The organism is Bacillus sp. MSP13 (assembly GCF_000815295.1).
Taxonomy (GTDB): Bacteria; Bacillota; Bacilli; order Bacillales; family Bacillaceae; genus Bacillus; species Bacillus vallismortis.
The window spans coordinates 1-115,343 of record NZ_JXAQ01000014.1; the positions used below are offsets into that span (position 1 = coordinate 1).

General features: G+C 42.7%; 94 protein-coding genes, 2 tRNA genes, 9 pseudogenes and 2 riboswitches (1 of these 107 running past the window's edge). Of the genes and pseudogenes, 71 read left to right on the forward strand and 34 right to left on the reverse strand.

Annotated features, from left to right (window positions below; all coding sequences use genetic code 11):
* Positions 1-22 precede the first annotated feature (22 nt).
* From SC79_RS16775 to tsaD, 7 genes are all read left to right on the forward strand, one after another.
* A tRNA-Met gene (locus SC79_RS16775) sits at positions 23-99 on the forward strand.
* Between the two features lie 61 nt (positions 100-160).
* A tRNA-Asp gene (locus SC79_RS16780) sits at positions 161-237 on the forward strand.
* 180 nt (positions 238-417) lie between these two features.
* Positions 418-1,395, forward strand: coding sequence for a thiamine-phosphate kinase (thiL, locus tag SC79_RS16785; protein ID WP_039076041.1), 978 nt, complete (start codon positions 418-420; stop codon positions 1,393-1,395).
* A gap of 14 nt (positions 1,396-1,409) precedes the next feature.
* Positions 1,410-1,886, forward strand: a complete 477-nt coding sequence (tsaE, locus tag SC79_RS16790; RefSeq protein ID WP_039076042.1) for a tRNA (adenosine(37)-N6)-threonylcarbamoyltransferase complex ATPase subunit type 1 TsaE — start codon at positions 1,410-1,412, stop codon at positions 1,884-1,886.
* On the forward strand, positions 1,867-2,556 hold the full coding sequence (tsaB, locus tag SC79_RS16795) for a tRNA (adenosine(37)-N6)-threonylcarbamoyltransferase complex dimerization subunit type 1 TsaB (RefSeq protein ID WP_010327791.1): 690 nt from the start codon (positions 1,867-1,869) through the stop codon (positions 2,554-2,556). The genes tsaE and tsaB overlap by 20 nt, the downstream gene beginning before the upstream one ends.
* A gap of 9 nt (positions 2,557-2,565) precedes the next feature.
* A complete protein-coding gene (rimI, locus tag SC79_RS16800) occupies positions 2,566-3,021 on the forward strand; it encodes a ribosomal protein S18-alanine N-acetyltransferase (RefSeq protein WP_039076043.1) in 456 nt (151 codons plus the stop codon).
* Positions 3,014-4,054: a tRNA (adenosine(37)-N6)-threonylcarbamoyltransferase complex transferase subunit TsaD gene (gene tsaD, locus SC79_RS16805; protein ID WP_039076044.1), complete on the forward strand. Its 1,041-nt coding sequence runs from the start codon at positions 3,014-3,016 to the stop codon at positions 4,052-4,054. The genes rimI and tsaD overlap by 8 nt, the downstream gene beginning before the upstream one ends.
* Positions 4,055-4,280: 226 nt before the next feature.
* Here tsaD and SC79_RS16810 read toward each other — a convergent pair whose 3' ends face one another.
* Positions 4,281-6,209, reverse strand: coding sequence for an ABC transporter ATP-binding protein (locus SC79_RS16810; RefSeq protein WP_039076045.1), 1,929 nt, complete (start codon positions 6,207-6,209; stop codon positions 4,281-4,283).
* 125 nt (positions 6,210-6,334) lie between these two features.
* On the opposite strand from SC79_RS16810, the gene moaC reads away from it, so the two are divergent.
* From moaC to tatC, 4 genes are read left to right on the forward strand one after another with little or no spacing between them, the layout of a single operon-like run.
* The gene (moaC, locus tag SC79_RS16815) at positions 6,335-6,847 is read left to right on the forward strand and encodes a cyclic pyranopterin monophosphate synthase MoaC (protein WP_039076046.1); all 513 of its coding nucleotides are present in this window, start codon (positions 6,335-6,337) and stop codon (positions 6,845-6,847) included.
* Positions 6,844-7,491, forward strand: coding sequence for a redox-sensing transcriptional repressor Rex (locus SC79_RS16820; RefSeq protein ID WP_039076047.1), 648 nt, complete (start codon positions 6,844-6,846; stop codon positions 7,489-7,491). The genes moaC and SC79_RS16820 overlap by 4 nt, the downstream gene beginning before the upstream one ends.
* A 21-nt stretch (positions 7,492-7,512) precedes the next feature.
* Positions 7,513-7,686 (forward strand): sec-independent protein translocase protein TatAY, encoded by a 174-nt coding sequence (gene tatAY, locus SC79_RS16825; protein WP_010327785.1) that lies wholly within the window; start codon positions 7,513-7,515, stop codon positions 7,684-7,686.
* Between the two features lie 6 nt (positions 7,687-7,692).
* Positions 7,693-8,457 (forward strand): twin-arginine translocase subunit TatC, encoded by a 765-nt coding sequence (tatC, locus tag SC79_RS16830; protein WP_082022808.1) that lies wholly within the window; start codon positions 7,693-7,695, stop codon positions 8,455-8,457.
* Between the two features lie 230 nt (positions 8,458-8,687).
* Here the strand turns inward: tatC and SC79_RS16835 are convergent, their stop codons facing one another.
* Positions 8,688-8,879: a YdiK family protein gene (locus tag SC79_RS16835; RefSeq protein WP_003225680.1), complete on the reverse strand. Its 192-nt coding sequence runs from the start codon at positions 8,877-8,879 to the stop codon at positions 8,688-8,690.
* Positions 8,876-9,610: a CPBP family intramembrane glutamic endopeptidase gene (locus tag SC79_RS16840; RefSeq protein WP_039076049.1), complete on the reverse strand. Its 735-nt coding sequence runs from the start codon at positions 9,608-9,610 to the stop codon at positions 8,876-8,878. The genes SC79_RS16835 and SC79_RS16840 overlap by 4 nt, the downstream gene beginning before the upstream one ends.
* A gap of 238 nt (positions 9,611-9,848) precedes the next feature.
* Here SC79_RS16840 and groES point away from each other — a divergent pair, with 238 nt between their 5' ends.
* Positions 9,849-10,133, forward strand: a complete 285-nt coding sequence (groES, locus tag SC79_RS16845) for a co-chaperone GroES (protein ID WP_003155970.1) — start codon at positions 9,849-9,851, stop codon at positions 10,131-10,133.
* A gap of 46 nt (positions 10,134-10,179) precedes the next feature.
* Positions 10,180-11,817 (forward strand): chaperonin GroEL, encoded by a 1,638-nt coding sequence (groL, locus tag SC79_RS16850; RefSeq protein WP_010327782.1) that lies wholly within the window; start codon positions 10,180-10,182, stop codon positions 11,815-11,817.
* A gap of 261 nt (positions 11,818-12,078) precedes the next feature.
* Here groL and SC79_RS16855 read toward each other — a convergent pair.
* Positions 12,079-12,562 (reverse strand): annotated as a pseudogene (locus SC79_RS16855) (T7SS effector LXG polymorphic toxin); the annotation flags it as partial.
* Positions 12,563-12,769: 207 nt separating this feature from the next.
* Between SC79_RS16855 and SC79_RS16860 the strand changes: the two are divergent.
* Together SC79_RS16860 and SC79_RS21565 are read left to right on the forward strand one after the other, a co-directional pair.
* Positions 12,770-13,900: a response regulator aspartate phosphatase gene (locus SC79_RS16860; protein ID WP_039076051.1), complete on the forward strand. Its 1,131-nt coding sequence runs from the start codon at positions 12,770-12,772 to the stop codon at positions 13,898-13,900.
* Positions 13,890-14,015: a hypothetical protein gene (locus SC79_RS21565; protein ID WP_019260194.1), complete on the forward strand. Its 126-nt coding sequence runs from the start codon at positions 13,890-13,892 to the stop codon at positions 14,013-14,015. The genes SC79_RS16860 and SC79_RS21565 overlap by 11 nt, the downstream gene beginning before the upstream one ends.
* Positions 14,016-14,093: 78 nt before the next feature.
* On the opposite strand, the gene SC79_RS16865 is transcribed toward SC79_RS21565, so the two are convergent.
* The 3 genes and pseudogenes from SC79_RS16865 to SC79_RS20770 all read right to left on the reverse strand — a co-directional run.
* Positions 14,094-14,534: an SMI1/KNR4 family protein gene (locus tag SC79_RS16865; protein WP_039076052.1), complete on the reverse strand. Its 441-nt coding sequence runs from the start codon at positions 14,532-14,534 to the stop codon at positions 14,094-14,096.
* Between the two features lie 455 nt (positions 14,535-14,989).
* Positions 14,990-15,457 carry a DUF6985 domain-containing protein gene (locus tag SC79_RS16870; RefSeq protein WP_039076053.1) on the reverse strand — a complete coding sequence of 156 codons (468 nt, stop codon included), beginning with the start codon at positions 15,455-15,457 and terminating at the stop codon, positions 14,990-14,992.
* 12 nt (positions 15,458-15,469) lie between these two features.
* A pseudogene (locus tag SC79_RS20770) lies at positions 15,470-15,891 on the reverse strand (HNH endonuclease); the annotation flags it as partial.
* A 12-nt stretch (positions 15,892-15,903) separates the two neighbouring features.
* Between SC79_RS20770 and SC79_RS21420 the strand changes: the two are divergent.
* A pseudogene (locus tag SC79_RS21420) lies at positions 15,904-16,100 on the forward strand (helix-turn-helix domain-containing protein); the annotation flags it as partial.
* 298 nt (positions 16,101-16,398) lie between these two features.
* Here SC79_RS21420 and SC79_RS16880 read toward each other — a convergent pair.
* From SC79_RS16880 to SC79_RS16890, 3 genes are read right to left on the reverse strand one after another with little or no spacing between them, the layout of a single operon-like run.
* Positions 16,399-16,854, reverse strand: coding sequence for a DUF4274 domain-containing protein (locus SC79_RS16880; protein WP_039076270.1), 456 nt, complete (start codon positions 16,852-16,854; stop codon positions 16,399-16,401).
* Positions 16,855-16,890: 36 nt separating this feature from the next.
* Positions 16,891-17,265, reverse strand: a complete 375-nt coding sequence (locus tag SC79_RS16885; protein WP_039076054.1) for an immunity 22 family protein — start codon at positions 17,263-17,265, stop codon at positions 16,891-16,893.
* 17 nt (positions 17,266-17,282) lie between these two features.
* Positions 17,283-19,196 carry a ribonuclease YeeF family protein gene (locus SC79_RS16890; RefSeq protein ID WP_039076055.1) on the reverse strand — a complete coding sequence of 638 codons (1,914 nt, stop codon included), beginning with the start codon at positions 19,194-19,196 and terminating at the stop codon, positions 17,283-17,285.
* A gap of 413 nt (positions 19,197-19,609) precedes the next feature.
* Between SC79_RS16890 and SC79_RS16895 the strand changes: the two genes are divergently transcribed.
* The 9 genes from SC79_RS16895 to SC79_RS16935 all read left to right on the forward strand — a co-directional run bounded on the left by SC79_RS16895 (position 19,610) and on the right by SC79_RS16935 (position 31,106).
* Positions 19,610-20,170 carry a restriction endonuclease subunit S gene (locus SC79_RS16895; RefSeq protein WP_039076056.1) on the forward strand — a complete coding sequence of 187 codons (561 nt, stop codon included), beginning with the start codon at positions 19,610-19,612 and terminating at the stop codon, positions 20,168-20,170.
* Between the two features lie 22 nt (positions 20,171-20,192).
* Entirely contained in the window at positions 20,193-21,785 is a 1,593-nt protein-coding gene (locus SC79_RS16900; protein WP_039076057.1) for a type I restriction-modification system subunit M, read from the forward strand.
* The gene (locus SC79_RS16905; RefSeq protein WP_052245623.1) at positions 21,775-23,001 is read left to right on the forward strand and encodes a restriction endonuclease subunit S; all 1,227 of its coding nucleotides are present in this window, start codon (positions 21,775-21,777) and stop codon (positions 22,999-23,001) included. Before SC79_RS16900 ends, SC79_RS16905 begins: the two co-directional genes overlap by 11 nt.
* A gap of 20 nt (positions 23,002-23,021) precedes the next feature.
* Positions 23,022-26,180 carry a type I restriction endonuclease subunit R gene (locus SC79_RS16910; RefSeq protein ID WP_039076059.1) on the forward strand — a complete coding sequence of 1,053 codons (3,159 nt, stop codon included), beginning with the start codon at positions 23,022-23,024 and terminating at the stop codon, positions 26,178-26,180.
* 236 nt (positions 26,181-26,416) lie between these two features.
* Entirely contained in the window at positions 26,417-27,379 is a 963-nt protein-coding gene (locus SC79_RS16915; protein WP_039076060.1) for a carbohydrate kinase family protein, read from the forward strand.
* 200 nt (positions 27,380-27,579) lie between these two features.
* Positions 27,580-28,263 (forward strand): PspA/IM30 family protein, encoded by a 684-nt coding sequence (locus SC79_RS16920; RefSeq protein ID WP_039076061.1) that lies wholly within the window; start codon positions 27,580-27,582, stop codon positions 28,261-28,263.
* A gap of 65 nt (positions 28,264-28,328) precedes the next feature.
* Complete coding sequence (locus tag SC79_RS16925) at positions 28,329-29,354, forward strand: TFIIB-type zinc ribbon-containing protein (RefSeq protein ID WP_039076062.1); 1,026 nt, start codon at positions 28,329-28,331, stop codon at positions 29,352-29,354.
* Positions 29,354-30,118 carry a TPM domain-containing protein gene (locus tag SC79_RS16930; protein WP_039076063.1) on the forward strand — a complete coding sequence of 255 codons (765 nt, stop codon included), beginning with the start codon at positions 29,354-29,356 and terminating at the stop codon, positions 30,116-30,118. The genes SC79_RS16925 and SC79_RS16930 overlap by 1 nt, the downstream gene beginning before the upstream one ends.
* A gap of 31 nt (positions 30,119-30,149) precedes the next feature.
* Entirely contained in the window at positions 30,150-31,106 is a 957-nt protein-coding gene (locus SC79_RS16935) for an SPFH domain-containing protein (protein WP_039076064.1), read from the forward strand.
* A gap of 37 nt (positions 31,107-31,143) precedes the next feature.
* On the opposite strand, the gene SC79_RS16940 is transcribed toward SC79_RS16935, so the two are convergent.
* Complete coding sequence (locus tag SC79_RS16940; protein ID WP_039076065.1) at positions 31,144-32,157, reverse strand: potassium channel family protein; 1,014 nt, start codon at positions 32,155-32,157, stop codon at positions 31,144-31,146.
* 604 nt (positions 32,158-32,761) lie between these two features.
* Between SC79_RS16940 and SC79_RS16945 the strand changes: the two genes are divergently transcribed.
* Positions 32,762-34,180, forward strand: coding sequence for a sugar porter family MFS transporter (locus SC79_RS16945; protein WP_039076066.1), 1,419 nt, complete (start codon positions 32,762-32,764; stop codon positions 34,178-34,180).
* Positions 34,181-34,226: 46 nt separating this feature from the next.
* On the opposite strand, the gene bdhA is transcribed toward SC79_RS16945, so the two are convergent.
* Positions 34,227-35,267 (reverse strand): (R,R)-butanediol dehydrogenase, encoded by a 1,041-nt coding sequence (bdhA, locus tag SC79_RS16950; RefSeq protein ID WP_010329049.1) that lies wholly within the window; start codon positions 35,265-35,267, stop codon positions 34,227-34,229.
* Positions 35,268-35,705: 438 nt separating this feature from the next.
* Between bdhA and walM the strand changes: the two genes are divergently transcribed.
* Together walM and SC79_RS16960 are read left to right on the forward strand one after the other, a co-directional pair.
* Positions 35,706-36,077 carry a cell wall metabolism protein WalM gene (gene walM, locus SC79_RS16955; protein WP_041952549.1) on the forward strand — a complete coding sequence of 124 codons (372 nt, stop codon included), beginning with the start codon at positions 35,706-35,708 and terminating at the stop codon, positions 36,075-36,077.
* 63 nt (positions 36,078-36,140) lie between these two features.
* Positions 36,141-37,184, forward strand: a complete 1,044-nt coding sequence (locus SC79_RS16960; protein WP_039076067.1) for a PD40 domain-containing protein — start codon at positions 36,141-36,143, stop codon at positions 37,182-37,184.
* A gap of 31 nt (positions 37,185-37,215) precedes the next feature.
* On the opposite strand, the gene SC79_RS16965 is transcribed toward SC79_RS16960, so the two are convergent.
* From SC79_RS16965 to bglS, 7 genes and pseudogenes are all read right to left on the reverse strand, one after another.
* Positions 37,216-37,374: a hypothetical protein gene (locus SC79_RS16965; RefSeq protein WP_039076068.1), complete on the reverse strand. Its 159-nt coding sequence runs from the start codon at positions 37,372-37,374 to the stop codon at positions 37,216-37,218.
* Between the two features lie 191 nt (positions 37,375-37,565).
* Positions 37,566-37,775, reverse strand: coding sequence for a cold-shock protein (locus tag SC79_RS16970; protein WP_010329053.1), 210 nt, complete (start codon positions 37,773-37,775; stop codon positions 37,566-37,568).
* A gap of 82 nt (positions 37,776-37,857) precedes the next feature.
* Complete coding sequence (locus SC79_RS16975; protein WP_039076069.1) at positions 37,858-38,673, reverse strand: alpha/beta fold hydrolase; 816 nt, start codon at positions 38,671-38,673, stop codon at positions 37,858-37,860.
* 18 nt (positions 38,674-38,691) lie between these two features.
* A pseudogene (locus SC79_RS16980) lies at positions 38,692-39,682 on the reverse strand (DUF4003 family protein); the annotation flags it as partial.
* Positions 39,683-39,776: 94 nt separating this feature from the next.
* Entirely contained in the window at positions 39,777-41,315 is a 1,539-nt protein-coding gene (gene cotA, locus SC79_RS16985) for an outer spore coat copper-dependent laccase CotA (RefSeq protein WP_039076071.1), read from the reverse strand.
* Between the two features lie 147 nt (positions 41,316-41,462).
* Positions 41,463-42,869, reverse strand: a complete 1,407-nt coding sequence (gabP, locus tag SC79_RS16990; RefSeq protein ID WP_039076072.1) for a GABA permease — start codon at positions 42,867-42,869, stop codon at positions 41,463-41,465.
* Between the two features lie 405 nt (positions 42,870-43,274).
* Positions 43,275-44,006: a beta-glucanase gene (bglS, locus tag SC79_RS16995; RefSeq protein ID WP_039076073.1), complete on the reverse strand. Its 732-nt coding sequence runs from the start codon at positions 44,004-44,006 to the stop codon at positions 43,275-43,277.
* 296 nt (positions 44,007-44,302) lie between these two features.
* On the opposite strand from bglS, the gene SC79_RS17000 reads away from it, so the two are divergent.
* The 23 genes and pseudogenes from SC79_RS17000 (at position 44,303) to purD (ending at position 69,612) form a co-directional block, all read left to right on the forward strand.
* Positions 44,303-45,265 carry an AAA family ATPase gene (locus SC79_RS17000; protein ID WP_039076074.1) on the forward strand — a complete coding sequence of 321 codons (963 nt, stop codon included), beginning with the start codon at positions 44,303-44,305 and terminating at the stop codon, positions 45,263-45,265.
* Entirely contained in the window at positions 45,262-46,458 is a 1,197-nt protein-coding gene (locus SC79_RS17005; protein WP_039076075.1) for a DUF58 domain-containing protein, read from the forward strand. Before SC79_RS17000 ends, SC79_RS17005 begins: the two co-directional genes overlap by 4 nt.
* 21 nt (positions 46,459-46,479) lie before the next feature.
* Positions 46,480-48,686 (forward strand): annotated as a pseudogene (locus SC79_RS17010) (DUF4129 domain-containing transglutaminase family protein).
* 159 nt (positions 48,687-48,845) lie between these two features.
* Positions 48,846-50,387, forward strand: a complete 1,542-nt coding sequence (gene guaA, locus SC79_RS17020; RefSeq protein ID WP_039076078.1) for a glutamine-hydrolyzing GMP synthase — start codon at positions 48,846-48,848, stop codon at positions 50,385-50,387.
* A 109-nt stretch (positions 50,388-50,496) separates the two neighbouring features.
* On the forward strand, positions 50,497-51,030 hold the full coding sequence (locus SC79_RS17025) for a sigma-70 family RNA polymerase sigma factor (RefSeq protein ID WP_039076079.1): 534 nt from the start codon (positions 50,497-50,499) through the stop codon (positions 51,028-51,030).
* Positions 51,012-52,478, forward strand: coding sequence for a DUF4179 domain-containing protein (locus SC79_RS17030; RefSeq protein WP_039076080.1), 1,467 nt, complete (start codon positions 51,012-51,014; stop codon positions 52,476-52,478). The genes SC79_RS17025 and SC79_RS17030 overlap by 19 nt, the downstream gene beginning before the upstream one ends.
* A gap of 146 nt (positions 52,479-52,624) precedes the next feature.
* A riboswitch (purine riboswitch) is annotated at positions 52,625-52,726 on the forward strand.
* A gap of 135 nt (positions 52,727-52,861) precedes the next feature.
* Positions 52,862-54,184, forward strand: coding sequence for a hypoxanthine/guanine permease PbuG (gene pbuG, locus SC79_RS17035; RefSeq protein WP_039076081.1), 1,323 nt, complete (start codon positions 52,862-52,864; stop codon positions 54,182-54,184).
* Between the two features lie 208 nt (positions 54,185-54,392).
* Positions 54,393-55,196 (forward strand): hypothetical protein, encoded by an 804-nt coding sequence (locus tag SC79_RS17040; protein ID WP_039076082.1) that lies wholly within the window; start codon positions 54,393-54,395, stop codon positions 55,194-55,196.
* 157 nt (positions 55,197-55,353) lie between these two features.
* Entirely contained in the window at positions 55,354-55,521 is a 168-nt protein-coding gene (locus SC79_RS20215) for a Fur-regulated basic protein FbpA (protein ID WP_052245624.1), read from the forward strand.
* Between the two features lie 216 nt (positions 55,522-55,737).
* Complete coding sequence (locus tag SC79_RS17045) at positions 55,738-56,292, forward strand: DUF2179 domain-containing protein (protein ID WP_039076083.1); 555 nt, start codon at positions 55,738-55,740, stop codon at positions 56,290-56,292.
* Complete coding sequence (locus tag SC79_RS17050; RefSeq protein WP_039076084.1) at positions 56,292-56,489, forward strand: NETI motif-containing protein; 198 nt, start codon at positions 56,292-56,294, stop codon at positions 56,487-56,489. Before SC79_RS17045 ends, SC79_RS17050 begins: the two co-directional genes overlap by 1 nt.
* Before the next feature lie 79 nt (positions 56,490-56,568).
* A riboswitch (purine riboswitch) is annotated at positions 56,569-56,670 on the forward strand.
* A gap of 140 nt (positions 56,671-56,810) precedes the next feature.
* Positions 56,811-57,299 carry a 5-(carboxyamino)imidazole ribonucleotide mutase gene (gene purE / locus SC79_RS17055; protein WP_039076085.1) on the forward strand — a complete coding sequence of 163 codons (489 nt, stop codon included), beginning with the start codon at positions 56,811-56,813 and terminating at the stop codon, positions 57,297-57,299.
* Positions 57,292-58,434, forward strand: a complete 1,143-nt coding sequence (gene purK, locus SC79_RS17060) for a 5-(carboxyamino)imidazole ribonucleotide synthase (protein WP_039076271.1) — start codon at positions 57,292-57,294, stop codon at positions 58,432-58,434. Before purE ends, purK begins: the two co-directional genes overlap by 8 nt.
* Entirely contained in the window at positions 58,431-59,726 is a 1,296-nt protein-coding gene (gene purB / locus SC79_RS17065; protein ID WP_039076086.1) for an adenylosuccinate lyase, read from the forward strand. Before purK ends, purB begins: the two co-directional genes overlap by 4 nt.
* Before the next feature lie 74 nt (positions 59,727-59,800).
* Positions 59,801-60,526, forward strand: coding sequence for a phosphoribosylaminoimidazolesuccinocarboxamide synthase (purC, locus tag SC79_RS17070; protein ID WP_039076087.1), 726 nt, complete (start codon positions 59,801-59,803; stop codon positions 60,524-60,526).
* The gene (gene purS, locus SC79_RS17075) at positions 60,519-60,773 is read left to right on the forward strand and encodes a phosphoribosylformylglycinamidine synthase subunit PurS (protein WP_003219409.1); all 255 of its coding nucleotides are present in this window, start codon (positions 60,519-60,521) and stop codon (positions 60,771-60,773) included. The genes purC and purS overlap by 8 nt, the downstream gene beginning before the upstream one ends.
* Entirely contained in the window at positions 60,770-61,453 is a 684-nt protein-coding gene (gene purQ / locus SC79_RS17080) for a phosphoribosylformylglycinamidine synthase subunit PurQ (RefSeq protein ID WP_039076088.1), read from the forward strand. The genes purS and purQ overlap by 4 nt, the downstream gene beginning before the upstream one ends.
* A complete protein-coding gene (gene purL / locus SC79_RS17085; RefSeq protein ID WP_039076089.1) occupies positions 61,437-63,665 on the forward strand; it encodes a phosphoribosylformylglycinamidine synthase subunit PurL in 2,229 nt (742 codons plus the stop codon). Before purQ ends, purL begins: the two co-directional genes overlap by 17 nt.
* Positions 63,641-65,071: an amidophosphoribosyltransferase gene (gene purF, locus SC79_RS17090; protein ID WP_039076090.1), complete on the forward strand. Its 1,431-nt coding sequence runs from the start codon at positions 63,641-63,643 to the stop codon at positions 65,069-65,071. The genes purL and purF overlap by 25 nt, the downstream gene beginning before the upstream one ends.
* Positions 65,072-65,168: 97 nt before the next feature.
* Positions 65,169-66,209, forward strand: coding sequence for a phosphoribosylformylglycinamidine cyclo-ligase (purM, locus tag SC79_RS17095; protein WP_039076091.1), 1,041 nt, complete (start codon positions 65,169-65,171; stop codon positions 66,207-66,209).
* Positions 66,206-66,793 (forward strand): phosphoribosylglycinamide formyltransferase, encoded by a 588-nt coding sequence (gene purN / locus SC79_RS17100; RefSeq protein WP_039076092.1) that lies wholly within the window; start codon positions 66,206-66,208, stop codon positions 66,791-66,793. The genes purM and purN overlap by 4 nt, the downstream gene beginning before the upstream one ends.
* Positions 66,790-68,328: a bifunctional phosphoribosylaminoimidazolecarboxamide formyltransferase/IMP cyclohydrolase gene (purH, locus tag SC79_RS17105; RefSeq protein ID WP_039076093.1), complete on the forward strand. Its 1,539-nt coding sequence runs from the start codon at positions 66,790-66,792 to the stop codon at positions 68,326-68,328. The genes purN and purH overlap by 4 nt, the downstream gene beginning before the upstream one ends.
* Positions 68,329-68,343: 15 nt before the next feature.
* Positions 68,344-69,612, forward strand: coding sequence for a phosphoribosylamine--glycine ligase (purD, locus tag SC79_RS17110; RefSeq protein ID WP_039076094.1), 1,269 nt, complete (start codon positions 68,344-68,346; stop codon positions 69,610-69,612).
* A 43-nt stretch (positions 69,613-69,655) separates the two neighbouring features.
* Here the strand turns inward: purD and SC79_RS21070 are convergent.
* Positions 69,656-69,783: pseudogene (locus SC79_RS21070) on the reverse strand (Lrp/AsnC family transcriptional regulator); the annotation flags it as partial.
* Between the two features lie 315 nt (positions 69,784-70,098).
* Positions 70,099-70,332, reverse strand: a complete 234-nt coding sequence (locus SC79_RS17115; protein ID WP_010329083.1) for a YgaP family membrane protein — start codon at positions 70,330-70,332, stop codon at positions 70,099-70,101.
* Positions 70,333-70,460: 128 nt separating this feature from the next.
* On the opposite strand from SC79_RS17115, the gene SC79_RS17120 reads away from it, so the two are divergent.
* The 3 genes from SC79_RS17120 to SC79_RS17130 are packed head-to-tail and all read left to right on the forward strand — an operon-like array spanning position 70,461 to position 73,542.
* Complete coding sequence (locus tag SC79_RS17120) at positions 70,461-72,203, forward strand: adenine deaminase (RefSeq protein WP_039076095.1); 1,743 nt, start codon at positions 70,461-70,463, stop codon at positions 72,201-72,203.
* 26 nt (positions 72,204-72,229) lie between these two features.
* Entirely contained in the window at positions 72,230-73,225 is a 996-nt protein-coding gene (locus tag SC79_RS17125) for a DUF3048 domain-containing protein (RefSeq protein ID WP_039076096.1), read from the forward strand.
* 2 nt (positions 73,226-73,227) lie between these two features.
* Positions 73,228-73,542, forward strand: a complete 315-nt coding sequence (locus SC79_RS17130; RefSeq protein WP_010329086.1) for a YerC/YecD family TrpR-related protein — start codon at positions 73,228-73,230, stop codon at positions 73,540-73,542.
* 37 nt (positions 73,543-73,579) lie between these two features.
* Here the strand turns inward: SC79_RS17130 and SC79_RS17135 are convergent, their stop codons facing one another.
* Complete coding sequence (locus SC79_RS17135; protein ID WP_039076097.1) at positions 73,580-75,157, reverse strand: FMN-binding glutamate synthase family protein; 1,578 nt, start codon at positions 75,155-75,157, stop codon at positions 73,580-73,582.
* Between the two features lie 248 nt (positions 75,158-75,405).
* Between SC79_RS17135 and SC79_RS17140 the strand changes: the two genes are divergently transcribed.
* From SC79_RS17140 to SC79_RS17160, 5 genes are all read left to right on the forward strand, one after another.
* A complete protein-coding gene (locus SC79_RS17140; protein WP_039076098.1) occupies positions 75,406-76,092 on the forward strand; it encodes a heptaprenylglyceryl phosphate synthase in 687 nt (228 codons plus the stop codon).
* 61 nt (positions 76,093-76,153) lie between these two features.
* Positions 76,154-78,373: a DNA helicase PcrA gene (gene pcrA / locus SC79_RS17145; RefSeq protein ID WP_039076099.1), complete on the forward strand. Its 2,220-nt coding sequence runs from the start codon at positions 76,154-76,156 to the stop codon at positions 78,371-78,373.
* Positions 78,374-78,396: 23 nt separating this feature from the next.
* The gene (gene ligA / locus SC79_RS17150) at positions 78,397-80,403 is read left to right on the forward strand and encodes an NAD-dependent DNA ligase LigA (RefSeq protein WP_039076100.1); all 2,007 of its coding nucleotides are present in this window, start codon (positions 78,397-78,399) and stop codon (positions 80,401-80,403) included.
* A gap of 15 nt (positions 80,404-80,418) precedes the next feature.
* Positions 80,419-81,609: a CamS family sex pheromone protein gene (locus SC79_RS17155; RefSeq protein WP_039076101.1), complete on the forward strand. Its 1,191-nt coding sequence runs from the start codon at positions 80,419-80,421 to the stop codon at positions 81,607-81,609.
* A 183-nt stretch (positions 81,610-81,792) separates the two neighbouring features.
* Positions 81,793-82,794, forward strand: coding sequence for a phosphotransferase enzyme family protein (locus SC79_RS17160; RefSeq protein WP_039076102.1), 1,002 nt, complete (start codon positions 81,793-81,795; stop codon positions 82,792-82,794).
* A gap of 41 nt (positions 82,795-82,835) precedes the next feature.
* Here SC79_RS17160 and SC79_RS17165 read toward each other — a convergent pair whose 3' ends face one another.
* Both SC79_RS17165 and putP read right to left on the reverse strand, forming a co-directional pair.
* Positions 82,836-83,534, reverse strand: a complete 699-nt coding sequence (locus tag SC79_RS17165) for an MgtC/SapB family protein (RefSeq protein ID WP_082022810.1) — start codon at positions 83,532-83,534, stop codon at positions 82,836-82,838.
* A 105-nt stretch (positions 83,535-83,639) separates the two neighbouring features.
* Positions 83,640-85,118, reverse strand: coding sequence for a sodium/proline symporter PutP (gene putP, locus SC79_RS17170; RefSeq protein WP_039076104.1), 1,479 nt, complete (start codon positions 85,116-85,118; stop codon positions 83,640-83,642).
* Positions 85,119-85,514: 396 nt separating this feature from the next.
* On the opposite strand from putP, the gene gatC reads away from it, so the two are divergent.
* The 3 genes from gatC to gatB are packed head-to-tail and all read left to right on the forward strand — an operon-like array spanning position 85,515 to position 88,722.
* Positions 85,515-85,805 (forward strand): Asp-tRNA(Asn)/Glu-tRNA(Gln) amidotransferase subunit GatC, encoded by a 291-nt coding sequence (gene gatC / locus SC79_RS17175; protein ID WP_003219442.1) that lies wholly within the window; start codon positions 85,515-85,517, stop codon positions 85,803-85,805.
* A 15-nt stretch (positions 85,806-85,820) separates the two neighbouring features.
* Complete coding sequence (gene gatA / locus SC79_RS17180) at positions 85,821-87,278, forward strand: Asp-tRNA(Asn)/Glu-tRNA(Gln) amidotransferase subunit GatA (protein WP_039076105.1); 1,458 nt, start codon at positions 85,821-85,823, stop codon at positions 87,276-87,278.
* A 13-nt stretch (positions 87,279-87,291) separates the two neighbouring features.
* On the forward strand, positions 87,292-88,722 hold the full coding sequence (gene gatB / locus SC79_RS17185; protein ID WP_039076106.1) for an Asp-tRNA(Asn)/Glu-tRNA(Gln) amidotransferase subunit GatB: 1,431 nt from the start codon (positions 87,292-87,294) through the stop codon (positions 88,720-88,722).
* Here gatB and SC79_RS17190 read toward each other — a convergent pair.
* Positions 88,723-89,617: pseudogene (locus SC79_RS17190) on the reverse strand (TetR/AcrR family transcriptional regulator).
* 131 nt (positions 89,618-89,748) lie between these two features.
* On the opposite strand from SC79_RS17190, the gene srfP reads away from it, so the two are divergent.
* The 3 genes from srfP (at position 89,749) to rlmD (ending at position 95,611) form a co-directional block, all read left to right on the forward strand.
* Positions 89,749-92,886 (forward strand): surfactin resistance protein SrfP, encoded by a 3,138-nt coding sequence (srfP, locus tag SC79_RS17195; protein WP_039076108.1) that lies wholly within the window; start codon positions 89,749-89,751, stop codon positions 92,884-92,886.
* 367 nt (positions 92,887-93,253) lie between these two features.
* Positions 93,254-94,165 (forward strand): diacylglycerol kinase, encoded by a 912-nt coding sequence (locus SC79_RS17200; protein ID WP_039076109.1) that lies wholly within the window; start codon positions 93,254-93,256, stop codon positions 94,163-94,165.
* A gap of 57 nt (positions 94,166-94,222) precedes the next feature.
* Positions 94,223-95,611: a 23S rRNA (uracil(1939)-C(5))-methyltransferase RlmD gene (rlmD, locus tag SC79_RS17205; protein WP_039076110.1), complete on the forward strand. Its 1,389-nt coding sequence runs from the start codon at positions 94,223-94,225 to the stop codon at positions 95,609-95,611.
* A 229-nt stretch (positions 95,612-95,840) separates the two neighbouring features.
* On the opposite strand, the gene SC79_RS17210 is transcribed toward rlmD, so the two are convergent.
* From SC79_RS17210 to SC79_RS17220, 3 genes are all read right to left on the reverse strand, one after another.
* The gene (locus tag SC79_RS17210) at positions 95,841-97,133 is read right to left on the reverse strand and encodes a DNA cytosine methyltransferase (RefSeq protein WP_039076111.1); all 1,293 of its coding nucleotides are present in this window, start codon (positions 97,131-97,133) and stop codon (positions 95,841-95,843) included.
* Between the two features lie 267 nt (positions 97,134-97,400).
* A complete protein-coding gene (locus SC79_RS17215) occupies positions 97,401-97,841 on the reverse strand; it encodes a very short patch repair endonuclease (protein WP_231559208.1) in 441 nt (146 codons plus the stop codon).
* Positions 97,842-97,906: 65 nt separating this feature from the next.
* Positions 97,907-99,634: a hypothetical protein gene (locus SC79_RS17220; protein ID WP_039076112.1), complete on the reverse strand. Its 1,728-nt coding sequence runs from the start codon at positions 99,632-99,634 to the stop codon at positions 97,907-97,909.
* Between the two features lie 1,455 nt (positions 99,635-101,089).
* Here SC79_RS17220 and SC79_RS17225 point away from each other — a divergent pair.
* The 4 genes from SC79_RS17225 to drmB are packed head-to-tail and all read left to right on the forward strand — an operon-like array spanning position 101,090 to position 108,991.
* Positions 101,090-102,052: a hypothetical protein gene (locus tag SC79_RS17225; RefSeq protein WP_039076113.1), complete on the forward strand. Its 963-nt coding sequence runs from the start codon at positions 101,090-101,092 to the stop codon at positions 102,050-102,052.
* Positions 102,030-103,541, forward strand: coding sequence for a DISARM anti-phage system protein DrmE domain-containing protein (locus tag SC79_RS17230; protein WP_039076114.1), 1,512 nt, complete (start codon positions 102,030-102,032; stop codon positions 103,539-103,541). The genes SC79_RS17225 and SC79_RS17230 overlap by 23 nt, the downstream gene beginning before the upstream one ends.
* A gap of 11 nt (positions 103,542-103,552) precedes the next feature.
* Positions 103,553-107,119 (forward strand): helicase-related protein, encoded by a 3,567-nt coding sequence (locus tag SC79_RS17235; RefSeq protein ID WP_039076115.1) that lies wholly within the window; start codon positions 103,553-103,555, stop codon positions 107,117-107,119.
* Positions 107,120-108,991 carry a DUF1998 domain-containing protein gene (gene drmB / locus SC79_RS17240; protein WP_039076116.1) on the forward strand — a complete coding sequence of 624 codons (1,872 nt, stop codon included), beginning with the start codon at positions 107,120-107,122 and terminating at the stop codon, positions 108,989-108,991.
* A gap of 317 nt (positions 108,992-109,308) precedes the next feature.
* Here drmB and SC79_RS17245 read toward each other — a convergent pair whose 3' ends face one another.
* The 5 genes and pseudogenes from SC79_RS17245 to SC79_RS21440 all read right to left on the reverse strand — a co-directional run.
* Positions 109,309-109,506, reverse strand: coding sequence for a hypothetical protein (locus tag SC79_RS17245; protein WP_026014470.1), 198 nt, complete (start codon positions 109,504-109,506; stop codon positions 109,309-109,311).
* Positions 109,496-109,672: pseudogene (locus SC79_RS21425) on the reverse strand (aspartate phosphatase); the annotation flags it as partial. The pseudogene SC79_RS21425 and the gene SC79_RS17245, both read right to left, overlap by 11 nt.
* A 25-nt stretch (positions 109,673-109,697) precedes the next feature.
* Complete coding sequence (locus SC79_RS21430; protein ID WP_039076117.1) at positions 109,698-110,243, reverse strand: hypothetical protein; 546 nt, start codon at positions 110,241-110,243, stop codon at positions 109,698-109,700.
* A 20-nt stretch (positions 110,244-110,263) separates the two neighbouring features.
* Entirely contained in the window at positions 110,264-110,914 is a 651-nt protein-coding gene (locus tag SC79_RS21435) for a colicin E3/pyocin S6 family cytotoxin (protein ID WP_231559211.1), read from the reverse strand.
* Between the two features lie 150 nt (positions 110,915-111,064).
* A pseudogene (locus SC79_RS21440) lies at positions 111,065-111,983 on the reverse strand (ribonuclease YeeF family protein); the annotation flags it as partial.
* 195 nt (positions 111,984-112,178) lie between these two features.
* On the opposite strand from SC79_RS21440, the gene SC79_RS17260 reads away from it, so the two are divergent.
* Together SC79_RS17260 and SC79_RS17265 are read left to right on the forward strand one after the other, a co-directional pair.
* Entirely contained in the window at positions 112,179-113,099 is a 921-nt protein-coding gene (locus SC79_RS17260) for a DUF5655 domain-containing protein (protein ID WP_039076118.1), read from the forward strand.
* A gap of 101 nt (positions 113,100-113,200) precedes the next feature.
* Positions 113,201-114,208, forward strand: coding sequence for a hypothetical protein (locus tag SC79_RS17265; protein WP_039076119.1), 1,008 nt, complete (start codon positions 113,201-113,203; stop codon positions 114,206-114,208).
* Positions 114,209-114,631: 423 nt separating this feature from the next.
* Here the strand turns inward: SC79_RS17265 and SC79_RS17270 are convergent, their stop codons facing one another.
* On the reverse strand, positions 114,632-115,343 hold the 3' portion of the coding sequence (locus SC79_RS17270; protein WP_039076120.1) for a DUF4396 domain-containing protein. 26 nt of this gene lie beyond the right edge of the window; 712 of the gene's 738 nt are visible here — the last part of the coding sequence; its start codon lies off the right edge, out of view; the stop codon is at positions 114,632-114,634.

A 115,343-nucleotide genomic window follows, 5' to 3' on the forward strand; every position in this document is an offset into this window, starting at 1 on the left:
TTGTATCATAAATTATTATCATCGCGGGGTGGAGCAGTTCGGTAGCTCGTCGGGCTCATAACCCGAAGGTCGCAGGTTCAAATCCTGCCCCCGCAACCAAAATATATGAATGACATAAGGAGTGCCCGAAGGGTGCAACCAAAATAATTCATTTTAATATGGTCCGGTAGTTCAGTTGGTTAGAATGCCTGCCTGTCACGCAGGAGGTCGCGGGTTCGAGTCCCGTCCGGACCGCCATTTTTTGTAAACGAAACGATCATGTTTTCGTTTTTTTGTGTTTTCTTTTACGGTAGCTTCTGCTTGGTGTCATAGCCAAGCTTTCTTTTATATTGGCAACATCTTGGATATTACAGCAAAATTCGATACACTAAGAAGAGTACATATAGGCATAAGCAGGTTGAAAGGGGGTTTTGGTTCATGGATGAATTTGATTTAATACATAGCATTACTCCGCGGACCATTCACCACTCTTCCGTTGATGTAGGAATTGGTGATGATGCAGCGCTCTACACTGCGAAACACGGCGTTCAGGAAATTGTTTGTGTTGATACTATGGTGGAAGATGTACATTTCAAATTACACTATTCCTCTCCTAAAGATATCGGATATAAGGCATTAGCGGTTAATATAAGTGATATTGCCGCGATGGGCGGCATTCCTAAATTTTATTTGGTATCACTTGCGGTACCTTCGAAATGGACGGAATCTGAAATCAAGGCAATGTATGAAGGAATGAATGAACTGGCGAAACTATATCATATGGATTTAATTGGCGGCGATACAGTCTCTACCTCTGACAAATTAGTTGTTACAGTCACTGTAATCGGGGAAGTTGAAAAGGGACAGGCATGTTTGCGCAGCTTGGCAAGACCCAACGATGTTGTGTTTGTAACCGGTGAAATCGGTTCTTCTGCAGCGGGACTTTCTTTGTTGTCAGAAGAGACTGATCCTCAAAATGCAGTTATTGAAGCCAGTTACTTTATCAACAGGCATAAACGGCCTCAGCCGAGAGTAAACATCGGCAGATTATGCTCGAATGTTCAGCGTGCGGCTTTAAATGATATCAGTGACGGATTAGCTAGCGAATTACATGAGATTGCGGAAGCCAGCTGTGTTTCAATTGAAATTGATGAACGTATGCTTCCAGTCCATTCTGACTTGCCTAAGCTCCATCCTCACTGGAAAGAATGGGCTTTGTTTGGCGGGGAGGATTTTGAGCTGACAGGAACGGTTTCAAAGGAGGAATGGGAATTGTTGAAGCAAGAGTGTGAAACACGTCAACTGCCCATTACAAAGATTGGTCATGTCATAGAAAAAACTGAATCCAATGTGATCCTAAAAACAGATAAAACATCAGTGATCTTAGAAAAAAAAGGATATAATCATTTTAAATAAGATGGGTGACTCGTGTGAAGCAATTAAAGTGGAGAACTGTAAATCCTGAAGAAACAAAAGCAATTGCCAAGCTGACGGCATCGTTTGCTAAACCGGGAGACGTCCTGACATTAGAGGGCGATTTAGGAGCCGGAAAAACAACTTTTACGAAAGGTTTTGCAAAAGGACTTGGAATTACACGTGTTGTAAACAGTCCGACTTTTACAATTATAAAAGAATATAACGATGGCACACTTCCTCTTTATCATATGGATGTGTATAGAATGGAAGATGAAAGTGAAGATTTGGGACTTGATGAATATTTTCACGGACAAGGTGTCTGTCTCGTTGAATGGGCTCATTTAATTGAAGAACAGCTGCCGCAGGAGCGACTGCAAATTGTCATCAAAAGAGCTGGTGATGAAGAGCGGGAAATAACCTTTACTGCTGTCGGGGATCGGTATGAAATGCTTTGTGAGGAGATAAGTAGACATGACAATATTAGCAATTGACACATCAAATTATACGTTGGGCATTGCGCTGCTTCGAGAAGACACCGTCATAGCAGAACACATGACATACTTGAAAAAGAACCACTCTGTCAGAGCAATGCCTGCTGTTCATTCATTACTGAATGATTGTGATATGACACCACAGGATCTTTCTAAAATTGTTGTTGCAAAAGGCCCTGGTTCATACACAGGAGTCAGAATTGGTGTGACGCTCGCCAAAACCCTTGCCTGGTCTTTACACATACCGATTGCTGCTGTATCAAGCCTTGAGACGCTCGCGGCAAATGGACGGCATTTTGACGGTTTGATCAGCCCTATCTTTGATGCCAGGCGTGGACAGGTGTATACAGGACTGTATGAATATAAAAACGGGCTTTTGGAGCAAGTGGTTCCAGATCAAAATGTGATGCTGGCCGAATGGCTGGAGATGCTAAAAGAAAAGGATCGCCCTGTTTTGTTTTTAGGTCATGATACTTCTATTCATAAGCAGATGATAGAGGATGTGCTTGGAACTAAAGCGGTCATTGGCGCTGCGGCTCAACAAAATCCGCGTCCTTCAGAATTGGCTTTTCTAGGTGCGGAAAAGGAAGCAGAGGACGTTCACCGGCTTGTCCCGGATTACTTGCGGCTGGCAGAAGCGGAAGCGAAATGGATTGAAAGTCAAAAGTAGGGTGATAGGATGAAAACAAAAGCAGCCGTCAGAATCATGCGGCCTGATGATATTGATCACGTATACGAAATCGAAACATCCTCCTTTACGTCTCCTTGGACGAAGGATTCTTTTTATCATGAGCTGCTGGAAAATCCGTATGCTCATTATCTCGTGATTGAAAAGGACGGCCATGTTGCTGGGTATTGCGGCATTTGGATTGTGATGGACGATGCCCAAATTACAAATATCGCGATCAAGCCGGAGTATCGAGGCCAGTCTTTAGGAGAAACGCTTTTTCGCTCAGCGGTGGAACTGTGCAAAGAAAAAGATGCAAGGCGGCTTTCGCTTGAAGTGAGGGTTTCGAATCATCCTGCTCAAGGCTTATATAAAAAGTTCGGGATGCAGCCCGGCGGAATAAGAAAGAACTATTATACTGATAACGGGGAAGATGCGTTAATTATGTGGGTGACGATAAATGAGTGAGCAAAAAGAGACGTACGTATTAGGAATTGAAACAAGCTGTGATGAAACGGCGGCAGCTATCGTAAAAAACGGAAAAGAAATCATTTCAAACGTAGTGGCTTCTCAAATTGATAGCCATAAGCGTTTTGGAGGCGTTGTTCCGGAAATTGCGTCAAGACATCATGTTGAGCAAATTACTTTGGTCATAGAAGAGGCTTTTCGTAAAGCTGACATGACGTATAGTGAAATTGACGCGATTGCAGTTACTGAAGGCCCGGGACTTGTGGGAGCGCTTCTTATCGGAGTAAACGCTGCTAAAGCATTGAGCTTTGCGCATAACATTCCGTTAATTGGCGTCCATCATATAGCCGGTCATATATACGCGAATCGCCTTGTAGAAGACATCGTATTTCCAGCACTGGCTTTAGTCGTTTCAGGAGGCCATACAGAATTGGTCTATATGAAGGAACACGGATCATTTGACGTCATTGGGGAAACGCTCGATGATGCAGCAGGAGAAGCTTATGACAAAGTGGCGCGAACGATGGGACTGCCATATCCGGGCGGACCGCAAATTGACAAGCTTGCTGAAAAAGGAAATGACAATATTCCGCTTCCTCGCGCATGGCTCGAAGAAGGCTCATACAATTTTAGCTTCAGCGGGTTGAAGTCCGCGGTGATCAATACGCTTCATAATGTGTCCCAAAAAGGGCAGGAGATTGCTCCGGAAGATTTGTCTGCCAGTTTCCAAAATAGCGTGATTGATGTCTTAGTGACGAAAACGGCGCGTGCGGCAAAGGAATATGATGTGAAACAGGTCCTTTTAGCCGGTGGAGTAGCTGCAAACAGAGGACTCAGAGCTGCACTAGAAAAAGAATTTGCACAGCATGAAGGGATTGCGCTTGTCATTCCTCCGTTGGCATTGTGTACGGACAATGCTGCGATGATTGCTGCGGCTGGCACTATTGCATTTGAGAAGGGAATTCGCGGTGCATATGATATGAATGGCCAGCCTGGCCTTGAATTGACTTCTTATCAAAGTCTCACGACATAATGGAGTGAGGCTTTTTATTTGTTATTAACAGATAATTCTCAATTTATCCACATATCTGTTAGCAATTATGAAGATATCGATGGATAAAGGGTTGAGGACATTGTTAATAAAGTGGATGAATTCAGAAAATTTTGTGGATAATGTGTATAAAACGCTTACTTATTTGTTGTATAAGGTTATTTTCTGTGGATAAAAAGCACCTCTAAAAAGAGGTGCTTGACTTTTTTTAATCTTCTTCTGTGGATAGTTCTTCCCATTCGGATAAAAGAGTTTCCAGCTCCTGATTGAGCTTTTCGTTGTCAGCATGGATGGCTTGTACCTTTTCATGGTCTTGATAGACTTCCGGATCACATAGCAATTCATCATTGCGGCTGATGTTTTCTTCAATGGTTTGAACAGCGGTTTCAATTTCTTCAATGCGCCGCAGCCGTTGGCGTTCTTTCTTTTTCCATTCTTTTTCTTCTTCGTAGGAACGTTTGGAGTCAGACTTTATCGCAGCAGGCGTTTTTTCGGCTTCCTCTTGCTGATTCATTTTTTCCAGTTCAAGCTGTTCTGTTTTTTTCTCCGTATAATAATCGTAATCTCCCAGATACTCTTCTATATGGTTTGAAGAAAGCTCAAACACTCTTGTGGCGATTCTGTTAATAAAATATCTGTCATGTGAGACAAATAACAGTGTGCCTGGATAATCAATCAGCGCGTTTTCGAGGACTTCTTTGCTATCTAAGTCCAGATGGTTTGTCGGTTCATCAAGAATGAGAAAATTCGCTTTTTGAAGCATCAGCTTAGCAAGGGCCAATCTTGCTTTTTCACCCCCGCTTAATGAATGCACGGGTTTCAATACATCATCTCCGGAAAACAAGAAGTTTCCGAGACAAGTTCTGATTTCTTTCTCCGGAAGCCCCGGATACTCATCCCACAGTTCATCAAGGACACGTTTAGCGGAAGTCAGCTCAGCCTGCTCCTGGTCATAGTAGCCGACACTGACATTCGAGCCATATGAGATCGTACCTTGATCTGGCTTCAGGGTGTCCATTAATGTTTTCAGCAATGTCGACTTACCGATTCCATTAGGGCCGACAAGCGCAGCGCTTTCTCCTCTTGTGAGCATGAACGACACTTCTGTTAAAAGCGGGGGCTGGTTTTCATAGCTGATTGTGAGATCCTGAACACGCAAGACTTCGTTTCCGCTCTGTTTTGTAATATCAAAATGAAAGCTTGCGGATTTTTCATCGCCGAGCGGTTTTGACATGACGTCCATTCGCTCAAGCTGCTTTCTGCGGCTTTGCGCTCGTTTTGTGGTAGAAGCTCTCGCCAGATTTCGGTCTACGAAGTCTTGAAGCTTTGCGATTTCGTCCTGCTGCTTTTCATATACTTTCAGATCTTTTTCAAATTGCGCGGCTTTTTGGTCGAGATAAGCGCTGTAGTTGCCGTGATATTTTTTGCTTTCAGCTCTTGATACCTCGTACACTTGGTTTACCACTTTGTCCAAAAAGTAGCGGTCATGCGAAACGATCATAATGGCGCCTGAATAGCCTTGCAAATAATGTTCAAGCCAGGTTAGTGTGTCAATATCCAGATGGTTTGTCGGCTCATCGAGAATGAGCAAATCGGGCTGTGTTAATAGAAGCTTACCAAGGGCCAGCCTTGTTTTCTGGCCTCCGCTCAGGCTTTGGACCTGTGTAGAATCGTCAAAATGGCTGAAACCAAGGCCGTGCAGCACAGATCTGACATCCGCTTCATATTGATAGCCGCCTTTATCTTTGAATTCCTGTTGAAGCCGGTCATAGGTTTTCATAATGCTTTCCAATTCATTCGGATCTGCTGCCGCCATTTTTTCTTCCATCGTCCGCATTTCTTTTTCCATTGCTTTCAAGTGGTCAAAAACAGTCAGCAGCTCTTCTTTTATGGTAAGCTTAGAATCCAAGCCCGTATGCTGGGCGAGATATCCCATTGTCATATCTTTCGGTTTAATGATTTCGCCCTTTTCATACGATAGCTGCCCTGCGATAATTTTAAGCAGCGTGGATTTACCCGCGCCATTTCGACCAACAATGGCAATGCGATCACGATTTCTGACTTCCAGCTTTATATTGTTTAAAATAGTATCAGCACCAAATGATTTGGACAGCTGATTAACTTGTAAGATCATCATATTATTTCACCTCTGCTATAATAAGTTAAGTGTAGCTTATCAATCAGAAGTCAGCAAACAATACATTGGCCGAATAAGACATAGAGAAGAAAATAGTGTATGATCTTTTTAAGGAGAGTTTGAATATGAATGGATTTTCTCATTTTAATGAACAGGGACGAGCCCAGATGGTGGATATCAGCGAAAAATCTTCGACTGTCCGTACTGCGGCAGCTGTTTCAAGCGTACACATGAAGCATGAAGTGTACGAGAAAATACAAAGTCACGATATCGGTAAAGGAGATGTATTGGCTGTTTCGCAGGTGGCAGGCATTATGGCCGCAAAGCAAACGTCCAATATCATTCCGATGTGCCATCCGCTATCACTGAGCGGGGTAGATATATCGTTTGACTGGAAAATAGAAGAAACAGAAGTTATACTTCATATAAAAGCACAGGTCAAAACGAAAGGGAGTACAGGTGTGGAAATGGAAGCGCTCACTTCCGCATCGGTTTGCGCTCTTACTGTTTACGATATGTGCAAGGCTCTTGATAAAGGGATGGTCATCGGTCCTACTTTCTTGCTTGAAAAGACAGGCGGGAAGAACGGTGACTTTAAAAGAGAACTATCCGAGTATAATGTGGAGGACCAAAAATGAATAAGGATCAATCAAAAATTCCGCAGGCGACGGCAAAACGGCTGCCGCTCTACTATCGCTTTTTAAAGAACCTGCATGCGTCAGGAAAGCAGCGTGTATCTTCCGCTGAACTCAGTGATGCCGTAAAGGTTGATTCCGCCACGATTCGCAGGGATTTTTCCTATTTTGGAGCTCTTGGCAAAAAAGGATACGGATATAACGTGGATTATTTGCTGTCTTTTTTCCGCAAAACGCTTGATCAGGATGAAATGACAGATGTCATCTTGATTGGTGTCGGGAACTTGGGAACAGCATTTCTTCACTATAATTTCACAAAAAATAATAACACAAAAATTTCTATGGCTTTTGATATAAATGAGAGTAAAATAGGAACTGAGGTAGGCGGTGTGCCCGTCTATAATCTTAATGACCTTGAACAGTATGTAAAAGATGAATCAGTTGCCATTCTAACAGTGCCAGCAGTTGCCGCTCAGCCCATTACAGACAGATTAGTCGCGTTAGGGATAAAGGGTATTCTTAATTTTACGCCGGCCCGTTTGAATGTGCCGGAACACATTCGAATTCACCATATAGATTTAGCTGTAGAGCTTCAGTCACTTGTCTATTTCTTAAAGCATTATTCAGTTTTGGAGGAAATCGAATAGAGGGAAAGGAGGAGCCCACATATGCCGATCGGTCCTGGAAGCCTTGCTGTTATCGCAATCATTGCTTTGATTATCTTCGGTCCCAAAAAGCTGCCTGAACTGGGGAAAGCAGCTGGAGACACACTTCGTGAATTCAAAAACGCTACTAAAGGATTAACGAGTGATGAAGAGGAAAAGAAGAAAGAAGATCAGTAAGTAAGGATGACAAGAATGAAAGTGAATCAAATGTCGCTGCTGGAGCATATTGCTGAGCTTCGAAAACGATTGCTGGTTGTGGCGTTGGCCTTTGTCGTTTTCTTTATCGCAGGGTTTTTTTTAGCGAAGCCGATTATTGTATATCTGCAAGAAACAGATGAGGCGAAAGAGCTGACGCTTAACGCGTTTAACCTGACAGACCCGCTTTTTGTGTTTATGCAATTCGCTTTTATCATCGGAATTGTCCTGACCTCGCCGGTGATTCTGTATCAGCTTTGGGCTTTTGTGAGCCCGGGCCTCTATGAGAAAGAGCGAAAAGTGACGCTCAGCTACATTCCAATCTCTGTTTTGCTGTTTTTAGCGGGCTTATCCTTTTCATATTATATTTTATTTCCTTTTGTGGTTGATTTTATGAAGCGAATCTCTCAAGACTTGAATGTCAATCAGGTGATCGGAATTAATGAGTATTTTCACTTTCTCCTGCAGCTGACAATTCCGTTCGGCTTATTGTTTCAAATGCCGGTCATCCTCATGTTTTTGACCAGGCTTGGAATTGTGACTCCGATGTTCTTAGCGAAAGTCAGAAAGTATGCGTATTTTGTGCTGCTTGTGATCGCTGCCTTGATTACGCCTCCTGAGCTTTTGTCTCATATGATGGTCACTGTTCCGCTTTTGATCTTATATGAAATCAGTATTTTGATATCGAGGGCCGCTTATCGGAAAGCACAGAAAAGTGCTGCCGATCAGGACGTGTCTTCAGGGCAATCATAAAAATCCATTTCTCATGTGAGAAATGGATTCGGGCGTGTTGACAAACCCTCGCATTCGTTGTCAAGCCTGTGCGTTGGTGCTCACGAATTAAAACATTCGTTCCGCTCCAATGCTCGCCTTTCCTAGACTTCAAGGGTTCTCAATCACGCTGAAAAATGACAAAATCCTAAAACGAAAACCGTTTTAGGATTTAATTTCGAATCCATTTCTCTCCGAGAAATGGACTTTCTTTATTTCTGGTTCTTTTTGATTTTAAATGAAAAGGCGAACATCTTAAATGAAATGCTGATGTTGTAAGCGGCGAACACCATCAGCAGGATGGAGTAAAATGACCACATGCTGCCTGGCGAGCTTGCGGCAAGATAAGTAAAGATGCACCCTACGGCAAAATAGATCATTCCCCAAACGACCGGGTTTCTCATAGAAATAATCCTCCAATAATCAATTGCATTTGTGTGCTCTGCTGTTCAAGATACTTCTGAACAGGCTCAAGCTGCATGATAACGACAAACGTATTCATCATGACATGGGCGAAAATTGGCACCCATATCCGTTTTGTTCTCGCATACAAGAAGGCAAAGGTAAAGCCCATTGCTGTATAAAGAAGAAGGTGTTTCAAATCGGCGTGAACAATACCGAAAATAATCGAGCTGAGCAGTCCTGCAAAAAAGAAATTCGTTTTTTCATAAAGCGCGCCGAAAATGATTTTTCTGAAGATAATTTCTTCTAATATTGGCCCGACGATAGAAGAAACGATCATCATGAGCGGAACTGCCTGAATGACTTTCAGAATGGCTTGAGTATTTTCTGATTCTCTTCCAATGCCGAATACATAATATTCTATAGAGCCTGCTATTCCTTGAGAGAAAAGGGCAATGAAAAAACCGGCTATCGCCCACAGGATAGAAAGGTCAACAGAGTCTTTCCGGCCGTTTCGCAGTGTTGTTTTCGGAGCCGTTCTCAGAATGAGCAGAACGACAACAAGACAGGCGATAAAGCTGATGACGGACCATAATCCTTGTGCGTGCACCATATTCTCGTTGGTAGGCTGACCTCCGGCATAACCGAATTTATATAACAACGGAATCCCGATTAATGCGGAAAACTGCATGATGATATATGTCAAAATAATAAACCAATACTGTTTTCTCAAATGGTATGTACTCCTTTGTTAAATGGGTTTCATTCATCTACAGCTATTGTAACATAATCGGAACGGAGGGTGAAAAAGCTAAGGGATGAGGGGCTCGAAAAGAATCATGAAAGCGTGAAAATTTTTTATCTTATCACTTGAAATTGGAAGTGAGATTCTTTATTATAATAACTGTGTTAGCACTCTTTAGAGCTGAGTGCTAAAATTACATATTCATACTATTGAGGAGGTTATTACATTGTTAAAGCCATTAGGTGATCGCGTTGTCATTGAACTCGTAGAATCTGAAGAAAAAACTGCCAGCGGAATTGTGTTGCCGGATTCTGCAAAAGAAAAACCGCAAGAAGGCAAAATCGTGGCAGCTGGTTCAGGTCGCGTGTTAGAAAGCGGAGAGCGCGTTGCTTTAGAAGTAAAAGAGGGCGACCGCATTATCTTCTCAAAATACGCAGGTACTGAAGTGAAATACGAAGGTACTGAATACTTAATCTTACGTGAAAGCGACATTTTAGCTGTTATCGGCTAATTCTTAAATAAACAACTACTTAAAAATTCGAGGAGGTCTTGTAAACATGGCAAAAGATATTAAGTTTAGTGAAGAAGCTCGCCGCGCAATGCTTCGTGGTGTCGATGCACTTGCTGATGCTGTAAAAGTAACTTTAGGACCAAAAGGACGCAACGTGGTTCTAGAGAAAAAATTCGGTTCTCCGTTAATCACAAATGACGGTGTAACAATCGCAAAAGAAATCGAGCTTGAAGACGCGTTTGAAAACATGGGTGCTAAGCTTGTTGCTGAAGTAGCCAGCAAAACAAACGACGTTGCCGGTGACGGTACAACAACTGCGACAGTTCTTGCGCAAGCAATGATCCGTGAAGGCCTTAAAAACGTAACAGCGGGCGCTAACCCTGTAGGCGTGCGTAAAGGTATGGAACAAGCTGTAAACGTTGCGATCGAAAACCTGAAAGAAATCTCTAAACCGATCGAAGGCAAAGAGTCTATCGCTCAGGTTGCTGCGATCTCTGCTGCTGATGAGGAAGTCGGAAGCCTTATCGCTGAAGCAATGGAGCGCGTAGGAAACGACGGCGTGATCACAATCGAAGAGTCTAAAGGCTTCACAACTGAGCTTGAAGTTGTGGAAGGTATGCAATTCGACCGCGGATATGCGTCTCCTTACATGGTAACTGACTCTGATAAGATGGAAGCGGTTCTAGACAATCCTTACATCTTGATCACAGACAAAAAAATCACAAACATTCAAGAAATCCTTCCTGTGCTTGAGCAGGTTGTTCAGCAAGGCAAACCATTGCTTCTGATCGCTGAGGATGTTGAAGGCGAAGCGCTTGCAACACTTGTTGTGAACAAACTTCGCGGCACATTCAACGCAGTTGCTGTTAAAGCTCCTGGCTTCGGTGACCGCCGTAAAGCAATGCTTGAAGACATCGCTGTCCTTACTGGCGGAGAAGTCATCACAGAGGATCTTGGCCTTGACCTGAAATCGACTGAAATCACACAATTGGGACGCGCTTCTAAAGTTGTGGTTACAAAAGAAAACACAACAATCGTTGAAGGCTCTGGAGAATCAGACAAAATTTCTGCCCGCGTGACGCAAATCCGCGCTCAAGTGGAAGAAACAACTTCTGAATTCGACAGAGAAAAATTACAAGAGCGTCTTGCGAAACTTGCTGGCGGCGTAGCTGTCATCAAAGTCGGCGCTGCGACTGAAACTGAGCTGAAAGAGCGTAAACTTCGCATCGAAGACGCCCTGAACTCCACTCGCGCAGCTGTTGAAGAAGGCATCGTATCCGGTGGTGGTACAGCGCTTGTCAACGTATATAACAAAGTCGCTGCAGTTGAAGCTGAAGGCGATGCTCAAACAGGTATCAACATCGTGCTTCGCGCGCTTGAAGAGCCAATTCGTCAAATCGCGCACAATGCAGGTCTTGAAGGATCTGTCATCGTTGAGCGCCTGAAAAACGAAGAAATCGGCGTAGGCTTCAACGCTGCAACTGGCGAATGGGTAAACATGATTGAAAAAGGTATCGTTGACCCAACAAAAGTGACACGTTCTGCACTGCAAAACGCTGCGTCTGTAGCGGCTATGTTGTTAACAACTGAAGCGGTTGTCGCTGACAAGCCAGAAGAGAATGCCGGCGGCGGTGCTGGTATGCCTGATATGGGCGGCATGGGCGGTATGGGCGGCATGATGTAAAACCGACAAAAAACTCTTGTTAAACAAGGGTTTGTCGGCAACGGACGTCATTTTTGATGCCCATTTGGTGCCATTTATAGATTTTCGAGGCTTCTCATGAGTTCATTGAACTTGTGAGAGGCTTTTTTCTGTTTTTTGGGGCGTGTAATTAAATCTGCTTAATGTGTGCGGGCTTAGAGGACATTTATAGACTGAAAACAAAGCAAAAATTAAAGTGATATTGAAGAAATAAAAGGTCCCTTGAAATTATACCTTTTGGGTATATTCAGAAACAAGTGCTTCGTCCACGCTGTCTAGTTTATTGACTGTTTTTTTGCGATGGTTCTCCGAATCGGCGAGTTCATCTTTGAAGGTTTCTGTTGAGAACAAATCAAGCGGAAGAATATCGTCGATATCATGTAAAATATCTTTCATCGCTTTCTTCTGTTCAGACATAATCGATTTTGATTTGGTGTAGGCGTTAGCCAGCTCGTGTTCTAAGAAGGATTCTTCTATATATGCATCAGATAAGCTGGCGCCTGAAATGCTTGTCAAGAAAGCAATTCTCATATCAAGTAAGTCAATCCAATTGTCAGCTACACCTGCGTGGTCTTGATAAAATGCTTTAATGTTGACGGCGCCTTTATCCGAAAACTCGCCGTCATCTAAATTAGCTACAGCTTTAAAATTTGATTTCTTAATTCTTTGTATTCTTTTGTGGGTTTTCAGCTTCAAAAAGCAATGATTTAGCTTCAAATACCTTCATCATCATATCCTTTCATTTTTAGCTTTTTGGTTTAATAACAAACGAAATTTTACCATATAAAGAAAGCAAGAAATACAAAATATCCTTTTATTTGAAAAAAGAATTTCGAACGAAGCTAACCGAAAAAAAGTTTGCGGTTTTTTGCGGTTCCAAACACTTTTTAAAATGTTAGAATATTACATAAAAAGATATAAAAGGAGGGGTCCTGTGAATCCGGTTTTGAGTTCGTCAGAAGTTGGCGTAAAGATCAATGAGTGGTATAAAATGATACGTCAATTTAGTGTCCCGGATGCAGAGATTTTAAAGGCTGAGGTGGAGCAGGAGATCAATCAGATGGAGGAAGATGAGTATTTACTTATTTACTTCTCTCTAATGAAATTCCGTCATCAGCTCATGTTAGATTATTTGGAACCCGTAACAACACGAATTAGGCCAACTATTGATGAACTGCTTGAAAAAATAGAAGTATCCAATAAGGGGATAACTGGTTTGTTGTCTTACTACTCTCTGTTTTTTCGTGGAATGTATGAGTTTGATAAGAGGGAAAATGTCAAAGCAATTGGTTTTTATCGAGAAGCAGAAAAACATCTTACCCATGTAAATGATGATATTGAGAAGGCGGAATTTCATTTTAAGTTGGCCGAAGCTTACTATATTATGAAGCAAAATCATATCTCGATGCACCATGTTAAACAGGCGATGGACATTTATAATCAATATGAACTTTATAAAGTGCGAAAAATACAATGTCATTTCGTGATATCTGGAAATTACGTTGATTTTAAACATTTCGAGAAAAGCTTGCCGCACCTTGAAAAAGCCTTAGAGTTAACCAAACAATTAGATCGCAATAAAAGGCTACTTAGCTCGGCTTACTACAATCTCGGAAAGAATTACGCAGATTTAGGCATAAATGATAAAGCAGATCATTTCTTAAATGAGGCTGCCAAGGTATCAGAAAGTGCTAAGTTGAGCAATTTACCACATTCCCTGTTTACATACGCTAAATTTCTCTTTAAGCAGGGGAAAACAAGTGAAGCAATAAAAATGAGTAAAAAGGGTTTATCCGCCGCGATATCCCAAGGTGATAAACTTTTTGTGTCCCTGCAAAAGTACTTGGAAGCACTTTATATTAATGCAGTAGATCAAGTGGGAATCAAAAAAACGATTGATTACTTAGAAAGAAATAGAAATTATGCGTATGTGGAAGATATCGCAATTGATACGGCTGAAGTTTTTGCAAAATCAAAGGAATTTGAAACATCATATGTTTATCACCAAAAAATGCTTGAAACGCAAAAACAAATTCAGAGGGGAGAATGCCTGTATGAATTTTAAAAAGGGCGTAATCATTATTCTTACTGCAGTTACTTTAAGTTTAGGTCTCGTTACTACTTTTACTGTAGAGCAAGGTGCAGCATATCATCAACTTTCTGACCGTAATCAAACATAAAATAAACCCTCTCAGTCGGAGGGTTTATTTTATGTATTTGAACCCACGTTAACAATTGAATTAAACGTAATAAACCATTTATTCCTCGTATAGTTTATTAACTAACTCGGTAAATGAATCATATATATGACTTAGAGCTCTATCAGGATCTTCATATGCAATTTCATGGTCCCAGAATACAAGGGGAGGATTATTAAGTCCCTCTCTAAAATCGTAGCAGATTTCATTGCCAAACACATCATCCGCAATCGGTATTACTTTGGTGGGCATTCTTCCATCTCGATAACGATTAGAAACGTTAACTATGTATGACTCGCTTTCTTTATGGAAGCTATGTAAGTATCCGAATGCAATTCCTTCCCTGTCTTCAAGATCGAAAGTTTCAGGTGAGGGGGTAGCGCCAAAAAAGTTTTTGACATATTCTAAATAATCTTTTGGGAACTGTACTTGTAACGTGTTCTCTACTTCAGTAATTTCTTCATTATTAACAGGATGTTCTCCGAAATCCCATTCAATCATTTCTATTAAACTCCTTTTATCTGCATTTGGAACCTCCGCCCCATTATACTTTTCAACCATTCTATAGGTGGTAATCCAATTGTCGGGAAATATATTTCTGCATTACATATTTATAATGTCTTCCTTTTCTTCTTTAGTTAGATACTATTTAGAAATTCTTCGTAATACTTTACTGTAAATAGCAAACCTTCTTTTGTGGGTTTTGCAGACCATAAGTCTTCCTTCCTTATAAAACGTCATCACGTTCAGATCTTGTACTTTTCTCGATAAATAAAGTATTATAACGTACTCTATGATGGCACTGCCCTCATGAGGTCTCTTTTTTCACGCAACTCTTATTTCCTTCAACCAGCTATCTTACGAAAGTAAACAAAAAAAGCACCTGTTGATTTAACAATCAAGTGCCTTTTACTTCTGAAATCAACCTTTTACTTTTATATGTTAACTAGCAATAATTAAATCGCAACATCTTGATAACCTACTTCTTCTACTTTTTCATTTATGAGACGAACTCCTAAACCATTTTCTTCGTCCCAAGTACAATCAAACGATAAACCAATATCACGTCCTTCACGAAGAAAATCATAAGGAACAGAAATACCGACTAATGTAATATGTTCAATTAATTGATCTATTGTCTCAATTAATGGGTAGTCTTCGTTCACTGAAACATCATAACCGAGTTCTTGTCTTTTTTGTTGATAATAATCAAGAATCGGTCGTAATATATTATGTTGGACTTGTTCCCAATTATTCATTAGAGAATTATATGCTTCATATTGACCTTCATCAAATTCTCCATCTTCTTCCCCGCCTATTAATAACGCTATCTCTGTGTCTTTCTCTAAAAAATTTATAGTTCTATATCCTACCCATTGATACTGATAATCAAGTTCTCCAAATACTTTATCATTTAATGTCATTTTCAAATCTCCTTATTCATTATTGGCAAATCCTCCAGGTTTAAAAGCTCCTGCGTTTATCTCACCAACTCCACCAACATGACCAAACTTAGCATTTATTTCCGTTGGCACAAGTTGCATAGTAACTCCATCATTTAGTTCATGCCAGTTAAGTTATTTTTCACTCGGAATTTTTCTATGTCTTTCGCTCTGATTGCACCAGATTCCATTCCGAATTTGTGAGCCAATTCTGGCGAATTATTAAGTTGTTCTGCTAATTTTTCATTTGCTTGGCTAAAATTATAACCTCTAGCAGCATTTCCTTTAGGCCCTTTCCCACCTAACATATAATCAACCTCAACTTGGCCTTTTGCTACAGGTGAGAAATCAGGCACTCCATTTCTATACTCAATCCCAGTAATTCCAGCTTCATTTAAAATTTGCTGTAACTGAGGAAGGGAATTACCATGCCAATATTAATCAAACTTAAAGTAATCTCGAAAGCACATGACCTTTCGCAGCGTGAATTGGCACGAATGACAGGGCTGCGACCAAATACAATCAGCCATCTTTGTTCTCAGACAACGTAGACAGGGTTTATTTATCGACATTAGAAACGGTATGCAAAGTGTTAGACATCGACATTCAGGAGTTAATCGAGGTGCATGTCAAAGTTGCGAAAAAATTTAAAGTCTGGGGAAAAACGAAGGTAAAAGATTTAACGATGAAAATGGTGGTAACTGATGATTTTGTGATTACTTTTAAGAGGTAGAATACATTAAATAGGTCATACGTTTTAAAGGGGTTGTACGTACTTTATAATTTGTTAAAACATTATATAGGGCATACAAGGCTTATCTCCACTCTGAAAATAATAAGTGGTTTATTCGGCACTAGGTAGCCCCCCCAAAAAAAGAAACCTTGGAAGACATTTTGCCAATCAAGGTTTCAAATAAATTACATTATATCTTAGGTATATCAATCTCTTTGCCTGGAGACTTGCTAATTAGAACGTCAGGAAGGTGTGGGTTATTCTTTTTTAACTTATACTTTTGAATTTTTGTTAATTCTGGGTCAAAGGAAATGTCTTGTGATTTAAAGTCTAAGCTTAGTAGTTTATTATAATTCTTCCTCAAAAAAACTTTCCATTCCTCTAACGAAGAACTTGAAATTTCTTCTGAACTCTCTAACAAACGATAGCCATCTGCATAATGAAATATTAGTAAACCAGTCCCAAAATCACAAGCTTCATTATCTAAGATAACTGTTGGTACTTCAAACCCACTATTCCAATTATAATTGGCAGCAAAGTAATGGAGTATCAGTGGATTATTTACTTTTTTTAACTGGCTGATTAAAATATTTTTATCTGTATTATAAAGCAACCCCACCAGATAAGTAATTTCTGAGTTAACCATCAAATAAATCAATTCTCCATACCTTTAAGATTTATCTTACTCATAATTTGTAACAGCAATAAAATCAAAAGCACCTGTTGAACTAATTTCATTTGTATATTGAAAATTATATATTAAAATTACTGCATTATATGATTTCTTTAGGTTTATACTTTTCTGGATTTTTGGGATGACAATTTCTTCATACGAACACCCATCTAATAATGCTGAAATATCATTACTACTATTCTTATAGACCGCTTTTTCTATAGTATCCTCATCTGTTTCATCCATATCAATATTAAAATCGATAAAGAATTGGGATGGGACAGACTCGCCATCCTCATCATACGATAAATCAACATACTCTCCTATTGAGTCCTCATCGTTAATATTCCCTAACCAAATTGAAACCCATCCTTGTTTTTCCATTATAGTAGCCTCCTACTTTAATCTTTTAATCTTAGACCTTGTGGTAAAGACGAAACTCCACCCTCTAATCTATAATTAGCCCAATTATTAAGTCGTCTAACAAATGTATTATAGTCGCTAGAAGTATCTATTATTGCTAACAATTCATTATGTGCTTTAGTTGAGCCTAACCCTCCATGAACACCGTTTGGATTGACAAATTTGACATCAGATATAGCTGTTCTTAAATCTTTAATCTCTTCAGCACCAATATCCCAATACTTAAATTGAGGAGCCCTTGAAACTAAGTGCCACTCATGTAAACCTCCAGGTTCTCTAAGTTGACGTTCAATTTTCTTTCTAATCTTTTTATCTTTCCAAAGTTCGTCTAGTTCACTACTTGTAAGGGAATTGAAGAATTTATTAAAATTCCCACTCTTTGCAGTTGGTATATCTTCAACAGTTAATTTTGTTATATCTTTAGCATTATCTATACCCTTATTGTTAGAACGTTCAGATCTTCTGAGAACACTCTCTTTTTTATCTTCAATCATACTTTTTAATAGAGGAGTATTTTTTGCGTTATACGTATGATCGATGTCTTGAGCAATCCCCACAAGTGCAAGATCATTCTTATTTTTAACAAAAGAATTGAGATAAGCTTTGCCTTTGTTTATCCCTTTATTGACATGAGCAGCGGCTGTTCCACCTTCAACCACTTTACCTACTTTAGAAAGTTTGGTCGTGGTTTGCACTGCGGAACCCGCACCTTTTGTACCAACGATATTTCCTGCCACATAACTGATATAATGCCCTTTTTCGTATGCACTGCCATTTATCATTTTATCATTCCATGAGTCGGCAAGGTTTGTCCAGATGATTTTTGAATAAGAAGGTACGCTCAATACGGTTGTAATTGTTTTTGCGAGTTTTAGTTCGGTAGGGAGCTGTGAATATTCCCATGCGCCCACAACCAAGTCTTTGACGCCATATATCGTATCGTCAATCGCATCGTTAATTCCATCATTAACCCCATCGACGAAATCAATTACTGTCTTACCGGCATTGATTACACTTTCACCGACGTCCTTCAGCTGTTTTGCTTGTTCCAGCTGCACTGCGTACTGGAGCTGTTCTGGTGTGAGGTTCTCATAGCCGACCTTCTTGGCGATGTCTAAGTATTCATCTGGATCCGTCACACCATCAGCTAGCTTCTTTTTCAGCTCTTTGATTTCTCGTTCTTTCGCTTCATCTTTCTTGATCTTCAAATAGGCTTCAGCCTGTTTCGAGATATCGCCTTTTTTCTTATGTATATCACTTTCTCTATACGCTTTGGCATTGTAGTGGATAGGTGTAGCACTCTTGCCTTTGCCTGTGGATTCCTCAAGCTTCTGGAAGTCCTTCTTGATGAATTGCTCGTTAGACTCTGACTGGGCATATTCAGAAACAAGTGCTTCGTCCACGCTGTCTAATTTATTGACTGTTTTTTTGCGTTGGTTCTCAGCATCGGCGAGTTCGTCTTTGAAGTTTTCTGTTGAGAACAAATCAAGCGGAAGGACATCGTCGATATCATGTAAGATATCTTTCATGGCTTTCTTTTGTTCAGACATAATAGATTTTGACTTTGTGTAGGCGTTAGCCAGCTCGTGTTCTAAGAAGGATTCTTCTATATATGCATCAGATAAGCTGGCGTCCTCTAGAGTGCCTGAAATGCTTGTCAAGAAAGCAATTTTCATATCAAGTAAGTCAATCCAATTGTCAGCTACACCAGCGTGGTCTTGATAAAATGCTTTAATGTTGTCGGCGCCTTTGCCGGAAAACTCGCCGTCATCTAAATCAGCTACAGTTTTGAAGGCTTTCTGTAGATTGACCATCTGGCTTCTTAATTCTTTGTATTCTTTTGCGCGTTTATCTGCTTCAGAAAGCAGCGATTTGGCTTCAAATACTTTCATGTTCATATCCTTTCATGTAAAAAGCTTCAACAAGATTTTACCATGGAAAAAAGAAGGGATAGTCTACAATGTGATTTAAAAGTGAGAAATGATCGATTTGATCTGTGCTAATTTACCTATCTGAATCTCTCTTTTGAGAAACATCGACGCCGTTTTAAACAGTTGCAGGTGATGAATGGGTGTAGAAAATATTTATAGGTATAAGACAGCATGTAATTGGAAGCGTTATTCATGAAGAAAACTATATTCTATTAGGATCCTCAGGCTGTCTATAAAACCTTGATAGTTAGTTTTTTTTGAGTAATTCTTAAAAAGTACACAAAAGGAAGTTGACGGAGTATGATTGAAATGATAGGATTCAATGGAATCGAAATGAAGTAATTTTTTAAAAATACATCCAAAGAGGGCGGGATATGCGACTTGAAGAGATGGTAACGGTTAAAATAGGAAGAAATCTTTCTAGAGGACATGAAAAAAATGATCCGACATTAGTGGCTTATACATATGAGGATTTAATAAATGATTTAGATGGCTCGTTTCTAGACAGTCTTGGTGTTGGACATGCAAAGCATCAAGAAAGCTATTTGAGCAGTGCTGGAGATGTTGTGTTCAGCTTTGTCAGTTCCAAGGCTGGAATCGTAAGTGACAGACATCAAGGAAAGGTCATCAACCAAAACTTTGCAAAACTTTTGATTGAACATCACGAGTTGGATCGTCGATATTTATGTTATGCGTTAAATGAGTCACACACAATGAAAAAGCAAATGGCGATTTCCATGCAAGGAAGTACTGTGCCAAAATTGACTCCTGCAATTTTAAAAGAATTGGAGATCGACTTACCAAGTATTGAGAAACAACGGACGATTGGACAAGCTTATTTCTGCTTGCGAAAGCGTCAAGCTTTGGTGAAGAAACAAGCAGAACTTGAAGAGCAACTGTATTTAGAAGCGTTAAAGAGATTAGACCAACAATAAAAAAAGTGAGGAACATATAACGATGGCTGAATTACACTCAAAATTATTTAGTGCCGCAGACAGCTTGCGCAGCAAAATGGATGCATCAGAATACAAAAACTACTTATTAGGATTGATTTTTTATAAATACTTATCTGATAAGTTATTAGAAAAAGTTGTTGAAATGGCTGATGAATCGTTAGAAGAATACAACACACAAGAAAAACAAACACAATTGTACCGCGACTTGTTGGCGGATGAAGAGATCAAAAATGATTTGATTGAGACGTTAGTCGATACATTGGGCTATGATATTGAACCAAATCATTTATTCAATGTATTAGCGAAACAAGCGGAACAAAATACGTTCCAGTTGACTCACTTGAATAAAGCTTTTATTGATTTGTCTACGAAATATGACCAATTTAACGGGTTGTTTGATGATGTGGATTTGTCATCAAAAAAACTGGGATCGGATGCCCCACAGCGAAACATTACGATCACAGAAGTACTGAAAAAACTAAATGGTGTCGATGTGGTAGGGCATAGCGGAGATGTGATTGGAGATGCTTATGAGTACTTAATCGGCCAATTTGCTTCAGAAGCTGGCAAGAAAGCGGGAGAATTTTACACACCTCATCAAGTATCTGATATGATGGCGCGCATTGCCGTAATCGGTCAAGAAGACAAAAAATTGTTTAGCGTATTTGACCCAACGATGGGTTCTGGTTCTTTAATGTTAAATATTAGAAACTATATTCATCATCCAGACAGTATAAAATACCACGGGCAAGAGCTAAACACAACGACGTTTAACCTAGCGAAAATGAACTTAATTTTGCATGGTGTAAATAAAGAAGATATGCGGTTACGCAATGGAGATACATTAAACAAAGATTGGCCAACAGATGAGCCATATACGTTTGATTCTGTTTTGATGAATCCACCCTACTCTGCAAAATGGTCTGCAGATGCTACATTCCTAGATGATTCACGTTTCAATCGTTACGGAAAGTTAGCGCCAAAATCAAAAGCCGACTTTGCTTTTCTTTTACATGGGTTCTACCATTTGAAAGATTCGGGAACGATGGCGATCGTCTTACCCCATGGGGTTCTGTTCCGTGGCGCGGCAGAAGGTGTGATCCGCAAGAAATTATTAGAAGACGGCAGTATTGATGCCGTGATCGGTCTGCCGGCAAACTTATTCTTTGGCACATCGATTCCAACAACAGTCATCATCCTGAAGAAAAATCGTAGTACCCGTGATGTGTTGTTTATTGATGCAAGTAAAGAGTTCGTAAAAGGAAAGAACCAAAATAAACTTTCCAAAGAACATATTGATAGAATTGTCGAAACGTATCAAAAACGAGAAGATGTCGAGAAATATGCCCATGTTGCATCATTCGAGGAAATCAAAGAGAATGATTTTAATTTGAACATCCCTCGATACGTCGATACGTTTGAAGAAGAAGAACCTGTGGATATGGCTGCGATTGGTGCATCCATTAAAGACATTCGAAAAGAAAAAGCGGAACTAGAATCTAGCTTGTATGAGATGATTTCTTCGTTGCAATATGATGAAGAAAATGCAGAATGGATCAATGGTGCGTTAGAGGTGTTTCATCGTGGAAAATAAGCGTGTGCCAGAAGTGAGATTTGAGGGATTTAATGGAGAATGGGAAGAGCGTAATTTGGGGGATAATGTAGAATTCTATTCGGGTCTCACGTATTCTCCAGATAATATTGTTGAAAAAGGGACATTAGTATTGAGATCTTCTAATGTAAAGAATGGAGAAATAGTAAATGCTGATAATGTATATGTGGATCCAAAAGTAGTGAATTCTCGAAATGTTGAGGCGGGGGATATTATTGTTGTAGTTCGAAATGGATCTCGAAACTTAATTGGTAAACATGCTTCTGTTAAGAAAAAGATGGATAATACAGTTATTGGTGCTTTTATGACGGGTATTCGATCCAAGGAGTCTTCATTTACTAATGCATTATTAGATACAAATCAATTTGCTATTGAAATTAATAAGAATCTTGGGGCTACCATTAACCAAATTACAACTGGAGAATTCAAAAAGATGAAATTTTCTTTTCCGTCAAATGACGAACAAAAGAAAGTCGGCAACTTTTTCAAACAACTAGACGACACGATCGCTCTTCATCAGCAAGAACTAACCACCCTCAAACAAACAAAACAGGGATTCTTGCAAAAAATATTTCCAAAAGAAGGGGAGTCTGTGCCGGAGGTTCGTTTCCCGGGGTTTACTGGAGAATGGGAAGAGCGAAAGTTGGGTGAAGTTTCCCCGTTAAGAGGAGGGGCTGCTTTTCAAAGTACTAAATTTAAGGAAGCTGGAGTCCCAATAGTTAGGATTTCCAATATACTATCCAATGGAAAGGTTGGAGGAGATTTTACTTTCCATGATGAGCAACAAGAAGATGAAAAGTTTCTTTTGACTAATGGCGCTGCGTTGTTGGCTATGTCAGGGGCAACTACGGGAAAAGTAGCGATATTAAACAATCCTAATAATGAAAAGGTATATCAAAACCAACGAGTTGGCTACTTTTCTAATATTGGCGAGGTAAATTATGATTTTATTTCCACGATTGTCAGATCTCCATTGTTTATTAGCCAATTAAAGTCTGTTTTAGTTGCAGGAGCCCAACCAAATATATCATCCAAAGAGATAGATTCATTTGAATTTTATTTTCCGAAAAGCAAAGAGGAGCAAACCAAAATCGGCAACTTCTTCAAACAACTAGACGACACGATCGCCCTTCACCAACGCGAAGTAGATGCCTTAAAAGAAACGAAAAAAGCTTTCCTACAAAAGATGTTTGTCTAGTGAAAAAGAGGGGGAGAATCATGGCAACGATCCAACATAAAGATGAAGCAGAGGTAGAGCGCCGCCTGATTGAAGTGTTAGGGGAAGGGCATAATCAGTGGAATTATCGTCCGGATTTAAAGTCGGAAGAAGACTTATGGAAGAACTTGCGGCACAAGATTACACAAAATAATTTATCAGAAATTGGGGAATATCCAATGACTGATAAAGAATTCGATTCGATAAAGACAGAGTTGTTATCGAAAACGCAGACACCCTTTGATGCTGCTAAATGGCTCAAAGGGGAAAATGGAATTGCTCGGATTACGATTGAACGTGAAGATGTTTCATTGGGTTCCATGTCGTTGGTGCTGTATTCCAATCAAGATATTGGCGGCGGTATTTCTACATACGAAGTCGTTCATCAGATTGCGAAACAAAAGACAAATGTTGATGGACGTGATCGCCGATTTGATGTGACACTTCTTATCAATGGATTACCTATTGTTCAAATTGAATTAAAGAAGGCCAGTGCCAAAGACGGCGTATTTCAAGCCTATCATCAAATTAAGAAATACGCAGAAGAAGGAATGTTTCGAAATAATATCTTTTCTACCTTGCAGTTATTTGTCATTTCCAATGAACAAACGACTCGCTATTTTGCCAATGCGCTGCCAAAAGATATGCACAAGAAATTGATCTTTAGCTGGCGAACAAAGGATAATCAAAAAGTAGAAAATCTTTATGAATTTGTGAAACGAGTTTTAAATATTCCAGATGCCCATCGATTGATTGCCGATTATACAATTATAAGTGAGGATCAAGACAACAAAGCTATAATAGTATTAAAACCGTATCAAATTCATGCGATCCAAGCTTTGTTTACATCTGCCATGAAACATCAATCCGGCTATGTTTGGCATGCGACCGGTTCAGGAAAAACATTGACAAGTTTTGTGTCCACGAAGTTATTAGCCCGCAAAACAGGTGTGGACCGCACGATTATGCTCATTGACCGAAAAGACTTAGATAACCAAACGACGACTGAATTTACTAAATTTGCGTCTGAGTTTAACACGGGGATTTCTTCTGGTCATGCTAAATCGAATAGTTTGATTGTCGGAACTGGGAGCGCAAAGGAGCTAAGTCAAACTCTATTGTCTGATACCAATTCGAATACAGTGATCATTACCACGCGCCAAAAACTGGAGGCTTCCTTGCGCTATGCCCAAAGGCAAGAGGAGCAAAAAGGCACTCAGCGCTTTAAGAAACTGCTGGGGCAGCATATTGTCTTTGTCGTGGATGAATGCCATCGTGCGTTAAGTGCAGAAGGCATGGAAGCCATTAAGGGGTTCTTTCCAAATTCGACTTGGTTTGGATTTACAGGGACGCCGATATTTAATGAAAATAAAAAACAAGCGAAGGGCCGATTAGCTCGCACTACTCGTGACCAATATGGAGACGTTTTGCACACGTATACGATTAAGAATGCGTTAGACGATGGTGCTGTTTTAGGGTTTCAAGTAGAGCATGAAGATACAATTGACCTCACTTCATTAAATAATCATATTTTCGAACAGCTGCGTCATCAAGAAAAATACGCCAATTGTAGTGATGATGAAATCAACGATATGATTGATCAAATGGATGGAATCGAAAAAGAAGCATATCTTGAACCATCTTCGTTCGAGAATGATGAACATATTCAAAAAGTCATTCATAAGATTTTCAGGCCGGATAATGCCTATATTAAATTTGATTTTCAAAACGGCCGCCCGCAAAAATCAGCTATTTTAACAACGAGTTCCATTGATATGGCGAAACGTTACTATCAGGCCATTAAAGAAATGACGAAGGATACGAATTGGCTGACAAATGAGTTTGCGGGACATCCAATCCGAACAGGTCGTACAATTGAAGATCTTGACTTTCCCCGTATTGCAATTACGTATTCAATGCAAGAAAACGAGGAAAATTCCAAGCAAACTCACGATGAAATGATGGAGATTATTAAGGATTATAATGATTACTATCACACTGCGTGGTCGATAGAAGATATTGAACGATATAATGGTGATATTAACAATCGCTTGGCTCGTAAAAAAGGGGAATTCAAAGAATTTGGGAAACAAATTGACCTAGTCATTGTAGTCGATCGGTTATTGACTGGTTTTGATGCCCCAACGATTCAAACGTTATTTGTGGATCGGAATTTAAGTTATGCCAATTTGATTCAAGCTTTTTCTAGGACCAATCGTACATATCCAGGAAAGACAAAAGGATTAATTGTGACATTCCGTAAACCTTTTACAATGGAAGAAAACGTAAAGAATGCGACAAAGTTATATTCTCATGCACAAGAAGAATCTAGTCTTGTTTATCCAACGTATGATGAATCGAAGAAACGTTTTAAGAAGGCTCACAAAGCGTTAACGACACTCATTCCAAGTCCAACCGATATTGATGAGCACACCTCTCTTGACACCCGAATTGAGTTCGTAAAAGCATTTCAAGAGCTAAATAATTCATACGAAGCATTAGTGACGTATGATGACTATAATGATGATATGGAGAAATCAGCAGCACTTCAAGAACAGGTGGAAACACTAGAAGAGTATATTGGTGTCTATCACACGATTAAAGGTTCACTGATAGATGATGAGGATCAAGACGGACCAGAGCCGGATTTCTCGGATATTGAGTTTTATGGAGAAAACGCAGTGAAGATCTATGATATTGATTCAACGTATATTGATCGACTATTAGAAACATACTCGGCCAATAACCAAAATATCCGAGATGAGATCGAAAGTGCCCTTCAAAAACTAGAGAAATCAGACATTGTGAAAGATGTATACCGTGAAATGTTAAATGCCATTGATACGAAAAACGTAGATGAAGAGGAAGATATTCTTGCAGTGAAAAGACGCTTCTTCACAAAAGAACGCAGCCAAGCGGTTAAGGAATTTGCGAATTCTTGGTTTGTGGCAGAGGATGAGCTGCATTTATCTGCCGTTCAATATGTGATAGGGACAGATCCGATTCCGAATATCGGGGGAATCATCAATAGTAAGCAATTTGATCAGTACAAAGCGGTACATCCAGATGCAAAACCATTGAAATACGGGCCAGAGTTGAAACGTCAGTGGAGAAAGACGTTAGATGAAGTGATTGTACCTTTGGATGGCGAGCTGAGATAAAGTCGTTTTGCACTAAAGGATCTATACAATGATAGGCCAACTGCGACTTGAGTTGGCCTAGTCTGTTTATTATAAAGAAACAGCCTGAGATTACTGGTACTCGTCATTTTCTCTGCACAAAGATCTTCAAGCTAAATATATATAAAATTTTTAATATTCAATGTAAACGCTTGTATTTATGGCAGAAAGTAATATACTGAGACTATAATCTATCATATATAAATGAGTGTGATCATATGCGTAGTCAATCTGTTGTTTGTATTGGAGAATTGTTAATTGATTTTTTTTGTACCGATGTTGACGTTGATTTAATGGAAGGGCGCCATTTCTTAAAAAGTGCCGGCGGTGCTCCGGCGAATGTGTCAGCGGCCATTGCTAAGCTGGGCGGAGACGCCGCTTTCAGCGGAAAAGTAGGCAAGGATCCGTTTGGGTATTTTTTGAAGCAAACATTAGACGCCGCACAGGTGGACACTTCCATGCTGATCATGGATGAGAAAGCGCCTACAACGCTTGCGTTTGTTTCGTTAAAGCAAAATGGGGAGCGCGATTTTGTTTTTAATAGAGGCGCGGATGCTTTGTTTACGCTGGAGGATATTGACCAGGATAAAGTAAACGAAGCGAAAATCCTTCATTTCGGCTCAGCGACGGCATTGTTATCAGATCCGTTTTGCTCAGCCTATTTACAGCTGATGTCGATTGCGAAAGACAACGGACAGTTTATTTCATTCGACCCTAACTATCGTGAGGATTTGTGGAAGGGGAGAATGTCGGAGTTTGTCAGTGTCGCAAAAAGGGCGATTGCTGTAAGTGATGTTGTGAAAGTCAGTGACGAGGAGCTGGAGATCATCAGCGGCGCGAAGGATCATGAAGAGGGCGTGGCGATTCTTCATGAGATCGGAGCGAAAATGGTCGCTGTAACACTTGGGAAAAGCGGGACGCTTCTTTCGAATGGGAAGGAGAAAGAAATCATTCCGAGCATTCCGGTTACATCAATTGACTCAACAGGAGCGGGGGATGCTTTTGTCGGCGCGGCTTTATATCAATTGGCAAACACGGATCAGATTCAATCCGTAGATGCTGATTTTGCGAAGCTGCGGGACATTGTGTCCTTTGCCAATAAGGTGGGCGCTCTTGTGTGCACGAAAATTGGAGCGATTGAGGCGCTGCCCAGCATGAAAGAGCTTGAAGGTTCTCTATAACATATCGAGGATGTTTCTTGAAAGTCTTTGGACTTTTGGGAGGCATCCTTTTTTATATTTAGTACTAAATTCAGGTAAGAAAGTTATGTATTTTTATTTGGAATGTCATTTTTTATTAAAAAAATGAAACTTTTAACGGTAATAAATAGTATATTTATAAGGGTTTCATTTATTAGATAGATTTAGGAGGAAACGACATTATGAGTATCATTGGAAGATTCAAAGATATTATGTCGGCCAATATCAATTCTTTGTTGGACAAGGCTGAAAATCCAGAGAAAATGGTAGATCAATATTTGAGAAACATGAATAGCGATTTGGCTAAGGTAAAGGCAGAAACAGCGGCTGTTATGGCTGAGGAGCAAAGGACAAAAAGAGAATGTCATGAGTGCCAGGCAGACATGGAAAAGATGGAAAGCTATGCGATGAAGGCACTGCAAGCGGGGAATGAGGGCGATGCGAGAACATTCCTTGAAAGAAAAACATCTTTGGAATCAAAGCTTTCTGAGCTGCAGACGGCGAATCAAATGGCTGCAGCCAATGCCGCACAAATGAGAAAGATGCATGACAAACTGGTTTCTGACATTGGAGAGCTGGAAGCACGCAAAAAGATGATCAAGGCGAAGTGGGCAGTAGCGAAAACGCAAGAAAGAATGAACAAGCTGGGCACTTCTGTTTCGATCACCAGCCAATCAATGTCTGCGTTCGGCAGAATGGAGGATAAAGTAAATCAGGCGCTTGATCAGGCGAATGCGATGGCTGAATTGAACAGCGCTCCGCAGGATGATATTGCTGATCTGACTGCTAAGTATGAAACTGCCGGTTCAAGTCAGGTAGATGATGAACTTGCGGCGTTAAAAGCGAAAATGATGCTTGATAAATAATACATAGGAGGCCGCAGCTTTCGGCTGCGGCACCATTTCAACATAAGATGTGAGAGGGAACTGTAATGATAATATCTTATAAGTGTCCGAACTGCGGCAGTGATATGGCATTTGACAGTGAATCCGGTTCGTTATCCTGCGGCAGCTGCGGAAGACAGGACAATATTGAAAGCCTTCCGAAAGAAAACATTGCGGCGCGGTTTTCTGATGATGAAGCAAAGGAATATCAATGTGAAAACTGCGGCGCTGTTTTGATCACGGAAGCTGAAACGACAGCGACGACGTGCAGCTTTTGCGGAGGTGCGGCTATACTTGCTGATCGTTTATCTGGCCATTTGGCGCCGGCGAAGGTCATTCCATTTACAATCAGCAAACAAGAAGCGGAGCAGGCATTTCGAAAGTGGTGCAAAAAAGGCCTTTTGACACCAAAAGGTTTCATGTCAGCCGATCGCATTAAAAGCATCACCGGCATGTATATCCCGTTTTGGATGTTCGATTTAAATAGTGAAGTACAGGTGAAAGCGAACTGTACCAGAGTCCATCGGTATGATGAAGGAGATTATATTCGCACAGAAACGGAGCACTTTGAAGCGTTTCGTGATATTAATCTCGATTATTTGAAAATCCCTGTCGATGCCTCTGAAAAAATGAATGATGAATTAATGGACAAGTTGGAGCCTTATTCATACGATCAGCTGAAGGACTTTCAAACGGCATATTTGGCCGGTTATATTGCTGAAAAATACAATTATACCGATGAAGAGCTTTTTCCTAGGGCAAAAGAGAAAATCAGCAGTTTTATTGATTCATACATCCATTCTACTTTTTCCGGATATACGTCAGTCAATGTGAGGGACAAACATATTCATACGAAGAATGTGAACAGCTTTTATGTTTTGCTTCCCGTTTGGATGGTCAGCTACGATTATGAAAGAACAGAGCATATCTTTGCGATGAACGGGCAAACGGGAAAGGTTGTCGGAAAGCCGCCGATCAGTTCAGGAAAAGTGGCGGCATGGTTTAGCGGAATTGCAGGCGGGACATTTCTTGCATTGAAGCTCGTCTCATGGATGATGGGAGGCGGATTTTGATGCGGGGATTTATAGGGAAAGCGATTCTTGTTGTGCTGGCTGTCTTCGTGGTAATGCCTTTACTCGGGTTCGAAGCGGTGAGAGCTTCTGAATCACAGCAGCATGTATATGACCATGCCCATCTGTTAACAAAAGCAGAAATCGGAAAACTTGAATCTCTCTCAGCGGAGCTGGGTGCAAAGAGGGACACTGATTTCATCATTATTACGACAAAAAGCACAAACGGTGAAGATATTGCCGATTATGCCGGCGATTTTTATGATCGTTACGGAAAAGGGAGTACAGCTATTTTAACGGTTGATATGGCGGATCGAGAAGTATACATCTCGGGCTACCAAAAAGCTGAAAAGTATCTGGACAACAGCAGACTAAACAGCATCAGAAATACGATTTCATCTGATTTATCAAATGAAGATTATTTCAATGCTTTTCAAACATATATTCAGCTTTCCTATAAAGATATGGGCATAAAACCGGGAGTCAATCCTGACAGCGTGTTCTTTGCTTGGTGGTTTCAGCTGATTGCTGCCATCGCAGTCGGAGGCATCGTGGTTTCCATCATGCTTTATCATGCGGGTGGCAAAGTAACGGTTAATGGGAATACATATATGGATCATCGTACGTCCGATGTGATTGATCAATATGACACTTATATCAGAACGACTGTAACTAGAGAAAGAAAACCATCAGACAAAGACAGCGGCGGCGGTGGCGGTGTTACGAAAGGCGGAACGTCATACAGCGGAAGCCGAGGCAGTTTCTAAAAGGTAAGAATTAGAGAAAGGGAGAGGCGTAATGTCGTTTTTCAGAAATCAATTAGCGAATGTAGTAGAGTGGGAAGAATTTAGAGATGATATGATTTTTTATAAATGGAACAATCGTGAAATCAAAAAAGGGAGCCGTTTAATCATTCGTCCTGGACAGGATGCCGTCTTTTTGAGCAATGGCAGGGTTGAAGGGATTTTTCAAGATGATGGCGATTATGATATTGAATCAGAAATTATTCCATTCCTCTCAACATTAAAGGGCTTTACATTTGGGTTTAACAGCGGCATGCGCGCCGAGGTGCTGTTTGTCAATACGAAGGAATTTACCGTGAGATGGGGAACAAAGCAGGCGATACATATTCCGGCAGCGGGAATGCCTGGCGGGATGCCGATCCGCGCAAACGGCACTTTTCATGTGAAGGTGCAGGACTATATCAGGCTGATTGATAAAATCGCTGGCGTGAAGGATCAATATTTTGTTGAGGATATTAAAATTCGGATCACTTCTATTCTGGATCAGCTTCTCATGAAGTGGATCACTAGAGAAGGGAAGGATATGTTTAATCTCCAAGCCAACGCTTTTGACATTGCAAAGGGAATTCAAGAAGACTTAGATATGCAATTAATTGGCGACGGAATGACGATCACCGGTTTTCAAATCATGAGCTTTAATTATCCTCAAGAGGTTCAGGATATGATTACGAAGAACGCTTCATACGGTATGGTTGGAGATGTAAATAGATACCAGCAAATATCCATGACGGATGGAATGGCATCCGGAAAGATGAGCGGTGGCGGAACGGCTTCCGATATGGCTGGAATGATGATGGGAATGAATATGGCCAATCAAATGATGAATCAAATGAATCAGAACCAGCAGGCACAGCCATCAGGCAACGGAAATAAACCGAATTTCTGTCCGAACTGCGGAACAAAAACCGGCGAAGCCAATTTTTGTCCGAATTGCGGCCAGAAGCTTGTATAAGAATCAAGTCCGGAGTGATCTAACACTCCGGACTTTTTTACGTATGATCCATTGACTGCCCCTGAACAGGCCATTTTCGGGCCCCGGCTTGGACAATGCCCAGCAGCAATTGACGCCGTTCCTGTAAAGATTGGATAGCCGTTTGGAATGTTTGCTTTGATAAAGTGGGTATGCCTTTTTGTTGAAGCTTTGTGATGTCTGGTTCCGGCGGCGCTTGTTCCGCTGAATGGATATAGGCGGTATGAACGGTATCCAAGTAGTTTTTAATGCTTGAGCGGGTTTCTTTGATGTGAAGCTGGTTTGGCTGATATTGTTCAGGAATGCCGTATTTCAAAATGGTTAATGCCTCATCCAATACAGTGACAGCTATAATGGATGATTCCTGGCGCTGCGTGCTATGGTAAAAATGAAGGATAGGGAAGGCGTCATGCTGAGCGGTCAGCTTTCCCAGATCTGATGAGATCGTGACAAGAAGAAAATCAATGTCGTGAAAATCTTTGCCGTTCCATGCATTCTGGACAATTTCAGTTCCGTCACGCCCCACGCTTAATACACTTTGGGCAAATGAGCGCTTCTGATTAACGGCACTTAATACGGAAATCAAATAGGTAACAGAAAATGTGATGGTCAGCAGGCCATGAGCGGTTTCTATGACCGTGATGAGCTTCCATAGGTCTCCGTTCGGTGCGAGGTCGCCATTCCCTAATGTAAACATGACATAACCGGTAAAATAAATTCGGTCTGACCAGGACGCCGGTTCTTTCGATTGAGTGTCCATGAGTGATTGGGGGTCACTTGAGAAAATCAAAAACCATCCGCCCCAAAATAAAATGATCCATATCACTAACGTCAGGCATAACAGCAGAGGGCCTGCCGTGCTGAGAACCTTTGCGTTGTCTCCGCTGATTTTGCGAAAGCCTTTCCACAGCCATGCTGACAAACATCTGGTGATCGGGCCTGCGCCGCTCTCTAACCATAATGTAGTCCATAAAAAATCAATCATCCCCGCTGTTAACAACAAAAGGCCTGCAATGACATAAACCTCATTCAATTTTGTTGCCTCCTCTTAACCAGCCATCTTTTCTTTTCTATTTCCTTTTACCTTCAGTCTGAAACGATTGTTCTCATGTTTGATAAGAAAGTCAATGAAGATTAGAAAAACAGGAGAAGTTAACCAACAGTTACTCATCCTGTCGTTGAGAGCGTATAAACAGAAACTCACAGGAACTTTTACGAGATTGCCTCATTTTCACATAGAAAAAAGTTCATTTTCCCCTTGAATTGATGATTTTTCAGTGTATAGGTTAAAAATTTTCAGAAATTTATATTGACTGAAAGCGTTTTTATAATTATGATAATATCAGATATAACAAAAATGTCACTATGATATCACTACAATAGAACTATAAAGTGACTATAAAGTAACAAGATGTCAAGTGTTTGTACAAAGAAATGCTCACTGTTTCTTAAATGGAAAATGAAATCGCTTCCAGGGAAACGGAAAGGCTAAGCAGGAGGGAAGGTAATGGGGCCATTGGATAAACATAACGAATTTTTTCTGAAGCCTGCTCACCAAATGTAAGAAAAGCAGCAGCCCTAGAATGAGTTTTTGAAATACGCATTGATCGATTCTGAAAAAGACTGGGGGAAACAGTATGAATAAACAAGGCAATCAAATGTCATTTTTACGTACGGTTATTATAGTCTCGACTTTCGGCGGTCTCCTCTTCGGTTATGATACGGGTGTGCTCAACGGAGCTTTGCCTTATATGGGAGAGCCGGACCAGCTAAACCTCAATGCCTTCACAGAGGGGCTCGTCACCAGTTCACTTCTTTTTGGAGCCGCACTGGGTGCTGTGTTTGGCGGCAGGATGTCTGATTTTAACGGGCGCCGCAAAAATATTTTGTTCCTCGCTGTTATATTTTTCATTTCAACGCTCGGTTGTACGTTTGCGCCAAATGTAACGATTATGATTATTTCCCGTTTTGTGCTTGGTATTGCGGTCGGGGGCGCATCAGTTACGGTTCCCGCCTATTTAGCGGAGATGTCTCCTATGGAAAGCAGGGGGCGGATGGTGACGCAGAATGAATTGATGATCGTATCCGGACAGCTTTTGGCTTTTGTTTTTAATGCGATCCTCGGGACAACAATGGGAGACAGCTCCAATGTGTGGAGATTTATGCTCGTCATTGCGTCGCTCCCAGCGGTATTCTTGTTTTTCGGAATGCTTAGAATGCCTGAGAGCCCCCGTTGGCTTGTTTCGAAAGGAAGAAAAGAAGATGCTTTGCGGGTATTGAAAAAAATCAGGGATGACAAGCAGGCCGTGTCTGAGCTGGAAGAAATTGAATCCGCTTTCAAAAAAGAAGATAAGCTTGAAAAAGCGACGTTTAAAGACCTTGCAGTCCCATGGGTGCGCCGGATTGTGTTCATTGGAATCGGGATTGCGGTTGTGCAGCAAATTACAGGTGTAAACTCAATTATGTATTATGGGACTGAAATTTTAAGAGATTCCGGTTTTCAAACGGAAGCCGCATTAATCGGAAATATCGCAAATGGCGTGATTTCGGTATTGGCAACGTTCGTTGGAATCTGGCTTCTTGGTAAAGTAGGCCGCCGGCCGATGCTGATGACAGGTTTGATCGGTACGACAACGGCGTTATTGCTGATCGGGATATTCTCACTCGTGCTCGAAGGATCACCGGCTCTTCCATATGTGGTTCTGTCGTTAACAGTGACATTCCTTGCATTCCAGCAGGGGGCGATTTCCCCAGTGACGTGGCTCATGCTTTCTGAGATTTTCCCGCTCCGTCTTCGCGGTTTGGGAATGGGCGTCACGGTGTTCTGTCTGTGGATGGTGAATTTTGCAGTCAGTTTCACTTTCCCGATATTGCTGGCCGCCATCGGGCTGTCCACAACGTTCTTTATCTTCGTTGTACTAGGAATTTGTTCTGTCCTGTTTGTGAAGACATTTTTACCGGAAACGAAAGGGCTTTCGCTTGAGCAGCTCGAGGGCCATTTCCGCGCTTATGACCGCGGCGAGGCGAAGAATGATTCCAGCTCTGTGATTGGATGAAATAAAAAAAGAATCCGCATACTGGCGCGGATTCTTTTTTGTTCCATTAGTTAGGTCTGACAAGAATTTTGACTTGGTTTTTCTCTTTAATAAGAGCGCCGAAGCCTTCCTCGATTAAATCGTCTAATACGATTTTTTTTGTGACGAGTTTGTCAGCGGAGAAATAGCCTTCTTTCATTAATGACAATACAGCTGGGAAGATGTCGCGGTATCCGATAATTCCTTTGACTGTGCGTTCTTTGATGACGATATCGTTCGGGTGGATTTCCGCGCCTTTTTCCCAAATGCTGACGATGATTGTTTCCCCGGCAATTGTAGTGGATTGGATCGCTTGACGCAGCACCACTGGCACGCCAGTGACTTCAAATGCGACGTCAACACCGCCTCCAGTACGCTCTGCAATTTCAGCGACTACATCATCTGTTTTGGACGGATCAACGATGATGGCTCCAAGCTCTTCAGCTTTTTGCTGGCGTTCAGGTGAAAGCTCGACAGCGTAAATGTCAGTCGCACCGGCAGCCTTCAGCGCTTCAATCACAAGAAGTCCGATCGGGCCGCAGCCGAATACAGCCGCTTTGTCACCGGCTTTGATTTTGCTTGAACGGACAGCGTATAAAGCGACCGCAGAAGGCTCAACAAGAGCGCCTTGTTCATATGATAATTCCTCAGGGAGTTTGAACAGAAGTTCTTCATCGACGGATACATACTCAGAGAAACCGCCGCCTCCGCCTGCTAAGCCGAGGAATCCCATTTGTTCATCAAGATTGTAGGCGCCTTGGTGGCCGTGCGTTGCAAAAATCGGTTCGACTACGACGCGGTCTCCTGCTTTATAGTTTTCAACGCCTTCTCCAACTTCAACAACTTCACCGGAGAATTCATGGCCCATAGTGACAGGTGCTGTTTCATTCGTTAATGGATGCGGTTTGTCAACCGGAATAAAGATCGGGCCGCCCAGATACTCGTGTAAATCACTGCCGCAGATGCCGCACCATTTGACTTTGATCTTTACTTTTCCGGGCTCTGTTTTTGGCTCGTCAATATGTTCAATACGGATATCCTTTTGGTTATGCCATCTTGCTGCCTTCATGGATTACCACTCCTATATCTTTTGATATGAGTAATTCCGCACTGATCAATATGAACTGTTCACAAAATCGCCATTTTTAAAACCAAAAACGAAATGAAAATTTTATATAATATAATCTGCGTTTTTTTGAAAAAAGAAACTTTGAAGAAAAAAGAGTCTCGCACACTCTTTTTTCTTTATATGAGAGTATGAATCGTTTACATAACTATGAATTTGGTTTGAACAATACGGTAATGATTCGTTCATATTGAATGCGATAACTACTCTATCAACAATTATAACGCTTATATTGCAATTATAATAGGATAATCTTCCATGGTTTATTTTAACAGAGTCAACTATTCTAGAGTTTGTAATATTACTGTAAGGATATTGAAATAAAAATCCCCTGGTTGATCGTGTATAATTTTTCTAGATGTTAACAAACAGGGGGACGAAATGTTGAAGAAAATCATTTTAGCCGCTTTTATTTTAGCAGGAAGTACTTTGGGAGTTTTCAGTTTTTCATCAGATGCCAGTGCGAAACATGTGAACGGAAATATTACTTGGTATAATGGAGTCGGGAAAAAAGGCTCTTCAGGCAAAAAGCTTGGACACTGGGATTGTGCGACCAAGATCGGATTTGATGTTCCTAAAAACGGGACAAAAATCAGAGCTTATGCAAAAGCGAAGCCTAAAAAGGTCATTACGGTGTACAAAAATGATGTTGGCAGAATGCCTAACGCAGTTCTGGATGTAAGCCCTAAAGCGTTTAAAGCGCTTGGATACCCATTAAGCAAAGGAAAAGTAGCGGGACATTACAGCTATTAATCTACATATAATCTGTAAAGCAAGAAGTCGCATTCTTGCTTTTTCTATTGGTGGAGATAAAAGATGAAAAAAAGAATCCTATTATTAACTGTCGTGATAGCAGCCGCTGCAGCGGGTTTTGCGTTTTATGCTGCCAAGGATAAAGGCCATGAGAGCGCTGCTGATGTTTCAGTACATACGGAAAGCGGTGATCAGCTGCTTGTTTCGATTACAAATACCGATCTAAAGACGAAGTATTATGAAAATGACAAGGTGATCCATGAGGACAAGCTGACCGGCTATCCGGCATTTGCTTTGGATCAAAAGCAGCAGGTGCTCTATTTTACAGGCAATAATAATCAAAATGAAATGAGGCTTTTTAAGCTGGATCTAAAGTCTAATCAAAAGACAATCCTTTATAAAGGTGCGGAGAGTGCGGACAGTTTGTTTTTGTCAAAGGACCGTTCAACCATCTATTTCCGTTTAGGAAAAGCGGATGAAAGCAATTTCCGGATCGCATCCTTTGATCTGAAAACGAAGAAATACACAAACCTTTATCCTGCCGCGAATGATCAGGATGACAGCGTCAGCGGCTTCTTTTATAACAAGAAATCAGATTCATTTGCCTTGCTGCATTATTCTGCAGAAGAAGATTACAAGAAAACAGATGAAGCGAACGAAAAGGGGATCGATCCTGAGCCGACAACGATTCATTTTGCGGCCGGCCATCAAAACAATTTCGCTGAGCTGAAGAGCCTTGACCAGTTTATCAGCGATATTGCTGTTTCTGGTGATGATAAACAGATTTTGTTTACATCCTATACACAAAAAGGAACGGAGCAAACCGCTGCTGTTCAGATGCTGAATGCGGATACGAAAAAATATGAAACCATCATTACAAATCAAAAATCATTCAAGCTGTTAATTGACGCCCAGCCGCAGTTCTCTGCGGATGGCAAGAGCATTTATTTTCTCGCCGAAGCCAAGGGGGCCAAAAAGCTGAAGGATGAAACAGGACGTGAAGCGAAGGTGAGGACGATTTATTCCTATAACCTTGAAAATAAGACGTTCAAAAAGGTGTGGGAAAATTCGAACGGCATTATCAACAGCTTTTCTGTGATTAATTGAAAAAACCACTCGGCATGGGCTGAGCGGTTTTTTAATGGACGAGATGCAAGGCTAATGATCCGAGCCATTTAAAGAGTTGGATCAGAGGTATTGACAAAAACAGAAGCTCAACATAAGCGTTCATTGCAAGGTTCAGCTTTTTGAATCTAGCCCTTTTTTCCAGGTCTTTTTGCTGTTGGTTTGCAATCATGTTATCACCCCTTCGATATCCATATTATACCATAAAATAGACAGAAGAAGCCCTCAACGTTTACAGTTTTGGGCTTCTTTCTTTGTTTTAGGCCTCTTTTGAAATGAGGCTTTTAGTCTCTGGATAATAGAATTGCGTCTCCGTTCGGGGAGTGTTTGCTTGCGGGAGACTGCATTTGTTATAGGGAAGAGCTAGCTTGTTTTCGTTTGACTGTTGTTTTGGAGATTCACTAATGAACGGATGCCGTCAATCATTTTGCTTCCGCACAAAGGGCACAATGGCGTGTCACTGCTTGCGAAGTTTTTTCTGGTCCAGCCGTTGCAGTCTTCTTTTGTGCATTCCCAAGTACTTACATCTTCTTTAGGCAGCGGTTCTTGATTTCGTTTGTTATAGTAAGACATAAAGTCACTTCTTCCCTCATGTATTTTACTGCACAATTCCTATTGTCTCATACTTTTCCCTAATCTCCTAATTCCTTTTTCTTTATGACTTTCCAATCTGCTCGTCTAAAAAGGAGAGGAGTGTACTGTTAAAAGCGTCGGGCTCTTCTAAAAACGGGCAATGGCTGCTTTTAGAAAAGGTGACGAGCGTCGAGTTTGGAAGATTGCTGCGCAAGTGTTCTCCAGCTGCTGTCGAGAAAAATTTGCGGTCTTCTCCGAAGCATAACAATGTCGGCACATTAATGTTTTGAAGGGCGCCGCGGTAATCTGCAGCCGTTTGGTTAAATAAAATTGTGCTTGAAATGGCGGCCGGCTGTTTAAGGATTTCTGCCAGCATCCATTCTGTTTCTGTCTGAGCAGGCGGTTCTGCGAACATATTAAGGATGAAACGCTCGTAGAATGGCAGCGGGTCAGTCTGAATAGCGTGCATCGCCGTTTTTAAACCGTCAAAATCAAACGGGCCGTGCTCCCATCCCTCCCATTGATAGTCGGAAGCGGATTGATCGATAATCACAGCGGCTTGTATGTTATCATTCCCAAATTGATTGAGATAATCCCATACGACAAAAGCGCCCATTGACCAGCCGGCGAGAACGGCATGATCGAGCTCTATTGCTTTTAGAAATTCCTTTATGTCGCGGGCATATTGGGAAATGGTGTGGCCGTGAAGCGCTTTGTCGGATTCGCCATGTCCTCTAAGGTCGAGGCGAATACACTGATAATTGGCAGAGAGTGATGAAAATTGTTTGTAGAAAAACTGTCCGCTCATCAGCACCCCGTGTATAAACAGGATCGGTGTACCGGTCCCGTGCGTTTCATAGTATAAGCGCGTCTGATCTTCTAATGTGATGTATGGCATGTGTCCCCTCCTGATTTCGTTTCCGTCATGAGAATGACTGGCTGCTTGCTGTTGTGCTGATGACAGCTGCTGTCACGGCTGCCTGCTGAGCCTGAATGACTGTTTCGATAGCGGTGTACAGGCCTGATTCCATCAGCAGATTTGTCTCCATATGCTCACTGAGATATAAACTGACAGCCATTTTGACATTCATATCTTTTTGCCATTTAAATGCTTTTTTTTGGTTTAATTCATGAGCGATAGCCAAAACGGTTTTCGTATCTGGTTCTTCTAGGAATGTCAGAAGCGCAAGGTCCGGGTAATGATAATCCTTAGGCTTTTTGAAAGAATCAGTAATGGATTGATATGTATGTTTGAAATGAGAAACAAGTGTTTCGGGGTCTTTTTCACTTTGTAAGGCCAGAATATGGCTGACCTGATGTAAGTACTGCCCTTTTTTAAACCCGTTGGCCGCCAGCAGCTGATAGCATGTTTCCGCCTTGTTTAGCGCCTGCAAACCGTTTCTGTTTTCACCAAGCAATACGGCGAGGGGAATATTCTGGGTTGATGTGAGAAAGTAATGGTTTTTCTTCATCTGTTGATAAACAGAAAGCCCCATGTTCATCTGTTCTCTTTGGTTTGTTGTGTCAGAATTGCCGGTAAGCAGGATCAAAGCGGCAAAGTATGTGAATATATCCCGCTTATATCCAAGCGTCACCATTTCATCGTATACGTCAATGAAAGTGAGAAATGTTTGTTTTGCCTCATGCTGAAAATGAATGTCCAGTATGGAAGCAACCGTAAAGCGGTGATGTGAATTGAGAGTTGAGAAACTGCCGATGTTTGATTTGATATAGCTGCTCAAATCATAAAAACGCTGAAAATCAAACTCTCTTCTATTTACAATATATGCAGAAGAAATGAGCATTAATATCTGATCGTGTGCAACTTTCCATTTTAATTTTGATTTTAATTCGTCATAAAGGGAAATGTACTGCTGTGTTTTGTCATTGAGATTGTAAGTCCGCATAAAAGGCTCCTTTTTTCCATTTTTATGTTATACGAACTATCGATCTGAAAGTTTCATATACAAAAAACTTGCCGTCATAGGCAAGTTTGTTTGGTTACTTATGGGGATCTGTTATATCCATCGGTCTCATCATGTCATAGTCTTCATGCTCAAGAATATGGCAGTGCCATACGTATCGTCCGCTATATGGCCCAAATGTCGCCGCGATTCTCAAGACTTCACCGGCGTGGGCTTGAATGGTGTCTTTCCAGCCCTTTTCACTTGGCGGCGGCGGAACAGCTGGGCCGGTGTAGAACAATTCCCCTCTTTCTTGATAACGCGCGATATCAAACGGACGCCGGTCTAATACACGGAAGGAGACCAGATGCAGGTGGATCGGGTGTGTTCCGCGTGTCGGGTTGATAATGGACCATATTTCAGTTGTGCCTGCTTTTGGCGTTTCTGTGACAGGGTCGTGCCAGCGTTTGTTATTGAGGAGAAGGACGGGTCTGCCGTATTCGTCCTGTGTGCCTGCCAGTTTCAGTGTTCTGATGTTGTGTATTCTTTCATTCTGAACGGAAGGGGATGAGGCAAGGTATTTTGGTTTTCTGCTTTCGTCTTTTTGTGCCAATGGTTTTGTGACTCTGAATTGCATGATGTTCGCATCTGTTTCGGGATTGGCGTCACCGCCGCCCTCGGTGTTTGCCAATATGATCGACTGACCTTCATAGGCTGTGAAGTCAATGATGATATCATAGCGTTCAGCTGGCGCTAGACTGAATGAGTTCAGTTTTACAGAGCGCGGCAGGAGCCCTCCGTCTGAACCAATCTGAATAAACTCCCCGTCATTATCGAGTGACAGGTTATAGCTTCTTGTGTTGGAGGCGTTGATGACGCGAAAGCGGTATTTTCTCGGTTCGACCTCCAAGTATGGCCATGCCTTCCCGTTGACGAGTATGGTTTCTCCGCAAAACGCCGGAACGATTGAAGGGTTAGGCAGTGACGGGGAAGGGTTTTCCGGCCCGCTTGGATAAAACAAAGAACCGTCCTCATTGATCGTGCGGTCTGTGATCAGAAGCGGCACGTCGTATTCGCCGGAAGGGAGCTTTAATCGTTTTTCCTTTGGATCGTGAATGAGATAAGCGCCGATGAGTCCGGCATAGACATTCAGCCTGGTGAGCGCCATGGCGTGATCGTGATACCACAAAATAGCACCGCGCTGCTGATTTGGATAATGATAAATCTCTCGTTTAAAATAAGGGCCTGTTTGTTCAAAGTCTTTGGTAAACCAGGCCTCGGGATACCCGTCGCTATCCTCTGGCGTGACGCCTCCGTGTAAATGAACGACGGTCTTGACCTCGGGTTCTGCATGCTGGCTGTCACTGTGATGAATGGTGTGGTCGACCGGAAGGAAATGTGTTGAAGGAAGGTGGTTCATCCATTTTACATAAACGTTTTCATTTCGATTGACCTCAATGGTAGGTCCGGGAAACTGGCCGTTGTAACCCCACAAGCGGGTCGGAGGGAGATCGCGATGAAGCTTATGAGCGCATTCCTCCATGGTCACTTCGTAGTATGTCTTTTCTTTTGTTTGCTGCACTGGCTTTAGTGTTTCTGGGATTGGGAGAGCATCCACAAATTTTTCAAGTGTCATTTTCATCGTCCTTATCTAATTTTTCAAATGGATACTATAGTTAATGTCGATAAGGACGTGATGGTTACAAAAAAACTGTGTGCCGCCGTCTCCCAGAGAAAGATAATCATAAAAATCCTAAAGGAAGTGCGTATAAGAGTGATTAAATTAAGGCAGGATGTCGGGCTGCTGCTGTGTGATGGATTTGGATGCCGCTTTTTCGCCCACCTTGCGTTTTCTGAATACAAGGTAAGAAATGAGAACAACCCCTGTGATGACGCCTGTCAGCAGCAGCTCGTCTCTCATGGAATCAATAAATGCCATAGATCCTAAAATTCCGCAGATGGCGATAATGGTCACGTAGGTTAAGTACGGGAAGAGCCACATTTTTATCTTCAGCGCTTCGGGGTTCGTTTTTTCAAGTGTTTTACGCATTCTTAAGTGGGAAACAGCGATGACGAGATAGACAAGCAGTGCAATGGCGCCTGATGAATTGACTAAAAATAAAAAGACGGTATCGGGAGAAAAGTAATTCATCACAACCGCGATATATGAGAAAAATGTACCGGCAACAATCGCCTGTACAGGGGCTCCTTTTTTGCTTAATGTCATAAAGCGCCGCGGTGCTTCGTTTCTTTCCGCAAGTGAATACAGCATTCTGGATGTGGTGTACAAACCTGAATTCAGGCAAGAGAGTACAGCGGTGAGGACAATGAAATTCATAAGCTGCGCGGCTGCGGGAACACCGATATGCCCTAGCACAGCGACGAACGGGCTTTCTAAAATATTGGCTGAATTCCAAGGCAAAAGCGCAACGACAACGGCGATAGAGCCGACGTAAAAGACGATGATGCGCCACACAACGGAACGTGTCGCTTTTGTCACGGATTCTAATGGATTGGATGTTTCTCCTGCAGCGATCGCAACGATTTCCGTTCCCATAAAGGAAAAAATAACGACAACAATGCCAAGCAATACGGAGCTGATGCCTTGCGGGAAAAATCCGCCTTGGCCCGTCAAGTTGGAGAAGCCCACTGGACTGCTGCCTGGTGCGAATCCAAAAATGAAAGCGAACCCAACAATTAAGAACAAAATGATCGTAACGACCTTAATAAGGGAGAACCAATATTCGAATTCCCCGAATGATTTAACGGAGTAAATATTCGTCAGCGTAAGCAATACGGTCAAAACTAAGCTTGTGAGCCACAGTGGAATATCGTGGAACCAGTATTGAAGGATGCCGGCTCCGGCAATTGCTTCGATCGCGATGACGACGACCCAGAAAAACCAATACAGCCAGCCGATTGTAAATCCTGCCCATGGCCCGATGGCGTCATGAGCGTATTGGGAAAACGATCCGCTCGTCGGGTTTACGGAAGACATTTCACCGAGCATTCTCATGATGAAAATAACCAGTAAGCCGGCTAGCGCGTAAGAAACAATGGCACCGGGGCCGGTCGAGTGAATGACTGAACCGCTGCCTACAAATAGGCCTGCGCCGATCACGCCCGCGATCGAAATCATGGTCATATGGCGTGTTTTTAAGTCTTTTTTTAATCCTGATTGCTGGTTCATAGATTACCTCCTTAAAGAATGTGATAAATACTGAATATTATGATAATTAAAACTCTATCATAAATATACGGCTTGCCGATCATCTGTGTGAGAAAATATGACAGTTTGTCTCAAATTTGTGGGTTTTTTTATGAAGTTTTCAGCAGGTAAGCTTGGATAAAAAGAAAATTGATCTATTATCACTATTGAACTGAACCGCTTGCATCCTTGCCGGAGAATCTATCTTTCTGCTAAATAAGAACTGCCGGATAACGATTGCGGCGTGGACGGCAGCGGGCGATTTCGAAAGAGAAAGAGGGGCTGATATCCTCTCGATAAGATTCGCCCATTCATGCCAACAACTTTTCCCTTCAATCATAAGAGCCGGGCTATATTAAGGCAGCGGGCTCTTATCAATATTTGACTTTATTTTTTTGTGTAACGCACCCAGTCGTAATGAGCGTATAGCGGTGTTACACCATTGTAGGAACCGAGCCATTCATCGACACCCGTACCATTCCACAGGTTCATCATAATCTTTCCTGGCGTTGTCGGTATTTGGCTTGTCGCAGTGTGTTTTAATTGCCCATCGACATACCATTTAATAGAATTTGGCTGCCAATCGAACGCATACGTGTGATAGGCATTGGCTGCATCAAATCCGAGATCCACAAGCTTCTCATGGTTTCCTGCCCCATTTGTATAATAGTTAAATTGAACCTTTGTTGTGTCTTTTCCTAAAAATTCGATATCAATCTCATCCCAAGGCGTTCCATCCGTTGGACCTGTGTACGTGAAGAACGATGAAACGATACCCGTGTTTTTAGCTGGTTTCATTCTGACTTCATAAAGTCCATAGCCATATGTTTGAACAGAACGGTTTTCCCCGCAGTCAAATTTGTTAAAGGATGGACTTGTTAGCGCCAAACGCATTTCACCAAATGACGTCGTGGAAACGTTATTTGCACGCCAAGTGCAGTTGAACATATCCCCATTCGAGTAACCATTTGCTTTTTGCCAAAAACCGGGGTTATAGCTGTTAAAAGGGTCAAAAAACGATCCGCCTGTTTGAGCTGAGGCAGTAGATGTGAATGCAGACAAACTCAAAAACAATCCAGTGACAAGAAGCAATAACACTCGTTTCATACGATAAGACATGTTGGCATACCCCTTTCTTTGAAAGCGTTTTCTTAATTGATCATACATAATTCTTTTAATAGGGAACATCGGTCAAAATAACGATATAAAGAATCTTACTTACTAGCATTCTGTACCTATCTTTTTAGATTGAAAAGGGATTTGGTTTTGCTTCCTGGCACGGGAAGCTCTTTTTGTATGATTTGTCCTGCTTGATTGGAAACAATTTGCTAGAATCGTTTTTTTATAGAGATCACTTTTTGTGGTAAAGTTAGGTTACAATATGAAGAATTTTGTAGATGACTAGGAGGAAAAGAATGGCATACGAAGAAGACCTGCATCCTTTGCTGGGAAAAGCAGTTGAACATATTAATAGAGTCATGGTTGGAAAACGAGACATCGCCATACTCAGCTTAGCAGCCATTCTAGCCAAAGGGCATGTGCTGCTTGAGGATGTACCCGGAGTTGGGAAAACGATGATGGTTCGCGCGCTGGCTAAGTCAATCGGCGCCGATTTCAAAAGAATTCAATTCACTCCGGATTTGCTGCCGTCTGATGTAACAGGCGTATCCATCTATAATGCGAAAACGTTGGAATTTGAATACCGTCCCGGCCCGATTATGGGAAATATCGTGCTGGCCGATGAAATCAACCGTACCTCTCCGAAGACACAGTCTGCTTTGCTTGAAGCGATGGAAGAGGGAAGCGTTACAGTAGATGGCTATACGATGCCGCTTGCCGCTCCGTTTTTTGTGATGGCAACGCAAAACCCCTTCGAATATGAAGGGACGTACCCATTGCCGGAAGCCCAGCTTGACCGTTTTTTATTCAAACTTCGCATGGGTTATCCGTCCTTTCATGAGGAACTGGACGTCTTATCTCTTCAGGAAAAAAGCCATCCGATAGAGACGCTTGAGCCGGTTATTACAAGAGAAGACTTCATCCGTTTACAGAGGGAAGTGCAAAATGTCCGCGTCGATGACAGCATCAAAGAATATATAGTAGAAATCGTGCAGAAAACGAGACAGCATGCCTCTGTTCAATTAGGCGTCAGTCCGCGTGGATCAATCGCTCTCATGAAAGCGGCCCAAGCATATGCGCTGCTTCATCATCGTGACTATGTCATTCCGGATGATATTCAATATTTGGCTCCTTTCACGCTTCCGCACCGGATGCTGCTGCAGTCAGAGGCGAAATTTGAAGGAATCGAGGCAGGCGCGATCGTACGGGAGATCATGTCCGTTGTGAAAGTGCCGGTTCAAAGGCCGTCGATCCGCTGATGAAGAAGATGCAATGGTTGGTATATGGGTGGAAGCTGATTGTATTAACGCTATTGACGGCTGCTGTTTTTTCTTACGCGATGTTTCAGGGCGGATTTGTCAGCTGGTTTTTGTTTTATGCGTTTCTTCCTTTTGTCGTGTATGCCGGATTGCTGGCATTATATCCGCTTCGCTCTTTTCAGGCTTCAAGGGAAGTGGCCAAAACACAATTGCATGCCGGTGACAGGCTGGGCGTGTCGGTTACGCTGAGAAGGAAGCTGCCGTTTCCGCTGATGTATATGGTGATTGAAGATTGCCTGCCGGATGGACTCGAGCCATTGAAACGAGATGAAGCCGCGGCCAACCGGCTCGTTTTTCCATGGTTTAAACGGAGTATGACGATGTCGTATGAATTAGCTCGTATACCGCGCGGAGAACATCATTTTCAAGCTGTCAGGGTGCGAACCGGGGATGTTCTCGGCTTGATTGAAAAAACAGCTTTTTATGAGCTTGATGATACCCTGTTTGTTTATCCAACCTTTCAGCGTCTTTCTTATCAGGTGAATGAAAGGCATCAGGAAGATGGGGTAAGCGGTTCTTCTCCGGTTCATCAGCACCATTCCACAGTCGCGGCAAGTGTGCGGAATTATCAGCCGGGAGACCGGTTTGCCGCATTAGACTGGAAGGCCTCCGCGCGGCGGAGCCAGCTGATGACGAAGGAATTTGAACCATCTCGAAGCAAAAACCTGTTTCTTCTGATGGACCGTTCTTCCTCTGAAGCATTCGAAGAGGTCGTTTCAGTGTCAGCTTCGATTCTTCATTCTGTTTTACAAAGCGGCGCGGGGGCGGGCCTGGCCTCAGTCGGAAAGGAAAAAACGCTTTTTCCTATTCAAGAGGGAGAGCAGCATTTTAAGCGAATGCTTCGGCATTTAGCGGTCACTCATTGTGATGCGGCTGACCCGGTAAGCCGATATGTACGGGAGGAGCTGGGGAAGCCGTCTGTCCGCATGGCTGATAAGGTGCTCGTCACAGGACAGTTCACGGAAGATTTGCTGCACATCGCGGAAACCGGGGGCGGCCGGGTTACAGTCATCCTGGCAAAAGAGAAAGATGCTGAGCTGTCTCAAGCTGAAAATGTCATGATCGAGCAGATGATGAAACGACGAATCAGAGTTCAGGTCATGAGAGGCGGACGAGTTTCGCGTGTTGTTTAGAAAGAGAGGTGACGGGTGCACATGCCGCACGATGATCAGAAGGGAAGCCGTTTGAGCTTGCTGTTATTTTATTTTCTGGCGTTTTTATTGCTTTGGGAGTGGCTCAGGCCGCTTGACCGTTTTACAGATACGAAACATACAGGCTTTTTTATTGTCTTTATCGGCTTGACGTTTCTGCTGACCTTTTTCAGGATGAGGTGGTTTGTCACTGTTCCTTTTAGTGTCTTATTTACGTTGATCTCAATACACATCCTGTTTTATCAAGGCTCCATATTTGACTTGAGCTGGGTCAGCTCTTTTTTACAGGATGTCTATTTGAATATCACGTTGATTCAATCAGGGCAATGGCATGACATGATTCCTTCGTTTCGGACCCTGCTGTTTTTTGTGCTGCTGTGGCTGTTGGTCTATCTCCTTCATTATTGGGTGATTTACCAGAGAAGAATCTTATTTTTCTTTATGATGACAGTAGCGTATATTACGATTCTTGATACCTTTACGCCATATGATGCCACCTATGCCGTCATCCGTATCGTGCTGATCGGCTTCTTTATGCTTGGCCTTTTATACTTAGAACGCATCAAGCTGATGGAAAGAATCGCGTTGCCGAAAACTTCTGTCCTCAAATGGTTTCTGCCGTTATCCGTATTTATCTTGGCTGCGGTGGGATTCGGACTTTCGGCTCCAAAGTCGGATCCGGCTTGGCCTGATCCGGTGCCTTTTCTCAAAAAAATCACCAATCAAGAACGTGTGCCGGCTGGAGAAAGCAAAATCGGATACGGAAACCATGATGAATCACTCGGAGGCCCGTTTCAGCCGGATGATACACCTGTTTTTACTTGGCAGGGAAAAGAGCGCACGTATTTTCGTGTGGAAACGAAGGATACGTATACCGGAAAAGGCTGGATTGAAACGGATACAGGCATGTCCTATCAGCTAAGCGGAGGGCAAGTTGAAAATCTATGGTTTGACCACAAGGTTGAGACAGAGCGCAGCACCGTCCGTGTAAAAGTCGATGAACACTACGGGTATAACCATGTCATGTATCCGATCGGTGCGAAGGCCATAAAGCCAAAGCAGGCTGTCTCACTTGAAATGAACGGGAACACAGAACAAATTTCTCCGATCAGTGAGCAAGCCGGTGAGATCAGAAATATGGGGAGGTATACCATCATATACAATTCCCCGGTCTACAAGCTGGATGAGCTGAGAAAGGTAAAAGTGAGAAACAACAGTGAGGAATACACATTCAGCGACCGCTTTATGCAGCTGCCAGAATCACTGCCTGAGCGGGTGAGAACCCTTGCGGCCAAGCTGACTCAGGAACACGATAATATGTTTGATAAGGTGAAAGCGGTAGAGGACTATTTAGGCTCAAACGAGTTCACATATGAAACCGAAAACGTGACCATACCTAAGGATCATGAGGATTATGTCGATCAATTTCTGTTTGAAACAAAGATGGGCTACTGTGATAACTTTTCTTCCGCAATGGTGGTGCTCCTCCGTTCGGCCGGCATTCCGGCCCGCTGGGTAAAGGGGTATACATCAGGCGAATATAAAGAAGCAGGAAACAAAAACGGCAGCATCTACGAAGTGACCAATAACAATGCCCATTCCTGGGTCGAGGTGTATTTCCCAGAACAGGGCTGGGTCACATTTGAGCCGACGAAAGGGTTTACAAACCCGGCTGTGTTTACTTCTTCTGACACACAGGATTCTGGCGGCAGCGAAGGCAGCAGCTCACCGGAGAAAACAAAAGAAGAGCAGAAAGAAGAAAAAAACAGGCGGAAAAACAAAAGGAAAAACGCGAGACCCTTGAGTCTAACAAACCGTCTGCTTCACATGCACATGCCGGTGCGGGCTGGTATGGAACGGTTGCGGTTCTAGCAGCTCTGCTCTTGGCAACGGTTTTGCTGTATGTTTTCCGCTCATTATGGATTCCTATTTTGGTTGTGAGAAGGTGGAAGCGCCGCAGCGATCAGATCGTGTTTTACGAGGCGTATGGCGCCCTGCTCAAACAGCTGAAGAGAAGGGGACTGCCGAAAAGAGACAGTGAAACGCTCCGTGATTATGCGAAACGAATCGATGGAAAATATGGATCGGAAGACATGTCAAAGCTGACACTACGCTATGAACGGGCGCTTTACAGAAATGAAGATTCGGCTTCACTTTGGAATGAATCCAGAAAGTTATGGGAAAATTTAATTAAAAGAAGATGGTCTTGACCGCTTATCGACGTGTTGTTAGAATTAGTGAATATTATCGGAGTCTGGGAGCGAGTTGCCGGACTTCGGCAAACGGCCTTGCCAAAGAGGGCGGAGCGGCTTCATATCTGTCCTCGTTTTTTCTGTGTCAAAAAACTTAGAGGAGATTAGGTGACAACCATGACAAAGTTAGTGAATGAAATGATTCTTGTCCTTGATTTCGGCAGTCAGTATAACCAGCTGATTACACGCCGTATCCGTGAATTCGGTGTATACAGCGAGCTGCATCCCCATACATTGACGGCTGAAGAAATTAAAGAAATGAATCCAAAAGGAATTATTTTATCCGGCGGTCCAAACAGTGTGTATGATGAAAACTCTTTCCGCTGTGACGAGAAAATCTTCGAGCTTGATATTCCTGTTTTGGGAATTTGCTATGGCATGCAGCTGATGACTCATTACCTTGGCGGTAAAGTTGAAGCGGCAAGCCAGCGTGAATACGGAAAAGCAAACATCCACATCGAAGGCACACCTGATTTGTTCAAAGATCTTCCGAACGAACAAGTGGTTTGGATGAGCCACGGCGATTTGGTTGTGGAAGTTCCTGAAGGCTTCACTGTTGACGCGACAAGCCATCACTGCCCGAACTCAGCGATGAGCAAAGCGGACAAAAAATGGTACGGCGTTCAGTTTCACCCGGAAGTGCGCCACTCTGAATATGGCAATGATCTCTTGAAAAACTTTGTATTCGGCGTTTGCGAATGTGAAGGCAAATGGTCAATGGAGAACTTTATCGAAATCGAAATGCAAAAAATCCGTGAAACGGTCGGAGACAAGCAGGTTCTTTGCGCGCTAAGCGGCGGCGTTGATTCCTCTGTTGTTGCTGTTTTGATTCATAAAGCGATCGGCGACCAGCTGACTTGTATCTTTGTAGACCATGGCCTTCTCCGTAAAGGCGAGGCTGAAGGGGTTATGAAAACATTCAGTGAAGGCTTTAACATGAACGTCATTAAAGTAGACGCACAAGATAGATTCTTAAATAAGCTAAAAGGCGTTTCTGATCCTGAGCAAAAACGCAAAATCATCGGCAATGAATTCATTTACGTGTTCGATGATGAAGCGGACAAGCTCAAAGGCATCGACTACCTTGCACAAGGAACGCTTTACACTGATATCATCGAGAGCGGTACGGCAACGGCGCAAACGATCAAATCTCACCACAATGTCGGCGGGCTTCCAGAAGACATGCAGTTTGAACTGATCGAGCCGTTAAACACGCTCTTCAAAGACGAAGTGCGCGCGCTTGGCACAGAGCTCGGCATTCCCGATGACATCGTTTGGCGCCAGCCTTTCCCAGGACCGGGACTCGGAATCCGCGTTCTTGGCGAAGTAACAGAAGAAAAACTGGAAATCGTTCGTGAATCAGATGCGATTTTACGTGAAGAAGTTGCGAATCACGGATTAGAGCGTGATATCTGGCAATACTTCACTGTTCTTCCTGACATCCGCAGCGTCGGTGTTATGGGTGACGCAAGAACGTATGATTACACAATCGGCATCCGCGCCGTTACATCAATCGACGGCATGACATCTGACTGGGCGCGTATCCCGTGGGATGTGCTTGAAGTCATTTCGACACGTATCGTAAACGAAGTGAAGCACATTAACCGCGTGGTGTACGATATTACAAGTAAGCCGCCTGCGACGATTGAGTGGGAATAAGTAAATAACAATGAGAAAAACGTCCCTTTTTCAAAAGGGGCGTTTTTTTGTGAACTTTTTGAAACCGTTTCGGCAGTTTTCCTATCTAACAACATAGGAGGTGGATAAGGTGAAGGAAGAAAGATTGATTACAAAGGCAAGAAAAGGAAATACGCGAGCCTTTGAAAAGCTTATGCTGGCACATCAGGAGACGTTATATAAAACAGCCTATCTCTATTTAAGAAACAAAGAAGATGCGCTTGATGCTGTACAGGAAACGGCTTATAAAGCTTTTATTCATATAGAAAAACTAAAAGAGCCAAAGTATTTTTTAACATGGCTAACCCGAATATTGATCAATTCCATTTTTGCCATGAATAAAAAGAAAGGCGATTTGGTTCCGTTTGAGCAGCAGCATGATACTGGAACCGATCAAGCCAATATTGAGGAACACATGGATTTGCGAAATGCGATTGATTCACTTGATGAACATGTTCAGCTCACGATTCAGCTCTATTATTTTCAAGATTATTCGATTTCAATGATAGCTGAACAAACGGGAATGGCAGAAGGCACGATCAAAACCCATTTACATAGAGCGAGAAAAGCATTGAAGCAGGAGTTGGAAAAGGAGGATCAAAACAAATGGACAAACACCAAGTGAAGCAGATGTATGATGATATAGCAGTGCCAAAGAAAGCACTCAAAAAGGCAATACATCAAGCTGTTGTTCGCGCTGAAAATGACAGGAACAGCAGACGCCGTTTTAAATGGGGACGAACCATTACAAATGGAATGGCTATTGCTGCTGTGGTATGTATATTGTATTTATCATCTGGTCTTTTTCTTCCCTCTGTAAACAAAGCGATGGGAAGCATCCCCATTGTCGGACAAATTTATAAGGATTTTCAAGATAAAGTTGGTCTATCATTGTTTAAAAGCAATTTGGTCACAGCTTTGAATGAAAAGGCTGAATCCAGAGGAATCACCGTTTCTGTAAACAGCTCCTATTACGATGCCGGACAGCTTGTCTATAACTTTACTGTTGATAACCTCCAGTCTGATGAAAAAGAGCTCATGTATGATGTGGACGAAGGGAGTTATAACAACAATTTTTCAATTAACTATGATTCCTTAATGCTTAAAAAAATAAATAATAAACAATATGCAGGACAATTAAGGATTTATACAAATGGCATTCAAATAAAAAATGGGGAAACCGTACCCTTTGTGATTACTCATATCAACGAAATACAGGGAAATTGGAGGTTCAAACTGCCAATTATCAAAAAGAAAGCAAATTATTTAGAAAGCTCAAAAGTGGTATCCGCTTATCATAATCGTTATCAATTTTCCAATATTCAAGTGGAGAATGGAAAGCTCGGATCTGTCCTTCAATTTACAATAGATTACCAAGGCATAGCAAAAAATGATACGGTGGCAATTGATGAAGTCAAGGATGATTTAGGAAACATATATGAGATGACAATGTCAAACATCGTGCTTGGAGACCGCAAAAAAATAAACGAGAGAACGGTAAGAGTAAAAGGACAAACACAGTTAGAATCACCAATCAATCCAAAAGCGAAAAAGCTAACATTAAGAGCATATATTAAATCCGAGGCAGAGGGCAGTGAAATCGTCCCGCTAAATGCTGAGATGCCGTTTCATGTTTCAAAAACAAACCATCAAAACATAGGGATTGAAGTCAATAACATGAAACAAGAAGGAAGAAAAGTATTGGTGCAATACCGCTTCACTGGAATTGATACCTCAAGCATGAATGAAAATGATTTAGTGAATATAGGTGAAATGATTGGCCTTGGTGATATGAAAAAAATGAAATCATGGGCTGATCCGTTGGCTTATTATGAAGAAGGTTATTATTTGAAAGCAAATACAGCTAAAGTGAAAAATATGAACACAGCCGAAATGGTGTCTACTTTTGAACTGGATGATCCATATCTTGATAAGCTGTCTTTACAGCATTTTAAGTTTAATGACTACGGTCTGTATATCGATAAAGGCATTTTAAATGATCTCATTCAACTAGAGCCATTCTCGTTTACTGTACCAGTGCATCAGGTGAATAAGCCTGCCATGATAAAATAAGAATAAGTTGAAAAGCCGTATGAAGCCATTCATACGGTTTTGTCATTGTTGCCAATTAAGTCAATAGACGAATAAACCATTTTTTTGAATCAGTAATGTTCGTTTTTTATATTGTCATTTTAAATTGAACTTGGTACAATAGACACAGAAATCAAATAAGATGAATTCGTATAATCGCGGGGATATGGCTCGCAAGTCTCTACCAAGCTACCGTAAATGGCTTGACTACGTAAACATTTCTTTCGTTTGATATAAATAAAACACGTTTATTTATTCAAACTGGAATCCGTCTGTAGTCAAGCGTCCCAAAATGCATTGGGGCGTTTTTTATTTGGCGATTTCAGGGCAGGATAAATAGCAAAGAGTGAAGGGAGTCAAATAGCTTGAAAAAGTACTTTCAGTTTGATGAGCTGGGCACCAGCTATCGCAATGAGATCATTGGCGGATTAACGACTTTTTTATCGATGGCATATATTCTGTTCGTCAATCCGATTACGCTTGCTTTGGAGAGCGTGAAAGATTTTCCGGAGGCGCTGAGAATTGATCAAGGCGCGGTCTTTACAGCGACAGCGCTGGCGTCTGCAGCAGGCTGTATTTTAATGGGATTGATCGCGAGGTATCCGATCGCCATCGCGCCAGGTATGGGGCTGAACGCGTTTTTTGCGTTTTCTGTCGTCCTCGGCATGGGCATTTCATGGCAGGCCGCTTTGTCTGGTGTTTTCATTTCAGGTCTTATCTTTGTTGCTCTTTCGTTAACAGGTTTTCGTGAAAAAATCATCAACGCGATTCCGCCGGAGCTGAAATTGGCTGTCGGCGCGGGGATCGGATTGTTTATTACATTCGTTGGGTTACAAGGTTCCGGAATTATTACTTCTAACCCTTCTACACTCGTCACCATTGGAAACATTCACAGCGGTCCTGTGCTGTTAACGATTTTCGGTGTGATTGTAACGGTTATTTTAATGGTGCTTCGCGTGAACGCGGGCGTGTTTATCGGGATGCTGTTAACAGCAGTTGCCGGCATGATTTTCGGTTTGGTTCCGGTTCCGACTCAAATCATCGGCAGTGTACCGAGCCTTGAGCCGACTTTCGGACAAGCATGGATTCACCTGCCGGATATTTTCTCCGTGCAAATGCTGATCGTCATTTTAACATTCTTGTTTGTCGGGTTTTTTGATACGGCGGGTACACTTGTTGCTGTTGCAACTCAAGCAGGTTTAATGAAGGGAAATAAATTGCCGCGTGCGGGTCGTGCGCTTTTGGCTGATTCATCTTCCATTGTGATCGGCGCCATGCTCGGTACGTCAACCACAACTTCTTACGTGGAATCAAGCTCAGGTGTCGCTGCGGGTGCCCGTTCAGGATTTGCGGCAATTGTAACAGGCATTCTCTTTTTACTGGCTACGTTTTTCTCGCCGCTTCTATCAGTCGTTACCTCAAATGTAACAGCTCCGGCACTGATTATTGTCGGTGCATTGATGGTGGCGCCGCTTGGCAAAATCGCTTGGGATAAGTTCGAGGTGGCCGTTCCCGCTTTCCTTACCATGATCATGATGCCGCTAACATACAGCATCGCGACCGGGATTGCGATTGGATTTATTTTCTATCCAATTACAATGGTGTGCAAAGGAAAAGCAAAAGAGGTTCATCCGATCATGTACGGACTGTTTGTGGTGTTTATCCTGTACTTTATCTTCTTAAAATAAGGAATGAAACCAGCTGCTGATGCAGCTGGTTTTTTTGTTGCAAAGGGTAAAACCATTTCATAGGATATACCGTCATGTAGATGTGCCGCCATGCATGATGTAAAAGGAAATAACTTGACTGTTCAGGAAGGCTTCGGTACCTTATATAAGTGTTTTATTTTCTTGCTGAATGGTATTCCGCTGTATTTTATTTATAGGAGTTGCTGACATGACGGAAGAAAGAAAAGAAATGTATGAAGAAGAAGTTAACCAGAGTGAAAGAATAGATGCAGATGAAGAGCCGCTATCGAGAATGTCCAGAAAGGCGAGCAGGCAAAGCAAGCAGAAGAAAAAACAAAAGCAGAAACTGCATAAGGAACGCGGTGAATCAACTGTTAAAGACAAGCTTGCGTCTGTATGGGCAGCCATCAACAGGTATTGCGGTTTTGCGTTCTCAATTTTAAAATCACCAGCGAAAACCGTTGTTACGGATGGTTTTTCTCATTATAAGTATGGCCTGATTTCAATGCTTATATTCAGTTTGATCTTTTCAATCGGGAACTGGTTTCAGTTAAAGGCCAGCTGGAACCGGCCGCTTGGGTTTGGAGAACGTCATCACGCTTTCTATGACGGATTTTTAGTCGTACTTGTGTATTTGCTTCTCTTTTTCGCGGTAATGGTCTTTGCTATATGGGCCGTTTCCCGCTACATGATGAAGCAGAAGGTGACGTTCAGAGAAATTGCTGCCTGTGTAGGTTCATTGTTAGTGCCGGTAATTGCTGTTTCACTCCTTTGGCTGATCTTTGCGATCGTAAATATCCCGATGCTGACAGTTCTGTTTACAGTGCTGATCTTGTTTTCGATCTTTTTCATGATGGCGCTGTATGTCCAGCGTCTGTATCAGGCCGCACAGGACGCACCGATTGACTATATCTATTGTGTGTTTGCGGTAGTTGCTGTAGGGCTGCTGTTTACGGCAGTGACCTGGCCGTTTATCTCTGAATATTTCACGGCGTCGCTGATTCCGCTTTAATGAAAAAACCGGTGTTCATAGCCGGTTTTTTTATGTCACATTTTTTACAAATATATCTAAAAAACATAGTTGATTTGTAGGATTAATCCGTGTATGATGGTGAAAATGCTGTAAACGTCCAGCGTACAAACCTTTATGTGTAAGGAGGATGATGGACATGGCTGAAGTACTTCGCCGAGCGATTAACCAAAAGAAGCAATTTTTAAAAACCAAATTACTGCTCTCGGAATTTTATCAGGGAAGAGGGGAACAGCTTGCTGATTATACGCTGAGTGAGCTTGAAAAAGAATACAAGTCCCTTCTGAAAATGAAAAAAGAGATCTGACAATAGATATGAGAAGAGGTGAGTCTGCTGAAAAGCGGGCTTTTTTGTTTTGATGTTGAAAAGGTTAGAAAAAGGGTAAGCTACTATTGTTTAATCTGATAAAGCGTGTCGACATTTTTTCAAGCGGTTTAGGGCATCGGTTGATTGAAAACAGCGTGTTTCTCTAGTAGAATATGAATGCTTTATGCATGCTGAAGAGTAGGGGGATGAAATGAAATGATGCAAACCATCTTATCAAATGGGATAGCTATGGTACTCATAATTCTCATTATTAATATTGTCTACGTGTCATTTTTTACGATAAGAATGATTTTAACGCTGAAAGGCCAGAGGTATTTAGCGGCCGGTATCAGTACGATTGAGATACTGGTTTATGTGACAGGGCTGAGTCTGGTGCTTGATAACTTAGACCAGGTTCAAAACGTAATTGCGTACGCGCTTGGATACGGTCTTGGCGTCATTGTCGGCATGAAAATAGAAGAAAAGTTGGCGCTTGGCTATATTATGGTCAATGTGATTACGAAGGAGCTGGATGTTGATCTTCCAAGGCAGCTCCGTGAAAAAGGCTACGGCGTGACAAACTGGGTGGCCGGCGGACTTGAAGGCGACCGTACAGCCCTTCAGATTCTGACACCGAGAAAGTATGAACTCCAGCTGTATGATACGATTAAGACAATTGATTCAAAAGCCTTTATTATTGCGTATGAACCAAAAACAATCCACGGCGGCTTCTGGGTCAAAGCGGTGAAGAAGAGGAGAATTAAAGAATAATGGCAAAGCCGAAGAAGAAAAAGTTTGAAGTGACAGAGCAGCAAACGATTGACGCTGTGCTTCAACAAATGAAAGAGGAAGGATATTTGCCTGTACGGCGAATGGAGGAGCCTATTTTTATGGAGAAAAAGGAAAATGGGTCAATTCAGATCGTTCCATGCGGGAGAAAAATCATTTTTGAAGGGAAACTGATCTAAAACACGAACATTAACAGAATCAATTTTTGTATCGTTCGATAATATCGTTGACATTATCCATGTCCGTTGTTAAGATAAACATGAAATCAAAACACGACCTCATATAATCTTGGGAATATGGCCCATAAGTTTCTACCTGGCAACCGTAAATTGCCGGACTATGCAGGAAAGTGATCGATAAAACTGACATGGATATATCGCAGAAGCGAACGACTGACGATACATGTACCATGCCCGGTTTGTATTGCTTCCTCATAAGTGCAATGCAGAGCGGGTATTTTTTATTTTCTGAAAACAAAAGCATGAGAAGGTGGGAACAGAATGCAGCCGCTAGTAGGAATCATCATGGGAAGCACTTCCGATTGGGAGACAATGAAAAACGCATGCGACATACTTGACGAACTTAAAGTTCCGTACGAAAAAAAGGTCGTTTCCGCTCACCGGACGCCTGATTTCATGTTTGAATACGCTGAGACTGCGAGAGAAAGAGGCATCAAGGTGATCATCGCCGGAGCAGGAGGGGCGGCGCACTTGCCGGGGATGACGGCTGCAAAAACGGCGCTGCCGGTCATCGGAGTTCCGGTTCAGTCTAAGGCGCTGAACGGACTCGATTCACTTCTTTCCATCGTCCAGATGCCTGGAGGCGTGCCTGTTGCGACAACATCCATCGGCAAAGCGGGCGCTGTGAACGCAGGCCTGTTAGCGGCGCACATGTTGTCAGCTTTTGACGCGGATCTTGCCCGTAAGCTGGATGAGAGAAGAGAAAAAACAAAACAGGCGGTGTTAGAAAGCAGTGATCAGCTTGTCTAAACAAACGATCTATCCGGGAGCTGTCATCGGCATCATCGGCGGCGGCCAGCTTGGGAAAATGATGGCTGTGTCCGCTAAACAAATGGGGTATAAAGTCGCAGTCGTTGATCCAGTGAAAGATTCGCCGTGCGGCCAGGTTGCGGATGTTGAGATTACCGCTCATTACAATGACCGTGAAGCGATTCGGAAATTGGCTGAAATCAGCGACATCATCACGTATGAATTTGAAAACATCGACTATGATGCGCTGCATTGGCTAAAAGATCATGCGTATCTCCCGCAAGGAAGTGAGCTGCTGCTCATTACCCAAAACCGTGAAACAGAGAAAAAAGCCATTCAAGACGCGGGCTGTGAAGTCGCGCCGTACAAAATCGTCACAACAAAGGATGAACTGAAACAGGCGATTCAGGATCTGGGGCTTCCCGCAGTACTGAAAACATGCCGCGGCGGATATGATGGCAAAGGCCAATTTGTGATCAAGGAAGAGGCGCAAATGAAGCAGGCTGCCGCTCTTTTAGAACACGGAACTTGCATTCTCGAAAGCTGGGTTTCTTTTAAAATGGAACTGTCGGTCATTGTCGTCAGATCGGTAAACGGCGAAGTTTCTGCATTTCCGGCAGCTGAAAACATCCATCACAACAATATTCTTTTCCAAAGCATCGTGCCTGCGCGGGTGGAGGAAGGTATTCAGAAGAAGGCTGCTGAGCTGGCTGTTAAGCTTGCAGGCGAGCTTAACCTTGTCGGGCCGCTCGCTGTTGAAATGTTCCTGACCGAAGACGGAGAGCTTTTGGTCAATGAACTGGCGCCGAGACCGCACAATTCAGGGCATTATACGCTGGATCTTTGCGAAACGAGCCAGTTTGAACAGCATATCAGAGCGGTATGCGGCCTGCCGCTCGGGAAAACAGATTTGCTGAAGCCGGGCATGATGGTAAATCTACTCGGCGATGAAGTGAAGCTTGTGGAGGAAGAGCCTGAGCTTATAAAAGAAGCGAAGCTCTATATATACGGAAAACATGAAATCAAAAAAGGCCGCAAAATGGGGCATATTACATTTATGAAGCAGCCTGAAGACTACTGGATTCAGGAGATCACAAATAAATGGATGAATAGAGACGGAGGACAAGCAGAATGATCGAACGTTATTCAAGACCTGAAATGTCCGCGATTTGGACGGATGAAAACAGATTTCAAGCATGGCTGGAAGTTGAGATTCTTGCCTGTGAAGCGTGGGCGGAGCTTGGCGTCATTCCAAAAGAAGACGTAAAGGTTATGCGCGAGAACGCGTCATTTGACATCAACCGCATTTTAGAAATCGAACAGGACACGCGCCATGACGTTGTCGCTTTTACACGCGCCGTTTCCGAATCACTGGGCGAAGAAAGAAAATGGGTGCACTACGGATTAACGTCAACTGACGTTGTGGACACTGCGCTTTCTTACTTATTAAAACAGGCAAACGATATTCTGCTCAAGGACCTTGAGAGATTTGTTGACATCATAAAAGAAAAAGCGAAAGAGCATAAATACACAGTCATGATGGGGCGCACACACGGCGTACACGCTGAGCCGACAACATTCGGTTTAAAACTTGCGCTTTGGCATGAAGAAATGAAACGGAATCTTGAGCGTTTTAAACAAGCGAAAGCAGGCATCGAGGTTGGGAAGATTTCCGGCGCGGTCGGCACATACGCGAACATCGATCCCTTTGTAGAGCAATATGTCTGTGAGAAACTCGGATTGAAAGCTGCGCCGATTTCAACACAAACGCTTCAGCGTGACCGCCATGCTGATTATATGGCGACACTCGCTTTGATCGCGACAAGCGTTGAGAAATTCGCAGTTGAAATCCGCGGTCTTCAAAAGAGTGAAACACGTGAAGTTGAGGAGTTCTTCGCGAAAGGGCAAAAAGGTTCATCCGCTATGCCGCACAAACGAAATCCGATTGGCTCTGAAAACATGACAGGCATTGCGCGCGTCATCCGCGGCTACATGATGACGGCTTACGAAAATGTTCCATTATGGCACGAACGCGATATTTCTCATTCTTCAGCAGAACGGATTATTCTACCGGATGCGACAATCGCGCTGAACTACATGCTGAACCGTTTCTCCAACATCGTGAAAAACTTAACGGTCTTCCCGGAAAACATGAAGCGCAACATGGATCGCACACTCGGCCTTATTTACTCTCAGCGCGTGCTGCTTGCTTTGATCGACACAGGCCTGACTCGTGAAGAAGCCTATGATACAGTACAGCCGAAAGCAATGGAGGCGTGGGAAAAACAAGTGCCGTTCCGTGAGCTTGTGGAAGCGGAAGAGAAAATCACGTCCCGTCTTTCTCCGGAAAAAATCGCTGACTGCTTTGATTACAACTACCATCTGAAAAATGTTGATCTGATCTTTGAACGTTTAGGTTTGGCATAGAAGAAGCTTTTAGGCGGCTTCTTCTAAGTCGTCGCAGTTTGAAAATTCCCAACATTCGGGTTAGGAGGCCTTCCGTGAATATTGTGAAGAATGAACTTTTATACGAAGGAAAAGCAAAAAAGATCTACAAAACCGATGACGAAAACACGCTGTATGTCGTGTATAAAGACTCCGCCACTGCTTTTAACGGCGAGAAAAAAGCAGAAATCAGCGGCAAAGGACGCTTAAATAACGAGATTTCAAGCCTGATTTTCAAACACCTTCATACTAAGGGGATTAACAACCACTTCATCGAGCGCATATCTGAAACAGAGCAGCTTATTAAAAAAGTGACAATTGTGCCGCTTGAAGTCGTCGTCAGAAATGTTGTGGCAGGAAGCATGTCCAAACGTCTCGGCATTCCAGAAGGCACGGAGCTTGAACAGCCGATTATCGAGTTTTACTACAAGGATGACGCGCTGGGTGATCCGCTCATCACAGAAGATCATATTTGGCTTTTAAAAGCGGCAACTCCTAAGCAGGTAGACACGATCAAGTCCATTACAAAAACAGTAAATGAAGAGCTTCAGGCCATTTTTGACGATTGTCATGTCAGATTAATAGATTTCAAGCTTGAATTCGGTTTAGATGCAGACGGGCAAGTGCTATTGGCGGATGAAATTTCTCCTGACACATGCCGCTTGTGGGATAAAGACACGAACGAAAAGCTGGACAAAGATTTATTCAGGCGCAATCTGGGAAGCTTAACCGATGCATACGAAGAGATTTTCAAAAGACTGGGAGGCATTCATCATGTATAAAGTGAAAGTTTATGTCAGCTTAAAAGAAAGTGTGCTAGATCCACAAGGGAGCGCTGTCCAGCATGCCTTGCACAGTATGACTTACAACGAAGTTCAAGATGTGCGCATCGGAAAATACATGGAGCTTACCATTGAAAAATCTGACCGCGATCTTGACGTACTGGTGAAAGAAATGTGCGAAAAGCTTCTTGCGAATACAGTAATTGAAGATTACAGATACGAGGTTGAGGAGGTAGTCGCACAGTGAAATTTGCGGTGATTGTGTTACCCGGCTCCAACTGTGATATCGATATGTATCATGCTGTAAAGGATGAGCTTGGCCATGAAGTCGAATACGTCTGGCATGAGGAAACAAGCCTTGACGGCTTCGACGGCGTGTTAATCCCGGGAGGATTTTCTTACGGCGATTATTTAAGATGCGGCGCTATTGCCCGATTTGCGAATATTATGCCAGCTGTCAAACAGGCGGCGGCTGAAGGAAAACCTGTTCTCGGCGTCTGTAACGGATTCCAGATTTTACAGGAGCTTGGCCTTCTTCCAGGCGCAATGAGACGCAACAAAGGTTTGAAGTTCATTTGCCGTCCGGCTGAATTGATTGTTCAGAACGACGAAACTTTATTCACTTCTTCCTACGAAAAAGGCCAATCGATTACCATCCCGGTTGCCCATGGTGAAGGAAATTTCTACTGTGATGACGAAACGCTTGCTTCATTGAAAGCTAACAACCAAATCGCGTTCACATACGGCTTCAATATGAACGGAAGTGTCAGCGACATTGCCGGTGTCGTGAATGAGAAAGGCAACGTATTAGGCATGATGCCTCACCCTGAGCGCGCGGTTGATGACCTGCTTGGAAGCGCCGACGGTCTTACATTGTTTCAGTCTATCGTGAAAAATTGGAGGGAAACTCATGTCACTACTGCTTGAACCAAGTAAAGAACAAATAAAAGAAGAGAAACTGTATCAGCAAATGGGTGTCAGTGATGATGAGTTTGCATTGATTGAATCCATTCTTGGCAGATTGCCGAACTACACAGAAATCGGAATCTTTTCTGTCATGTGGTCAGAGCATTGCAGTTACAAAAACTCAAAGCCGATTCTGCGTAAATTCCCGACAAGCGGCGAGCGTGTGCTGCAGGGTCCGGGGGAAGGCGCCGGAATCGTTGATATCGGTGACAACCAAGCGGTTGTGTTCAAAATTGAATCACATAACCACCCATCAGCTCTCGAACCTTACCAAGGCGCTGCGACTGGCGTAGGCGGCATTATCCGTGACGTTTTCTCAATGGGTGCCCGACCGATCGCTGTATTGAACTCTCTTCGATTTGGCGAACTGACTTCACCGCGCGTGAAGTACTTGTTTGAAGAAGTAGTAGCGGGTATCGCCGGATATGGCAATTGTATCGGCATCCCGACAGTCGGCGGAGAAGTGCAGTTTGACAGCAGTTATGAAGGAAATCCGCTCGTCAACGCAATGTGCGTCGGTCTAATCAACCATGAAGATATCAAAAAAGGCCAGGCGAAGGGTGTCGGCAACACAGTCATGTACGTAGGAGCGAAAACAGGGCGTGACGGGATCCACGGCGCTACGTTTGCTTCTGAAGAAATGTCTGATTCGTCTGAAGAAAAGCGTTCTGCCGTTCAAGTCGGCGATCCGTTTATGGAGAAGCTCTTGCTTGAAGCATGCTTGGAAGTCATCCAATGCGATGCGTTAGTCGGCATACAGGATATGGGAGCTGCCGGTTTAACAAGCTCAAGTGCGGAGATGGCAAGTAAAGCCGGCTCTGGTATTGAAATGAACCTTGACCTGATTCCCCAGCGTGAAACAGGTATGACTGCATATGAAATGATGCTTTCTGAATCACAGGAACGGATGCTTTTGGTCATCGAGCGCGGACGTGAGCAGGAAATCATCGATATTTTTGACAAATACGATCTTGAAGCGGTTTCTGTCGGACGTGTGACAGATGATAAGATGCTTCGCCTGACACACAAAGATGAGATTGTGTGCGAGCTGCCTGTTGATGCGTTGGCAGAAGAAGCGCCGGTTTACCATAAGCCTTCACAAGAGCCTGTATACTACCGCGAGTTTTTAGAAACTGACGTTCCGGCTCCTCAAATTGATGATGCGAATGAAACACTGAAGGCGCTCCTCCAGCAGCCGACGATCGCAAGCAAAGAGTGGGTTTACGATCAGTATGACTACATGGTGCGGACGAACACAGTTGTCGCTCCCGGGTCTGATGCGGGTGTTCTCAGAATACGCGGAACGAAAAAGGCGCTGGCGATGACGACAGACTGTAACGCGCGTTATCTCTATCTTGATCCTGAAGTCGGCGGGAAAATCGCTGTCGCTGAAGCGGCGCGCAACATTGTTTGCTCAGGTGCAGAACCGCTTGCGGTCACAGATAACCTTAACTTCGGAAACCCAGAGAAACCAGAAATCTTCTGGCAGATCGAAAAAGCTGCTGATGGCATCAGCGAGGCGTGCAATGTTCTTAGCACACCGGTAATTGGCGGAAACGTATCGCTTTACAACGAATCAAACGGCACGGCGATTTACCCGACACCTGTTATTGGCATGGTAGGCTTAATTGAAGATACAGCACACATTACAACACAGTATGTCAAACAAGCGGGAGATCTCGTTTACGTAATCGGGGAAACAAAACCTGAGTTTGCCGGAAGCGAGCTGCAAAAAATGACAGAAAGCAGCATTTACGGAAAAGCGCCGCAAATTGACCTTGATGTAGAGCTGTCACGCCAGAAAGCACTGCTTGACGCGATTAAAAAAGGCTTTGTTCAATCTGCGCATGATGTATCTGAAGGCGGCCTGGGCGTAGCGATTGCGGAAAGTGTCATGACGACGGAAAACCTTGGCGTGAGCGTGACTGTAGAAGGGGAAGCGGCATTATTATTCTCTGAATCTCAATCCCGCTTCGTCGTTTCTGTGAAAACAGAACATCAAGCAGCGTTTGAAGCAGTTGTAAAAGATGCCGTTCATATCGGTGAAGTAACAGCTGACGGACTTCTGGCGATTCAAAACCAAGACGGACAACAATTGATTCATGCGCAAACGAAAGAGCTTGAACGCGTATGGAAAGGAGCTATCCCATGCTTGCTGAAATCAAAGGCTTAAATGAAGAGTGCGGCGTATTTGGGATTTGGGGACATGAAGAAGCTCCGCAAATCACGTACTACGGCCTCCACAGCCTCCAGCACCGAGGACAGGAGGGCGCTGGCATTGTGGCAACTGACGGTGAAAAACTGACGGCGCACAAAGGCCAAGGGCTGATCACCGAAGTGTTTCAAAATGGCGAGCTCAGCAAAGTAAAAGGAAAAGGCGCAATCGGGCACGTTCGGTACGCAACGGCTGGAGGCGGCGGCTATGAAAATGTTCAGCCGCTCCTCTTCCATTCTCAAAACAACGGCAGCCTGGCGCTTGCCCATAACGGAAACCTTGTCAACGCCACTCAGCTGAAGCAGCAGCTCGAAAATCAAGGAAGCATCTTTCAGACGTCTTCGGACACAGAGGTTTTGGCTCACCTGATCAAAAGAAGCGGCCACTTCACGCTGAAGGACCAAATGAAAAATTCCCTTTCCATGCTGAAAGGCGCATACGCATTCTTGATTATGACCGAAACAGAAATGATTGTCGCGCTTGATCCAAACGGGCTGAGGCCGCTGTCAATCGGCATGCTGGGCGACGCTTATGTGGTCGCATCAGAAACGTGCGCATTTGATGTTGTCGGCGCCACGTACCTTCGTGAGGTAGAACCGGGCGAAATGCTGATCATTAATGATGAAGGCATGAAATCAGAGCGTTTTTCGATGAATATCAACCGTTCCATTTGCAGCATGGAGTACATTTATTTCTCCAGACCTGACAGTAATATCGACGGCATTAATGTGCACAGCGCGCGTAAAAACCTTGGGAAAATGCTGGCTCAGGAATCCGCAGTTGAGGCTGATGTTGTAACAGGGGTTCCGGATTCCAGTATTTCTGCGGCGATCGGATATGCTGAAGCAACAGGCATCCCGTACGAGCTCGGCTTAATCAAAAACCGCTATGTCGGCAGAACGTTTATACAGCCGTCCCAGGCTCTGCGTGAGCAAGGCGTTAGAATGAAGCTATCAGCAGTGCGCGGGGTTGTGGAAGGCAAACGCGTCGTTATGGTGGATGACTCGATCGTGCGCGGAACAACAAGCCGCCGGATTGTCACGATGCTCAGAGAAGCGGGTGCGACAGAGGTGCATGTGAAAATCAGTTCACCGCCGATCGCGCATCCGTGCTTTTACGGCATTGATACGTCCACACATGAAGAGTTGATCGCGTCTTCCCATTCTGTAGAAGAAATCCGTCAGGAAATCGGGGCTGACACCCTCTCATTTTTGAGTGTGGATGGGCTCTTAAAAGGCATCGGCAGAACATACGATGACGCGAATTGCGGACAGTGTCTCGCATGCTTTACAGGAAAATATCCGACTGAAATTTATCAGGATACAGTGCTTCCTCATGTAAAAGAAGCGGTATTAACCAAATAAAAACTTGAAAATGACATAAAGGCAGCGCGTTTCGGCTGCCTTTCTCTTTCTGCCCTCGGGGAGATATTTTGAAAAGCGCCTTAAAGGAGTGAATAGGATGTCTGAAGCATATAAAAACGCAGGGGTTGACATCGAAGCCGGATATGAAGCTGTAAAACGAATGAAAAAACACGTGGAGCGCACAAAACGGCTTGGCGTTATGGGCAGCCTTGGCGGTTTTGGCGGCATGTTTGACCTGTCTGAGCTTTCGTATCAAAAACCTGTTTTAATTTCGGGAACGGACGGTGTCGGCACAAAATTAAAGCTCGCTTTTTCCATCGATAAGCATGACACGATTGGTGTTGACGCTGTTGCGATGTGTGTCAATGATGTGCTGGCACAAGGCGCAGAGCCGCTGTTTTTCCTCGATTATTTAGCGGTCGGCAAAGCGGACCCTGTGAAAATTGAGCAGATCGTGCAAGGTGTGGCGAACGGCTGTGAGCAGTCAAGTTCAGCCTTGGTCGGCGGCGAAACGGCTGAAATGCCGGGACTATATACCGCTGATGAATACGATATTGCCGGTTTCTCAGTCGGAGTGGCGGAAAAAGACGAAATCGTCACCGGAGAAAACATCGAGGAAGGCCATCTTTTGATCGGCCTGAGCTCTAGCGGCCTTCACAGCAACGGATTTTCCCTTGTGAGAAAAGTGCTTTTGGACGATGCGGAGCTGGATCTTGATACAACATATGAACCGTTTGACCGTCCGCTCGGCGAGGAGCTCCTTGAACCGACAAGAATTTATGTGAAGCCTGTGCTTGCCGCGGTGAAAAGCGGAAAAGTCGACGGCATGGCTCACGTAACAGGCGGAGGATTTATCGAAAATATCCCGCGTATGCTTCCGGAAGGCTTAAGTGCGGAAATCGATCACGGCTCATGGCCGATCCCCCCGATTTTCTCTTTCCTGCAAAAGTACGGCAAGCTGAAGGAAGAAGACATGTTCAACGTCTTTAATATGGGCATCGGCTTTGTGTTGGCAGTTAAAGAAGAGCATCTGACAGATGTGATCGGAACGCTTGAAAGCCATGGTGAAAACGCCTATTTGATCGGGCGTGTGAGGCAAGGCGAAGGCGTCACATTCGGCGGTGCGGCGCTTTCATGAAAAAATTTGCGGTATTTGCATCCGGAAACGGTTCAAATTTCGAAGCCATCGTGACGCGTTTAAAAGAGGAGAACTGGGATGCGTCCGTATCGCTTCTCGTTTGCGATAAACCGCAGGCGAAAGTCATCGAACGGGCGGAAACATTTCACATTCCATCCTTTGCATTTGAGCCAAAGTCTTATGAAAACAAGGCCGCCTTTGAACGGGCCATTATTGAACAGCTTCATCTTCATGACGTTGAATTGATTGTTCTTGCCGGCTATATGAGGCTGATCGGTGACACGCTGCTACAAGCATACGGAGGAAAAATCATTAACGTTCACCCGTCACTTCTTCCGGCGTTTCCCGGAATCGACGCAGTCGGACAGGCGTACCGCGCGGGTGTGAAGGTGGCCGGAATCACTGTGCATTATGTCGATGAAGGAATGGATACAGGCCCGATCATCGCTCAAAAGGCAATCGAAATTGACGAATATGATACATTGCAAACAATCGAACAGCGGATTCACAAGCTTGAGCATAAATGGTATTCTCGTGTGATTAAAGAGCTATTAGGATTAAATAACAGAGGTGAAAAGGCATGACTATTAGACGTGCATTAATCAGTGTTTCAGATAAAACAAATCTCGTTCCTTTCGTAAAAGAACTGACAGAGCTTGGCGTTGAAGTGATTTCAACAGGCGGAACGAAAAGGCTTCTTCAAGAAAACGGTGTGAACGTCATCGGAATTTCTGAAGTGACAGGCTTTCCTGAAATTATGGATGGACGGCTCAAAACACTTCATCCGAATATTCACGGCGGTCTTCTGGCGGTTCGCGGCAATGAAGAGCATATGGCGCAGATCAATGAACACGGGATTCAGCCGATTGACCTTGTTGTCGTCAACCTTTATCCATTTAAAGAAACGATTTCTAAAGAAGATGTCACATATGAAGAAGCGATTGAAAACATCGACATAGGCGGACCGGGCATGCTGCGTGCGGCATCGAAAAACCATCAGGATGTGACGGTTATCGTCGATCCGGCCGATTACAGCCCAGTACTCAAGCAAATCAAAGAAGAGGGCGGCGTATCTCTTCAGAAAAAACGCGAGCTGGCGGCAAAAGTATTCCGTCATACGGCGGCGTATGACGCACTGATTGCTGACTATCTGACAGATGTTGTCGGTGAAAAAGAACCAGAACAATTCACTGTGACATTTGAGAAAAAACAATCACTTCGCTACGGAGAAAACCCGCATCAGGAAGCGACATTCTATCAAACAGCTCTTCCTGTCAAAGGCTCCATTGCGCAAGCAGAACAGCTTCACGGCAAAGAGCTTTCTTACAACAACATTAAAGACGCTGATGCAGCAGTTCAAATCGTCCGTGAATTCACTGAGCCGGCGGCGGTTGCTGTGAAGCATATGAATCCGTGCGGCGTCGGAACAGGAAAAACGATCGCAGAAGCGTTTGACAGAGCGTTTGAAGCCGATCAAACATCGATCTTCGGCGGCATTATCGCGCTGAACCGTGAAGTGGACAAAGCAACCGCAGAGGCGCTTCACAACATTTTCTTAGAAATCATCATTGCGCCTTCATTCAGCCAAGAAGCACTTGACATCTTGACTGCGAAGAAAAATCTTCGTCTGCTGACGCTTGATGTGACAGCTGCCGTTCAAAAAGAAAAACAACTGACATCCGTTCAAGGCGGACTGCTCATTCAAGATTTAGATATGCACGGCTTCGATGATGCGGAGATCAGCATTCCAACAAAAAGAGAGCCGAACGAGCAAGAGTGGGAAGACTTGAAGCTTGCGTGGAAAGTCGTCAAGCATGTGAAATCAAATGCGATCGTTCTTGCGAAAGACAACATGACAGTCGGCGTGGGAGCAGGCCAAATGAATCGCGTCGGATCAGCGAAAATTGCCATCGAGCAAGCGGGAGAAAAAGCAAAAGGCAGCGCACTTGGATCAGATGCATTTTTCCCAATGCCGGATACTGTCGAAGAAGCGGCCAAAGCGGGCGTTACGGCTATCATTCAGCCAGGGGGATCTGTACGTGATGAGGATTCCATCAAAAAAGCGGATGAGTACGGCATTGCCATGGTATTCACCGGCATTAGACACTTCAAACATTAAGGGGATGAAAACGACGTGAATGTACTCATTATCGGTAAAGGCGGAAGAGAACATACGCTGGCATGGAAGGCGGCGCAAAGCAGCCTCGTAGAGAACGTATTTGCCGCCCCTGGAAATGATGGCATGGCAGCTTCCGCACAGCTAATAAACATTGAAGAAAACGATCACGCCGGGCTTGTCTCGTTTGCAAAAGAACATCAGGTCGGCTTGACCATTGTCGGGCCTGAGGTTCCTTTAATAGAAGGTCTGGTGGATGAATTCGAAAAAGCGGGTCTTCCTGTATTCGGCCCGTCAAAAGCCGCTGCGATCATCGAAGGCAGCAAACAGTTCGCTAAAGATTTAATGAAGAAATACGACATTCCGACCGCAGAATACGACACATTTACATCTTTTGAAGAGGCAAAAGCATATGTGCAGGAAAAAGGCGCTCCGATTGTCATAAAAGCAGATGGACTTGCGGCCGGAAAAGGCGTTACAGTTGCCATGACAGAGGAAGAAGCGATGGCATGCCTGCATGATTTCCTTGAGGATGAAAAATTCGGTGATGCGAGCGCGTCTGTTGTCATTGAAGAATTTCTGTCCGGCGAAGAATTTTCTCTGATGGCATTCGTCAAAGGAGAAAAGGTGTATCCAATGGTGATCGCCCAAGATCACAAGCGGGCGTTTGACGGAGACAAAGGCCCTAATACGGGCGGGATGGGCGCCTACTCGCCAGTTCCGCACATTTCGGAAGAAACCGTCCGCCATGCGGTGGAAACGATCGTCAAGCCGACTGCAAAAGCAATGGTACAAGAAGGCCGTTCCTTCACGGGCGTTTTGTATGCGGGATTGATGCTCACTGAAACTGGCGCGAAGGTCATCGAATTTAACGCCCGTTTTGGCGATCCGGAAACACAGGTCGTGCTTCCGCGCATGGAATCTGATCTGGTACAGGTGCTTATTGATCTATTGGATGATAAGGAAGTTGACTTAAGATGGAAGGATACCGCGGCAGTGAGTGTGGTGCTTGCTTCAGAAGGGTACCCGGAAAGCTACGCAAAGGGCACGCCGATCGGCAGCCTTGCAGCGGAAACTGAGCAGGTTGTGGTCTTCCATGCCGGAACGAAAGCAGAAGGCGGAGAGTTCGTCACAAACGGGGGCCGCGTCGCCAATGTGACGGCTTTTGATGACACGTTTGAAGCGGCGAGAGACCGAGTGTACAAAGCCGTTGATGAGATCATCGTGCCGGGACTCTTTTTCAGAAAAGACATTGGGGCACGCGCTTTAAAGGCTGCCCAAAAATAAAGCGCAGAACCCCGCAGGTGAGCTGCGGGGTTTTTGTTATACAAAAGCGGGGTGTTGTGCTTGAAGAAGAGAATACAACGAGCGTAGCTGGGATTCCGTGGGCCATCGAAGCGTCTATAAATCCTCGAGCGTATGTACCGGTTTTGTCACATAGCTGTACATGCCTGTAATGCACACTTCTTTAGCCGGCGGCGCTTGCAGCCATAGAATATGTCTACATGAAGATAAAGGAATGCCATAAAAAAAGCATGCTCACGTTTCGTGACCATGCTTTCAGCGTTTCGACAAACCCTCGCATTCGTTGTCAGTCCTGCGCGTTGGTGCTCACGAATTGCTACATTCGCTGTGCTCCAATGCTCGTCCTTCCTAGACTTCAAGGGTTTTCAATCACGCTGAAAAGATGACAAAGTCATAAAACGAAAACCGTTTTATGACTTTGTCAACATTCTGAAAGCTTGATCACGTTTCGTGACCAAGCTTTTTCGTTTATCTGTCTTGCTGCTCCTGTTCGTTATTGTCGGAATCGTTGTTTTGAAACAGGTAGGCCACAGGGCAGAAGCGCAAGATTCCCGAACCTGCTTTTAAGGCCCCCATAAAGATGTAAAAGAGATGCATTCTGCACCAAGGCTTTTTCGTAAACTTGGCGCTGGCGACTGACATAATCGTCAGCCCGCAGGCGATTCTGAAGACGGCATTGATGAGACTGATGTTTGGTTTCATGGAAATCCGCTCCTTTTACTTAAAAAAGTTTTTTAATTGAACCTTCAAAAATTTGTAACGTTTTTATCGTGCGTGATCAGGAAGGATGTGATAACATGATTCTAATACATGTAAAGGAGAGTATGTGAATGTCCGAACGCACCTTTAACTGGAAAAACAAAGACATCAGGGCACAGGTTGATGTTGTAGACTCAAAGCTGCTTCCAACGCTCCTTTTACGGAATGCTCTCGTCTTAAATCCATATGTAAAACAATGGCTGAAAAAAAACATTTGGATTTATCAGGACCGCATCGTTTATGTGGGTCATGAACTTCCGAATAGAGCCGAAGAAATTCATACGATAGATTGTGAAGGAAAATACATTGTGCCAGGGTATATCGAACCGCACGCACATCCTTTTCAAATATATAATCCCCAAACGCTGGCTGAATATGTGTCTCAATACGGGACAACAACATTTGTGAATGATAACTTGTTTTTGCTTTTACAAAGCGGAAAAAAGAAAGCGCTTACGATTTTGAATGAACTGAAAAAGCAGCCTGTTCAATATTTTTGGTGGTCTCGTTATGACCTTCAAACCGAAGTGCTGAACGAGGACCATGTTCTTCCGTTTGACGTCAGAAAGCAGTGGATTGAACATCCGGATGTGATTCAAGGCGGAGAAATGACCGGGTGGCCTCGTTTGGTAGATGGTGATGATTTAATGCTTCACTGCATGCAAGCTACAAAGAAGCAGAGAAAACGCATTGAAGGGCATTTTCCAGGCGCTTCAGATAAAACACTTACAAAAATGAAGCTGTTCGGAGCGGATTGTGATCATGAAGCGATGACGGGTGATGAAGTGATGAGAAGGCTGGAACTGGGTTACTATGTTTCCCTTCGGAATTCCTCCATTCGCCCTGATATAAGAAAAATCTTGCAGGATCTGCATGAGAAGGGCTTCCGCTATTATGACCATTTCTTTTACACGACAGACGGTGCGACGCCGAATTTCTATAAAGGCGGCATGACAAACGAGCTGATCCGCATCGCGTTAGAAGAAGGAGTCCCGGCAATCGATGCCTACAATATGGCATCATTTAATATCGCAAAGTATTATCAAATGGACGATTATTTAGGAGTGGTTGGACCGGGAAGACTGGCATCGCTCAATATACTTGAAGATCCGTTCAACCCGAATCCCGTGACCGTTCTGTCAAAAGGGACCATCCTTCGAGAAGACGGCTGCGATTTGAATGCGTTTACAAAGACGTACTGGAATAAAGGCGGTCTTGTCCCGCTTGAGCTTTCATATGATATGACGATGGATGATTTGCAGTTTTCCATGCCGATGGGCGTGAAAATGCGGAATGCGGTCATTATGGAGCCGTATATGATTGAGATTGATAATTCGATGGAACAGCTCTCGTTTGACCATGATGAAAGTTATTTAACGATGATCGACAAACACGGGAAATGGCGCGTCAATACGATGATTAAAGGGTTTGCCTCAAGCGTCCAAGGATTTGTGAGCTCCTTTACGACGACGGGTGATATTGTTGCGATCGGAAAAAATAAAGCGGATATGCTGCTCGCTTTCGCCCGCATGAAAGAGATCGGGGGAGGCATCGTGCTTGCGGAAAACGGGAACATTCTCCATGAAATTCCGCTTGCGCTGTGCGGCTGCGCCTCTTCGGAAGCGTATGAAGACGTGCTGGAGAAGGAACAAAAGCTGAGAGATCTTTTGACTGAAAGAGGCTATGAGTTTTGTGATCCCGTCTATACGCTGCTCTTTTTGCAAAGTACACACCTTCCGTATATACGCATTACGCCGAGAGGAATCTTCGATGTCATGAAAAAAACTGTACTCTTTCCATCGATAATGCGTTAAAATATAAAAGAGCGGGGAGCCGACATATGAAAAAATGGATGACAGTTTGCATGCTGTGTTTCGTATTTTTTCTGCTGGTGTCCTGCCAGCAGAAGGATGCAGTCCCGGATGCTGAAAAGAAGCTGAAAGCTCCTTTAACTGGACTTGCAACTGAACAGAAGGTGACTGAACGCCGGCCTGTTGCTGTTGTGGTAAACAACCATCCGAAGGCGAGGCCGCAGTCAGGACTGTCTAAAGCCGACATTGTGATAGAAGCGCTTGCTGAAGGGCAAATCACGAGATTTCTGGCCATTTTCCAAAGCCAGATGCCCGAAACTGTCGGACCTGTGCGGAGCGCGAGGGAATATTTCGTCACTCTCAGCAATGGTTTTGACAGCATATTTGTCCATCACGGCTGGAGTCCCGGCGCCAAAGAGCAGCTGGAATCCGGAGCTGCCGATTATATGAACGGATTGGATTTTGACGGAAGCTTATTTTGGAGAGCTGATTTCAGCAAACCGCCACATAATTCCTATACGTCTTATGATTACATAAAAAAGGCGGCGGAACAAATGGGATATGAGCTGAAGCAGAAAACAGATCCGCTGCTGTTTCAAACATCAGAAGCAAAACCTGCAAATGAATCTTACAATGTTCGGGTAGATTATGGAACAAAGAACGTTACGAATCTTGTCGAATATAACTATGATAAAAAAGCTAAAGCTTATACAAGAAGCTCTGATGGTGTCATGACGACAGACCGGGAAACCGGAAAGCCGGTTGCAATGCAGAATATTTTCATTGTAGAAGCCAGCCATCATATTATTGATCAAAATGGAAGGCGGGACATCGATCTAGAATCAGGGGGAGAAGGTCTGTTGTTTCAGCACGGAAACGTCATTGAAACAGACTGGAAACAAGTAAACGGCAGAATTGTGCCGGTAAAAGACGGCAAATGGCTGCCGCTTGTGCCCGGAAAGACTTGGATCAATATCGTGCCCGATCTCGATGCGGCTTCCATTAGTAAAGGAGAAGGTGTGTAACGATGCAAATCGATAAATTACGCGGCAAAGAGCTGGACCAGTTATTCAACTCGATCTTATCACTGAAAGACCTGGAGGAATGTTACCGGTTCTTCGATGATCTTTGCACAATTAACGAAATTCAATCGCTGGCTCAGCGCCTTGAAGTGGCGCGCATGCTTCGCGAAGGAAACACGTACCATAAGATTGAAACAGAAACAGGCGCTTCGACGGCTACGATATCCCGTGTGAAACGCTGCTTAAATTACGGCAATGACGCCTATGAATTGGCGCTTGACCGTGTGAAGGAGACGGAAACAGAGTCTCCTTCAAAATAACAAAAAACCGCCCTGCCATTTGGCATGGGCGGTTTCTTTATGAAACAAATTGGTGGATCAGTTTGTCGATCTCGACGGCGCTGCCATCCTCTTTTCGGTAAACAACATGCTCCTTGGAAAAGCGGACCGGCGAATTGATGCCCGCTGCGGCTGCGAGGTTAAACAGCCCCTCGCGCAATGAAATGACGTAGTTGCAGACACGGTGCTGTTTTTCCTCAACGCTCAGTGCTTTTTGCAGTTTTGGATCTGTTGTCGCCACACCTGCCGGACAAGTGTTGGTGTGGCAGACGAGAGCGCGGATGCAGCCCACGGAAAACATCATGCCGCGGGCAATGTTGACAAAATCAGCGCCGAGGGCTAAAGCGACCGCTATTTTGTCAGGAGTCAGGAGCTTTCCGGAAGCAAAGATTTTCAACTGACTGCGCAAGCCGTACTGTCTAAGCAGCGTATCAACGATAGGGAGTGCTGTCATAATCGGAAGGCCGACTGTGTCAGCAAGCTCATAAAAGGAAGCGCCAGTACCGCCTTCACTCCCGTCTATCGTGATAAAATCCGGATGCTGTCCGCTTTTCTGCATATAGGAGAAAAGCTCGTGCAATTCGCCAGGATGGCCTGCGACAATTTTGATTCCGACTGGCTTTTGGCCAACATCTCTAAGTTTCTCAATGAAGTTGAGCATTTCAGGAGCGCTTGAAAATTCATAAAAGCGGTTCGGGCTATCAATCGATTTTCCCGGTTCGACATTCCGGATGTCTGCCACTTCCTCTGATACCTTGGCGCCATCGACATGGCCGCCGCGGGTTTTCGCGCCTTGCGCCAGCTTTAGCTCAAACGCTTTAATTTGGTCAAGCCTGCTTTTTCTTTTAAACTCCTCCCATGAAAATTGACCGTTTCTTTTGCGCACGCCAAAAAGGCCCGGCCCGATTTGGCAAATGATATCGGCGCCGCCCTTTAAGTGATACTCCGATAATCCCCCTTCACCGGTATTCATCCATGTGCCGCCTGCTTGATGAAGCCCTTTTGAGAGCGCCGTTATCGCCCGTTCTCCAAGAGAACCGTAGCTCATGGCGGACTGCCCGACTAATCCCTTTACATAAAAAGGCTTCTCGCATGTATGCGCGCCGATCACCTGCACATCATCAGGGTGGAGATAATATGGATCGGTCTTGATTTGCTCGGGATGTTCCTTGCGTTTGAACAGATTGTCAGCATCCAGTTTATAGATATGGGTTTCAATTTTAGGTGTTTGGTTTACATGCATTTCTTCTTTTAATGTTGGAAACAGAGCGTTACGGATATAAAAACCCGGTTTATCAAAATCTCTTACAGATCCAAAGCCCATCATTCTGCTTTTGTATTTGCCCGAGATGACGGTTTGCTCATATTCCTTTCGTGAAAAAGGCTGCTCCTCATTGTCGTTGCTGTATAAATATTGCCTGAGCTCCGGCCCGATTTTTTCAAGGATATATCGAAACCTTCCGATGACGGGATAGTTGCGGAGAATTGAATGCTCCTCCTGTCTTTCATCTCTTATATAAATCCATATAAACAAAACGATGGGGATCGCCATAACCCCGATAATAAATGCGATGAGTGCGATCATGATGGATTCCACCTGCATAAGCCTCCCTTTTTTATGTAATCTTTTCCACAGTTGAACACTTTCCAAACAATAACAGAAGGGGATCGCAAGCCTAGATTTGAAGCCATAAAAGGCTTTCTGGGGCTCTCTTTTTTGATGAAAAAAGAATCAAAACACCTTTTTCAGTGAATAACGAGATTAACGGCTTTTTCCGTTTTTCCGCGCTATGTGAATTTGTTATAATGTTTAAATGGTAACAAACGAATGGAGGAACGTATGACGTGTACGATGTAACGGAGTGGAAGCATGTCTTTAAACTCGATCCAAATAAAGATTTGCCTGATGAACAGCTGGAGATTCTTTGTGAGTCAGGAACGGATGCGGTCATTATCGGAGGAAGCGATGGTGTGACTGAAGATAATGTCCTTCGGATGATGTCCAAGGTGAGACGGTTTTTGGTGCCCTGTGTCCTTGAGGTGTCAGCGATTGAAGCGATCGTTCCCGGCTTTGACTTATATTTTATTCCGAGTGTATTAAACAGCAAAAACGCGGACTGGATTGTCGGAATGCACCAGAAGGCCATGAAGGAATACGGAGAACTGATGTCTATGGAAGAAATAGTGGCGGAGGGGTACTGCATCGCAAATCCGGATTGCAAAGCGGCCGCTTTGACTGAAGCGGATGCCGATCTGGGTGTTGACGATATTGTCGCTTATGCGCGTGTGTCTGAGCTGCTGCAGCTTCCCATTTTTTATTTGGAATACAGCGGCGTGCTTGGAGACATAGAAGCCGTGAAGAAAACGAAGGCTGTATTGGAAACGTCCACCTTGTTTTACGGCGGCGGCATCAAGGACGAGGAAACGGCAAAGCAATATGCAGAGCATGCCGACGTGATCGTTGTAGGCAATGCGGTGTATGAAGATTTTGATCGGGCGTTGAAAACAGTAGCGGCTGTGAAAGGCGAGTAGTAAATTGTACGGATTTGGTTTATGATAGAACATATGTTTTGTATAGGCGGGTGAACGAATATTGAATTACATTAGCAATCAATTATTAAGCGGACTAAACCCTGTTCAGCAGGAAGCTGTCAAAACAACGGACGGGCCCCTCTTGCTGATGGCGGGAGCGGGAAGCGGAAAGACGCGTGTCCTGACACATAGAATCGCTTATTTAATGGCGGAAAAGCATGTGGCGCCGTGGAACATTTTGGCGATCACATTTACAAATAAAGCGGCACGCGAAATGAAGGAACGTGTAGAAAGCATTCTCGGACCGGGCGCGGACGATATCTGGATTTCCACTTTCCACAGCATGTGCGTGCGGATTTTGCGCAGAGACATCGACCGGATCGGGATCAACCGCAATTTCTCCATCCTTGATACGGCGGACCAGCTTTCGGTCATCAAGGGGATTTTGAAGGAGCGCAATCTTGATCCGAAGAAGTTTGACCCAAGAAGCATCCTTGGCACGATCAGCGGTGCGAAAAACGAATTGACCGAACCGGAGGAATTCTCTAAAGTAGCCGGCGGTTATTACGATCAGGTGGTCAGCGACGTATATGCTGACTATCAGAAAAAGCTTTTGAAAAACCAGTCGCTCGATTTTGATGATTTAATTATGACGACGATCAAACTGTTTGACCGTGTGCCGGAAGTGCTTGAATTTTATCAGCGCAAATTCCAATACATCCACGTTGATGAGTATCAGGATACGAACAGAGCCCAATACATGCTCGTAAAGCAGCTTGCGGAGCGTTTTGAGAACCTTTGCGTGGTCGGGGACTCTGACCAGTCGATTTACAGATGGCGCGGCGCGGATATCGCCAACATCCTTTCGTTTGAAAAAGATTATCCGAACGCAAGCGTGATTTTGCTTGAACAAAACTACCGGTCAACAAAACGGATTCTGAGTGCCGCTAACGAGGTCATCAAAAACAACTCGAACCGCAAACCGAAAAATCTGTGGACGGAAAACGATGATGGCGTCAAAATTTCTTACTACCGCGGAGATAACGAGTTCGGCGAAGGACAGTTTGTAGCCGGTAAAATTTATCAGCTTCACAGCTCAGGCAAGCGGAAGCTGTCGGATATCGCCATTTTGTACCGGACAAACGCACAGTCCCGTGTGATTGAGGAGACGCTTCTTAAAGCGGGCTTGAACTATAACATTGTCGGCGGCACAAAGTTCTATGACAGAAAAGAAATTAAAGACATTCTCGCGTACCTGCGCCTCGTATCCAATCCGGATGACGATATCAGTTTCACGCGAATTGTCAATGTGCCAAAGCGCGGAGTCGGCGCGACATCACTTGAAAAAATCGCTTCGTATGCGGCGATGAACGGCTTGTCCTTTTTCCAAGCGATTCAGCAGGTTGATTTTATCGGCGTCAGCGCCAAGGCGGCCAACGCGCTCGACAGCTTCAGGCAGATGATTGAGAACCTGACTAATATGCAGGACTACTTGTCCATTACAGAGCTGACAGAAGAAATTCTTGATAAGACGGAATACAGAGAAATGCTGAAGGCTGAGAAATCAATCGAAGCCCAAAGCCGTTTAGAAAACATCGACGAGTTCCTGTCTGTCACGAAAAACTTTGAACAGAAGAGCGAAGATAAGACACTCGTTGCGTTTCTGACAGACTTGGCCCTGATAGCAGATATCGATCAGCTTGACCAGAAGGAGGAAGAGTCGGGCGGCAAGGATGCCATCACCCTGATGACACTGCACGCCGCGAAAGGACTGGAGTTTCCGGTTGTTTTCTTGATGGGGCTTGAAGAAGGCGTCTTCCCGCACAGCCGTTCTCTCATGGAGGAAGCGGAAATGGAGGAAGAGCGCCGTCTTGCTTACGTTGGGATTACAAGGGCGGAGCAGGAGCTTTATCTGACCAACGCCAAAATGCGCACCTTGTTTGGCCGAACAAATATGAATCCGGAATCTCGCTTTATTGCTGAAATACCGGATGATTTATTGGAAAACCTAAATGAGAAAAAAGAAACGAGAGCGCCGTCCGCGAGAAAAATGCAGCCGAGACGCGGCCCTGTTTCACGTCCGGTTTCCTACGCCAGCAAAACAGGCGGAGACACTTTAAACTGGGCTGTTGGAGATAAGGCCGGCCATAAGAAATGGGGAACAGGAACTGTCGTCAGTGTGAAAGGCGAAGGAGAAGGGACGGAGCTGGATATTGCCTTCCCGAGCCCTGTCGGTGTAAAACGCCTGTTAGCGGCATTCGCGCCTATTGAAAAGCAGTAATTGAAGAGGAAAGGAAGAAGCAGATGGACAAAGAAACAGCGAAGCAGCGGGCAGAAGAACTGCGCCGCACCATCAACAAGTATAGCTATGAATATTACACCTTAGATGAACCGAGCGTCCCTGATGCCGAATACGACAGATTGATGCAGGAGCTGATTGCGATCGAGGAGGAGCATCCAGCCCTCAGAACGCCTGACTCTCCTACGCAGCGTGTCGGCGGAGCCGTGCTTGAAGCGTTTCAGAAAGTCACTCACGGCACGCCGATGCTCAGTTTGGGCAACGCCTTTAATGCTGATGATCTCCGTGATTTCGACCGCCGCGTGCGCCAGGCAGTCGGTGACGATGTGGCGTATAATGTGGAGCTGAAAATAGACGGTCTTGCTGTTTCTCTCCGTTATGAAGACGGCTATTTTGTCAGAGGAGCCACAAGAGGTGACGGCACGACGGGAGAGGATATTACGGAGAATCTAAAGACGATCCGCAATATTCCGCTCAAAATGAAACGTGATTTGTCCATCGAAGTGCGCGGCGAGGCGTATATGCCAAAGCCTTCGTTTGAAGCGCTCAATGAGGAACGGATCAAAAACGAAGAAGAACCGTTCGCCAATCCGCGAAATGCCGCCGCGGGATCACTCAGACAGCTCGATCCGAAAATTGCGGCGAAACGAAACCTCGATATCTTCGTCTACAGTATAGCGGAGCTTGACGAAATTGGGGTGGGGACGCAAAGCCAGGGACTAGATTTTCTCGATGAAATCGGATTTAAGACGAATCAGGAACGAAAAAAATGCGGCAGCATAGAAGAAGTCATAGCGCTGATCGATGAGTTTCAGGCTAAGCGCGCTGACCTCCCGTATGAAATTGACGGCATCGTGATTAAGGTAGATTCTCTTGACCAGCAGGAGGAGCTCGGTTTTACGGCGAAAAGCCCGCGCTGGGCCATCGCGTATAAGTTTCCTGCTGAAGAGGTCGTGACAAAGCTTCTCGATATCGAATTAAATGTCGGCAGAACAGGTGTCATTACGCCGACCGCGGTTCTCGAGCCGGTAAAAGTTGCCGGCACAACGGTCTCAAGAGCATCCCTTCATAACGAAGATTTAATTAAAGAGAAGGACATTCGAATCTTGGATAAGGTCGTTGTCAAAAAAGCGGGCGATATCATTCCGGAAGTCGTGAACGTCCTTGTTGAACAGCGCACAGGAGAGGAAAAGGAATTCAGCATGCCGACGGAATGTCCTGAATGCGGGAGCGAGCTCGTCCGGATCGAAGGAGAAGTGGCGCTTCGCTGCATTAATCCTGAATGCCCGGCGCAAATCCGGGAAGGGCTGATCCATTTTGTTTCCCGCAATGCCATGAACATTGACGGGCTCGGCGAACGAGTGATCACACAGCTGTTTGAGGAGAACCTTGTCCGCAATGTGGCGGATTTGTATAAGCTCACGAAGGAACAGGTCATCCAGCTCGAACGAATGGGAGAAAAGTCCACTGAAAACCTGATCAGCTCCATCCAAACATCAAAGGAAAATTCGTTAGAGCGCTTGCTATTCGGACTCGGCATCCGTTTTATCGGTTCAAAGGCCGCAAAGACGCTCGCCATGCATTTTGAAAGTCTGGAGAACCTGAGAAACGCCTCTTTAGAGGAGCTTCTTGCGATCGATGAAATCGGTGAAAAAATGGCTGACGCGGTCATCACTTATTTTCATAAAGAAGAAATGCTCGATCTCTTGAATGAACTACAGGAGCTGGGCGTCAATACACTCTACAAAGGCCCGAAAAAAGTAAAAGCAGAAGAAAGCGATTCTTACTTTGCCGGTAAAACAATTGTCCTGACAGGAAAACTGGAAGAACTGTCTAGAAACGAAGCCAAAGCGCAAATTGAAGCGCTCGGCGGAAAGCTGACTGGAAGCGTCAGCAAAAACACAGACTTGGTCATCGCCGGAGAAGCGGCTGGAAGCAAGCTGACAAAAGCGCAAGAGCTGGACATCGAAGTGTGGAATGAAGAACAGTTAATCGGAGAGCTAAAGAAATAAGAGGAGTGTTTTCTATTGAAAAAGACGTTGGCAATGGCGGCAACTGCGGCAGTGTTAATGCTGTCTGCCTGCTCGTCAGGTTTTGGGGGGGAGAAGGAGGAAGAGATCACGCAAAAGACGGCGAAATCGTCAGAAAAAGCGATTGTTCCGAAATATAACATCTCTGATTCCTATTACAAAATGGTGCTGCCGTTTAAGGCGGGAAAAGCGCGCGGTTTGACGACGGAACAGCTGAATACAAGATTGGATATTGATGAGTTTGAAACAGGGCTGATGCGTCTTGCCCAAGATTCTTTCTCAACTGAAGACTATCTGTTCCAAGAAGGGCAATATTTAGATGAAGATACCGTATTAAGCTGGCTTGCACGGAAAAAAACAGGTTCTGATCTAAAAAAAGCCCAAAAAAAGGATGAAAACTTCAAAAATGAAGGCTTGAACCCAGCGCTTCCAAGCTCCGGTTCAACAGAAGAGAAAAACGAAAGCAGCCCGGTTTATTTAGCATCCATGCTGGAACACGATTATTTAGTCAGAAAAGACAAAAATTCCATTCAGCTTGGCGGCGTGATGATCGGGCTGGCCTTGAACTCTGTGTATTACTATCGTGAAAAAATAGGCGACCCTCAAAAAGAGGTGGAGATTAAGGACAGCACGCTCCGCAAACAGGGAGAAAAAATCGCTCAGGAGGTCATTAACCGCCTCCGTAAAAAAGATAACCTGAAGAATGTGCCGATCACCATCGCGCTTTACAAGCAGGCGTCAAAAACATCGATTGTGCCGGGGAACTTCTTAGCCAAAACAGAAGTCAAAGCAGGCTCCGCGGACATCTCAAATTGGGATGACATCAATGAAACTTATGTTTTCTATCCGGCGGATACAAGCACAGCAGAAAAATACCCGGATGACACCGAAGTCTTTAAGCGGTTCAAAAATTCAATCGAAGAGTATTTCCCGAACTACACAGGCGTTGTAGGGACAGCGTTGTATGAAAATAATGAAATGACGAAAATGAAGATCGACATTCCAATGCAATTCTATGGAAAAAGTGAAGTCGTCGCGTTTACCCAGTTTTTAACGGGTGAAGTGATGGATTACTACGCTAAGAGCTCACTTAATCTCGAAGTGAATATCACGTCTTCCGATGGACAGGAAGCGGTCATTATCCGCAATGCAGGAGATAAAGAGCCGACTGTTCACATTTACGACTGATAAACAAAACGGAGCCCTTGTGCGAATATGGCACAAGGGTTTTTTTGTGTTATGATTAACAGGAAAAGGAAACAAAAGAAAGTTTTGCTTCTGCCAAACACAAATCAAGGGGAGGTATGTTGATGCTGGAACTCGTATGAAAAACAATTCTATTAAATCGATCATAAGGAAAGGAAGTTAAACGTGCATAAAGAAATCAAAAACATATTTCAAGAAGATCAGGTGTTGGCAGAGGCTGCGATGAGATACGGTTTTTCAAAAAGCCAGATGCGTTTTCTGGCTGATGCGGAAAACTATGTATATGAGTGTATGAAAGACAATCAATCATATATTTTAAAGATCACCCATACGATTCGGAGATCTTCTGATTACATGATGGGAGAGATGGAATGGCTTCGTTACCTTGCAAAAAACGGGCTAACAGTTGCCAAACCGCTCCCGTCGCTGAACGGAACATATGTCGAAGAAGCGCCGGACGGAAATGGCGGGTCATTTTTGTTGAGAGTATATGAGAAAGCCCCAGGGCAAAAAGTGGATGAATCGGACTGGAATGAAATACTATTTTATAAGCTTGGCAGATACACAGGCAAGATGCACAGCCTGACAAAAAGCTACAAACTGGGCAATCCCGCTTTTAAAAGACAGGAGTGGGATGAAGAGGAGCAATTAAAGCTAAGAACGTATGTCCCAGAAGATCAGACAAAGGTGTTTCAGCAGGCTGATTCGCTGATGAATGAACTGCGGCGGCTGCCGAAAAGCCGGGACAGCTACGGCTTGGTGCATGCGGATTTGCATCATGGCAATTTTCATTGGGATCATGGCAAAATCATAGCATTTGATTTTGATGATATCGGCTACAATTGGTTTATTAACGATATCAGCATCCTTCTCTACAATGTACTGTGGTACCCGGTTGTGCCATATGAAGATAAAGCAGCGTTTACACAAGAATTTATGACGCACTTTATGAAAGGGTACTGGGAGGAAAATGAACTTGATCCTATGTGGCTGAAAACGATCCCTGACTTCCTCCGCCTTCGCCACATGTTGATTTACGGATTGCTGCATCAAATGTTTGACCTTCAGGCTATCGGAGAAGAAGAAAAAGAAATGCTGGCCGGTTTCAGAAGAGATATAGAGAATGGCACACCGATTACCACATTTGATTTTTCTGCACTGGTGTAGATGGAAAAAGCCAATGGGACTGAAATTCTCCCCATTGGCTTTTATAATGTATCACATTTTACGCCGACTACGCCTTCAATGTTTTTAATGTCATAGTAGACGTCGGTCGTGTACCTGTTTTTATGGACGCGGACCTTCACTTCCATAATCGGAAATTCCTTTTCGCCCAGGTCGTCGATCCGGACGGAATGTATTTTGATATCTTTTCTTTTCATTTCTTTTAAAATCTCTGTCATTTTGTCTTTATCCGAAAGCGACATTCTGATGCGGATATCTTTTTCCTGAAGGCGGTCCGGTCCGATTTTTCTAACCGCCCATGGTAAAAATTCAACACTGATCAGGATGAACAGAAGACTGGCAAAGGCTTCTTTATAAAACCCCGCTCCGGTTGCGAGCCCAAGCCCCGCCGCCCCCCAGATCATAGCCGATGTTGTCAGGCCGGATATGACGTCGTTGCTTTTCCGCAAGATGACACCGGCTCCGATAAATCCGACGCCTGAGATGATTTGTGCCGGCAGACGCAGCGGGTCCATCATGATGCGGTAGTATTTAGGGAATTGATATGCCGCATTAATACTGACGATCGTCAGCATGCATGAGCTGACGGCGATAACGATACAGGTTTTTAATCCGAGCGGCTTATTTTTTAATTCACGCTCAAGTCCAATGACCATGCCAATCAATGTGGCAATGCCCAATTTTAATAAAATGTCAGGATCAATATACCAGCTCAACAGCAACTTCCCCCTTCTCTAAGGTGTTTTTAAATAAATATGATTTTCTCACAGTATTTATAGCAAAACAAGAGCACAAAAGCCACCAAGCGGCGCTTGATGGCTTTTTGCTTACTTTTTGCGTTTTAACAGCTTTTCCATGACGCCGAATAATCGGTAAGAAGCTTTTGCAGGACGTTTCGTGATCAAGCTTCCAATAATACCCGCAATCATACTCAGGAAAAACCCTGGAATCATTTCATAGAGGCCTGTAGAGTCAGCTAAACCAGTTGTAATCCAAATTAATACTGTCGCAGCTCCGACAACCATGGCTGATAGGGCGCCCCATTCAGTCATCCGTTTCCAATACAGGCTCAGAAGAATCGCAGGCCCGAAAGCAGAACCGAATCCGGCCCACGCATAACCAACCAAATCTAAAATCGTGCTGCTCGGATTCAAGGACATCAGAATCGCAATGACCGCGATAATGAGCACTGACAGCCGGCCGGTCATGACTAGTTCTTTATCTGATGCTTCACGTCTGAAAAATGTCCGGTATAAATCCTCTGTCATAGCACTCGCTGTGACCAGAAGCTGAGAAGAGATCGAACTCATAATCGCTGCTAAAATAGCAGACAGCAAAAATCCCGTAATCAAGGGATGGAACAATATTTTAGAAAAAATAATGAAAATCGTTTCAGGATCGCTTACAACAACTCCGAATTTATGTGCGTAAGCCACACCGACCAAACCCGTTGCAGTTGAACCGAGGATGGAGATTACCATCCAGCTCATCCCGATTCTGCGCGCGGGTTTTAAATCTTTGATATGCTTAATCGCCATAAAACGGATGATGATATGAGGCTGGCCATAGTAGCCTAAGCCCCAAGCCAAATAAGAAATAATGCTAATGACGCTCGCGCCTTTAAAAATATCCAATAGCTTCGGGTCCACGGCTGAAATCTCATGTAAAGCAGGAGAGACGCCGCCCAGCTGGGTAAAAGCAACGATCGGCACAAGCACTAATGCTGCAAACATGATCGCACCCTGTACAAAGTCAGTCAGACTGACAGCAAGGAAACCGCCAAACAGTGTGTATAACACGACAACGCCCGCAGTCAGCAGGAGTCCAAGTGTATAATCGGCTCCAAAAGCAGATTCAAATAATCTTCCGCCTGATACCATACCAGAAGACGTATACAAAGTGAAAAAGATCATAATGATCAAAGCCGATACAATTTTCAGCACGGATGATGAATGCTGGAATCGTTTATCAAAGAAATCGGGAATCGTAATCGCGTCATCCGCCGCTTCTGTATACGCTCTAAGACGCGGAGCCAAAAGAAGATAATTCGAATACGCGCCGATTGTCAAGCCGAGTGCAAGCCATAATGTCGACAAGCCTGTGGCAAACATGGCCCCCGGAATTCCCATCAGCATCCATCCGCTCATATCCGCCGCTCCGGCAGACAAAGCAGTGACAAAAGGTCCGAGTCCTCTTCCCCCAAGCATGTAATCGTTGATATCAGTTGTTTTCTTAAACGAGTACCAGCCGATTAACAGCATGGCAGTAAAGTAAATTCCTAACGATATAATAATTTCAATACTCACGTTTTACCCTCTCTTCAATTCTATAAATGTGACATCACCTCTCCAATTGATGGTGCCAGTTAAGCCTGGCGCAAGTGTCACCTGTTTGGTGCACTTGTTAACTTAACCTAACAAAGTATTCCCAGTCATTCAAGGGATGAAACTTGGAAAAACAGTAGGGAATACAGTTGTAAACCTAGAGCGGAATACGAAATAAAGCGCTTTCATAAATAGACAAAAGTAAAAATATTCAGAAAAATATTTTGTTTCTCCTTCGTCTCTTTTTAGTATAAAATATATAGGGTATTGTCTTGAAAATCCAAGCCTGTTCCATGGCGTTTTGTTGCTTTGAAGGGCTTGTTTTTGATATGATCAGTATTATATGACTTAACGGAGAAATATGTGGAGGTGGATCAGATGTCACGAATTTCAATAGAAGAAGTAAAGCATGTTGCGCACCTTGCGAGACTTGCGATTACTGAAGAAGAAGCAAAAATGTTCACTGAACAGCTTGACAGCATCATTTCATTTGCCGAGGAGCTTAATGAGGTCAATACAGACAATGTAGAGCCTACAACTCACGTGCTGAAAATGAAAAATGTCATGAGAGAAGATGAAGCGGGTAAAGGTCTTCCGGTTGAGGACGTCATGAAAAATGCGCCTGACCATAAAGACGGCTATATTCGTGTGCCATCAATTCTGGACTAAAGGAGGGACACAAGAATGTCATTATTTGATCACAAAATCACAGAATTAAAACAGCTCATACATAAAAAAGAGATTAAGATTTCTGATCTTGTTGACGAATCTTATAAACGCATCCAAGCGGTTGATGATAAGGTACAAGCCTTTTTGGCATTAGATGAAGAAAGAGCGCGCGCGTACGCGAAGGAGCTTGATGAGGCGGTTGACGGCCGTTCAGAGCACGGTCTTCTTTTTGGTATGCCGATCGGCGTAAAAGATAATATTGTAACAAAAGGGCTGCGCACAACATGCTCCAGCAAAATTCTCGAGAACTTTGATCCGATTTACGATGCTACTGTCGTTCAGCGCCTTCAAGACGCTGAAGCGGTCACAATCGGAAAATTGAACATGGACGAATTCGCCATGGGATCATCTACTGAAAATTCAGCTTACAAGCTGACGAAAAACCCTTGGAACTTGGATACGGTTCCCGGCGGTTCAAGCGGCGGTTCAGCGGCTGCGGTTGCTGCGGGAGAAGTTCCGTTTTCTCTTGGATCTGACACAGGCGGTTCCATCCGTCAGCCTGCATCGTTCTGCGGCGTTGTCGGATTAAAGCCTACATACGGCCGTGTATCCCGTTATGGGCTGGTCGCATTCGCGTCTTCATTAGACCAAATCGGGCCGATTACCCGTACGGTTGAGGACAATGCATTTTTGCTTCAAGCGATTTCCGGCGCTGACAAAATGGACTCAACGAGCGCAAATGTGGACGTGCCTGATTTTCTTTCTTCATTAACTGGCGACATCAAAGGACTGAAAATCGCGGTTCCGAAAGAATACCTTGGTGAAGGTATCGGCAAAGAAGCGAGAGAATCTGTGCTTGCCGCGCTGAAGGTTCTCGAAGGTCTCGGCGCTACATGGGAAGAAGTGTCTCTTCCGCACAGCAAATACGCGCTGGCGACATATTACCTGCTGTCATCATCTGAAGCGTCAGCCAACCTTGCACGCTTTGACGGCATCCGCTACGGCTACCGCACAGACAACGCGGATAACCTGATCGACCTTTACAAGCAAACGCGCGCTGAAGGTTTCGGAAATGAAGTGAAACGCCGCATCATGCTCGGAACGTTCGCTTTAAGCTCAGGCTACTACGATGCCTACTACAAAAAGGCGCAAAAAGTGCGTACGTTGATCAAGAAAGACTTTGAAGACGTATTTGAGAAATATGACGTCATTGTCGGACCAACGACTCCGACACCTGCGTTTAAAATCGGTGAAAACACGAAAGATCCGCTCACAATGTACGCAAACGATATCTTAACGATTCCGGTCAACCTTGCCGGCGTACCGGGAATCAGCGTGCCATGCGGATTAGCAGACGGACTTCCGCTCGGCCTGCAAATCATCGGAAAACACTTTAACGAAAGCACTGTATACCGCGTTGCTCATGCATTTGAACAAGCGACAGACCATCATAAAGCAAAACCTGAACTGTAAGGGGTGAAAAGAATTGAACTTTGAAACGGTAATCGGACTTGAAGTCCATGTTGAGTTAAAAACAAAATCAAAAATTTTCTCAAGCTCTCCAACGCCATTCGGCGCGGAGGCGAACACGCAGACTAGCGTCATTGACCTCGGATACCCGGGCGTCCTGCCTGTTCTGAACAAAGAAGCCGTTGAATTCGCAATGAAAGCCGCCATGGCTCTCAATTGTGAAGTCGCAACGGATACGAAGTTTGACCGCAAAAACTATTTCTATCCGGACAACCCGAAAGCGTATCAGATTTCTCAATTTGATAAGCCAATCGGCGAAAACGGCTGGATCGAAATTGAAGTCGGCGGAAAAACAAAACGCATCGGCATCACTCGCCTTCACCTTGAAGAAGATGCGGGGAAACTCACACATACAGGCGACGGCTATTCTCTCGTTGACTACAACCGCCAGGGAACGCCGCTAGTTGAGATCGTATCAGAGCCGGATATCCGCACGCCGGAAGAAGCGTACGCGTATCTTGAAAAGCTGAAGTCCATCATCCAATACACAGGTGTTTCTGACTGTAAAATGGAAGAAGGTTCGCTTCGCTGTGACGCCAATATCTCTCTTCGTCCGATCGGCCGAGAGGAATTCGGCACAAAAACAGAATTGAAAAACTTGAACTCCTTTGCGTTTGTTCAAAAAGGCCTTGAGCATGAAGAAAAACGACAAGAGCAGGTTCTTCTCTCGGGCGGCGTCATTCAGCAGGAAACACGCCGTTACGACGAAGCAACGAAGAAAACCATTCTCATGCGTGTCAAAGAGGGATCGGACGATTACCGTTACTTCCCGGAGCCAGACCTTGTCGAGCTCTACATTGATGACGAATGGAAGGAACGCGTGAAAGCAAGCATTCCTGAACTTCCGGATGAGCGCCGCAAGCGTTACATCGATGAGCTTGGTTTGCCTGCGTATGACGCGATGGTTCTGACGCTGACGAAAGAAATGGCTGATTTCTTTGAAGAAACCGTTCAAAAAGGCGCTGAAGCCAAACAAGCGTCTAACTGGCTGATGGGTGAAGTATCAGCTTATCTGAACGCTGAGCAAAAAGAGCTTGCTGACGTGGCGCTGACACCTGAAGGCCTTGCCGGCATGATCAAATTGATTGAAAAAGGAACCATTTCTTCTAAGATCGCGAAGAAAGTGTTTAAAGAATTGATTGAAAAAGGCGGCGACGCTGAGAAGATTGTCAAAGAGAAAGGCCTCGTTCAGATTTCTGACGAAGGCGTGCTTCTGAAGCTTGTCACAGAGGCGCTTGACAGCAATCCTCAATCAATCGACGACTTTAAAAACGGGAAAGACCGTGCGATTGGCTTCCTTGTCGGACAGATTATGAAAGCGTCCAAAGGACAAGCCAACCCGCCGATGGTTAACAAAATCCTGCTTGAAGAAATTAAAAAACGCTAATTAAAAAGCAGCCCGCCTCTTTAGAGAGGGGGCTGCTTTTTTATGTTCAAATCGAGATGAAGACAGAGATCAGAGCCCGAAGCTCTTCAACTTCTTTGTCATTGGTCCCGGTCAAATTGGACAGCATGCCTTTCATAATCGGCTTGCGCGGTTTATCCTGAGACAATTCTTCCGCGATGACATCAAGCGACACGGCGATATCCTCGGGCAGTGTGCTGTTTTCTTTCACTTTCCGAATGTCCTCAAGCAGCTGTTCTTTGCCGGCCGGCATCAATCTGAAAATGTCTTTTGGCACAATCGGATTGAGGGTTGAATGGATGAGTCCTTGTACAAGGTCATCTAGTCTTTCGATCAAAAAGGCTGAGATTTCTTCCGCATCGATGCTTAGCTCTCCGTTAAAGACCATGACATTCATATAGGAATGCACAATGCCTCTTGCCATGATGGAGAGGTCCGCGACGTACCGCTCGATCTCTTTGCCATAGGATGCCAGCAAGGCGCTCCGGTACAGTTTATCCGTCTCCGCGGTTACTTTGTAAAAGTACTGCTTGATTTCTTGGTTCTCCGGAATGATATTTTCAGTAAGCAAAAGAACGATAAAATCCTTATGATCGCGGAAATCTTCAAATTGGGCGCCAATTTGCTTTTTCAGCACTTCCTTAGGCGGTTTTTCGGCGAGATCCTCTTCTATCTTTTTCATTTTTTTCATAGACATGCCGATATAATATTCACAGGCGGATAACAGCAGCGCTTCTTTTGATTTGAAGTGCAAATAAAAAGCGCCTTTAGAGATGCCGCATTCACTGGCGATTTCCTGGATCGTCGTAGAGGCGAATCCTTTTTTCGCAAACAAATGAATGCTGGTTTTTATGATTTTCTCTTTTTTTTCATTCATGACGTGCTTCCCCTTAATCCTTGAAAAATTTAGTAAAATTTTCTGGTATATGAGTTGACGTTGTTGCAATATAACGTTTAGTATTATATAGAATGACCAGTCAGTCAATAAAAAATGTAATGGAGGATATGATGAATCACGTTATTAATTTCGTTCTGAAAAACAAATTCGCCGTATGGCTGATGACGATTATTGTAACGGCAGCCGGATTGTATGCGGGTATGAATATGAAGCAAGAATCCATTCCTGATGTCAACATGCCTTACTTGACGATCAGCACTACATATCCGGGCGCGACGCCAAGCCAAGTGGCTGATGAGGTGACCAAACCGGTTGAACAAGCGGTGCAGAATTTGGACGGGGTCAGTGTTGTGACTTCGACCTCCTATGAAAATGCATCGTCGGTCATGATTGAATATGACTATGAGAAAGATATGGACAAAGCCAAAACAGAAGCGGCTGAGGCATTAGAAAACGTCAGCCTGCCTGATGACGCGAAAGATTCGGAAATTTCACGCTACAGCTTGAACTCCTTCCCGATTCTGACGCTCAGCGTGTCCAGTGACAAAGATAATCTGCAAGAGCTGACGAAAAAAGTGGAGGATAGCCTCGTTACGAAGCTTGAAGGGATAGAAGGCGTTGCTTCCGTCCAAGTATCAGGCCAGCAGGTTGAAGAGGTTGAATTCTCTTTTAAAGAAGACAAACTGAAAGAATACGGACTTGATGAAGATACAGTCAAGCAAGTGATTCAAGGTTCAGATGTGACTACTCCGCTTGGATTGTACACATTCGGAAATGAAGAAAAGTCTGTCGTCGTCAGCGGCGATATTGAAACCATTAAAGATTTGAAGAATATGAGAATTCCGATGGCATCTGCTTCAAGTGCAGGCGGAGCAGCATCTCAAGCAGCGGCGCAGAGCGCACAAGCGGCAGCCCAGGCGCAGCAAAGCGCAAGCTTAGACGTGCCGACGGTCAAGCTTTCTGATATTGCCACAATAAAAGATGTGAAAAAAGCTGAATCTGTTTCACGCACAAATGGCAAAGACAGCATCGGCATCAATGTCGTCAAAGCCAACGATGCGAATACAGTAGAGGTTGCTGACAATGTCAAAGATGAGCTCAAGCAGTTCAAAGAAGACCATAAAGGCTTCGACTACAGCGCAACACTTGACATGGCCGAGCCAATCACACAGTCAGTTGAAACCATGTTAAGCAAAGCCATTTTCGGTGCGATTTTCGCGATTGTGATTATTCTCTTATTCTTAAGAGATATCAAATCAACATTAATTTCGATTATTTCTATTCCGTTATCATTGCTGATCGCGCTTCTTGTACTGAACCAGCTTGATATCACACTGAATATCATGACGCTCGGTGCGATGACCGTGGCCATCGGACGTGTGGTCGATGATTCCATTGTTGTTATTGAGAATATTTACCGCCGCATGAGACTCAAAGATGAGCCGCTCCGCGGAAAAGCCTTGGTTCGTGAAGCGACGAAGGAAATGTTTAAACCGATCATGTCATCGACGATTGTGACAATCGCGGTATTTCTGCCGCTTGCACTTGTAGGCGGACAAATCGGTGAATTGTTTATTCCGTTTGCCTTAACGATCGTATTTGCGCTTGCCGCATCCCTATTGATTTCAATCACGCTTGTGCCAATGCTCGCGCACAGCCTGTTCAAAAAATCCTTAATGGGCGCACCGATCAAAGCGAAAGAACATAAACCTAGCAGACTGGCAGGCTTCTATAAAAAAGTTCTGAACTGGGCGCTGAGCCACAAGTGGATCACGTCTATCATCGCCGTTTTGATGCTGCTTGGAAGCTTGTTCCTTGTACCGTTAATCGGTGCCAGCTACCTGCCGTCCGAAGAAGAAAAAACAATGCAGCTCACATACAGCCCTGAACCGGGTGAAACGAAAAAAGAAGCCAAAGCTGAAGCTGAAAGAGCGGAAAAAATTCTGCTTGACCGCAAGCATGTCGATACGGTTCAGTATTCATTAGGCTCTGGCAGCCCGCTTGCCGGGGGAGATTCAAACGGTGCGTTATTCTATATCAAATATGAAAGCGACACGCCTGATTTTGATAAAGAAAAAGAAAACGTGCTGAAGAAAATTAAAGATCAGTCAGATCGCGGAGAATGGAAGTCACAGGACTTCAGTTCTTCAGGCAACAACAATGAATTAACATACTATGTGTATGGCAATTCAGAAAGCGACATTAAAGACACGGTCAAAGATATTGAAAAAATCATGAAAGATGAAAAGGATCTGAAAAATGTAAGCACAGGCCTTTCCAGCACATATGATGAATACACATTTATCGCTGACCAAGAAAAATTAAGCAAACTCGGTTTAACCGCGTCTCACATTTCTCAAGCCTTAATGACACAAACATCACAAGAACCGCTCACAACCGTGAAAAAAGACGGCAAAGAGCTTGATGTGAACATTAAGACAGAAAAAGACGAGTATAAGAGTGTGAAAGATTTAGAAAACAAAAAGATCACTTCTCCGACTGGCCAGCAAGTCAAAATCGGCGATGTCGCAAAAGTGAAAGAAGGATCAACATCTGATACTGTTTCAAAACGTGATGGAAAAGTGTATGCGGATGTCACAGGTGAAGTGACAACAGACAACGTCACAGCTGTATCAGTTGATGTCCAGAAGAAAATTGATAAGCTTGACCTTCCTGATAACGTTTCGATCGATACAGGCGGCGTATCAGCAGATATCGCTGACTCCTTCACGAAGCTAGGTTTGGCGATGCTGGCAGCAATCGCAATCGTCTACCTCGTGCTCGTAATTACTTTCGGCGGAGCACTAGCGCCATTTGCGATTCTGTTCTCATTGCCGTTCACAGTCATCGGCGCCCTGGTCGGACTTTATGTATCAGGTGAAACGATCAGTCTGAACGCGATGATTGGTATGCTCATGCTGATCGGTATCGTTGTCACGAATGCGATTGTCTTAATTGACCGCGTCATTCATAAGGAAGCGGAAGGACTGTCTACGAGAGAAGCGCTCCTAGAAGCCGGCTCTACACGACTCCGTCCGATCCTGATGACAGCCATCGCGACAATCGGCGCCTTGATTCCGTTAGCGCTCGGCTTCGAAGGCGGAAGCCAAGTCATTTCTAAAGGACTCGGCGTCACGGTTATCGGCGGTTTAATCAGTTCAACGCTTCTGACGCTCTTGATTGTGCCAATCGTATACGAAGTATTGGCGAAGTTCCGCAAGAAAAAACCGGGAACGGAAGAAGAGTAAAAGTGATAAAGCCTCAGCTTTGCTGAGGCTTTATATTATGTTGACAAAATCCTAAAACGGTTTTCGTTTTAGGATTTTTTTCAGCATGGTTGAAAACCTTTGAAATCTAGGAAAGCCGAGCAGCAGCACACTTTCATAAGATGTGATGACAACGGCGCTCCTTTGAGAATGTGAACACCAACGCTCAGGATTGACAACGAATGCGATGGTTAGCCCGACATGCTGGAGCCTCAGCTTTGCTGAGGCTTTTGTGCGTTTTCACCTGTAAGATTATGTACATTTTGTTGCGATTTTTTTAACTCATAGTATAATTAAAGGTTGTTAGTGTAAAAATGGATCGGATACTCTTAAGTAGGATGATGAGATAATGAAACGTGCACGCATAATATACAATCCGACTTCAGGACGGGAGATCTTTAAAAAGCAACTTGCCCAGGTCCTGCAAAAATTTGAACAAGCCGGATATGAAACCTCTACCCATGCTACAACATGCGCAGGAGACGCAACGCACGCCGCCAAGGAAGCGGCATTGCGTGAGTTTGACTTAATCGTTGCAGCAGGCGGAGACGGAACGATTAATGAGGTCGTCAACGGGCTTGCGCCTTTAGACAACCGTCCGACGCTCGGTGTCATTCCAGTCGGCACAACGAACGACTTCGCCAGAGCGCTCAATATTCCGCGCGAAGATATTTTAAAAGCGGCGGATACGGTGATTAACGGCGTTGCCCGCCCGATTGATATCGGACAGGTGAACGGGCAATATTTTATCAATATCGCCGGCGGAGGCCGCCTGACGGAGCTGACGTACGATGTGCCAAGCAAACTGAAAACGATGCTCGGCCAGCTTGCTTATTATTTAAAGGGAATGGAAATGCTGCCTTCACTTCGTCCGACAGAAGTCGAGATTGAATATGACGGCAAGCTGTTTCAAGGTGAAATCATGCTGTTTTTGGTCACGCTGACAAATTCCGTCGGCGGGTTCGAAAAGCTCGCGCCGGATTCCAGCCTGAATGACGGCATGTTTGATTTGATGATACTCAAGAAAGCAAACCTTGCTGAATTTATCAGGGTCGCAACGATGGCGCTCCGCGGCGAACACATCAACGACCAGCACATTATTTATACAAAAGCGAACCGCGTGAAAGTCAATGTATCAGAAAAGATGCAGCTGAACCTGGATGGCGAGTATGGCGGCATGCTGCCAGGCGAATTCGTGAATCTGTACCGGCACATTCACGTCGTCATGCCGAAGGAGAAAGCGGAACAGCTGGATGACTAAAAACTTGGCTTGAATAGGCCAAGTTTTTCTTTCGCTTAAAACTAGAGGTGATTATAGATGAAAATGAAACCCCCAGTAGAAAAAAATGAATACTACGACGTGACATTTGAAGATTTGACGCACGAAGGAGCGGGTGTTGCCAAGGTTGAAGGTTTCCCAATCTTTGTCCCAAACGCCCTGCCGGAGGAAAAAGCCCAAATCAAAGTCACGCGTGTCAAAAAAGGCTTCGCTTTCGGCCGCTTGATCGGGATGAAAAAAGAAAGCCCGCACAGAACAGTTGCTCCTTGCCCGATCTACAAGCAATGCGGAGGCTGCCAGCTTCAGCACATGACCTACGAAGGCCAGCTCTTGTTTAAACAGAAACAAGTCAAAGACGTATTAGAACGGATCGGCAAGCTGGACCTGTCCAACGTCACCGTCCACCCGACACTTGGCATGGAAGACCCTTGGAACTACAGAAACAAAGCACAGGTGCCGGTAGGAGAACGAGAAGGCGGACTCGTCGCCGGATTCTATCAGCAAAGAAGCCATGACATCATCGATATGAGCGCCTGCCTGATCCAGCAATCCAAAAATGACGAAGCCGTCCAAGCCGTCAAAGACATTTGCGCCAAATACGGTGTCAAAGCCTATAACGAAGAACGCCATAAAGGCTGGCTCCGCCACATTATGGTCAGATACGGCGTCGTTACGGGCGAAATGATGATCGTCTTCATCACAAGAACAAACGACTTCCCGCACAAAGCGAAGATCATTGAAGACATCACAGAAGCGTTCCCGCACGTGAAATCCATCGTGCAAAACATCAACCCGAACAAAACAAACGTCATCTTCGGAAACGAAACAAACGTCATCTGGGGCGAAGAATACATCTACGACCTCATCGGAGATGTCAAATTCGCCATCTCCGCCAGATCGTTCTACCAGGTCAATCCAGAGCAGACAAAAGTGCTCTATGACAAAGCGCTTGAGTATGCGGAGCTGAAAGGCGAAGAAACCGTCATTGATGCCTACTGCGGCATCGGAACGATTTCTCTCTTCCTGGCAAAGCAGGCGAAAAAAGTGTACGGTGTAGAGATTGTGCCGGAAGCGATTGAAGACGCCAAACGAAATGCCGAGCTCAACGGCATCACAAACGCTGAGTTCGCGGTCGGAGAAGCGGAAACCGTAATTCCGAAGTGGTACGAAGAAGGCATCACAGCAGATACGCTAGTCGTCGACCCGCCAAGAAAAGGCTGCGACGAAGCCCTCCTGCGGACGATTGTGGAGATGAAACCGAAGCGGGTGGTGTACGTGTCCTGTAATCCTGGCACGCTTGCGAGAGACCTGCGGGTGCTTGAGGATGGCGGGTATGCGACGCGCGAAGTGCAGCCTGTGGATATGTTTCCGCATACGAATCATGTGGAGTGTGTGGCTGTGCTGAAGAGAAATGTAAATATTAATTAATGGTTAAAGAGCCTTTCACAAATTCCTGAAGGGCTCTTTTAAAATTTCATATGTATTAGTGAGGAGTATAAGAGCCCATCCCTTTTTGGCAATACATTCTGTAAACATATTTAAGTAGTGTTCTCCTTCTTGTCAAAAGCTAGCTTTACAACAAAAAACTAGCCATCTTATTTTGCTAGGGATGGCTAGTTAATTAAGGAAAGCAATTCAATTTAACTTGTTTTGATACTTAAAAAAGTCCTAATTGAAAGCTTGCGTTCTCGTTCTTTATTTTATTATTTGGAGAGCTTTCGAGATAATTTATGGCCCAATTTGCAATAGGAGAAGCAACTGCCTTAGCCAGCAAAACTGGCACAGCATTCCCTATTTGCTTGTATTGTTTGTCTAGTCTATTGTTAATTGAAGTCTGGCTGTTTGTTCCTTGACTAAATTGAAACCAATCTGGGAAAGTTTGCACCCTGGCAATTTCCTTTACAGACAACCTTCTATGGTTTTCTTCCCCATCAGGGAAAACCCACTTATCTTTCCCTATCTTTTCCATAGGTGAGCCGCCTGGATGGAGGGGGGCCTGTCTCCCTGAAGCTTGGATGGTAAAGCTTTGCTCGTCCCAGCTTTTCTTTCTGTTACGAGACATATAAATAGAAGAATATGACCCGGTATAGTACGGTCCTGGATCAGTCACTAAATCTCCTATAGAATCTCTCAGCGTTTTGAATGGCTTTAGGCCCATTTCTTCACCATGGGTTGGAGATGGATATTTGTAATTGAAGCTAATGTCTTTTCTGACGCCAACAATTATAACACGCTCTCTGAGTTGCGGAACTCCATAGTCCCTTGCATTTAATAGCTTAAACTGAACCCTATAGCCAGCTGAAGCAAAATCTTCGATAATCTGATTTAAAACCTCGCCTTTTCCAAGAGTCATCATGCCTTTAACATTCTCTGCTACAAATATTTCCGGCTGTGCCTGTATCAGGCTTCTAATAAAATGTAAATATAAAAAGTTACGATCGTCATCTATCAAACGTGGACCAGCTTCACTAAATCCAGGGCAAGGGAATCCTCCAAGGATAAGATTGCATTTTGGGAAATATTTAACTTGTCTTATATCCTTTTCGTGCTGGATAACATGACCAGGAAAATTTGTTTTGTATGTTTGATTGGCTTCTTTAAACAAGTCATTTGTATAAATAGTATGAAAGATGCTTTTATTCCTTAGTTCATTAAATCTGTCTTTATCTTTAAATGCTTCCATAGCTGCTTCTTCACCGACTACTGCTGCCAATCCTGCTAACTCAAATCCAAGGTCGAGACCGCCGCAACCCGAAAACAGGCTAAGCACATTTATTTTATCAGTGCGAAAATCAACCTTTTCAATGATTTCTAGATCATCATCAGAATTAATAATTCTTGAAGATTCCTCAAAGATCTTCTCCATTAGTACATTCTTTACATCATCTATAGAATAATCAGACGCCGGCTTATATTTGCCTCTTCCTTTGATATCTATTTTTAAAGTCATATCTTAAACAACCTCCTGTTGCACCTCTTATGATATCTTATCAAATTTCAATTCAAAAGGCCAGCGCCAGTGTCTTTAATATAATGATTTTCTTATATGTTTACATTATTATTTAATGGTTATTTTGTGTTATTCTGTTAATTGGGAAATTGAATTAAATTAGAAGCATGCTAGCCATTGATTTAATGGAGGAAAGCGAAGTCATAATATAAGATGGATTTGTTGTAAACATTTCACAAGAAATTTCTTTTAATCTAATTTTTCTCTTTATTTTCTCTTAGATTGTTCAATAAAATTAGCTATCGTGTCAATGGTAAAATCAAAATCTTCCTTGAATTCATGTTCCCATACACGAAGTATATTCCAATTATTCTCCTTATAAAATGTGTTGACTTCTTCATCTCGGGTTTTATTTTTTATATATTTAGCATTCCAATAATCTGTATTGCTTTTAGGGATCCTGCCGTGAACAGGGCAGAAATGCCAGAAACAAGAATCGATAAAAATAACAACCTTATACTTTTTTATAGACAAATCTGGTTTCCCAAAAAGGCTTTTGGTGTTTCTTCGGAACCGATAGCGCCGATTCCACAATGCACTTGCAACCAGATTTTCTAATTGGGAAACTGATTTAATGGATTTCATAACATTGCTTCTAGACTCTTTTGACATCTTGTCCATTTGCCCCAACCTTTCTTTTGGAATCATTTATAATATTCCCTCATAAAAGATAGAAAAAACAAAAGTGGTTATTGGTCATAGGACATTGTTTATTATCTGCTTTCCAACTGGCATTCTGATGTTAATTTAATAGAAGACCAGCCGCGCTTTTGACCTCCGCTAAATTTGGCGCGTAAACTAATTGACTCTAACTCATTATTCCATGTTAAGGTATTTTGTATAGCAGAAGGCACATTTACATGCACTTTTACTTCACCGTCAATTTCAAAAGGCTCTTTGCAAAAGCTGATTCCCTCACCATAAATAGTGATAGCTATCATTGCTTTTCCTAATAAATTGTGAATTCCTCTTCTTAATTGTTCCTGAGTTGCACTGTTAAGTTTTATTCCTAACTCATAAGAGAGTATTTCTAAACTTTTTCTATGATTTAATTCCCCTACGGTAAACTTTGTTTTCACCTCATTAATAACTGATTCCATGCTTCCCATATTAAAATATGTTGGTCCAAGAATGCTTCCCATCCCCGGATTTTTTGTAGTGATTTTGCTATTCCTTTTTGCTAAAGCTTTTAGAGAAATATTCTCAACAATAATATTGTTATTTACTTTTAAGACTAACTGAAGGTCCCCTGTATCAAGCCTATCTTTAATATATGCATCTGGAATTAATTCGATACTTTCTATAATATAGTCATTATATTTTTGTCTAAGTTTATTTGTTATAGCATCTACTATTGTAGAAGTTGAGCTATATAGTTTTTTTAGTGTAATTGGATTTACGCTAGAAAAGTACGTATCAATTAATTCAATACATTGCTTTGGATCTACTTGTATAACGTCGGGAAACGCTTTTAAGAAATAATAATATGTCCATGCTTCATGGCATTTGCCTATTGCATTACTGTTATTCGACGTTTTAACGTACTCATGTTTATTCAATAGTTTTACCATTTTCCTCATGGTTTTTAAGTTGACATTTACTCTCTCTTGTTCTTTAGGAAATTCATGGTAACTTGTAGCAAGTTTAATCGATTTTCCAGGAGCACTTTCAAATTTAAATCTTAGGGTGAGTCCCACTTCTCCAAATTTAATCCCAACTGTACTCTTTCCTGTTTTGTAAAGTTCAATATCCCTCAAAGATGGGGGGGCAGGTGCAAACTTTTCAACCTTGACATCATTTTCATCTTTGCCGTAACTTGTGATGATATTTGTATCATTGACCATGAAAAAGACATTAAAGGCATGGGTAAATCCTATATTCTTCTCATTATAAAATTCCTGCAACAACGTAAAACAAGTTTCACGCAAGTTGAAAAGAAACTTGTCTCTATATAAATTAATTTCTTCTGTGAATTTTGGAAAATGGTTTGACACAAGCCTTTTTAACTCTCTTTTATCTGTTATGTAGTGTGTTCCTTCTTTATGCCCTACTACTTCTTTTAAGTAGTCTAAATAGTACCTTTCAAATTCTTTGTTAAAAATCTTTTGCATTCCTGTAGATAAAAAATACTTTTCCAAAAAACTCTTTGCACCAGGATTTTTCGGCTGAATGCGTCGGCCTTTTTTAATTAGAAATAAATTTAACGAGATAGTTTTGCCACTTTTCAAATATAAAGTAAGATCTTTTGATTTATCAGGACATAAATTATCGAACTTTGAAGTAACAGAATCAATTTCTGGATATAAATTTCTAATAAATGATATAGTCTCAATTGTTATCTTAGAAAAACTGCTTATGGATTTTGATTTTAAAGATTGCAATAATGCTTGGTATACTGATTTGACATGATTATCACCGATAGCCTTTGAATTTTTCCCCATTGTATACACCCTCTGTTTTCTATTTCTCTATTGTTTTCTTTAGAAAGTGAAAATGATTACTAAGTAAATAGTACCACAATTAATCTAAAAAAGTTATGGTTTCCTAAAAAACTAAAGCTTTCAAGTGGTTCTGGTAAAAGCTTATAATATAAATTGTAAATGTTAACATGCGAAAATGCGAACTGAAGGAAGTTGAAGGGAAAAATGCACTTAATTCAATTTATCTATTTGAAAGTTTAGTCAATGCTCCCCTCAGTATATATGCAATTTATGAAGGAGGGAATGAAGGAATTTTGGTGATGATCCTTTGAATAAGCTACTAGGCTTAGCGGGGGCTTTTGCCTAAAAAGAGGGATAAAACCAAACTCGTAGCATTTTGGTTTTATATATCAGGAAGTGAATTGGAATGTCCTGATGAGATAAACTTTGAAACTGGACATATACGTTATTATCGGGATACCAAAGATGCTGGTAGAGAATTGAGCGAAAAGAAGGGAACCAACTATTAAGAGGCTTTTCATAACAATAAGTGAACAAAATTATGAAAGTGTCCCTCCTCTCCTATTTCGAAAGAGCCCAACATCAAAGAGTTCAAGGAGCTAACATTTTTAGGTCTTGCGGTGCCGGGAAGACAACAATTTTCGATTGATGAGAGTTTAGCAGCCATTTGGAGAATACACAAGGGTTCCTGATTTCAAAATTACGAAGCCTATTTTACTTTACTAGATACAGGAAATTAAAGGGGCTTATCATGAGAACAATTGACTTAGAGGTCCCTGCCCAATTAGAGCCTGAACAATGGAAAGGATTTGTTTCTAAGTAGATTGATCAGGATAACTCATTTGATAGCAGAACCAATATAACAAAGTTTAGAACTAAAAAAGAGCAATTGCCGAACACTAGTGAAGGAAATAAGGATTTAAAAATATTTTTAAATATTTAAATAATAAACCTATTCAGCTTGCACTTTTTTTTTGCTGATCTATTCTAAGGGTAATGGACAAGAATTTCGTAAAGTTTAATTTAACCCGTGCTAGCCATGAGAGATGCTATTGGATTATACAAAATAGGAATGCAAACCAGCATTTTAACAATTAATTGCGCGAGGGTAGCAATATGCTATTCTCCTTTAAATGGCTGTCATGTAAAGCAAACAAATCGATTAATATACGTATTCGCCACTGCCAGTTGGAATCTTTGTAACGACCAGCTATATTAGTAGTCAAGCTTATAAGGAAATTTTAGAAGATGAATATCTGATCCTTGTTATTTCAGGTCGGGAAATTTTTGTATTTTGAAAAAATCCATATTGATGAAAAACACATAGAAGCATATATAGAAAGAGTTCATTTTTTCTTGAACTTATTTTACAGCCTAAACTCTATCTAAAACTTTTGCGAGAAGTAATTAATGGGAGATATAAGATTGATTTTATATATGGAGATGAAATAGTTAATGATTTTTAATAATTGGAAATATAGAGACTTTAAAAATGATTTTGTATACTTAGAGGACTGGATGAGATTTAGTATAGAATTAGCTAATTATGTAAAACAACCAAACCAATATATAAAGTTATATATATCCGTACCAGCTAATCTAATGTTCTCTTATTTTTTTGTTCTTGGAGCTATTAATTATGATTTCAGGAATCCATCTAAAGAAACACTATTAGGGAAGTATCTTAGTTTAAAAAAAGGTCAAAGGATTATTTACAAAACAGGAGAAGACTGGGTAGCTCATTCTGTTATAAAAGTAAGCAAAGTCCCTAATACAGAGACAAGAGCCATAGTAGTGAAAGGTCGTTCAAATTCTACTACATATATACCGGAAGCAAGATGGTTTAACCATGTGAGAATACATGAAGATGAAGTAACTAGAGTTAGAAACACCAGACGAATGAGAAACGTAGAGAACATAGTCGATAATGCCAAATTAAAAAATTTGTATTCAGAGTACAATCTCAATTTGTTAATGATGCAAAACACTCCGAAAACCTATTTATGCGCTAATCAAAAAGAATGGAAAGACAGTATATCAGTTATCCAACTTGAAATAGATGAAGAGTTCTTGCAATTGGACGAATTATTGTTTGATGGTACAGGCGGTACATTTAAGAACTTTTCATTTATCCAGCAAAACCATTCATCAATTCTTCCAGATGACTCAATGATAATATTTGCTGGAAGCAGCAGGGCACTTAGAAATATGGATCAATTTAAGCAACAAAAGTGTATTTTTATTATAGATCAACATGAGGCAAATGAAAAAGTAGAGGAGCTTCAATTGAAAATCGAGCGGGAGTTTTTAATAGACAGGTGCCAATCTTTCAACGAAGATATCTTAAAATACATGGATAATAACCAAATCGAAATCCCAAAAGGAGTGGAGATTTTTGCTTGGTCACAGAAGAGCTGATTTAGCTTTAGCAAACAAGTTCTATTCCTCGCCAGTAAAAGTGGAGTTTATACAAGTGGAAGAGGACCAAATAGGACAATTAATACAGGCATTAAAAGATCTGAAATATGAAGTCAAGACTTATTATGAGCATGATCAACTGTTACTAGAAGAGACCGAGGCATTCATCCAAGCATGCCGAAGCGTAGTTGGCACTATAAACAAATATAGCACTTACTTTAGAGAGAATAATGAACTGTTTGTGAAGTACTTTACTTTAACGAAAAGACGCATTTATGCTGACTTGTTCAAGAACAATATAGAGCCTATTATAGATTTAATAAAAACATTACGGAAAAAGCAGAATAATGCCTATGTTGAAACCCTATTAAAACTATTTACCGAAAAACACCTTTCTTCAGAAAACACCTATATTTTAACTAAGAAAAAGCCTTCAGATGAACTCATTGAAGTTAACGGACTGAAATATAAACTGATGGAGGACAAAGAATTTATAGACCTAGGAGTTTTTGCGGACGCGGTTATATTTCTAGGGACTCCTGGATATTTTGACAGCAAATTTTCTACAGTATTTTACGGAAAACAAACTATATTTGTGGGGTATTCTTGTTTCGCAAATCGATTGGTAAAAAAGAAATCCTTTTCGGATTTAATTAATAGCAACCATATAATAAATACAATATATAAAAACGTTAACATCGATAAAGGCTTTGCAGGCTTAGATTTCAATGAAACATTTGTGAAAGGAAGAATAAAAAAATCAGAAGAATCTTTAATCAATCAGTTTGAGAGTATTACAAACGTTTCCCTAGGAGAAAATGTGGAAGTGAAGCTAGCGACTATTTCCAACGATAATTATATTTTCTTACCCATTAGGCAAAAGGTAAACGTCATCGATCGAGATTCTCTAAAAATCTCTCAAGAAGCGGTCAAGGACTTATCCGCAGGGGATTTATTAATATTTCGAGATCATAATGCGTCTAGCTTAATTCGCGAAGAAGCAGACAACATTATGGGCGTTAATGCCGAAAGATACCGAGAAAGCTTAGAAAAATGGAAGAGAAGGCTGCGCTATAATGTGAAAGGAAAGGGAATCGATAGAGTTTCTAAGATTTTAAGAAGAAGTTATAAAGTTTCAGTTGCCACAGAGAACAATATTAAAAATTGGATGAGTAACAATTCTATTAGGCCATCGTGCTTAGATGAATTGTTACAGGCTTTCAAATTTAATCCGGAAGAGATCAACGAAATATTAAGTGCAGCTAGTGAAATACGTAGTGCGCATATTTCAGCTGGTCATCACATTTCTCGATCCTTAATGAATGAATTAGATAAGGACCTGGAAAATGTGGTCAATGAGAACGGGTTTTATACGTTTGAATCAAAAGAGTTCAAAGAAGCTTGTTTTAATATTGAAGAAATAAAAAGCATTTCTAATGTAATATATTTTATTCCTGAAAACAAAATATTAAAGATTATTAAAGGGTGAGGTGTCCAGTATTGAATAAAAAGTTAGAAAAGGCTTTGCATAACCGAGAGCTTATTATTGATGCCATTGAGCAAGAAATCGTAGGTCCTAGTGATATTACTAATGCTGAAAAGCCCTTAAATGTTATCGGCAATACAAAATTTAATAGTTTCGATGACTTAAACACTAATTATTATTGGAACAAAGCAACTCTAAAGGAAGAGGTAATCCAAAGAGACACTCCTTCGCGCAGGTATGCTGCAGGAATGCTGTATCCCGTGAAACTTGAAATTGAAGAAGCAGAAGAAGAGCTAATAGTAGAGGTAGTTAACAACGAACAACAAGACAAGTTTTATGATCAATTCGATGATTTGAAAACAGAAGAAATAGATGAAGAATCAGGGTTAAATGACACCATTCCCAAAATTCAACAAAAAGATGCAATGCCTTCAAGCATGGGGATGACATTTTGCTTAGCTAAGGGCACAAGAGCCTTTACAGTTAATTTTTCGGGTGGAATATACGACAAGCATAAGATATATACGGACATTAATCACGAAGACGAAGAGAATGGCAAACAAAAACATTATAAGTTTGATGAATACTGGTGGTTGCGTACCTCTATTTTCGCTCAGGAAAAAGTTGAGCTATCAGAATTTGATTCTAAAAAAAGCGTTAGTGTAAAGCAATTACCTTTACATATTTATGACAACTCAAAGAACAAAAATGATAAACTCAGCTTGCAATTGCATATTCAATGTCGCTCAAAAAAAGAGTATACGTTAGTGACAGTAACAGTTTTAAATGTGACTGAACCTCCAGCAAGGCATAATGTCAATGAGTTTACAGTATTCCAATCCCGCTTAAATATTTCGACTGAGCCAGGTAGCTTTTTAAATTATCCCAAGGTTTTCCAACGTAATTTAGATTTAACTGAGGATGAATGGAATAACGAATTGCTATTCAGAAACAAATTCAATTATGCATTCGGTCACGGCTGTTCCGTCACCTGGGATCAGCATGCTAAAAACATATCAGAAATCAGTTCTACATTTATCCCAAGATATGAAACAGAAAGCATGACACCGGACGTTACTCTCAATGTTAATGGTAAAGAAGTAAGTTTAAAAATTGAAATGCAAGCTTTAATGAATGTTAAGAACTATGATGAACTGGTTCAAATCTTACAACCTTTAGTAATGGGATATAAAGACTGGATTGATAAGCGCGAGGAAGAATTAAAAAGCTTGGAGAAAGAGTTGAGAAAAGCTGCTGAAACTAATTTGGGACGGTGTAGGGATAGCTTAGATAGGATGGAAAAAGGGTTAAAACTATTAAAAAAACCTAAGGTATTGCAAGCATTCAAGATGGCAAACAAAGCTATCTTGTTACAACAAATTAACGGTAAAACACCACGTACAGCTCACTTTGAAAAGCTAGATACAGGCTTGGAGCTAGTCATTGATAAGAAATCTGCTGAATCAATAAAGAAAATGAATAATTTAAGTTCTTGTGACAATAGCTGGCGCGCTTTTCAGATCGCGTTTTTCTTACTATCAATTCAATCTTTAGTGGAAAAGGATTCTATAGACCGCGAAATAGTTGATTTAATTTGGTTCCCTACAGGTGGCGGAAAAACCGAAGCATACCTAGGGGTGGCAGCATTTCAGATGTTTTATAGACGCTTGTTAAATCCGTCTGATGCAGGTGTAGATATTATAATGCGCTATACTTTGCGGTTGCTAACAGCTGACCAGTTCCAGCGGGCTTCTAGATTAATTTGCGCAATGGAGTATGTGCGGCGTGAAAATGAGAGTGATCTTGGCAACACTCCTTACTCGATTGGAATTTGGGTAGGATCAAAAACCTCTCCTAATACAAATAAAGAAGCGTTAAGCCAAGTAAATGCAATGAGCAGATCGAGAGGATCTGAAAACCTAATAGTGACAAGGTGCCCTTGGTGTGGATGCCAAATCGGCAAGGTTAATGTTAAGGGAAAAGGGGCTCGGCATAACGAAAACAAGGTAATTGGATTTAAGAAAGAAGATAACTGCTTACTAGCGGCGTGCCCAGACAATCATTGTGATTTTCACGATGAAATTCCTGTCTACTTCGTAGATGAAACAATTTATGAGAAACAACCAACCTTCTTAATTGGAACCATCGACAAGTTTGTCCAATTAACATGGAAGCCTGTTGCTAGAAGACTCTTTGGATTAAATGAAATGGGAGAGCGGGTTGTGTCACCACCACAAATTATTGTTCAGGACGAGCTACATTTAATCTCAGGACCATTAGGAACACTTGCGGGATTATATGAAGCGTTAATTGAAGAATTATGCATTGATGATCGTGGGGAAACACCAATTAAGCCTAAAATTATTTCGGCAACAGCAACGATTAAAGAATTTGAAGAACAAGCGAGATGCCTATTCGGAAGAACAAACGCAAGATTATTCCCAAGCCCAGGTATCGACATTGATGATTCGTTCTTCTCTAAAGTGGCCGTTGATAAAAATGGAAAGCCCCTTCCAGGACGAAAGTATATCGGCGTTTTCACATCAAGAGTCCGCCTCCTAATGGCACAGGTAATGACGTATTCATCTATTTTGCAAGAAGTCGAGAGCTTTCCTGAGGAAGAACGGGATCCGTTTTGGACATTGCTTTCTTTCTATAACAGCTTAAGAGATCTAGGAGCTGGATTGAATTTATTCAACAGTGATATTCCTACATATATTGATGCATTAATTAAGAGAGAGGGATTCAATAAGAGGAGATTTTTAGGGGCGCCACTAGAATTAACATCCCGTAAACAAAGTAATGAAATTTCCAAAACTATAGATGATTTGAATGTTTCTTATGAGACAAAGGATGGCAAGGGGCGAACTAAATCCCTTACAGCGTGTCTAGCTTCCAACATTATTGAAGTAGGCGTCGATATTGATCGTTTATCGCTAATGGGTATCATTGGGCAGCCTAAAATGACAGCTCAATATATCCAGGTAAGCGGGCGAGTAGGAAGACGCCCTAATGAAAGACCAGGCTTAATTGTAACCGTGTATTCCAATCAAAATTCCCGCGATAAATCGCACTTTGAGCACTTTAACGAATACCATCAAAGACTCTATGCACAAGTAGAAACCACAAGCTTAACACCTTTCTCTACAGCTTCTTTGGAACGGGGGTTATCGGCCGTACTAATAGGTTTCTTGCGCCAGAGATTAGATATGCAAATAGCAAGATATCCTACGAGCCAAGAGTTAGAGCGCGCTATAAAAGATAAGCGTTTTAATTCTTTCCGGTATCGCTTTAAAGAGCGAGTAGAACTAATTGATCCAGATCAATTAGGAGTATGGAAGGATATCTTTACAACCTTCATCAAGGGAGTACTGCAAGGACGTTATGAAACTTGGCGAGTTTCTGATACAGAACGTGGCTTAATGTATCAAGCTGGAAATTCAAATGATGGAGAGAAATATCCTGGCAGCCTTCCTGTAATTAATAGTTTAAGAAGCGTGGATGCTGAAAGTAGAGGATCTATTGTTTTACTAGATAAAGAGGAAGAAGAATTTGAATTTACTTGGGGAGATGATGATTAAATGCGATATCTACCAATGAGACGCTCGAAGCTAGTTGGAACAGAAGGACCTGGTTCTCTAGTTATTAGCCCTGAAGGTGAAACAGCCGTTGTAGGTGCTTTAGACCTTTGGTTTAAAGATTTTAAAGGTAACAGAGCAAAAAATATTGAAGAATTTGCGGTCAACGAACCACGCTTAAAATCAATCTTAAAAGTGGACAAATTCTACAAGCCGCCTGAATTCAGAAAGAGTTCTACAAATGACATGGACGTTGTTCCAAACAGCGGACTTGTCATGCCTCTAATGCGTTTTCCTAGATGGCACTATTGTAGCTCATGCAAATCATTAAGGGAGCTAGAACTAGATCAGACTTCAGTATATTTAGATTGCCCAAAATGCCAGACGAAAAGATATTACAAACAAGTCCCTTTTGTAGTGATTTGCGAACACGGGCATTTATCTGATTTTCCTTGGCGAAAGTGGATTCATGCTAACGAAAACACTACTTGTGAAGGCAATTTAAGAATCCGCATGAGCGGGGGTACAACACTTGACTCTTGGAGAATTGAATGTGAAGGGTGTAAGAAAAGCCGTGGTTTACAAGGGATCACAACTTCAAGTGATGGTGAGAAGAAAACAAGCTTTTTGGGAGACAATCTGAACGAAACAGGGTCCCAAAAATATACTTGTGAAGGCGAACGTCCATGGTGTGGAGAAGAAAAAGAAGAATGCTCTGCAGCCCCCGTTGCAATTTTGAGAAATTCTATTGGTGTCTACATGGCAAAAAAAATTAGCGCTTTGGCTATACCAGGTGATTACAGCGAGAATGTGGATCGAATTGTGTCAAAGGTTCAATCCCCATCTAAGTATTTACTACAAACCAACCTTGCTCTTTTAGATGATATACAGAAGAAGATAGAATTTATAAGAAAAAATCTTAGGTTTGAATTGAAAGGGGACGTAACTGATGAGGATATTCAGGAAGCCCTAATGTATATAGAAGCTGGAGAAAAATACGAATACACGGACGAGGAGCTAGAAAAACCAGGAAGGTTAATTAAGCAAAAAGAATTTGAGAAGCTTATCTCCAAAGTAAATTCGGAAGAACTAAGAGTCGAACCTGAATGGATTTACGAAAATGATACGAAAATCCACGACAATTATTACAAACCATATTTAGAACGTTTATCTAGGATATTAAAGCTGAAAGAAACAACGGCTTTATATGGTTTCGATCGCAAAGATTACAAAAACACTACTGATTACAGCAGTTACTACCCTTCTCTCTATAAAGATTATGATAATGCCCATGAGAAATGGCTGCCTGTAAATGAAGTGTACGGCGAGGGCATCTTTTTACAATTAAATCTAGAAAAGATTGAGCAATGGGAGTCCTCAAAGGAGGTACAGGACTATTTCCAATGCTATCTTCAACGGGTAAAGCATGTTGAACATCGTGACGATATAATTCTCAAACCAAGAAATATTATGTTGCACACCCTCGCCCATTTTCTAATTGATGAGCTTGCAAATGTCTGCGGCTATAATCGCGCAGCAATTAGAGAAAGGCTTTACTTAGATGAAGGACAAGCAGGTGTTTTAATCTATATTTCTGCGGGCGATTCGGAAGGCACTTTAGGCGGGCTGGTACGATTGGGATTACAAGAGAAATTCTTCCATGTTTTAGACAAGGCTAAAAATAACGTAGAATGGTGCAGTTCTGACCCGGTTTGTACAGAGCTCGGAAAAACACAAGGACAAGGTATAAATAGTTTAAATGGTGCAGCTTGTTATAACTGTTCACATATTCCGGAAACGTCTTGTGAATTTTGGAATTTATATTTAGATAGAAGCTTACTTATTGATAAGAAGATAGGCTACTTTAGAGACTAAATAAATAACCCTTATAAGAAACTCTGTTGGCTCTTATAAAGGTCTCTCAGTCCCCAATGCTATTCAAAGGGATAAACGTAATATTGCCTTCCTTAAAAATTCGACTTTTATGGTTGTGTATTTTTATTCTATCAATAAAGTTTTCAAAATATATTGTGGAAATTAAGGTTAAACGTTATCAATTGGTAGGGTTAGGTTTTATCTTGTTTAACAAAAAAGATAAATTTGTTGATTTTGTTTGTGAGTTTTAAAAAAAATTTCCACATCTTGTTGTATTTCCTCCGAAAAAGAGACGCAGTCTAAGCTGCGTCTCATTCTTAACCAAGCGTTCCGTTTTCTGCAATCGTCATTTCCTTGTCAAAGATGGCTTTGTCTTCCAGGGAGTTCGTTGAATCGTTTGCAGCTTTGCTTGTCATGTTTCTGGATGCCACATTTACTTCATTGCCTAAGGAAGAACTGATAAAGCTTACACCGATCAAAGCAATTACAGCGCACAAAGTCAGTTTACATTTCATACAAACAATCCCCTCTCTGAATTTGTTTGCGGGCATGAACCATCTTTTTGAGTCAGATAACAGAATCATCCATCTGCCCAATTTCAGTATAAAACTTTGCGGCTAATAATGCCAACTCTTCCATATAAGGATATCCTTGGGATGCCTCTAATTTGTTGAAAACATTAAAAAAGACTCATCTTCCAGCATTGCTACTCTGGACAAAGCTCTAGCAAATCATGAAATAATGCCAGTTCTACCGTGACTTGGGGACCGAATAAAGGCTCTGTTTTTATATCAAGATCACAAATGACTTCGTTCATTTCTTGATAATCAAGAGCGTTGTATCCCATTTGTTTTAAAGTTTTGTTCACTTTTGTATCAAATTCCTGTTGAGGCATTGAATACGTTTGTGTACTGAAACCATCTAGGGTAGGGGTTGATCTCTTTGGATCAATATTTTCTAACTCAAATTCATGTTGTATGTAAAAGACAGGAGCCAACTTAGAAATCATTAATTTACTGCTATAGCTTATATGAAAATCATTTTTTTCAAATGGTTCAAATTCGAATATGAATGTAGCAGAAGGCCAAATTTCATCTTCGTTTGTATTTTCATAACTTATTTTTTCTGTTTTTAAATAAGACTTTAATGAGTCAGAGAGGATAATTTCTTGTTTACATAAAGATAGATACTCTTCTTGTGCAAACTCTTTATTGTAGAATTTATTAATGGTATCAGCAATCAATTTATCCATAAGGGTCCCTCCAAAAATAGCTATTTCATTCTTAAATCATGTCCGCCTGATTTGTCCGCTTCTTTAGTGGGATTAAGGTTAAAATCGATTTCCCCTTGATGTTTCCCTCTTTTATTTAGGACTTCAAAGCGCCCATGTTGTGTATCTAAAGCATAATATGTTTTACTTTTTGAATCGTAGTATACGTCTCGTTTATTAATTGTGGATAGTTTAGAATCTTTTTTCCAGCCATTCTGTTTAGCAATCGGGGCTGCGGTTTCCCTTATAAAAGCAATTTTTTCATTGACGTTCATGCTATACATTTTCTTTTCAAAAGATGTAACATCTAAAGTACTACTGCTCGTAGCTGTTCTCCCGCTATTTGATTGAAATAATACACTTTCTTTTTTTGATACATCTCTAAGAAGTTCAGTATTTAGTACATTATGGACATCTTGTATTTTTGAGTCGCCCGCAAAAGCAAATTGATTTGTTCTATTAGTAAGCAAGTTACTAAACATTCCAGATGTAGTAACAAGTGCTTCATGACTTTTTGTAATGGATTTTTTTGCTGTGAGTGTTCCTAGCTTTCCAACTTTATCTATACCTTTAGTTCCAATAAGTGCTGTTACGACAGTAGCAAGAGAATAGGTGATCCAACGTGATCTTGACTCTGCATCTCCGTTTACCATATCACGATTCCATGAATCGGATAACGCTGCCCAAATATTAATTCCCGTAAACGTAACTGTTGCGAGTTGCTGAGTGGGGGGATGAGTTTAAAAATTTGTATACACTGTTTATTGTTTCTGGTGCATTTAAAATCATATCCTTCACACCAAGCGCAGTGTCTTTTCCAAAATCGTATAATCCCTCACCAATTCCTTTTAAAATTTTAGCATCCTGCCTAGCCGTTTCTAATTGTAGCACATACTGTTGTTGATAAGGCTCAAGGTTCTCATACCCAACCTTCTTCGCAATTTCTAAATATTCATCAGGGTCAGATACACCATCCGCAAGCTTTTTCTTTAATTCTTTGATCTCGCGTTCCTTCGCTTCATCTTTTTTAACCTTCAAGTAAGCCTCAGTCCGCTTTTCAATGTCGCCTTTTTTCTTATGTATGTCACTCTCACGGTACGCTTTGGCGTTGTAGTGGATGGGTGTGGCGTTTTTGCCTTTGCCTGTTGCTTCTTGGAGCTTTTGGAAGTCGGACTTGATGAATTGTTCGTTTGGTTCTGACAGGGCGTATTCTGTTTTCAGGTCTTCGTCCAAGGCGTCCAATTTTTCAAGTGTTTTTTTGCGTTTGTCGTTGGCATCGGCCAGCTCGTCTTTGAAGGTTTCTGTTGAAAACAGGTCGAGCGGGAGGATGTCGTTGATATCGTTCAGGATGTCTTTCATCGCTTTTTTCTGTTCGGACATGATGGATTTTGATTTTTTATGGGCATTTGCCAGTTCGTGCTCCAGGAAGGATTCTTCTATGTATGCGTCAGAGAGGCCTTTGTCCTCGGCGGCTCCGGCGATGCTTTTGAAAAATGCGATTTTCATGTCGATATAGTCGATCCATTGGTCGGTGACGCCGACGTGGTCGTGATAGAAGGCTTTGATGTTGCTGGCGCCTTTTCCTGAGAATTCGCTGTCACTGAGATCAGCGGCGCTTTTTAATGCTTTTCTCAAGTTGACCATTTGCGTTCTTAGTTCTTTGTACTCTTTTGCACGGTCTGTCGCTTCCGAAAGCAGTGTTTTCACTTCAAATACTTTCATGACCATTTCCCTTCTTTTGTTCGCTCGATATCAAAATTTTACCACGGGGTGGGATGAGGGCGGGGGTGAGAACGTGTATGTTTAGAAAAATGAGACATTTGATCCGTGTCTTTGTGCGTGTATTCTGTTTTATGTGGTAAACTTTTTGTAGCGAAGAAGCGTTAGCATAGTTAGATTGAGTAAAGGAGCAGCTCTATGAATTTCTATAAAGTAAACAGCCAAAACCAAATCGAAGATATTCGCGAGAAACCGTTTAAAAAAGAAAAGGAGATTCAGGATTTATGTGAAGCCAATCTTCAGCGGATGTTGGGGCTCAGGTTTGTGAAATCTGAATTCAGGATCAGCAATTTCCGCATTGATACGTTGGCGTTTGATGATGAGACGAAATCTTTTGTAATTATCGAGTATAAAAATACGAAGAACTTTAGTGTTGTTGACCAGGGGTATGCTTATTTAGCGGCGATGCTTAATCATAAAGCTGATTTTATTCTTGAATACAATGAGAATCATGATCGTCCGTTAAAGCGGGATAATGTGGACTGGTCGCAGTCGAAGGTCATTTTTATTTCCCCTGTTTTTACGGTGTATCAAAAGCAATCGATCCATTTTAAAGATCTGCCAATTGAATTGTGGGAGATGAAAAGATACGAAAATGATCTGGTTCATATGAATCAAATGAAAGCGGAAGGCGTCTCCGAGTCGATTAAGACCATTTCACGGCAAAGTGAGACCATTCAAGAGGTCAGTAAAGAAATTAAAGTGTTTTCCGAAGAGGATCATCTTGCAGATAAGCCGTTTGACGTCATAGAGCTTTATGAGCAGCTAAAGGAATTCATTTTTAATTTGGACGATCATATTTCAATCAAACCGACAAAGCTTTATATTGCGTTTACGTCAAATAAACGAAATTTCACTGATATTCTTCTTTTAAAAAGCGGACTTAAGCTGTGGGTGAATATGAAAAAGGGAGAATTGGATGATCCCGAAGATAAAATGCGAGATGTCTCTGAGACCGGCCATTGGGGAAATGGCGACTATGAGATTTTCATAAAAGATGATGAACACATTGAATATATCATGGGATTGATCAAACAATCCTATGAGAAAAATAAGTGAGAACTTCCGTTGAGAAGTTCTTTTTTTATTGGGTTACAAGGGAAATGCATAGAACATGTTGAAAACGATATAAAGTTTAAAACTATATTGGGGTTGATTGTATGAAGAAGCGTTTTATGCTATTAGGATTGTTCGCAAGTGTTTTTATGTTGGCTATATATATTTCTTTTCAAAATAAAAATACGCATCCTGTCAAATCTTCTGCCATCCACCCCAAAGAAGACCGCATCTTTTTTATCTACTCCAATCCTTTCATCAAAGAAAGCACGCTGCTTTCGACCTCAACAGGCGAACGATTTAACAGGCGCACGTTTAAGGTGGCGGATGTGCCTTACATTCAAACAAAATCTGATGCATCAACGGACATTGTGTTATTAGCGGAGCACGAGCCGTTTTATTACACGCTGGAGAAGGATGTGATCAGAGAGCATCCGTTGTCAAATCCCTTTGCGTTTTGGTATGAGGGGAAGGATGTCTCTGTAAAGGCTTATAACGTTGATACGACGGGGAATGAGATTCATATAAACGATAGAAAAACGAAGAAGAAATATCGGCTCACCTTGCCTTCGCTTGTCACGATGGGGGCCAGTGATGAAAACTATATTTATATCATTCAAAGCATGTCTATTTACGTGATCGACAGAAAAACAGAGGAAATCATAGAGACTCTGAGCTTAGCCTCATATGCAGATCAATTCGCAGACTCCGAGGATTTTATTGTCGCGAGCTCAGGGCATAAATTGACTGTGATTGAAAAAGGGACATGGAAGACGAAATATATTCGGTATCCTGATGATCTTGAATACGCTGATACCGTGTACTATGACAAAGAAAGCGGCCATTTTTACGTGACGTATGAAGACAAAGAGGGTGAGGCTAACTTGCTGGAGTATGAGAAGGATTTTTCTTTTCGGACATACGGCTTGACTTTCCCTTATATGGAGGGGAAGTTTAAGGGGGATCGACTTTATATAGTTGCCCAGGAAGAGCATAAGAAGGGCATTGGAGGATATGTGGGTGTGTTTGATATCCATTCCAAGGAGACGCTATATCAGTTTGATTTGCCTGAGGAACAGGTGAAGGTTCAGGATTTTGTTGTGATTGATTAGCGTACAAAGTTATAGTCTTGAATCAATCTCCTTTGGCTGAATAATAGAATTTGTTAACTTCAGCTTGATAGCGGTTATTGATAATGAAAAGATTAAGTCATCTGATGACACTAGTTTCTGCGGATGTAATGGCATTTTAGGGGCAGGTCAATCAGCTAAGGCGAAAAATCTAATAATGGGGATCACTGAGCTTATATGCAAACCCGTATATTCAATCTCTCCTTTTCTGAAAAGCAACGGCTGCCGAGAAAATGTCGACAGCCGTAGTTTTTTTCTTAACCTATCGTTGATGATCCACACAAGAAATCTTCTCAAAACGCGGCGAATTAGCTACACAGAAAATCACTTGCTCCGACAGCATCTATCAATACACAGGCTTCTTTTTTATCGCAGAAAAGCATGGTTTTCACTATAATAGTAGTGCTACATTGCATGTTTAACACCTTTTTTTACAAGAAACCAGTTTGCGGGATAGCTGGTTGCTGTTCCTAAGATCATGGCAATTTGCATCATGAACCAAAATACGGGATCGTTAGGTTTAGGGACATTGGACGCAAAAATGCCGTAATGAACAATTGCCATCCAACCGAACATGCCGATTTCAAAGGCTATTAAGGATAACGTGTCTGCTTTAATGGCAGCCACAAAACCTTTTCCCCAGCTCATTCCTTTATTCATCGGAACAATAGAAAAGACTTGGAAAAATACCCCGAATAGGTATGCGAGAATGAATTCAACGACATAATCTGCAAATAAAGTTGATCCCGCAATCGTCAGGCCTGTTAGAAAAACCAAAGGTGCGCCAATAAGATCCCCGATCGTACATCCGCTGGAACAGTGGCTTGTAGAAACAAAAACGCTTTGATAGAAGGGCTTCTTACTGTGCCCGTGACTTTGATGGTTCATTTCCTTATAAGTGTGATGATGAGCATGCTCACCGTAATTTGTATTCATTTGTGAATGTTGTTTGTTTTTCGTTTGACGTCCCATCGCCCAATAAAACCAAATCGCAAATGGCCCTAAATAGAGTCCTTGTATTGGCCAAACCACACTCATTATTTTCATCTTTTGCGGGTGTCTAACCACATCTGCGAGTATAATGAAAAAAGATAAAACTCCTAAAAGTATCGCGGTA

Coding starts and splice junctions, on each gene's coding strand:
- thiL (WP_039076041.1), top strand. CDS start 418: ATGGATGAATTTGATTTAATACATAGCATTACTCCGCGGACCATTCAC.
- tsaB (WP_010327791.1), top strand. CDS start 1,867: ATGACAATATTAGCAATTGACACATCAAATTATACGTTGGGCATTGCG.
- rimI (WP_039076043.1), top strand. CDS start 2,566: ATGAAAACAAAAGCAGCCGTCAGAATCATGCGGCCTGATGATATTGAT.
- tsaD (WP_039076044.1), top strand. CDS start 3,014: ATGAGTGAGCAAAAAGAGACGTACGTATTAGGAATTGAAACAAGCTGT.
- SC79_RS16810 (WP_039076045.1), bottom strand. CDS start 6,209: ATGATGATCTTACAAGTTAATCAGCTGTCCAAATCATTTGGTGCTGAT.
- moaC (WP_039076046.1), top strand. CDS start 6,335: ATGAATGGATTTTCTCATTTTAATGAACAGGGACGAGCCCAGATGGTG.
- SC79_RS16820 (WP_039076047.1), top strand. CDS start 6,844: ATGAATAAGGATCAATCAAAAATTCCGCAGGCGACGGCAAAACGGCTG.
- tatAY (WP_010327785.1), top strand. CDS start 7,513: ATGCCGATCGGTCCTGGAAGCCTTGCTGTTATCGCAATCATTGCTTTG.
- tatC (WP_082022808.1), top strand. CDS start 7,693: ATGACAAGAATGAAAGTGAATCAAATGTCGCTGCTGGAGCATATTGCT.
- SC79_RS16835 (WP_003225680.1), bottom strand. CDS start 8,879: ATGAGAAACCCGGTCGTTTGGGGAATGATCTATTTTGCCGTAGGGTGC.
- groL (WP_010327782.1), top strand. CDS start 10,180: ATGGCAAAAGATATTAAGTTTAGTGAAGAAGCTCGCCGCGCAATGCTT.
- SC79_RS21565 (WP_019260194.1), top strand. CDS start 13,890: ATGAATTTTAAAAAGGGCGTAATCATTATTCTTACTGCAGTTACTTTA.
- SC79_RS16865 (WP_039076052.1), bottom strand. CDS start 14,534: ATGATTGAATGGGATTTCGGAGAACATCCTGTTAATAATGAAGAAATT.
- SC79_RS16870 (WP_039076053.1), bottom strand. CDS start 15,457: ATGACATTAAATGATAAAGTATTTGGAGAACTTGATTATCAGTATCAA.
- SC79_RS16880 (WP_039076270.1), bottom strand. CDS start 16,854: ATGGTTAACTCAGAAATTACTTATCTGGTGGGGTTGCTTTATAATACA.
- SC79_RS16885 (WP_039076054.1), bottom strand. CDS start 17,265: ATGGAAAAACAAGGATGGGTTTCAATTTGGTTAGGGAATATTAACGAT.
- SC79_RS16890 (WP_039076055.1), bottom strand. CDS start 19,196: ATGAAAGTATTTGAAGCCAAATCGCTGCTTTCTGAAGCAGATAAACGC.
- SC79_RS16895 (WP_039076056.1), top strand. CDS start 19,610: ATGCGACTTGAAGAGATGGTAACGGTTAAAATAGGAAGAAATCTTTCT.
- SC79_RS16900 (WP_039076057.1), top strand. CDS start 20,193: ATGGCTGAATTACACTCAAAATTATTTAGTGCCGCAGACAGCTTGCGC.
- SC79_RS16910 (WP_039076059.1), top strand. CDS start 23,022: ATGGCAACGATCCAACATAAAGATGAAGCAGAGGTAGAGCGCCGCCTG.
- SC79_RS16915 (WP_039076060.1), top strand. CDS start 26,417: ATGCGTAGTCAATCTGTTGTTTGTATTGGAGAATTGTTAATTGATTTT.
- SC79_RS16920 (WP_039076061.1), top strand. CDS start 27,580: ATGAGTATCATTGGAAGATTCAAAGATATTATGTCGGCCAATATCAAT.
- SC79_RS16925 (WP_039076062.1), top strand. CDS start 28,329: ATGATAATATCTTATAAGTGTCCGAACTGCGGCAGTGATATGGCATTT.
- SC79_RS16930 (WP_039076063.1), top strand. CDS start 29,354: ATGCGGGGATTTATAGGGAAAGCGATTCTTGTTGTGCTGGCTGTCTTC.
- SC79_RS16935 (WP_039076064.1), top strand. CDS start 30,150: ATGTCGTTTTTCAGAAATCAATTAGCGAATGTAGTAGAGTGGGAAGAA.
- SC79_RS16945 (WP_039076066.1), top strand. CDS start 32,762: ATGAATAAACAAGGCAATCAAATGTCATTTTTACGTACGGTTATTATA.
- bdhA (WP_010329049.1), bottom strand. CDS start 35,267: ATGAAGGCAGCAAGATGGCATAACCAAAAGGATATCCGTATTGAACAT.
- walM (WP_041952549.1), top strand. CDS start 35,706: ATGTTGAAGAAAATCATTTTAGCCGCTTTTATTTTAGCAGGAAGTACT.
- SC79_RS16960 (WP_039076067.1), top strand. CDS start 36,141: ATGAAAAAAAGAATCCTATTATTAACTGTCGTGATAGCAGCCGCTGCA.
- SC79_RS16965 (WP_039076068.1), bottom strand. CDS start 37,374: ATGATTGCAAACCAACAGCAAAAAGACCTGGAAAAAAGGGCTAGATTC.
- SC79_RS16970 (WP_010329053.1), bottom strand. CDS start 37,775: ATGTCTTACTATAACAAACGAAATCAAGAACCGCTGCCTAAAGAAGAT.
- SC79_RS16975 (WP_039076069.1), bottom strand. CDS start 38,673: ATGCCATACATCACATTAGAAGATCAGACGCGCTTATACTATGAAACG.
- cotA (WP_039076071.1), bottom strand. CDS start 41,315: ATGACACTTGAAAAATTTGTGGATGCTCTCCCAATCCCAGAAACACTA.
- gabP (WP_039076072.1), bottom strand. CDS start 42,869: ATGAACCAGCAATCAGGATTAAAAAAAGACTTAAAAACACGCCATATG.
- bglS (WP_039076073.1), bottom strand. CDS start 44,006: ATGTCTTATCGTATGAAACGAGTGTTATTGCTTCTTGTCACTGGATTG.
- SC79_RS17000 (WP_039076074.1), top strand. CDS start 44,303: ATGGCATACGAAGAAGACCTGCATCCTTTGCTGGGAAAAGCAGTTGAA.
- guaA (WP_039076078.1), top strand. CDS start 48,846: ATGACAAAGTTAGTGAATGAAATGATTCTTGTCCTTGATTTCGGCAGT.
- SC79_RS17030 (WP_039076080.1), top strand. CDS start 51,012: ATGGACAAACACCAAGTGAAGCAGATGTATGATGATATAGCAGTGCCA.
- SC79_RS17040 (WP_039076082.1), top strand. CDS start 54,393: ATGACGGAAGAAAGAAAAGAAATGTATGAAGAAGAAGTTAACCAGAGT.
- SC79_RS20215 (WP_052245624.1), top strand. CDS start 55,354: ATGGCTGAAGTACTTCGCCGAGCGATTAACCAAAAGAAGCAATTTTTA.
- SC79_RS17045 (WP_039076083.1), top strand. CDS start 55,738: ATGATGCAAACCATCTTATCAAATGGGATAGCTATGGTACTCATAATT.
- SC79_RS17050 (WP_039076084.1), top strand. CDS start 56,292: ATGGCAAAGCCGAAGAAGAAAAAGTTTGAAGTGACAGAGCAGCAAACG.
- purE (WP_039076085.1), top strand. CDS start 56,811: ATGCAGCCGCTAGTAGGAATCATCATGGGAAGCACTTCCGATTGGGAG.
- purB (WP_039076086.1), top strand. CDS start 58,431: ATGATCGAACGTTATTCAAGACCTGAAATGTCCGCGATTTGGACGGAT.
- purS (WP_003219409.1), top strand. CDS start 60,519: ATGTATAAAGTGAAAGTTTATGTCAGCTTAAAAGAAAGTGTGCTAGAT.
- purL (WP_039076089.1), top strand. CDS start 61,437: ATGTCACTACTGCTTGAACCAAGTAAAGAACAAATAAAAGAAGAGAAA.
- purF (WP_039076090.1), top strand. CDS start 63,641: ATGCTTGCTGAAATCAAAGGCTTAAATGAAGAGTGCGGCGTATTTGGG.
- purM (WP_039076091.1), top strand. CDS start 65,169: ATGTCTGAAGCATATAAAAACGCAGGGGTTGACATCGAAGCCGGATAT.
- purN (WP_039076092.1), top strand. CDS start 66,206: ATGAAAAAATTTGCGGTATTTGCATCCGGAAACGGTTCAAATTTCGAA.
- purH (WP_039076093.1), top strand. CDS start 66,790: ATGACTATTAGACGTGCATTAATCAGTGTTTCAGATAAAACAAATCTC.
- SC79_RS17115 (WP_010329083.1), bottom strand. CDS start 70,332: ATGAAACCAAACATCAGTCTCATCAATGCCGTCTTCAGAATCGCCTGC.
- SC79_RS17120 (WP_039076095.1), top strand. CDS start 70,461: ATGTCCGAACGCACCTTTAACTGGAAAAACAAAGACATCAGGGCACAG.
- SC79_RS17125 (WP_039076096.1), top strand. CDS start 72,230: ATGAAAAAATGGATGACAGTTTGCATGCTGTGTTTCGTATTTTTTCTG.
- SC79_RS17130 (WP_010329086.1), top strand. CDS start 73,228: ATGCAAATCGATAAATTACGCGGCAAAGAGCTGGACCAGTTATTCAAC.
- ligA (WP_039076100.1), top strand. CDS start 78,397: ATGGACAAAGAAACAGCGAAGCAGCGGGCAGAAGAACTGCGCCGCACC.
- gatC (WP_003219442.1), top strand. CDS start 85,515: ATGTCACGAATTTCAATAGAAGAAGTAAAGCATGTTGCGCACCTTGCG.
- gatA (WP_039076105.1), top strand. CDS start 85,821: ATGTCATTATTTGATCACAAAATCACAGAATTAAAACAGCTCATACAT.
- srfP (WP_039076108.1), top strand. CDS start 89,749: ATGAATCACGTTATTAATTTCGTTCTGAAAAACAAATTCGCCGTATGG.
- SC79_RS17200 (WP_039076109.1), top strand. CDS start 93,254: ATGAAACGTGCACGCATAATATACAATCCGACTTCAGGACGGGAGATC.
- rlmD (WP_039076110.1), top strand. CDS start 94,223: ATGAAAATGAAACCCCCAGTAGAAAAAAATGAATACTACGACGTGACA.
- SC79_RS17210 (WP_039076111.1), bottom strand. CDS start 97,133: ATGACTTTAAAAATAGATATCAAAGGAAGAGGCAAATATAAGCCGGCG.
- SC79_RS17215 (WP_231559208.1), bottom strand. CDS start 97,841: ATGATTCCAAAAGAAAGGTTGGGGCAAATGGACAAGATGTCAAAAGAG.
- SC79_RS17220 (WP_039076112.1), bottom strand. CDS start 99,634: ATGGGGAAAAATTCAAAGGCTATCGGTGATAATCATGTCAAATCAGTA.
- SC79_RS17225 (WP_039076113.1), top strand. CDS start 101,090: ATGATTTTTAATAATTGGAAATATAGAGACTTTAAAAATGATTTTGTA.
- drmB (WP_039076116.1), top strand. CDS start 107,120: ATGCGATATCTACCAATGAGACGCTCGAAGCTAGTTGGAACAGAAGGA.
- SC79_RS17245 (WP_026014470.1), bottom strand. CDS start 109,506: ATGAAATGTAAACTGACTTTGTGCGCTGTAATTGCTTTGATCGGTGTA.
- SC79_RS21430 (WP_039076117.1), bottom strand. CDS start 110,243: ATGGATAAATTGATTGCTGATACCATTAATAAATTCTACAATAAAGAG.
- SC79_RS21435 (WP_231559211.1), bottom strand. CDS start 110,914: ATGGTAAACGGAGATGCAGAGTCAAGATCACGTTGGATCACCTATTCT.
- SC79_RS17260 (WP_039076118.1), top strand. CDS start 112,179: ATGAATTTCTATAAAGTAAACAGCCAAAACCAAATCGAAGATATTCGC.
- SC79_RS17265 (WP_039076119.1), top strand. CDS start 113,201: ATGAAGAAGCGTTTTATGCTATTAGGATTGTTCGCAAGTGTTTTTATG.